Consider the following 112840-nt stretch of genomic DNA (forward strand, 5'->3'; position numbering starts at 1 on the left):
GGGATCCGGCGCATTACAGGCGGTATTCGCAGCACTAAGAGCAACACACCTATAGAAGCATAGATAGCCCACTCCTTCAGATCAGCCCGCACAATCCACAGCATATGCAGCAAGCCGAGGCCAAGAATCACATACACCAGGCGATGCAGCTTCTTCCAACGACTCCCCAGCCGACGCTGACTATAACGATTCGACGTCACCGCCAATACCAACAGCAACAGGAACCCCAACGCCCCCACAATGATGTAAGGCCGCTTGCGCAATTCCACGCCCAACTGCGTCCAATCCAACCCCAGTACAAACACACAATAAGCAGCCAGATGGAGCACCACATAGGCAAAGCACCACAAACCCAACTGCCTCCGCACTGCTATCCACCCCGCCCAACCGCTAAGCTTCTGCAGCGGGGTCATCCCCAGCGTGATCAGCAACAAGATCAACGTACCCAGCCCCAGTCGATCGACCAGAACCTTGCCCGGATCAGGCCCGAGGGCGAAACCCCACGCCTCATACAGCCAATACAACGGCCATATCGCCGCAGCTATAAAGACGCCAATGCGCCAAACTGGATAGCGCATCAGTAGTTCTTCCGCAAATCCAGACCGGTATAAAGAGAAGCCACCTCATCGGAGTAGCCGTTGAACATCTGCGTTTCACGCACATTCGGACTGAACAGGCCGCTCGGCAGACGACGCTCCCGCGCCTGAGTCCAGCGAGGGTGGTCGACCGTTGGGTTCACATTCGCATAGAACCCATACTCATCCGCAGCGATGCTCTGCCAAGTGGTTTTCGGTTGCTCGCTCACGAGACTGATCCGCACAATGGACTTCACACTCTTGAAGCCATACTTCCAAGGCACAACCAAGCGTAGCGGCGCGCCGTTCTGGTTGGGCAATTCACGCCCATACATGCCAACAGCCAGGATCGCCAGCGGGTTCATCGCCTCATCCAGGCGCAACCCTTCTATATAAGGCCAATCGATCAAGCCGAAACTCGAACGCTGGCCCGGCATACTCTTGGAATCCTGAAGAGTTTCAAAGCGGATGTACTTGGCCTTGGAGGTTGGCTCAACCTGCTTGAGCAAGGCCGAGATCGGAAAGCCGATCCAGGGGATGACCATCGACCACGCCTCGACGCAGCGCAGACGGTAGATCCGTTCTTCCAATTGATACGGCTTCATAAAGTCTTCCAGGGCATATCGCCCCGGCTTGGCGACTTCGCCATCAATCACCACACTCCAGGGCTCGGTCTTGAGCGAGCCCGCATTCGCTGCGGGATCACCCTTGTCCGTACCAAACTCATAGAAGTTGTTGTAGTGAGTCGCATCCTTGAACGGCGTGATCGCTTCGTCCTTTACCGTAACTGCCTGCCATTGGGTACTCGGCAGCTTCTCGGCAAACCAGCTCGGCGCCCTGCCCGCTTCAACATCAGCATAACGTGAGGCTTCCTCAGCATTGGCCCAACGCGGCAAACTGCTGGCTGCGATGCCGGCAAGCGCACCACCAAGCAAGCTGCGGCGAGAAAGATAGAAAGATTCAGGAGTGACATCCGATTCATGGCAATCGGACGCTTTAGGCAACTTGATTAACATGGCAACTCCGCAGCGTTGGAGAACTGATGCACCAATAGACTGCGGAGTATGGGGGAAATTACATTAAGGCAATGTTTTGTCGCGGCGCAGATGCAACAGATACTGAACCGGGCCCGAAGCGGCGTAGACCAGGAACGCCAGCAACAGAATACGCGGAGGATCACTGAACACCACGGCGAACACCAGCACCACTGCCAGGATTGCCACGAAAGGCACGCGCCCCTTGAGGTCCAGCTCCTTGAAGCTGTTGTACTTGATGTTGCTGACCATCAGCATGCCGGCAGCAGCTACCATCAACGCCACCAGGAACGACATTTTCGAACCCTGAATGCCGTAATCACTGAACGCCCAGACAATACCTGCCACCACCCCCGCAGCCGCCGGGCTGGCAAGACCGATGAAATACCGCTTGTCAGCAGTCCCCACCTGAGTATTGAAGCGCGCCAGACGCAAAGCAGCGCCCGCAACATAGATGAAGGCGACCATCCAGCCAACCTTACCCATATCACCCAGCGCCCAGGCAAATGCCAGCAACGCGGGGGCTACACCAAACGCGACCATATCCGACAACGAGTCGTACTCGGCACCGAAGGCGCTTTGCGTGTTAGTCATGCGTGCCACACGACCATCAAGGCCGTCGAGCACCATGGCAACGAAAATGGCAATGGCAGCAAAACCGAAATACTTACTGGCACTCACCGCATCACCCGCCGCCAGCGCACTTTGGGCGCTCATGGAGTTGATGATGGAATAGAAGCCGGCAAACAGGTTTGCCGTAGTGAACAGGTTCGGCAAAAGATAGATGCCACGATGCCGGACCTTGCGACCTTCGGCGTCATGCCCTTCTTCGACATGCTCATCGATCGGCAGCAGGCTTTCGGCGTCAGAAGCCTGGTGTGGCTCTTCGGGACGTTCGCTCATGGACTTTACCTTGCAACGGTGTGAAAAAATTCGACAAATACTTGCGGCGAGTGTTCGCCCGCAAACGATGCAGCTTTATACCAGAACCAGCCCACAAACGAAAAAACGCGGCCTAGGCCGCGTTTTCCGTTGATGCGTACGACTTAGTTTTTGGCTTTGTCGACGATCTTGTTGGCACCGATCCACGGCATCATGGAGCGCAGTTGCTCGCCGATGATTTCGATACCGTGAGCGGCGTTGTTACGACGCTTGGCGGTCATCGAAGGGTAGCCGGTAGCGCCTTCGCTGATGAACATTTTGGCGTATTCGCCGTCCTGAATACGTTTCAGGGCGTTGCGCATGGCCTGACGGGACTCGGCGTTGATCACTTCCGGGCCAGTCACATACTCGCCGTACTCGGCGTTGTTGGAGATCGAGTAGTTCATGTTGGCGATACCGCCTTCGTACATGAGGTCAACGATCAGTTTCAGTTCGTGCAGGCATTCGAAGTAGGCCATTTCCGGAGCGTAGCCAGCTTCAACCAGGGTTTCGAAACCGGCTTTTACCAGTTCAACGGTACCGCCGCACAGAACGGCTTGTTCGCCGAACAGGTCGGTTTCAGTCTCGTCCTTGAAGGTGGTTTCGATGATACCGGTACGACCACCGCCAACACCCGCAGCGTAGGACAGCGCAACGTTCTTGGCATTGCCCGAAGCGTCCTGGTAGATCGCGATCAGGTCAGGGATACCACCGCCTTTGACGAACTCGGAACGCACGGTGTGGCCCGGGGCTTTCGGCGCGATCATGATCACGTCGAGGTCAGCGCGTGGCACTACTTGGTTGTAGTGAATCGCGAAGCCGTGGGAGAAGGCCAGGGTGGCGCCCTTCTTGATGTTCGGCTCGATTTCGTTCTTGTACAGCGCGGACTGGAACTCGTCCGGGGTCAGGATCATGACCAGGTCGGCAGCAGCAACGGCGGAAGCAACGTCAGTCACTTTCAGGCCATGGGCTTCAGCCTTGGCAACGGTGGCCGAGCCTTTGCGCAGGCCAACAGTCACGTCAACGCCGGAATCTTTCAGGTTGCACGCTTGTGCGTGACCCTGGGAGCCGTAGCCGATGATGGCGACTTTCTTGCCCTGGATGATCGACAGGTCACAATCTTTTTCGTAATAAACTTTCATGAGGTTCCTCTATATATCCAGGCCGTAAGGCCATTCACTAATTTGGGTTAGATGCTGAGTACTTTGTCGCCACGGGCAATCCCGGTGACACCACTGCGTACTGTTTCCAGAATCGAGGCCGTCCCGATCGATTGGATGAAGCTGTCCAGCTTGTCGCTTGTACCGGTCAGTTGAACGGTATAAACGCTGGCGCTCACATCGACGATCTGCCCGCGATAAATATCGGTAGTGCGCTTGATCTCGGCACGCTGGGCGCCGGTGGCCTTGACCTTGACCAGCATCAGCTCGCGCTCGATGTGGGCACTCTCCGACAGGTCGACCAGCTTGACCACTTCGATCAGCTTGTTGAGGTTCTTGGTGATCTGCTCGATCACCTCATCGTGGCCCACGGTGGTCAACGTCAGGCGCGACAAGGTCGGGTCTTCGGTTGGGGCCACGGTCAGGCTTTCGATGTTGTAGTTGCGTTGCGAAAACAGGCCGACAACACGAGACAGAGCGCCGGGTTCGTTCTCCAAAAGCAGGGAGATAATGTGCCGCATGATTAAGTACGCTCCGTCTTGTTCAGCCACATGTCGCGCATCGAGCCGTCTTTGATCTGCATCGGGTAGACGTGCTCGCTGGTATCCACCTTGATATCGATGAACACCAAGCGATCTTTCATGGCGAACGCTTCTTCCATCTTCGGCTTCAGATCTTTCAAGTCGGTGATGCGAATGCCGACGTGGCCATAGGCTTCAACCAATTTGACGAAATCTGGCAGCGACTCCATGTAGGAATGGGAGTGACGGCTGTTGTAGCTCATGTCCTGCCACTGACGAACCATGCCCAGCACGCCGTTGTTCAAGCAGACGATCTTCACCGGAAGGCCGTACTGCAGGCACGTCGACAGTTCCTGGATGTTCATCTGGATGCTGCCCTCACCGGTGACGCACGCGACGTCGGTGTCCGGGAAGCTCAGTTTCACGCCCATGGCCGCAGGAAAACCAAAGCCCATCGTGCCCAGGCCACCGGAATTGATCCAGCGATTAGGCTTGTCGAACTTGTAGTACTGCGCGGCGAACATCTGGTGCTGGCCCACGTCGGAGGTCACAAAGGCGTCGCCCTTGGTCACTTCGCACAGGGTCTCGATCACGGTTTGTGGCTTGATGATGCTGCCGTCGCCCTTATCGTAAGGGAACAGGCCACGATCACCGCGCCATTCGTCAATCTGCTTCCACCAACTGGCGACGGATTCCTTGTTCGGCGCTTCGCCGATGTCCTTGAGCGCGGCAACCATCTCGGTCAATACGCTTTCAACCGGACCTACGATCGGCACATCGGCCTTGATGGTCTTGGAGATGGACGCAGGGTCGATGTCGATATGGATGATCTTGGCGTTCGGGCAGAATTTGCTCGCGCCGTTGATTACCCGGTCATCGAAACGTGCACCCACTGCCAGGATCACGTCGGCATGGTGCATCGCCAGGTTGGCGGTGTAGCTGCCGTGCATGCCGAGCATGCCGACAAACTGGCGATCCGTACCCGGGAATGCGCCGAGGCCCATCAAGGTGTTGGTCACCGGCAGGTTGAGCAGCTTGGCCAGTTCGGTCAGCGGTGCGGAACCGCCGCCCAGAATCACACCACCACCCGAATACAACACGGGACGCTTGGCCGCCAGGAGCATTTCTGCTGCCTTGCGAATTTGCCCCGAGTGCCCACGAACGGCCGGGCTGTAGGAACGCAGCTTGGCTTTTTTCGGGAAGACGTATTCGAATTTTTCCGCCGGGTTGGTCATGTCTTTCGGGATATCAACCACCACAGGGCCCGGGCGACCGGACTGTGCGAGGTAGAAGGCCTTCTTCATGATTTCCGGGATTTCCGAGGCATGCTTGATCATGAAGCTGTGTTTCACGATCGGCCGGGAGATACCGATCATGTCGGTTTCCTGGAATGCATCGGTACCGACCATGGTGCTTGCCACCTGGCCAGAAATGATCACCATCGGGATGGAGTCCATATAGGCAGTCGCGATGCCGGTAATGGCATTGGTTGCGCCTGGGCCGGATGTTACCAGTACCACACCGGCTTTACCGGTGGCACGGGCATAACCGTCAGCCATATGGGTCGCGGCCTGTTCGTGGCGAACCAGGATGTGGGTAACAGCCGGTTCCTTGAACAGTGCGTCGTAGACATGCAGCAGAGCACCACCTGGGTACCCGTAGATATAGTCGACGCCTTCGTCACGCAAAAAGCGGACGAGCATCTCACCGCCAGATAAAAGCTCCACGTTGTTCACCTCTAAAACGCCAGAATACCGTCCGTTGAAAACCGACGGGTCTTAATAGGTTTACTTCTCAACAGAGCATGAGCGACGGTGGTCGCCGACTACGTCAGCACTGACTGAGCAAGTATTGGGATCGTCCCAAGTGTTGCGGGCTTTTCCCACCCAGCGCGAGGTAACGCGTTGCGGGTGTAACAGGTCGGCGCGGATGTGCGCCTCATGATCTGCTGAGCGGGCCTGCTTCTGGCAGTCCCGATACAGCGGACTTTGGATTCTTCTGTTTCAGCCCCTTCAAGTCAAGCAATAATTGCGCTTTTTTCCAACTAAGCGCATGAGAACGTAGAAGAAAGGGGTTTGAGGAGGGATAAAACTCGCCTGAATGTCGTCAAGCGGTAGAAATGTGCGCAAGACTGCCGGAAAACCCGGCAGTCAGGCAATTAACGAGCGTCGGCGATCAGTTGGTCGAACTTTTTCAGCGCATTGCGCAAGCCGAGGCTTTCCAGCGGGCGGTCAGCGTAGACCATCTCCGCCATCTCCATGATCCCCGAAGCATTTGGCAATGGCAGGTCCTGCTCGAGGATCTGCTTCATGCGCACCAGGAAGATCCATTGCAGCCACTGGTGAAAGTCCAGGGTGTCTACCGAAAAGGGCTCAACGCTGCTGAGTGCCTCGACGCTGGGGGACACCTCGTCCCACCAGCCCTGCACGCGCAATTCGCGCTCAATCAGCAATAACTGTTCGGCAATTGCGGGAAAGCGTGCATCCATCAGAGGCTGACCTTGGCTTTCTGGCGAGCCTGGGCCGCGCCGGCTGCGTCACCTTGTGCGGCACGCGCGTCACCAATCAAGGCCCACAGACTGGCTTGCAGGTCTGGACGACCGTTAGCCAGACTCAGGCCCCGACGGGCAAACTGCTCGGCTTGCGGCGCGTCGCCCTGGGCCATGCGTACTTGCGCCAAGCGGTACAACACTTGAGGCTCGCGAGGTGCAACACGCTGGGCACGCTCAAGGCTGGACGAAGCGCCGTTCAAATCCCCCCCTGCCTGCTGTTGCTGGGCAGTGGTCAGCAGCGCCAGCACCGGGCCGTCCAATTGCTCATCAGCCGACAGGCCGCCACCGCTGGAGGATGACGGAATACCACTTGGCGTCGACGGCATGTTGTAGGTGCCTTGATTGATCGGCGCCGCTTGAACCGGCGTGGAGTCAATCGGGCCCGAGGTGCTTGGGCCCGGCGTCCAGGGCTCAGCACTGATCGGCGCCGATGCCGCTGCGCCGCCGCCTGGCACCATCACCACCACGCCGGAATCCTGTGGCATTGCCTGGGTCGTTGCCTGCGCAGGGCGCTGGGTCACGGTTTGACGGAACCCGCCATTGGCCGAAATCCGGTCGTTATTGGAGACGGCTGTGCTGGAGTCCACCACGGGAATGGAGCCGCGTTGGACGCTGGAGCAACCGCTGAGCAAAGCCAGAGCTGTAATAGCTGGAAACAACCATTTGTTCACTTGAAACCCTCTTTGCTTAATTCATCCAGCCCTTGACCCAATCCATCACCGATTCCGCGTCAGCAGGGGCACTGCCACCGCACGCGGCACCGGGTGGCGGTTCGCTGCCGCGAATATACGGCATCTGCACCGCCCCCGGACAATTGGAATCGGAGCCTTGACCCGTGTGCGGATCAATCCAGGCCTGCACGATGTTATCCGGCTGCGGCATGTTCAACGGCAGCGGGTCGGCCTTGCGCATGAAACTGGTCCAGACCTGCAGCGCACCGGTGGCACCGGTGAACGGGGTCTTGCCGTTATCGTCACGCCCCAGCCACACCACCGCCAGCACGTCCTGGCCGAAGCCGGCGAACCAACTGTCGCGCGAATCGTTACTGGTACCGGTCTTGCCCGCCAGCGTCAGGTTCGATGGCAGGACCTTATAGACAGAACTACCGGTACCTTCACGCATCACGCGCTGCATGGCGTTCTGAATCAGATAGATGGAGCCCGCATCAAAACGTTGCTGAATCTGGAACGGGTAACGCTTGAGCGGCTCGCCTTCGGCAGTCAACACGCTGCGGATCCCGCGCATCGGTGTATTGAAACCACCGTTGGCTAGGGTCTGGTACATGGTTGCGACTTCCATCGGGGTCATCGCGCCAGCGCCCAGCAGGATCGACGGAAAGGCCGGGAATTCACGGGTGACACCCAGTCGCGCGATCGTCTTGAGGACGTTCGGCACGCCGACTTCAAGGCCGAGGCGGGAAGTGGAGATGTTGTAGGAGTGAGCGATCCCTTGGTATAGGAACACCGTACCGTGGGAGCGACGGTCGAAGTTCTGCGGCGTCCACACCTGGCCATCAGCCCCCTTGACCGACAATGGATCATCCGACAGCCAACTGGTCAGCGTGTATTTGCTCGGCTTTTCCAAGGCGGTCAGGTAAACCGCAGGCTTGACCAGCGAACCGATTGGCCGTACCGCATCCAGCGCGCGGTTGAAACCGGCGAAGCTGGCCTGGCGACTGCCGATCATGGCCTGCACTTCACCGGTTTCCGGGTTGGTCACGACCATTGCCGCTTCGACTTCATCGGAGCCTTTACGCCCCGTGAGGCGCTTGAAGGTGTCATTGACGGACGCTTCGGCTTTCATCTGCAGGATCGGGTCGAAACTGGTGAAGATCCGCAGGCCCTCTTCGGTCAAGTCTTCGTCGCGGTAATCTTCACGCAGTTGGCGTTTGACCAGATCGATAAAGCCTGGGAAGGAGCTGTCCGCCAGCTTGCCGCGGGTTGTTACACCCAGTGGCATTTTCTTCGCCGCGGCGACTTGGTCCGCCGTCGCAACGCCCTGTTGCTCAAGCACATCGAGCACCAGGTTACGACGTTCCAGTGCGCGCTCAGGGTTACGACGCGGGTTGTAGTAGGAAGGCCCCTTGACCATGCCCACCAGCAGCGCAACCTGATGCAGCTTCAATTCGGAAAGCGGCTGGCCAAAGAAGAACTGGCTGGCCAAGCCAAAACCATGCACGGCGCGCTGGCCGTCTTGGCCGACGAACACCTCATTGAGGTACGCCTCTAGGATTTCCTGCTTGCTGTAGTGCAGCTCCAGCAACATCGCCATCATGGCTTCGGTGAGCTTGCGCGTCAGGCTGCGCTCATTGGTCAGGTAGAAGTTCTTGACCAATTGTTGCGTGAGCGTGCTGCCGCCCTGGGTCATCTTACCGCCAGAGGTGTTCACCCAAACCGCGCGGGCAATCGACTTCGGCGAGACGCCCCAGTGGTGGTAAAAATCGCGGTCTTCGACGGCAACCAGGGTTTCCAGCAGGTACGGCGGCACCTGATCAAGCTTGATCAGGATGCGATCTTCAAGGTTTTTCGGGTAAATGCCGCCGATCATCAGCGGTTCCAGTCGAACCACGGGCAGCTTCGAGCCATTGAGCGACGACAACTCGGCAACGTAATCGCCGGAAAAGCGCACGCGCACCGGCTGGGCTTTTTCCAGGCCTTCGTAGAACTGGAAGCCGCGGGTATTCAGGTCGACGGTGTTACCCGTGACGGCGGCCGCACCCGGACCGTTGCTCACGGGTTCGCGGCGGTAGCCCAAGGCATCGAGCTCGGTCAGGAAGTCATCCTTGCTCAGCTTCTGGCCGGTGAACAGTTCCAGTGGGCGCGCGTACACCTTGGCCGGAATGGTCCAGCGCTTGCCGGAGAATTTCTCCTGGACCACAGCGTCGAGGTACACCGCAAAGCCGGCGAGCACCACAAGGCCTACCAAGCCAAGCTTGAGCGCCCAGCCCAGCCAAGGGCGAAGGCCACGGGAGGGAGGTTTTTTACGGGAACGGGGAGATCGGGTTCGAGTCATGGCGGCGGATTATACGCACTTTATTGAGGATCAACATGAGCCGGACAGCGGTTTGCACGACCGGCCGCAGCAGCCATAATGCCCGCCATGTTTTTCCCCAGACTCTGAAGGATCGCCCGTGAGCCAGTCCCTGATCGCCGCCCTGCAAAACCCGGCTTTATACCCCCATCCGGTTGAAGCGTTCCAAGTCATCGAGACCCATATTTCCTGGGTCGTACTGACCGGTTCCTACGCTTATAAACTGAAGAAGCCGATGAACTTCGGCTTTCTGGATTTCACCGACCTGGAAAAGCGCGGCCACTTCTGCCGGGAAGAACTGCGCCTTAACCAGCGCCTGACAGACGATTTGTATCTTGAAGTGTTGCCGATCACCGGCACTGCCGAAGCCCCGCAACTGGGTGGCGATGGCCCGGTGATCGAGTACGCGCTGAAAATGCGTCAGTTCCCACAAAGCCAATTGCTCAGTACCCTGCAAGCCAACGGCGAACTGACCAGCGCGCACATTGATGAGATGGCCAAGCAGATCGCGCACTTCCACCTCACCGCGCCGACAGTCCCGCAAGAACACCCTGCCGGCACCCCGGACGAAGTGATGGCACCGGTTCGCCAGAACTTCGATCAGATCCGCCCGTTCCTCAGCGACAAGGTTGACCTGGCTCAACTGGACGCGCTGCACGCCTGGGCCGAAAGCAGCTTCGAGCGCCTCAAGCCGCTGTTCGCCCAGCGCAAGCTGGAGGGTTTTACCCGCGAATGCCACGGTGATATTCACTTGGGTAACGCAACCCTGATCGATGGCCACGTGGTGATCTTCGACTGCATCGAGTTCAACGAGCCTTTCCGCTTTACCGACGTGTACGCCGACACCGCCTTCCTGGCCATGGACTTGGAAGACCGTGGCCTCAAGTCCCTGGCGCGTCGCTTCATCAGCCAGTACCTGGAGCTGACCGGTGATTATCACGGCCTGGAAGTCCTGAACTTCTATAAAGCCTACCGAGCGCTGGTACGCGCCAAGGTTTCACTGTTCAGCATGCCGAGCGAAGCCAGCCCAGTGCAGCGCGCGACGACCCTGCGCCAATACCGCAACTATGCCAACCTGGCGGAAAGCTACAGCACCATTCCGTCGCGCTTCCTGGCAATTACCCATGGTGTTTCGGCCGTAGGCAAAAGCCATGTTGCCATGCGCCTGGTCGAAGCCTTGGGCGCTGTGCGCCTGCGTTCGGATGTGGAGCGCAAGCGCCTGTTCGGCGAGCAACATGTGGAAAACACGCCTCAGGCCGGCATCTATGCAGCCGATGCCAGCGCGGCGACCTACGCGCGCTTGAATGAAATCGCCGACACCGTCCTTCGCGCAGGTTACCCAGTGGTGCTGGATGCGACCTTCCTTAAGCGCGAACAACGTGATGCAGCTGCCAAGATTGCTGAAGCCACCGGTGCACCCTTCCTGATCCTGGATTGCAATGCGCCTCAGGCCGTTATCTCAAACTGGTTGGCGCAACGTCAGGCAGATAAAAACGATCCTTCCGACGCGACATTGACGGTTATCGAAGAACAGCACGCCAATCGCGACCCGCTGACAGCCGAGGAACTGCTCCTCAGCAAACGCGTCGAAACCAACGAAAGCGGGACCCTGGATGCCTTGGTCGCGCATATTCGCCAACACTTGCCAGGCTTGTAAGAAAAATTTCTTGGTCGTGTCGTCTGCCAAGTCGCACGACCAAGCAATAGTGGCACTATAATGGCGTCATAAATCCAACAGGAGTCGCCTTCATGAGTCAGCCCAAGCTTCTTGATACTCCGCTTTACTCGCTCCTGCATAAAGATGATGTCCGAGGATTTAACGAGGAACGCCCAAAAGACGGGGTCATCGATATGCGCGGTGGCGACTTCCGTGGGTTGGACCTGCGTGAGCTTAACGCCGCTGGCGTGGATTTTACCGACGCGTATTTCCGCTCCGCCGATTTGCGTGGCCTGGACTTGCGTGACTGCCCACTGGAAGGAGCGAGCCTGGCCCATGCGCAGATTTCCGGTACTTACTTCCCGCCAGAACTCACTGCCGATGAGATCCTCATGTCGGTCAATTTCGGCACCCGCCTACGCTACCGCACCCGCTAAAATCCGCTGCCTCTACCCCGGTTTCGCATAGTCGAACCGGGGACTTCCCGCCTGCATGATCTAGTCATTCTCATACGTCTTTAGGCCGTTTCCGACTAAAGAACTACGCTTTTCCTACTGAGCGCTACACTCCTGCTCAGGCTTGCCTGGTCACGATACCCACCGAACCATTCGGCCGTCGCAAGGAGGCTTGATGAACGATGAGCTGCAACACCTGAAAAACCTCGGCAAGACGTCAGCACAGTGGCTGCACGCAGTGGGCATCCACAGTGCGTCCGACTTGCGTCGCCTGGGCGCGGTCGATGCTTACCGAGCCGTGCGGACGCGCGGGTTCCGCGCGTCAAAAGTGCTGCTGTATGCCATCGAAGGGGCATTGATGGATGTGCACTGGAACGACATTCCTGCTGAGCGCAAGGAAGCGTTGAACCGTCAATTGGACGCTCTGTCGGCACGCCAGAAAAATTAGCTCGACTATAAAACCCAACATTTACAGGCATTGCGAACATACGTTTGAGAAAACGCGGAAGACATGCAAAAACAAATGTTGACTCTCAAATGAGAATCGTTATGATTATCACAACTGGTCGCGAGATCAGCCGATAACTGAAAGACCATTGGTTCGGACTCTCAGATTATCTCCTCATCAGGCTAATCACGGTTATTTGACCCGGCTCTTGCCGGGTCTTTTTTTGCCTGTCAAAACCTAGCGCGCAATAATCAACGGATGCCCACGTTCCGGATGGGGTTGCACGAGCACATCCAGACCAAACACCGCTTTCAGCGGCTCAGGCTGCATTACCTGCGCCGGTGTATCCAGGGCATGGGGACACCCCGCCTGAAGCAACAGAATTCGATCACAGTAACGCGCCGCCAGGTTCAGGTCATGAAGGATCACCAGCACTGCCGCTCCTCGATCGGCAAAGGTCCGGATGGCCTGCAAGGTTGTATGTTGGTGCAAGGGGTCCAGCATTGACGTCGGCTCATCCAGCAGTAACGTCTGCCCTGCTTCACCTGGCCATAACTGCGCAAGCACGCGCGCCAGGTGAACGCGTTGACGCTCCCCGCCAGACAACGCCAGGTAGCTGCGACCGCTCAAGTGACCGACATCTGCCGCCTGCAAGGCTGCCTTTATAATCTCGTCGTCGCGTACTCGCCCAGTTTGATGTGGCAAACGCCCCATGCCGACAACCTCTTCGACGCGGAATGCAAAGTCCAGCGTCGAAGCCTGGGGCAAAACCGCAAGGCGCTGCGCCCGCTGCGCACCACTCCATTCGCTCAACGGTCGTTGATCCAGCCACACCGTGCCTTGATCGGGATGCAGTTCACCGCACAACGCGCCTAGCAACGTGCTTTTACCCGCGCCATTTGGGCCCAATACGCCAAGCACCTCGCCCGGCAATAAATCGAGGGTGACATCCGCCAACACAATTTTACGCCCGCGACAGATCTGCAAGTCTTCCACACGCAGCATCAGGCATGCCCCCGCAACAACAGGTAAAGAAAAAACGGAGCGCCGATAAACGCAGTGACGATGCCGATCGGCAGTTCAGCCGGCGCCAAGGCAAGGCGCGCTACCAGATCGGCAAACAGCAGCAAGCTTGCACCCGCCAATACGGAAGCTGGCAACAGCACCCGATGATCCGGCCCCGCCAGCAATCGCACCAAATGCGGCACCACCAGGCCCACGAAGCCAATCATGCCTGCTGCGGCCACCGCAGCGCCCACCCCCAAAGCCGTGCAGAAGACCAGCTCACGCTTAAGCCTTTCCACATCAATCCCAAGGTGATTGGCTTCTGACTCGCCGAGCAGCAATGCATTCAGCGCCTTCGCTCGGCGCGGCAACCACAGCGCCACACCCGCGCTCACCAGCAACAGCGGCCATAACCTGGAATAGCTGGCGCCGTTAAGGCTCCCTAGGTTCCAGAATGTCAGGGTGCGCAAGGTGGCGTCATCGGCCAGGTAGGTAAACAGGCCCACCGCAGAGCCGGCGAGGGCTGTAAGGGCAATGCCGGCAAGCAGCATCGTCGCGACATTGGTTTGGCCGTTGCGCCGCCCCAGTCGATAGACCAATGCGGTGACGCCCAGCCCGCCGAGGAATGCGCACAGCGATAACAAGTACGGCCCGAATGCATCCGGCAAACCGCCAAAAAACGAAGCACCGACAATCGCCACTGCAGCCCCCAACGCCGCACCGCTGGAAACCCCGACTAATCCAGGATCAGCCAGAGGGTTGCGGAACAATCCCTGCATCGCCACTCCCGACAAAGCCAACACGCCGCCGACCGCCAACCCCAGCAGCGTACGCGGCAAACGGATCTGCCCCAGGATCAGCTCAGCCTGCTCCAGCCCCTGTGCCTCAATAGGCAGCCCCATCAGTCGCAACGCGGCGTTGAGCGTATCCAGCAATGGCAAGCTGACCGGCCCCAATGCCAGCGAGAGCCAGATAGCCAATACACACAACAGCGCCAGCCCAATAAAGAGCGTCTTCGGTTTAACCAACGTGGTCATGGGGCAGGCTTAGCCTGGGACGGATAAAACCCGGCAGACAGCTCTGCCAGGCTTTGCGGCAGGCGCGGCCCAAGCCCGCCGACCAGCAAGGTGGTGTCCACCTCAAACACCCGCCCACTCTTAGCCGCCGGAGTGGAAGCCAGGATCGGATTCTCTTTGAATAGCGCCGCACGCGCCGCATCACCACTCAGGGCACGGTCAGCAAATACCAGCACATCCGGGCTCAACCCCGCCAACGACTCCACCGAAAAAGGTTTGTAACCACTATGGGTCGCCAGATTGCGCCCGCCCGCCTGTTGCAACATCCAATCAGCCGCCGTGTCTTTGCCCGCGATCAGCGGCTTGCCGCCTGCATGCCCGAGCAGCAGCAATACACCTGGCGCGTTTTGGGTGGACTGAGCCTTGGCGACCCAACGCTTTTGCTGGTTCAGCGCCTGCTCATATCCGGCAAACAATTCGGAGGCCTTGGCGTCATTACCCAACAACGTGCCCAACTGCTGAAGATTGCCTTTTAACGCAAGCAAGTCAGGCTGCGCCGAGAACATCTCCACCTGCACGCCCGCGCTACGAATCTGCGCCAGCACGGGCGGTGGGCCCATTTCTTCAGTCCCCACCAGCACCTGCGGGCGCAAACTCAGGATGCCTTCAGCCGACAACTGTCGCTGGTAGCCAATGCTCGGCAACGCCCTGAGGGACTCGGGATGTTGACTGGTGGTATCGACCCCCACCAGTTTTGCCTCACCGCCCAGGGCCGTCACCCATTCCGACAGCGCCCCACCGGCACTTACCCAGCGTTGTGGCAGTTCAGAGGCTTGGGCCCCATGGTTGACCAGCAGTCCGACAACAAGCGCGATAGCGCTGGCACTCAGGCGCATAACAGGGTTTCCTTCCAGGGGCAGGGCCGCTCAAGCACTCATCAATGTGACAGAAAACGCTTGCCCACCATCGTAATGAGCGCCCGTACAGCAAACGGGCGAAGCCGGCATTTGATAATTGTTTGCATTTGAACGTCAAGGCACTTAAGGACTGAAATGAAGTTTCTCTGCTCCTCCGACACCCTCGCGCCAGACAGCAGCCTCGGTTTTGACATCGACGGCTGCAAGCTGTTGGCCGTGCGCCGAGACGGCGTGCCCTACTTCTATATCAACCGCTGCCCCCATCGCGGCGTTCCACTGGAATGGCAACCCGATCAGTTTCTCGACTCCAGCGCCAGCCTGATCCAATGCGCCACCCACGGCGCTCTGTTCCTGATCGAAAGCGGCGAGTGCATCGCCGGCCCTTGCGCCGGCCAAAGCCTCACCCCCCTGCCTGGCCGCGAAGACGCCCAGGGCCTTTGGGTGGAACTCTAGTCGAGCAGCACGTCCAACCGTCGGTCTACACAGATTTCTTCTGATGTAACCCGCACGCCATAGGCCAGCACTTCCACCCCCGCCGCCTTGGCTTCACGTAGCGCAGAGGCGTAACCGGCGTCGATCTCCACGGCCGGGCGCACTGCATCAATCCCCGAGAGATTGACGCAATACAACTGCACTGCCCGCACGCCCTCGCGCGCCAGATGGGCCAGTTCGCGCAAATGCTTGGCGCCGCGCTGGGTCACCGCATCGGGAAAAGCGGCAACCGAGGAACCATCAAAGCCCAGGGTCACGCTTTTGACTTCAACGTAGGCCGCGCCGTCGGCATACTCCAGGCGAAAGTCGATACGGCTTTTCTCCTGACCGTAGGGTACTTCGCGCTTCAAGGCGGTGAAGCCATTGAGTTCGGTAATTACCCCTGCACGCAATGCCTCCTCGACCAACTGATTAGCGCGTGCCGTGTTCACGCACGCCAGACGGCCCTGGGGTGTCTCGGCGATTTCCCAGGTGCCGGGCAACTTGCGTTTAGGGTCATTGGAGCGACTGAACCAGACCTGCCCGCCTTCGACCATGCAATTGAGCATCGAGCCGGTGTTAGGGCAGTGAATGGTCAGCAACTCGCCGCTAACGGTTTCGATATCGGTGAGAAAACGCTTGTAGCGGCGAATCAGCCGCGCTTCTTCGAGGGGAGGATTAAAGCGCATCAGCCTTGCCAACTCCGCAAGCCACGTGCGATCCGTTCCACTGCTTCCTGTAGCCGATCGAGGTTTTGCGTGTAGGCAAAGCGCACATGGTGGCCGGCCTGGTAGCGGCCAAAATCCAAGCCTGGCGTAAACGCCACATGCTCGGTTTCGAGGAAGTGGCGACAGAATGCGAAGGCATCACCGCCGAACGCGCTGATATCGGCATACAAATAGAATGCGCCTTCCGGCTCGACGGCAATACCAAATCCCAGCTCGCGTAACGCTGGCAGCAAGAAGTCGCGACGGCGACCAAATTCGGCCCGGCGCTCTTCCAGAATGTTCAGGGTTTGTGGGGTGAAGCAGGCCAGCGCCGCGTGCTGCGCCATGCTTGGCGCACTGATGTAGAGGTTTTGCGCCAGTTTCTCCAATTCACCCACAGCGTCGGGCGGCGCAACCAACCAACCCAGGCGCCAGCCGGTCATGCCGAAATACTTCGAAAAACTATTCAGGACGAAAGCATCATCGTCGACTTCCAGCACGCTGGCTGCGTCCGTGCCGTAGGTCAGGCCATGGTAAATCTCATCCACCACCAGATGGCCGTTGCGCGCTTTGATTGCGCCGGAAAGGCCGGCCAATTCGTCGCGGGTCAGGATCGTGCCGGTCGGGTTGGCTGGCGACGCTACCAGCGCGCCCACACTGTCCTGGTCCCAGTGCTTGGCTACCAAGTCGGCGGTCAACTGATAGCGCAACTCGGGGCCAACCGGCACCAGTTGCGCCGCGCCCTCCACCAATCGCAGGAAGTGGCGATTGCAGGGGTAGCCTGGGTCTGCGAGCAACCAATGCTTGCCCGGGTCCACCAAAAGGCTGCTGGCCAGCAACAAGGCGCCGGAACCACCAGGGGTGATCAAAATGCGCTGGGGGTCAACGTTCAGCCCATAGCGCAGCTGATAGAAACCGCTGATGGCTTCGCGCAGTTCCGGCAGGCCGCGTGCCGCGGTGTAGCGGGTCTTGCCATTGGCCAATGCTGCCTGGCCGGCCTGGATGATCGGCTCGGCGGTGGTGAAGTCCGGCTCGCCGATTTCCAAGTGAATCACGTCATGCCCGGCGGCTTGCAGCTCATTGGCCCGCGCCAGCAATGCCATGACATGAAAAGGTTCGATGGCGCGACTGCGCGCACTGTAGGGCTGAGCCATTAGCCTTCCTTAACGGTAGGGACAAAATCTGGATTCTACCGAACCCACGCCGTAAAACATGTTCTATTGCCTGCCCGGCGGCCTGTACGGATCGGGCAAGCGCCTGCAAAACGACTAAAATCAACATTCGAGGCAACCCATGCCCAGCAATGGCGGGCTGATGTAGTTTGCAACCCCTTTGCCATGGGCCTCGACAACCGGGAGTGGCGCACCCCGAATCTATCTGGTAAGTTCGCCCGCTTGCAGCCGCAGGGCCGGCAGGTGTCGGTGACGTTGCAATCCTGCGCAATGGATTAGAAGAGTGAGAGGCGGTCTATTCATGTCCACCCAAGCAAAGCAACAGCAGACTCAAGGCCTCAACGGCTTCGAACCTTACGTAGAGAAGAAAGGTGAGGAGTACATGGGCGAGCCCATGCGCGAGCACTTCACCAAAATCCTGAACAAGTGGAAACAGGACTTGATGCAGGAGGTCGACCGCACCGTTGACCATATGAAGGACGAAGCAGCCAACTTCCCTGATCCGGCCGACCGTGCGAGCCAGGAAGAAGAATTCGCCCTTGAACTGCGCGCCCGTGATCGCGAGCGCAAATTGATCAAGAAGATCGACAAGACGCTGCAGCTGATCAAGGACGAAGAATACGGCTGGTGCGAATCCTGCGGTGTCGAGATCGGTATCCGTCGCCTGGAAGCCCGCCCAACCGCGGACCTCTGCGTAGACTGCAAGACCTTGGCCGAAATCAAGGAAAAACAGGTCGGCAAGTAATCCCGCCGAGCTGAACGAATGGGGCGTGCAAACGCCCCATTTTTGTTTCTGGCGTTTACCGAATTTCCAGTAGTATCCGGCCCATGACAGCCTCTACTTATATCGGGCGTTTCGCCCCCACGCCCAGTGGCCATTTGCATTTCGGCTCGCTGGTCGCTGCTCTCGCCTCCTACCTTGATGCCCGCGCCAATAACGGCCGCTGGTTGATGCGTATGGAAGACCTCGACCCTCCCCGTGAAGAGCCCGGCGCCCAAGCCGCGATCCTGCACGCCCTGGAAAGCTACGGCTTTGAATGGGACGGTGAACAGGTCCGGCAAAGCGAGCGGCACGAAGCCTACGCCAAAGTGCTGAACGACATGTTCAACCACGGCCTGGCCTACGCCTGCACCTGCTCACGCAAACAACTGGAACCCTACAACGGGATCTACCCAGGCCTGTGTCGCAATGCCGGCCACGATCAGCAGGACGCCGCCATCCGCTTGCGTGTCCCTGAGCTTGCGTACCACTTTACCGACCGCGTTCAGGGCGAATTCCGACAGCACCTGGGACGCGATGTAGGCGATTTCGTCATCCGTCGCCGAGATGGCCTTTATGCCTATCAACTGGCTGTAGTGCTCGACGATGCATGGCAAGGTGTTACCGACATCGTGCGCGGCGCTGACCTGCTCGACTCCACGCCACGCCAACTCTACTTGCAAGAGTTGCTCGGCCTGCGCCAACCGCGCTACCTGCACGTGCCGCTGATCATCCAGCCGGACGGTAACAAGCTGGGCAAATCCTATCGTTCCCCACCGTTGACGCCCGACCAGGCCACGCCTTTGCTACTGAGAGCCCTGCGCGCCCTCGGCCAGCAACCCGGCGCCGAACTGCTGCACGCCAGCCCACGGGAACTGCTGGATTGGGGCATTTCACACTGGGATGCGACAAAGATCCCGCGCACACTCACGCTGGCCGAAGCGCAATTGAGCTGAAGGCGCTTGCAGCTTGCCAAGCATCCGTTACCATCGCCGCAGTTTTTCAATCAGAGGCCAACATGTACATCTATCGATTGGTCCTGCTGCTGGTCGTCGGGATCTACCTGTTTTCTCCCGCCATCATGGATTGGTGGATCGACGCCACGGGCGCCTGGTATCGCCCTTATTTGCTGTGGCTGATTCTGATCGTCGTGACTTTCATCCTGCAGAGCCAAAAAGATGCCGATGAGCTTTAGCCTCACCCAGATGCTGCTGATCAGCGCCGCCTATCTGGCCGCGTTGTTCGGCGTCGCCTGGATCAGTGAGCGCGGAATGATTCCGCGGGCGATCATTCGCCATCCATTGACCTACACCTTGTCCCTGGGCGTGTATGCCAGTGCCTGGGCGTTTTACGGCACCGTCGGCCTGGCTTATCAATACGGTTATGGCTTTCTTTCCAGCTATCTCGGGGTGTCCGGCGCGTTTCTGCTGGCGCCGGTGTTGCTGTACCCGATCCTGAAGATCACCCGCACTTATCAGTTGTCATCCCTGGCCGACCTGTTCGCCTTCCGCTTTCGCAGCACCTGGGCCGGCGCGCTGACCACCATCTTCATGTTGATCGGTGTATTGCCGTTGCTGGCCCTGCAAATCCAGGCCGTGGCCGACTCCATCAGCATCCTCACCCGCGAGCCTGTGCAACATAGAGTCGCCCTGGCGTTCTGCGCGCTGATCAGCCTGTTCACGATTTTCTTCGGCTCGCGCCATATTGCCACCCGTGAGAAACACGAAGGCCTTGTGTTTGCGATTGCCTTCGAGTCGGTGATCAAGCTGATCGCCATTGGCGGCGTAGGCCTCTATGCGCTGTACGGTGTGTTCGACGGCCCGCAACAGTTGGAGTTGTGGCTGCTGCAAAACCAGACCGCCCTCGCCGCCCTGCACACGCCCCTGCAGGAAGGCCCATGGCGCACGCTGCTGCTGGTGTTCTTCGCCTCGGCGATCGTGATGCCGCACATGTACCACATGACCTTCACCGAAAACCTCAACCCGCGCTCGCTGGTCAGCGCCAGCTGGGGTTTGCCGCTGTTCCTGCTGTTGATGAGCCTGGCAGTGCCGCTGATCCTGTGGGCGGGTCTGAAACTGGGGGCAACTACCAACCCGGAATACTTCACCCTCGGCATCGGCATTGCCGCCAACAGCCCGGCGTTGGCACTGTTGGCTTATGTCGGCGGTTTGTCAGCGGCCAGCGGGTTGATCATCGTCACGACCCTGGCGCTTTCGGGCATGGCACTCAACCATTTGGTATTGCCGCTTTACCAGCCGCCGGCCGAAGGCAACATCTACCGCTGGCTGAAATGGACGCGCCGCGCGCTGATTGTTGCGATCATCATGGCAGGATACGGTTTCTACCTGCTGCTGGGCGCCGGGCAAGACCTGGCCAACCTGGGTATCGTTGCATTTGTCGCCACCTTGCAGTTCCTGCCGGGTGTGCTGTCAGTACTGTACTGGCCGACCGCCAATCGCCGTGGGTTTATCGCCGGCTTGCTGGCGGGGATCCTGGTGTGGGTCGTGACCATGCTGCTACCGCTGGTCGGCAACCTGCAGGGCTTCTACATCCCGCTGCTGAACATGATTTACGTGCTGGATGACACCAGTTGGCACATGGCGGCGATTGCGTCCTTGGCCGCCAACGTCTTGATGTTCACCCTGATCTCGCTGTTCACCAACGCCAGCCCGGAAGAAACCAGCGCCGCCGAAGCCTGTGCGGTGGATAACGTGCGTCGCCCGCAACGGCGTGAATTGCATGCGGCCTCGCCCCAAGAGTTCGCCACGCAACTGGCCAAGCCATTGGGCGCCAAGGCGGCGCAAAAAGAAGTCGAACAGGCGCTGCGCGATCTCTACCTGCCGTTCGACGAACGCCGCCCCTACGCGCTGCGTCGTTTACGTGATCGTATCGAAGCCAACCTGTCGGGGCTGATGGGGCCGAGCGTGGCTCAGGACATGGTGGAAACCTTCCTGCCCTATAAGGCTGGCGGCGAAAACTATGTCACCGAAGACATCCATTTCATCGAGAGCCGACTGGAGGATTACCACTCCCGCCTCACCGGTCTCGCCGCCGAACTCGACGCCCTGCGCCGCTACCACCGCCAGACCCTGCAGGAACTGCCGATGGGCGTGTGTTCCCTGGCCAAGGATCAAGAGATCCTGATGTGGAACAAGGCCATGGAAGAGCTCACGGGCATCCCTGCACAACGCGTCGTCGGTTCACGCCTCAATACCCTGGGCGAGCCCTGGAAAGAACTGCTGCAAGGCTTCATCAATCTGCCCGACGAACACTTGCACAAGCAGCACTTGGCCCTCGACGGCCAGACACGCTGGCTCAACCTGCACAAGGCCGCCATCGACGAACCCCTCGCCCCCGGTAACAGCGGCCTGGTGTTGCTGGTGGAAGACCTGACCGAAACCCAGATGCTCGAAGACAAGCTGGTGCACTCCGAGCGCCTGGCCAGTATTGGTCGACTGGCAGCGGGGGTGGCCCATGAAATCGGTAATCCGATCACCGGTATCGCGTGCCTGGCGCAGAACCTGCGGGAAGAGCGCGAAGAAGACGGCGAAATTACCGAGATCAGCGGGCAAATCCTCGAACAGACCAAGCGCGTCTCGCGGATCGTGCAGTCGCTGATGAGCTTCGCCCACGCGGGCGGCCATCAGAACCAGGACGAAGCCGTGTGCCTGGCCGAGGTGGCGCAGGATGCCATAGGCTTGCTCGCCTTGAACCGGCGTAATTTCGAAGTACAGTTTTTCAACTTGTGCGACCCGGACCACTGGGTAGACGGCGACTCACAACGCCTGGCCCAAGTGCTGATCAACCTGCTGTCCAACGCCCGCGATGCGACCCCAGCCGGCAGCGCGGTACGCGTCAAGACCGAGGCTTTCGAACATACGGTCGATCTGATCGTCGAAGATGAAGGTAGCGGTATTCCACAGAACATCATGGACCGATTGTTCGAACCCTTCTTCACCACCAAGGACCCAGGTGAAGGTACCGGTCTGGGCCTTGCACTGGTCTATTCCATCGTTGAAGAGCATTATGGACAAATCACCATCGACAGCCCGGCTGACACAGAAAGCCAACGCGGCACCCGTATTCGGGTGACCTTGCCGCGTCATGTCGAAGCGACGTCCGCTGTGAACTGAGACCGTCGAGAGAATTGAATCAATGCCGCACATTTTGATCGTCGAAGACGAAACCATTATCCGCTCTGCCTTGCGTCGCCTGCTTGAACGAAATCAGTACCAGGTCAGCGAAGCCGGCTCGGTGCAGGAAGCCCAGGAGCGATTCAGCATTCCCACGTTCGACCTGATTGTCAGTGACCTGCGCCTGCCTGGCGCACCTGGCACCGAGTTGATCAAGCTCGGCCAAGGCACCCCGGTGCTGATCATGACCAGCTACGCCAGCCTGCGTTCGGCGGTGGACTCCATGAAGATGGGCGCGGTGGACTACATCGCCAAGCCGTTCGACCATGACGAAATGCTTCAGGCGGTGGCGCGTATCTTGCGCGACCGTCAGTCGGTCAGCAGCGCGCCTGCCGAACAGCGTCCCGCCGGCAAAGCTGCCGACAAGCCAGGGGTTGATAACAGCAATGGCGAAATCGGCATCATCGGTTCGTGCCCGCCCATGCAGGATCTGTACAGCAAGATCCGCAAAGTCGCGCCGACTGACTCCAATGTATTGATCCAAGGCGAATCAGGCACCGGTAAAGAACTGGTGGCCCGCGCCCTGCACAATCTGTCCAAGCGTGCCAAGGCGCCGATGATTTCGGTGAACTGCGCGGCGATCCCCGAATCCCTGATCGAGTCCGAACTGTTCGGTCACGAGAAAGGCGCGTTCACCGGCGCCAGCGCCGGGCGTGCGGGCCTGGTGGAAGCGGCGGACGGTGGCACCTTGTTCCTCGATGAAATCGGCGAACTGCCATTGGAAGCCCAGGCGCGTTTGCTGCGCGTGCTACAGGAAGGTGAGATTCGCCGTGTTGGTTCGGTGCAATCGCAAAAGGTCGACGTGCGCCTGATTGCGGCCACCCACCGTGACCTGAAAAGCCTGGCCAAGATCGGCCAGTTCCGTGAAGACCTGTATTACCGCCTGCACGTGATCGCCCTCAAGCTGCCGGCCCTGCGTGAACGCGGCGCCGACGTCAACGAGATCGCCAGCGCGTTCCTGCTGCGCCAGAGCGCACGCATCAACCGTACCGACCTGAAGTTTGCGCCGGATGCCGAGCAGGCGATTCGGCATTACTCGTGGCCGGGTAACGTGCGGGAACTGGAAAATGCGGTCGAGCGCGCGGTTATTCTGTCGGAAAGCCCGGAAATTTCCGCTGAGCTGCTGGGCATCGATATCGAGCTGAGCGACTTGGAAGACGACGATTTCATCGGCCTGGCCCCGCAACAGGGCGGCGGTAGCAATACCAGCCATGAGCCGACGGAAGATTTGTCACTGGAAGATTACTTCCAGCATTTTGTCCTCGAGCATCAGGACCATATGACCGAGACCGAGCTGGCACGCAAACTGGGCGTGAGCCGCAAGTGCCTGTGGGAACGCCGCCAGCGCCTGGGCATTCCACGGCGCAAGACCGGTGTGGCCAGCGAGAGTTGAGGGTGCGCCCCCACAGGTAACACCCTCAGATGTGAAAAAACTGTTACCGCGGATATTTCCCGTAACAAAAGCCGGGGCTTACGGTAACGAAGCCCCGGCTTTTTTTGGTCCGTCAAAAGCCCGAAACCACCTCAACCCCCCGGTTTTGCTAGGCGGCGCAAAAGTTGGCACGCACCCTGCTATATGCTTAGTACAAAAACAATAACAAGCTTAGTACAAGACAATAAAAATAAGACGAATCGACTCACGCATAACAAAAACAACACGGCGGAGGCGCAGCTAACTGATTCTTTTGGAGAGGCGTTGCATTTGGGGCTTGCCCCGCAACCAGGCCGAGAACAACAAAAACTGCCCTAAGGCAGAGCCTGAACTGGTTGGATCGTAGATCAGCAACACAGCGACCAAAGCAATCCGTTTGCTCTTGACTCCCGATTGGGAGTGTCATGAAGGTGAAGCTTCATGGCGAGGGCGATCAACAAAAACAAGAAGCCCGCAACCAATAATAAAAATAGAGCACGCAACTACTTCTGGGGGAGCTTCGGCTCCCCTTGTAGTTTCTGCGAATTGGCCTTCCAGCAACCTCTTGAAGCTTTTGGCTTGGGGCTTGCAGCTTGTTCCTACACCATCCCCTGACTAAATGCTAGAATCCCGGCCCATCATGCGGTCATTCTTCGTTATGGCCGAACATTCCTTCAAACAGTGCATCCCATGCTGAAGAAGTTGTTCCAGTCATTCCGTTCTCCCTTGCGTCGTACGCAACACATTCGCAGCACGCCTGAAGTGCTTAACAGCAATCAGCATTCATTGCAGCGCGCTCAATTCAGCCGTTATGCAGTGAACATCGTCGAACGTTTGCAGAACGCCGGCTACCAGGCTTATCTGGTGGGTGGCTGCGTACGTGACATGCTGCTCAATATCACGCCGAAAGACTTCGACGTCGCCACCAGCGCCACGCCTGAGCAAGTGCGTGCCGAATTCCGCAACGCGCGGATCATCGGCCGGCGCTTCAAGCTGGTGCATATCCACTTCGGTCGCGAAATCATCGAAGTGGCGACGTTCCGTGCAGGCCACCCGCAAAACGATGAAGAGGAAGACACCAATCAATCTTCCCGCAACGAAAGCGGGCGCATCTTGCGCGACAACGTCTATGGCACCCTGGAAGAAGACGCGCAGCGCCGCGACTTCACCATCAACGCCTTGTATTACGACCCGGTCAGCGAGCGCATCCTCGATTACGCCAATGGCGTACACGATATTCGCAATAACCTGATCCGCCTGATCGGCGACCCGGTGCAACGCTACCAGGAAGACCCGGTGCGCATGCTGCGGGCCGTGCGTTTCGCCGCCAAGCTGAACTTCGGCATCGAGAAACACACCGCCGCGCCGATTCGCGAACTGGCACCGATGCTGCGGGAGATTCCCTCGGCACGCCTGTTCGAGGAAGTGCTCAAGCTGTTCCTCTCGGGCTACGCCGCCGACACCTTTGAAATGCTGGTGGACCTGCAGTTGTTCGACCCATTGTTCCCGGCCAGCGCCGAGGCTTTGGAACACAACCCGACGTACACCCACACGTTGATCAGCGAAGCGCTGATCAACACCGACCTGCGTATCAAACAGAACAAGCCGGTCACACCGGCGTTCCTGTTTGCCGCCTTGCTGTGGCCAGCCCTGCCAAAACGCGTACTGCGCCTGCAGGACCGTGGCATGCCGCCGATTCCAGCCATACAGGAAGCCGCGCATGAGTTGATCGTCGAGCAGTGCCAACGCATCGCCATCCCCAAACGCTTCACCCTGCCGATCCGCGAGATCTGGGACATGCAGGAGCGCCTGCCACGTCGCAGCGGCAAACGCGCCGATCTGTTGCTGGATAACCCGCGCTTCCGCGCCGGCTACGACTTCCTGCTGCTGCGCGAAAGCGCCGGCGAGCAGACCGACGGCCTGGGCGAATGGTGGACCGACTACCAGGACGCCAATGACAGCGAGCGCCGCGACATGATTCGTGACCTCGGCAGCAAAGGCGATGGCGAAGGCGCTGGCCCTAAGAAGCGTCGCCGCAGCAGTACCAAACGCAAGCGCAGTTCGGCTGACGCCTCGGGCGCTGCGGGCGAATAAACGTGGAACGTATCTACATCGGCATGGGCAGCAATCTGGCTGCCCCGGATCAGCAATTGCGCAGCGCTATCGAAGCGCTGGCACAATTGCCAGGCACCACCGTTGCTGGCGTCTCCGCCTTTTATCAAAGTGACTCCCTGCTCCCAGGCCAACCGCGCTACACCAATGCCGTTGCTGCCTTGGACAGCAGCCTTGCGCCCCTCGAACTGCTGGATGCGCTGCAAGCCATCGAGAACGATCAAGGCCGCGAACGCCGTGAGCGTTGGGGCCCGCGCACGCTCGACCTGGACATCCTGCTGTTTGGCGATCGCCTGATCGACGAGCCGCGCCTCAAGGTGCCGCACTATCAAATGCACCTGCGGGCGTTTGTGCTGTATCCACTGGCCGAACTCGCGCCCGCCGAATTGCAGTTACCCAACGGCCAGACGCTCAGCGACTTGCTGGCAGCCTGCCCGTTTGTCGGCCTGGAACGCCTGCCCCAAGACTGACGCGGTCAATGTGGGAGCTGGCTTGCCTGCGATAGCATCACCTCGGTTTCACTGAAAGAACGAGGCGTCTGCATCGCAGGCAAGCCAGCTCCCACATTTTGATCTCATGTAGCTTGAAAACGTCTCTCCACTTGCTGAATCGCGTCAGTAACAGCGGTAACACAGCCATCGTAACAATGCGGTAACACATCCAATTGACTTCCCGTGCCCTCCTCACGACTATAGGCGTCCCGCTGCCGCCAACCCGGCGCTAAAGGGCGCAATCCAGGCCTTATAAGCACTGCTCTCAAGACAGTGCGCCTGAATAAACGAAGACTCACGCGCGTTACTCGCTGTTTCCAAGCGCCTGAACGAGGACCCTTTTCATGCCAGACATTACCCTGACCACCTTGCAGAGCCTCAAGCTCAAGGGTGAAAAAATCACCATGCTGACCTGCTATGACGCCACATTCGCCCACGCCAGCTGCCAGGCCGGGGTTGAAGTGTTGCTGGTGGGCGACTCCCTGGGCATGGTTCTTCAAGGGAATGACAGCACCCTACCCGTCACCACCGATGAATTGGCGTACCACACGGCCAGCGTCAAGCGCGGCAACGACGGCGCGTTTATCATCGCCGACCTGCCGTTCATGGGTTACGCGACGCTCGAACAGACTTTCCAGAATGCCGGCAAGTTGATGCAAGCCGGTGCGCACATGATCAAAGTTGAAGGTGCGGTGTGGCTTGCCGAATCGATCCGCCTACTGGCAGAGCGTGGTGTGCCGGTGTGCGCACACATGGGCCTGACCCCACAGTCGGTGAACCTCCTCGGCGGCTACAAGGTACAGGGCCGCAATGAGGCGCAGGCACGGCAGATGCGTGCCGATGCAATCGCCCTGGAACAAGCAGGCGCGGCAATGATCCTGCTCGAGTGCGTGCCGAGCGAACTGGCCGCCGAAATCACCCAGGCCGTCAAAGTGCCAGTCATCGGTATCGGCGCGGGTTCCGCAACCGATGGCCAGGTGCTGGTGTTACACGACATGCTCGGCCTGTCGATCACCGGCCGCGTGCCGAAATTCGTTAAGAATTTCATGATTGGCCAGGCCAGTATCCACGACGCGTTGAGCGCCTATGTTGCTGAAGTCAAAGGCGTGACGTTCCCTGGCGCCGAACACGGATTCTCTGCATGAACACCGTAAAAACCGTACGCGAATTGCGTGCTGCCGTGACTCACGCACGCAGCGCCGGCAAGCGCATAGGCTTCGTGCCGACCATGGGCAACTTGCACAGCGGTCACGCCACCCTGGTGACCAAGGCAGCCCAGCAGGCGGACTTCGTGGTCGCCAGCATCTTCGTCAACCCGCTGCAATTCGGCGCCGGTGAAGACCTGGACAAATACCCGCGCACCTTGGCTGCCGACCAGGAAAAGCTGCTGCAAGCCGGTTGCAATCTATTGTTCGCACCTACTGTCGAAGAAATGTACCCCGGCGGCATGACCGGCCAAACTCGCGTCAGCGTGCCGCAACTGTCCGAAGGCCTGTGCGGCGCCAGCCGCCCGGGGCATTTCGAAGGTGTAGCGACGGTGGTCAGCAAACTGTTCAACATGGTCCAGCCGGATATGGCCGTATTTGGCCAGAAGGATTACCAGCAACTGGCCGTAATCCGCGCCATGGTCCATGACCTGAACATGCCGATCCAGATCATCGGCGAACCCACCGTGCGCGCCGACGACGGCCTTGCGCTGTCGTCACGCAATGGCTACCTCACCGACGAGCAACGCGCTATTGCGCCGGTGCTGTATCGCTGCCTCAGCCAGATCGCTGCTGCGATCAAAGCCGGTGACCACGACTTCGCGACGTTGCGCGCCGAACAGGTCCAGCACATCGAAACCGCCGGGTTGCGCCTGGACTACCTCGAAGTACGCCAAGGTGTGCATCTGCGCCCGGCCACTGCCGAGGATCGGGATATCGTCATTCTGGTGGCCGCCTACCTGGGCGCCACTCGCCTCATCGACAACCTGCATCTGACCCTCGACTGACCCCTTGCAGTTGCCCTTCTCCCTGCGTCAATAAAAAGTGCCGGTGCAAAAAAGTACCGGCATAAGCGCAGACAAAGCCAAGACATATCGACACGCTAGGTTTAATGTAACCGACCTGCGCTATGGTTAGCGCTGTCCCGAACCCATTCCTTGATGAAAGACTGGACGTTCCGGGCTCAGAAGTGTCCTAAAGGCAGTCCCCGTAATAAAAGGAAACCCGCAGCGATGGCGTACTACCGCACTCCTCATGACGTTACCGCTCTGCCCGCCTGGCAAGCGCTCAATCAACACCGCCAAGCCATGCAGGATTTCAGCATGCGCGAAGCGTTCAATGCCGATCCTCAGCGTTTTTCCCAGTTCACCTTGAGCAGCTGCGGACTTTTCCTCGATTACTCGAAAAACCTGATCACCAGCGAAACCCGCGACCTGCTGGTGTCCCTGGCGAAGGAAGTGAATCTCAAAGGCGCGATCGATGCGCTGTACGCGGGCGAGCCAGTCAATTCCTCCGAAGGCCGCCCTGCCCTGCACACCGCCCTGCGCCGCCCAGTGGGTGACAAGCTGTCGGTCAACGGCGTGAACATCATGCCGGACGTGCACAAGGTGCTGAACCAGATCACTGACCTGGTCGGCCGCATCCACGACGGTTTGTGGCGTGGCTACACCGAGAAGCCGATCACCGACGTCGTGAACATCGGTATCGGTGGCTCGTTCCTCGGCCCGGAGCTGGTTTCCGAGGCGCTGTTGTCTTATGCCCATAAAGGCGTGCGCTGCCATTACCTGGCAAACATCGACGGCAGCGAGTTCCATGAGCTGACCATGAAGCTGCGCGCCGAGACCACCCTGTTTATCGTCTCGTCGAAATCCTTCAACACCCTGGAAACCCTGAAAAACGCCCAGGCCGCCCGCGCCTGGTACCTGGCCCAGGGTGGCTCGGAAGCCGAGCTGTATCGCCACTTCATCGCCGTGTCGAGCAACAATGCGGCTGCCGTGGCTTTCGGCATCCGCGAAGAAAATATCTTCCCGATGTGGGACTGGGTCGGCGGCCGTTACTCGCTGTGGTCGGCCATCGGTTTGCCCATTGCCCTGGCCATCGGCATGTCCAACTTCAAGGAACTGCTGTCCGGTGCCTACACCATGGACCAGCATTTCCAGAACGCGCCATTCGAAGCCAACATGCCGGTGCTGCTGGGCTTGCTGGGCGTGTGGTACGGCAACTTCTGGGGTGCGCAGAGCCATGCGATCCTGCCGTACGACCACTACCTGCGTAACATCACCAAGCACTTGCAACAGTTGGACATGGAATCCAACGGCAAGAGCGTGCGCCAGGACGGTACACCCGTGTCCACCGATACCGGCCCGGTGATCTGGGGCGGCGTGGGCTGCAACGGTCAGCATGCTTACCACCAGTTGCTGCACCAGGGGACCCAACTGATCCCGGCCGACTTCATCGTGCCGATCGTCAGCTTTAACCCGGTGTCCGACCACCATCAATGGCTGTACGCCAACTGCTTGTCCCAGAGCCAGGCGCTGATGCTTGGCAAGACCCGCAGCGAAGCCGAAGCCGAGTTGCGCGACAAGGGCATCTCGGAAGAAGAAGTGCAGAAGCTTGCCCCGCACAAGGTGATCCCGGGCAACCGTCCGAGCAACACCCTTGTGGTCGAGCGTATCAGCCCGCGCCGCTTGGGCGCGCTGGTTGCCATGTATGAGCACAAAGTGTTCGTGCAGAGCGTGATCTGGGGTATCAACGCCTTCGACCAATGGGGTGTGGAACTTGGCAAAGAGCTGGGCAAGGGCGTCTACAACCGCCTGACCGGTGCCGAGGAAACCCTGGCTGACGATGCGTCGACCCAGGGCCTGATCAACTACTTCCGTGGTCGTCACCGCGGCTGATTCAGGTATTGCAGGGCCAACGTCCGTTTGGAGGTTGGCCTTGAACCCTCCTCCTGCTGGGTGCATCTTTATGACTTGTGGCTAAAACAAGAATAAGGATCGCTCATGTTCGATATCAGCACGTTCCCCACCGCCGATGACGTCCGCCGGGCTGCGCAACTCAGTCAAGAGGACTATCAGCGCCTCTATCGCCAATCCATCGATCAACCGGACACGTTCTGGGCTGAACAGGCCAAAGGCTTTCTCGACTGGATAACCCCTTGGCACACCGTTCAACGCTCAGACATCAAGACCGGTGCTGCGCAATGGTTTGCCGGCGGCCAGTTGAACGTCAGCTACAACTGCATCGACCGCCACCTGGCGCAACGCGCCGATCAGCCGGCCTTCATCTGGGAAGGCGATGATCCGACAAAATCTTCCAAAATCACGTACCGCCAACTGCACCAGAACGTCAGCCGCCTGGCCAATGTGCTGAGAAGCCGCGGCGTGAAGAAAGGCGACCGGGTGTGCATCTACATGCCGATGATCCCGGAAGCAGCCTACGCCATGCTCGCCTGCACGCGGATTGGCGCGGTGCATTCCGTGGTGTTTGGTGGTTTCTCGCCGGACGCCCTGCGCGACCGTATTCTCGACGCAGACTGCCGCACCGTGATCACCGCTGACGAAGGCGTGCGCGGCGGTAAGCCAGTGGCGCTAAAACAGAATGTCGACAAAGCCCTGGCCAACTGCCCGAACGTCAGTACGGTGCTGGTGGTGGAACGCACGGGTGCGACCGTTAACTGGACCGAAGGCCGCGACCTCAAGTATCAACAGGCTCTGGATGCCGCAAGCGGCGACTGCCCGCCCGAGCCGATGGACGCCGAAGACCCGCTGTTCATCCTTTACACCTCCGGCAGCACCGGTAAACCCAAGGGCGTTCTGCACACCACGGGCGGTTACCTGCTGCAAGCGGCGATGACCTTCAAATACGTGCTCGACTACCGCGATGGCGAGGTGTTCTGGTGCACCGCCGATGTGGGCTGGGTCACCGGCCACAGTTACATCGTGTACGGCCCGCTGGCCAATGGCGCGACCTCGCTGATGTTCGAAGGCGTGCCAAGCTACCCGGACAGCTCGCGCTTCTGGCAGGTGATCGACAAGCACAAGGTCAACATCTTCTACACCGCGCCCACTGCCTTGCGCGCGCTGATGCGCGAAGGCCACGGCCCGCTGGAAAACACGTCCCGCGCCAGCCTGCGCTTACTGGGCAGCGTCGGCGAACCGATCAACCCGGAAGCCTGGGACTGGTACTTCAACGCGGTGGGCGAACAGCGCTGCCCGATTGTGGATACCTGGTGGCAGACCGAAACCGGCGGCATCATGCTCAGCCCCTTGGTCAGCGCCCAGCGGATCAAACCCGGTTGTGCGACCCAGCCGATGTTCGGTGTACAACCCGTATTGCTTGACGAGCACGGCAAGGAATTCAGCGGCGCCGGCAGCGGTGTGCTGGCGATCAAAGCCAGCTGGCCCGGGCAGATCCGCAGTGTTTACGGCGATCCGCAGCGCATGATCGACACCTATTTCAAACCCTACCCCGGTTATTACTTCACCGGCGACGGCGCGCGGCGCGATGAAGACGGCGATTACTGGATCACCGGGCGTATCGATGACGTGATCAACGTGTCTGGCCACCGCATCGGCACCGCCGAGGTGGAGAGCGCGCTGGTCCTGCATGACCTGGTGGCCGAAGCCGCCGTGGTGGGTTACCCCCACGACGTCAAAGGCCAGGGCATTTATGCGTTTGTCACGCCCATGAACGGCGTGGAACCCGACGATGCGCTGAAAAAGCACCTGCTGGATTTGGTCAGCAAGGAAATCGGCAGCTTTGCCAAGCCCGAACTGATCCAATGGGCACCGGCCTTGCCGAAAACCCGTTCCGGCAAGATCATGCGCAGGATTTTGCGCAAGATCGCCTGCAACGAACTCGACAGCCTCGGTGATACCTCGACCCTGGCCGACCCGAGCGTCGTAGAGGGTTTGATCGACAAACGCCTGAACCGATAGGAAGCCCCGAGTCGCCATGGAATTTATCCGCAGCCGTATCGAAAACCAGCTGATGAGCCTGACCGGCTTGTCGCTGGGCCAGTTGGACCTGGAAAACCCCAAGGGCGACCCCGGTCTGTTCGGGCCCGACTCGGTGAGTTGGCACGTACATGGCGATTTCAGCAGCATGCTTATCGGCGGCATCAGTGCCTTGATGCTGCAAGCTTTGCACCCACTGGCCCTGGCGGGCGTGTGGGACCATTCTAATTTTCGCCAGGACATGCTCGGGCGGTTGCGGCGTACCTCGCAGTTCATCTCGGGCACCACCTTTGGCTCGCGAAGAGATGCCGAATGGCTGATCGAGAAAGTCCGCACCATTCACCTGCAGGTGGTCGGCCATGCGCCGGACGGGCGACCTTATGCGGCCAGCGACCCGGAGCTGCTGACTTGGGTGCATGTCGCGGAGGTCAGTAACTTCTTGGCCGCCCACCTTCGCTACCGCAACCCGCACCTTTCAGGTCGAGACCAGGACCGTTACTACAGTGAAATTGCCTTGGTGGCCGAGCGTCTGGGCGCGCAGGATGTTCCGCATTCCCGGCAGGAAGTGTCGGATTATCTGGCACGCATCCGTCCGCAGTTGCTGTGCGATGACCGCAGCCGGGAAGTGTTGCGCCTGCTGCTGAATGCGCCCTCCCCCAGTACGCTTGCCAAGCCCTTTGGCGCCTTGATGATGCGGGCCGGGATCGACCTGCTGCCAGACTGGGCCAGCGCCATGCTCGGTCAGCACCAGAGTCCGCTGCAACGCCAGATGATCCGTGCCGGGGTCAAACGCAGTGCGCCGATGCTGCGTTGGGCGATGCGCAATGGTTCGGTGCAACGGGCCCATCGGCGGATGGGGTTGATGTAGGCGACGGCGCATAACTGTTAAACTTCGCGCCCTCATTTCCCCAGCAAGGCGCGCTCCATGTCTTCCTTGAATCAGGCGCTGCGCGCCGCCCTCGATCATCGCCAAGACCTGATCAGCGAACTGCACGCCCAAGACACCGACTGCTACCGGCTGTTCCACGGCAGCCAGGAAGGCGCCGGCGGCCTGACCATCGACCGCTACGGCCCTCAGCTGCTGGTGCAGAGCTTTCACCAATCCCTGGAAACGGCAGACCTGCTGGACCTGCATCAACAGATCAACCAGTACTTGGCCCTGGAATTGCTACTGGTCTACAACGACCGCTCCCGTGGCAATTCGCGCATTGACCGCGAAGACACGGTGTATCGTGCCGAACCTGCTGCACTGGAAGACCTGGTGGGTCACGAGTGGGGGCTCAATTACCGCGTACGCGGGCGGCATGCCGGGCAGGATCCGCTGCTGTTCCTCGACCTGCGCAACACCCGGGGCTGGGTCAAGGAACACAGTGCCGGTAAAAGCGTGCTGAACCTGTTCGCCTACACCTGCGGCGTCGGCCTGAGCGCGGCCGCCGGTGGTGCCCGCGAGGTGTGTAACCTGGACTTCGCCGAGGGCAACCTCGCAGTCGGGCGCGAAAATGGCCTGCTGAACCCACAATTGCCGACCATGCAATTCGTGCAATCCGACTACTTCCCGGCGATCCGCCAACTGGCGGGCCTGCCGATCACCCAGCGTCGCGGGCAGAAACTGCCGAGCTATCCGCGCCTGGAGCAACGTCAATACGACTTGGTATTGCTGGACCCTCCCGCCTGGGCCAAGAGCGCGTTCGGCACCGTCGACCTGCTGCGCGACTATCAAAGCCTGCTCAAACCCGCGTTGCTTGCCACCGCTGACAACGGCGTGCTGATCTGCTGCAACAACCTGGCAAAGGTCAGCATGGAGGATTGGCGCGAACAGGTGCTGCGTTGTGCGGAAAAGGCCGGGCGCCCGGTGCGTGACTGGACAATCATGACGCCCGGTGCGGACTTTCCCTCACAGGATCAACAGCCACCGCTGAAAACCCTGATACTCCAACTGTAAGACGTTTCCCAAAGGCCCTGCGCTTCGGAACCGAAAACCCGTGCCATACTCCAAGGCACTCTTGTTTGATATAGATGGCGCCGCCCCATGCCCAAAGGATTGATTCGCGCCGCTGGCGCTTTGTTGACCGCCCTTGCCCTTTACAGCTTGCTGGGCTTTTTGATTCTCCCCGGTATCGCGCTTCGCATTGCCAACCAGCAACTGGCCAATTACGCCACGGTGCCAGCACGGCTCGAGCGAATAGAGCTCAACCCGTTCAGCCTGGAAGTGACGGCATGGGGGCTCAAAATAGGCGAGCCTGGCAAAGAACAAGTGGGTTTCGAACGCCTCTACGCCAACCTGCAAATCGACAGTCTATGGACCCGAGCCCTGCACCTGGCTGATGTGCAATTGGACAAGCCCAAGACCGAGTTGCTGTTCGACAAGTCCGGCAAGTTGAATCTGGCGCAGTTGTTCAAGCTGCCCGCCAGCGAGCCCGCCCCGGCCGATCCGGATGCCAAGCCTTTCCCGCTGCGTGTCGACGGCATCAAATTGTCGGGCGGCTATGTGCACTTTCAAGACTTGCGCCCCAGCGAACCTATCGAATTTCTATACGACTCACTCGACTTCGAGCTAAAAAACCTCAGCACCCTGCCGGAAGACAATGCCGACATGACGCTGGTCGCGGCGGGGCCTGACGGTGGGAGAATCGATTGGAAAGGTAATTTCAGCCTGGTGCCGATTACCTCCGAAGGTACGCTGAAGGTCACCGATGGCAAGATGAAAGCCTGGTGGCCCTATGTACGTGATGCGTTGCCCCTGGTGCTGGAAGACGGTGTGCTCAACTTCAGCACCGAATACACGTTCAGCCTGGCCAAAGAGACTGAACTGAACCTGACCAACACCGCCGCCAGCATCGCGCCATTTGCCATCAAGGCACCGGACGGCCGCCCGTTGGTGCGCCTGGAGCGCTTGGACGTCAGCGAGACCACGGTGGACCTGGCCAAGCAGCAGGTAATCGTCGGTAAGATCCGCAGCAACAAGCTGGAAACCTGGGCGGCCCTTGAGGCCGATGGGCAACTGGACTGGCAGAAACTGTTCGCCAGCCAACCCAGTAAACCCGCCAAGGCGCCGGAGCCTGCCAGCGCTCCGGCCACTGCCGACTCGCCAAAAGCCGAACCTGCGGCGCCGAGCAAACCGTGGCAGGTGCTGCTCAAGGATGTGCAACTACGCAACTATCAAGTGCACCTGGCCGACCGTCAGGCCAAACCGGCGGTAGCGCTGGAACTGGGGCCGTTGAACGTCGATGTGCAGAACTTCGATAGCCTCAACCAGAACCCGTTCACCTTGAAGCTCGACACGGGGCTGGGCAAGCAAGGCAAAATCCAGGCGACCGGCGAGGTCAACCTCAACCCAGTCAGCGCCAAGCTGAAGGTCAATACCCAGGACATCGACCTGCGGGTCGCCCAGTCCTACATCAGTCCGTTCATCCGCCTGGAACTGCGTAGCGGCATGCTCGGCAGCAATCTCGATGTGAACCTGAAAGGCACCGCCCCTCTGAAGTTGCAGGTCACCGGTCGGGCGCAGGTCGACCAACTGCACACCCTGGACACTCTTAAAACGCGCGATTTCCTCAAATGGCAGCGCCTGGTACTCGAAGGCGTGAACTATCAGCACGGCGACAGCCTGTCGATCGACAAGGTCAACCTGCTGCAACCGTATGCGCGCTTCATGATCAATGATGACCGCACCACCAACATCGACGACCTGCTGATTCCACAGCCGGCCGACAGTGGTGCCAAGTCGGCAGCCAAACCGGCCAGCAAAGATAAGCCCCTTGGCATTCGTATCGGCCAGATTGCGATCAACGACGGCTCCGCCAACTTTGCCGACTTCAGCCTCACACCTAACTTCGCCACGGCGATTCAACAACTCAACGGACAAATCGGCACTATCGACAGCCGACAGGCCAAACCGGCCAGCGTCGACATCAAGGGTAAGGTGGACCGCTACGCGCCCGTTACCATCAAAGGCAGCGTGAATCCGTTTGATCCAATGGCAGCGCTGGACATCGCCACCAGCTTCAAGCGCGTCGAACTGACTAACCTGACGCCCTACTCCGGCAAGTTCGCCGGCTTCCGTATCCGCAAGGGCCGACTCAACCTTGACCTGCACTACGTGATCACCAAGGGCCAATTGAAGGCCGAAAACAAAGTGGTGGTCGAGCAATTGCAACTGGGCGAGAAGGTCGACAGCACTGATGCGGTGGACTTGCCGATTCGCCTGGCGATTGCGCTACTCAAGGACAGTGACGGCAAAATCACCATTGAGTTGCCGGTGACGGGCGATTTGAACAATCCACAATTCAGCGTAATGCCGATCGTTTGGCAAACCCTGCGCAATCTCGTGGTCCGCGCGGCGACGGCGCCCTTCAAGTTTATCGGTGGGCTGGTGACCGGTGGGGGCTCGGAAGACCTCGGTAATGTCTCGTTCGGCCCGGGTTCCAGCGAGCTGAACAAAGACGCCGAAGGCGCCTTGAACACGCTGGCCAAGGCGCTTAAAGAGCGACCTGCCCTGCGCTTGGAAATCGAAGGCACGGCCGCTGCCAGCAGCGACGGGCCGCTCCTCGCCGCGCAGCGCCTGGAACGCGAATACCAATACAACTACTACAAGATGCTGCAACGCCGCGGTGACAAGGTTCCGGCCCAGGCGTCCTTGCTGGAAGTACCGGAAAGTGAAAAAGCACCGTTGCTGGAAGGCATCTACCGCACCCGTCTGAAACAGCAGCCGCCGGCGGAGTGGAAAGACCTCAGCCGCGATGAACGTACCGCCAAGCTGAAGGACGGCGTGATCAAATTCTGGAGTGGCAGTGATGTGTTGCTGCGCCAGTTGGGCCAAGACCGCGCAAGCACTATCAAGGATTACCTGGTAGACAAAGGACAGTTGGAAGATGACCGGGTGTACTTCATCGATGCCAACCTGGGGCAGGCCGAGAAGGATGGTCGAGTGGTGACACCGATGCATCTGGATGCTGAGTAACCGGGCAGCCATACACATCTGAAAGTGAAAGCGGGCTTGCTCGCGAATACGGTGTATCAGCAGCTTATAAGTTGACTGACACTCCGTATTCGCGAGCAAGCCCGCTCCCACATTTGTTCTTCATAAGCCTACAGAATGTATTCCGAGCCAGAATAGAACAGGCCCCGACACAAGTGCCGGGGCCTGTAATGACCACATCCGTGTGGTCGGTCGCATGAACTTGTGAAGGTGCGTTGAGTGTATATCTAGCTCACTCGTCGCCGCCGGCGCCTAGTTCAGGCGAATTCTGGAGCGTTACTCTGCTTTCAGGCCATCAGCCGATACAGCTTTAACGCCTTTGATTTTCTTGGTGATCGCTACAGCTGTGTCTTTCTGCGCTTCAGTCACAGCAGTAGTCGACGACAGCGAGACCACACCTTGGTTGGTTTCGACTTTGATGTCGGTACCAGGAATGCCTTTCTCGGTGACCAGATCAGCTTTCACTTTGGTGGTGATCCAAGTATCGGAGGTCGCACCTTTAGCATCAGCAGCGGCGACCTTGGTTTTGTCGACGTTGTCAGCTTTGTATGCGCCACCTGCGTGCAGGCTGTCAGCAGAAACAGCTTTCACACCTTTGATTTTCTTGGTGATGGCGACTGCGGTCGCTTTTTGCGAGGCAGAGATCTTCACGTCGGAGGACAGGGTAACCACGCCGTTGTTGGTTTCAACTTTGATGTCCGAACCAGGAATACCTTTTTCTGTCAGCAGGTCGGCTTTCACTTTGGTGGTGATCCAAGTGTCCGAAGTAGCTTCCTTGGCCTGGGTCACTTCACCGGCCGCCAGAGTCATAGGGGCCTGGGAAGGTTGGGCGAAGGCAGCGTTAGCCATGGCCAGGGTCAGAGCGGTAGCAGTTGCGGTAGCGAGAGCGAACTTCTTCATACGAGTAACTCCTGTTTTATTAAAAGACTGCAGTGTGTGAACCTTGATGCTGCAGCGCTAACAGGGTTATTGCAGGCACTGTGCCAACTCTCCGCATCAAATTAAACCCTTATAAATCAATAGCTTAATAAAATTACTAATTTTCGGAATCGTGCAACTTGCATGAACATGAGCTTGCCTGCATGCAAGTTGCGGGTTTTAGATATAACTAAGCGACTGATTTTTAGACATTTTCTTATAGGCATAAAAAAAGGACTCCGAGGAGTCCCTTTTTCAGCGTACAGCTTTGGGGTAATTAAACGCCCGAAGCCTTGGCTGCTGCTACGTCCTTGATGGAGAGCTTGATACGGCCGCGGTTGTCCACGTCCAGTACCAGTACTTCCACTTCCTGGCCTTCTTTCAGAATGTCGGTCACTTTCTCAACGCGGGCGTCGCTCAGCATGGAGATGTGAACCAGACCGTCTTTGCCCGGCAGGATGTTAACGAATGCGCCGAAGTCGACGATGCGCTCAACCTTACCGACGTAGATCTTGCCGATCTCGGCTTCCGCAGTGATGCCCAGAACGCGCTGACGCGCCGCTTCTGCAGCTTCCTTGGTTTCGCCGAAGATCTTGATCGAGCCGTCGTCTTCGATGTCGATCGAAGCCTTGGTCTCTTCGCAGATCGCACGAATGGTCGCGCCACCTTTACCGATAACATCACGGATTTTGTCGGTGTCGATTTTCATCGCGATCATGGTCGGAGCATTTTCCGACAGTTCGGTACGGGACTGACCAATGATCTGGTTCATCTGGCCGAGGATGTTCAGGCGCGCTTCCAGGGCTTGGCCCAGAGCGATTTCCATGATCTCTTCGGTGATGCCTTTGATCTTGATGTCCATCTGCAGCGCGGTAACACCTTTGGCGGTACCGGCCACTTTGAAGTCCATGTCGCCCAGGTGGTCTTCGTCACCCAGGATGTCGGTCAGGATGGCGAACTTCTCGCCTTCTTTAACCAGGCCCATGGCGATACCGGCAACCGGTGCCTTCATCGGCACACCAGCGTCCATCAGCGCCAGGGAAGCACCGCAGACCGAAGCCATGGAGCTGGAACCGTTGGACTCAGTAATTTCCGACACAACGCGGATGGTATACGGGAACACGTCAGCAGCAGGCAGCATGGCGGCGATCGAACGACGAGCCAGACGGCCGTGACCGATTTCGCGACGACCAGCGCCACCCATGCGACCACACTCGCCCACCGAAAACGGAGGGAAGTTGTAGTGCAGCATGAACGGGTCTTTTTTCTCGCCTTCCAGGGTGTCCAGCAGCTGCGCGTCACGGGCAGTACCCAGGGTCGCAACGACCAGAGCCTGAGTTTCACCACGGGTGAACAGGGCCGAACCGTGAGTCTTAGGCAGAACGCCGACTTCGATGTTCAGCGGACGTACAGTGCGGGTGTCGCGACCGTCGATACGTGGCTTGCCGTTAACGATGTTTTCGCGAACGGTGCGGTATTCGATTTCACCGAAGGCAGCTTTGACTTCGCTGGAAGAAGGCTGGCCTTCTTCACCGGACAGCTTGGCAACAACCTGATCCTTCAACTCACCCAGGCGAGCGTAACGGTCGGCCTTGACGGTGATGGCGTATGCCTGGGAGATCGCGTCGCCGAACTCGGCACGGATAGCGCCCAACAATGCGGTAGCTTCAGGCTGTGGAGCCCAAGCCCAGGTTGGTTTGGCAGCTTCGGCAGCCAATTCTTTAACAGCGTTGATCACAACCTGGAACTCGTCGTGAGCAAACAGCACGGCGCCCAGCATCTGGTCTTCGGTCAGCTCTTTGGCTTCCGATTCAACCATCAACACGGCTTCCGAGGTACCGGCTACGACCATGTCCAGGCTCGAAGCTTTCTGTTGCTCGTAAGTCGGGTTCAGCAGGTAACCGGTGCTTTCGTGGAAGGCAACGCGGGCAGCGCCGATCGGGCCATCGAAAGGAATACCCGAAATAGCCAGGGCAGCCGAGGTACCGATCATCGCAGCGATGTCCGGATCGGTCTTCTTGCTGGTGGAAACGACGGTGCAGACAACCTGCACTTCGTTCATGAAGCCTTCTGGGAACAGCGGACGGATCGGACGGTCGATCAGTCGGGAAGTCAGGGTTTCTTTCTCGGAAGGACGGCCTTCACGCTTGAAGAAACCGCCAGGGATCTTACCGGCAGCGTAAGTCTTTTCCTGGTAGTGAACGGAAAGAGGGAAGAAGCCTTTGCTCGGGTCAGCGGTCTTGGCGCCAACAACGGTCACCAGAACGGTAACGTCGTCGTCAACGGTAACCAGCACTGCGCCGGAGGCTTGACGGGCGATACGGCCTGTCTCGAGGGTAACGGTCGACTGACCGAACTGGAATTTTTTGATAACCGGGTTCACGGTGTCCTACCTTCTTTGTGGCTCTTGGGGAACTTGTCTTCTTGCGAAATTCTTGGGCAATGTCGGGAATCGGCCCGACCCTCGTCCAGGGTAAAACGTGTATCCAGATAAAACTTGAGGCTGGGAGCCTGCCATGGGCCAGCGGGAATCCCACTGACACACGGCAGACAACCAACCTCTAGCGCAATCGCTTATTAGCGACGCAGACCCAGGCGACCGATCAGAGCCTGATAGCGACCCAGATCCTTGCCTTTCAGGTAGTCCAGCAGCTTACGGCGCTGGTTTACCATGCGGATCAGACCACGACGGGAGTGGTGGTCTTTACCGTTGGCCTTGAAGTGACCTTGCAGCTTGTTGATGTTGTGGGTCAGCAGTGCAACTTGCACTTCTGGCGAACCAGTGTCACCAACAGCTTGCTGATAGTCAGCTACGATTTGTGCTTTTTCTTGAACGTCGAGAGCCATGAGGCAATCCTTTTTTCAGGAAACCACCCAAAGGGCAGTTTCAACAGGCCAGGGACAAATCCCTGTATCTAAAAATGAGTGTTGACCATGCCTGTTAACAGCCACACTCGTTCGGTCATTCTGACCGAATCAGTCGACGCGGCGCGATGCGCCCGTCTTCGCTCACTTCACCGATACCGATAAAGCGACCGTTATGATCCTGTACCCTCACCATACCGAACTTCGGAGCATCCGGGGCACGTACCGGTTGGCCGTTGAGCCAGTAGAACGCGCTGTGCTCCGAGAAGTGCAGCAATGGCCAATCCAGCAAGCCGCTGTCTGAAGGCATCAGGAAGCGATCAACCGCTTCGTTGCCACCTTCAGCATGCACCGCTTCCAACTCTTCCAGCGTGACCGTCTGGGCCAGGCTGAAAGGGCCGGCCTGGGTGCGTCGCAATTCTGCAACGTACGCGCCGCAACCGAGCTTTTCACCAATATCTTCCACCAGGGTACGGATATAGGTGCCTTTGCTGCAGTCCACGGCCAAGCGGGCGGTGTCGCCTTCACAGGCGAGCAATTCCAAGCGCGCAATAGTAACAGAACGCGGTTCTCGCTCCACTACTTCGCCGGCACGTGCCAGCTTGTAAAGAGGCTGCCCATCGCGCTTGAGCGCCGAGTACATCGGCGGTATCTGACTGATTTGCCCACGAAAACCGGGTAGAGCAGCTTCAATATCAGCACGACCAACGGTCACGTCGCGAACCTGCAAAACATCACCTTCGGCGTCGGCCGTGGTGGTGGTCTTGCCCAGTTGCATCAGGGTTTCATAACCCTTGTCGGAATCGAGCAGGTATTGCGAGAACTTCGTCGCCTCGCCAAAGCACAGCGGCAACACGCCGGTGGCCAAGGGATCTAGGCTGCCGGTGTGCCCGGCCTTCTCGGCATTGAGCAGCCAGCGGACCTTCTGCAACGCGGCATTGGAGGTAAAGCCAATGGGTTTGTCGAGCAGAATGATGCCGCTGACATTGCGACGTATACGTTTGACCTGAGCCACCGCTTACTCCTTGGCGTCTTCAGGTGTGGAGGGGCGCTGGCTGTCTTCAGCCACGGCGCGCTCGATCAGAGCCGACAGGTGCGCACCACGCACGACACTTTCGTCGTAGTGGAAGTGCAACTGAGGAACGCTGCGCAGCTTCATCTCACGGGCCAACTGCATGCGCAGGAAACCCGCTGCCGAGTTGAGCACCTTGATGCTTTGTGCGATTTCTTCGCTGTTGTCCTGCCCCATCACAGTGATGAAGATCTTGGCGTGACCCACGTCACGGCTCACTTCAACGGCGGTGATGGTGACCAGACCAACGCGAGGGTCTTTGACTTCGCGACGGATCAGCTGGGCCAGCTCGCGCTGCATCTGATCGCCGATACGCTGGGTACGGCTGTATTCTTTTGCCATGTCTTGTTACCTGTTACTGCCACACGGTGAAACCCGTGGGGTCTGAAAGCGGCAAACGCCCGGCCTGACAAAAGCCAGACCGGGCGTTGCGTTTAGAGTCCGGACACAGCGCGGGACATTTGCATGCCCACACGCCGCGTGGCTCCTGAAGTGCGCGAGTTAGAGGCTGCGAGCAACCTGGACCTTCTCGTAAACTTCGATCTTGTCGCCAGGCTTAACGTCGTTGTAGCTCTTGACGCCGATACCGCATTCCATGCCAGCACGCACTTCGGAAGCGTCATCCTTGAAGCGGCGCAGGGATTCCAGCTCGCCTTCAAAGATAACGATGTCTTCACGCAGTACACGGATTGGACGGTTACGGTGCACAACACCTTCGATAACCATGCAACCGGCGATCGCACCGAATTTCGGCGAGCGGAACACATCACGCACCTCGGCCACACCCAGGATGTTCTCCCGGACATCGCTGCCAAGCATGCCGGTGAGGGCCTTCTTGACGTCTTCGATGATGTCGTAGATGACGTTGTAGTAACGCATGTCCAGGCCTTCCTGTTCGACGATCTTGCGAGCGCCAGCATCGGCACGCACGTTGAAACCGAACAGTACAGCGTTGGAAGCCAGTGCCAGGTTGGCGTCGGATTCGGTGATACCACCAACACCGCCACCGACAACGCGCACTTGCACTTCGTCGTTACCCAGGCCGTTCAAGGCGCCGTTCAACGCTTCGAGAGAGCCACGGACGTCAGATTTGAGGACGATGTTGAGCGTCTTCTTCTCTGCCTGGCCCATGTTTTCGAAGATGTTTTCCAGCTTGCCGGCGTGAGCACGAGCCAGTTTGACTTCGCGGAACTTGCCTTGACGGAACAGAGCCACTTCACGGGCTTTCTTCTCGTCCGACAGCACGCTCATCTCGTCGCCAGCGTCCGGAGTACCGTCCAGGCCGAGGATCTCGACAGGGATGGAAGGACCGGCTTCTTTGATTGGCTTGCCGTTCTCATCGAGCATGGCACGTACACGGCCATAGTTCGAACCGACCAGCACCATGTCGCCTTGGCGCAGGGTACCGTCTTGAACCAGAACAGTTGCAACCGGGCCACGACCTTTGTCGAGACGCGATTCAACCACAACACCGCGACCTGGGGCCGATGGGGTTGCTTTCAGTTCGAGTACTTCAGCTTGCAGCAGAACAGCTTCGAGCAGCTCGTCTACACCGGTACCGACTTTCGCCGAGACCGAAACGAACGGCGTATCACCGCCCCACTCTTCGGAAGTCACACCGTGAACCGACAGTTCGCTACGGATGCGATCGAGATCGGCGCCCGGCTTGTCGATTTTGTTCACGGCAACAACCAGTGGAACACCCGCAGCCTTGGCGTGCTGGACAGCTTCAATGGTCTGCGGCATCACGCCGTCGTCCGCTGCAACTACCAGGATCACGATGTCAGTCGCCTTGGCACCACGGGCACGCATTGCGGTAAACGCGGCGTGACCAGGGGTGTCGAGGAAAGTGACCATGCCGCGTTCGGTTTCAACGTGGTACGCACCGATGTGCTGGGTGATACCACCGGCTTCGCCAGCAGCTACCTTGGCACGACGGATATAGTCGAGCAGGGAAGTTTTACCATGGTCAACGTGGCCCATTACGGTCACAACTGGCGCACGGGAGAACGTCTCACCTTCAAACTTCAGGGACTCGGCCAGGGAATCTTCCAGGGCGGTGTCGCTGACCAGGGTCACTTTGTGGCCCAGTTCTTCGGCTACCAGTTGAGCAGTTTCCTGATCAAGCACCTGGTTGATGGTCGCTGGGGTGCCCAGTTTGAACATGAACTTGATGATTTCAGCAGCCTTGACCGACATCTGATTGGCGAGATCGCCAACAGAGATGGTCTCGCCGATCTGCACATCACGCACGACAGGGCCGGTTGGGCTCTGGAAACCGTGAGCGTTGCGTTTTTTCAGCTTGGCCTTGCCGCGACCACCACGACGGAAGCTATCGCTTTCCTCGTCGGTAGTACGTGGGGCAACGCGTGGCGCAGGCGCTTTCTCTTTGACCGAGGCACGATGCGGAGCATTTTTGCGCTCGCCATCACCGCCGCCGCCGCGACGATTGTTATCGTCAGCACGTGGCTTGTCCGGACGGCGAGGCTCTTCGCGCTTGCGGGCATCAGCAGCAGGTGCTGGTGCCGCGGCAACCGGAGCGGCTTCACGCACAGCTTCTACTGGCGCGCTAGGCGCGGAGACCGCTTCAGTAGTCGCAGGCTGGCGACGCGCTTCTTCTTCGGTGCGACGCTTGGCTTCTTCTTCAGCCTTCTGACGAGCAGCATTTTCTACTGCGCGACGTTCTTCCAGATCGCGTTTGCGCTCGGCTTCGATTTCTTCCGGGCTGCGTTGTACGAAGACTTTCTTCTTGCGTACTTCAACGCTGATGCTCTTGCTACCCGCAACACGCAGTGTGCTGGTGGTTTTGCGCTGCAATGTAATCTTGCGCGGTTCTTCCACTTTCGCCTTGTGGCTGCTCTTCAAGTGAGTCAGCAAAGACTGCTTCTCACTATCGCTCACACCTTCATCGGCGGCGGTGTGCGGCAGACCTGCCTCACGCATCTGCTGCAACAGGCGCTCTACCGGTGTTTTGACCTCATCGGCCAGTTGTTTCACCGTGACTTGCGTCATGCACTTCTCTCCTCAGGCCGCGCCTAGTTACTCGAACCAATGGGCTCGGGCGGCCATGATCAACTTGCCGGCACGATCTTCGTCAATGCCGTCGATGTCGAGCAGATCGTCAATAGACTGCTCGGCCAGGTCTTCGCGGGTAATTACGCCGCGCACCGCCAGTTCCATCGCCAAATCCTTGTCCATACCCTCAAGCGAGAGCAGGTCTTCGGCCGGATGGGCGTCTGCCAGCTTTTCCTCAGTAGCGATGGCTTTAGTCAACAAACGATCCTTGGCCCGAGCGCGAAGCTCGTTGACGGTGTCTTCGTCAAAGCCGTCGATGTTGAGCATTTCTTCCAACGGTACGTAGGCAATCTCTTCCAGGCTGGTGAAGCCTTCATCTACCAGCACCTGTGCCAGGTCTTCATCGACTTCGAGCTCTTCGATAAAGTTGCGCAGGATGTCACCGGTTTCTGCTTGCTGCTTAGCCTGGATGTCCGATTCGGTCATCACATTCAGGGTCCAACCGGTCAGTTGGCTGGCCAGACGCACGTTCTGACCACCACGACCAATGGCCTGAGCCAGGTTGTCTGCGCCGACGGCGATGTCCATTGCATGGGCATCCTCGTCAACGATAATTGCCGCCACTTCAGCCGGCGACATTGCGTTGATCACGAACTGAGCCGGGTTATCGTCCCACAGCACGATATCCACACGCTCACCGCCCAATTCGCCAGACACTGCCTGGACGCGCGAACCGCGCATACCAATGCAAGCACCTTGCGGATCAATACGCTTGTCCTTGGAACGGACCGCGATCTTGGCGCGCGAACCCGGGTCGCGGGACGCAGCCATGACTTCGATCAGGCCTTCGGCAATTTCCGGCACCTCGATACGGAACAGCTCGATCAGCATTTCCGGCGCGGTACGCGACAGGATCAACTGAGGGCCGCGGTTCTCGGTGCGGATTTCCTTGAGCAGCGCACGCAGACGCACGCCGACACGGAAGGTTTCGCGAGAGATGATGTCTTCACGGGCCAGCAACGCTTCAGCGTTGTTGCCCAGGTCAACGATCACGTTGTCGCGGGTGACTTTCTTCACGGTACCGGAGATGATTTCACCCAGGCGCTCGCGATAAGCGTCAACAACTTGAGCGCGCTCGGCTTCGCGAACCTTCTGCACGATGACCTGCTTGGCGGTCTGTGCAGCAATACGGCCGAACTCGATCGATTCGATCTTTTCTTCTACGACATCACCGACATTGGCGCCAGGGTGCGTTTCGGCAACCTTGCTCGGCCAGGTTTCGATGGCCGGATCATCAAGATCGGCTTCTTCGACGACCGTCCAGCGACGGAAAGTCTCATAGGCACCGGTGTGGCGGTTGATTTCCACACGCAGATCTACTTCGTCTTCAAAACGCTTTTTGGTAGCAGTGGCCAGGGCCAGCTCCAGCGCTTCAAAAATCACGTTTGCCGGTACGCCCTTTTCATTGGATACCGACTCAACAACCAGCAGTACTTCTTTGCTCATCGTACGCCTCGCCTTTCGCAAGCCATTGGATCCGCGGGATCCGCGTCTCAGCCAAAACTGGGAATAATGTTGGCCTTGTCGATCATATCGATCGGCAACAGGAACTCATGGTCTTCCACTTGCACCACAACGTCCTGCTCTTCTACACCGCGCAGAAGGCCCTGAAAATTGCGTCGCCCTTCGAATGGGGATCGCAGCTTGATCTTCACTTGTTCACCGGCAAATTTTGCAAACTGATCAATAGTGAACAGTGGGCGTTCCATGCCTGGCGAGGAAACTTCGAGGGTGTATTCAACGGCAATTGGATCTTCAACATCCAGCACACCGCTGATCTGACGGCTGACAATGGCACAATCGTCCACCAGCACGCCGCCCTCTTTATCGATATAAACGCGCAACATTGAGTGGCGACCTTGAGCCGAAAACTCAATACCCCAGCATTCATAGCCTAGGGCCACGACCACCGGGGCCAGCAAGGCCTGCAACTCTTCTAGCTTGCTCGACACCTGAACCCCCTCGTGCATGTATGTGCATGCTGTGCAAAATAAAAAAATGGGCGAAACGCCCATCCTTGAAACGCCGTCGAACAGCGGCGTTGAAAGTGTCCAGCTAACAAAAAGCCCCTTAAAAGGGGCTCCGCTAAAACTGGTTGCGGGGGCCGGATTTGAACCGACGACCTTCGGGTTATGAGCCCGACGAGCTACCAGACTGCTCCACCCCGCGACAAAGCTGGGGCGGAAGTATACGACTGATCCCCAACAGGGTCAATGTAACCTTCCACCTACAAGAAAGCCCGCAACAGCGGGCTTTCCTGATAATTGGTACCGAGAAGGGGACTCGAACCCCTACACCCTATGGGCACAACCACCTCAAGGTTGCGTGTCTACCAATTCCACCACCTCGGCAATACAGCGTTTACAACCTTCTTACTTCTGCTCTTGAGCTGGAGGCACGTCAGTCGCTGGAGTAGCCGACTTTTGCTCTTGAAGCACCGGGACATCATCAGAAGCCGGTTTTGCTTTTGGTACTTCCAACACTGCTGGGTTTGGCAAACCTACTTGAGTCAGCACATGAGCTTTCTCTTTAGCAAAGTAACCTAACCCTAAGCTGGTTATGAAGAAACCGGCGGCAAGTATAGCAGTAAACTTACTAAGAAAGGTAGAGGTACCTTGGCTTCCGAATACAGTATTTGAAGCACCTGCACCGAAAGACGCACCAGCATCTGCACCTTTACCCTGTTGCAGCAAAACCAGGGCAACTACGCCCAAGGCAGCCAACAGATGAAAAACGACTACGACTGTTTCCAGCATTTTTTCAGTTTCCCGCGGCGCGACAAATCGCACCGAACTCATCTGCATTCAGGGAAGCTCCACCAATGAGCCCCCCATCGATATCCGGCATGCCGAACAGTTCGACCGCATTGGCCGCCTTCACGCTGCCGCCGTATAGAAGACGCACACCTTGTGCGACTTCAGAATTCTCTGCCGCCAACTGCGCGCGGATGGCTGCGTGCACATCCTGCGCCTGTTGCGGTGTAGCAGTCAGCCCGGTACCAATGGCCCAGACCGGCTCGTAAGCAATTACCGCTTTTGCAAACGCACCAACACCCAGCTCCTCGATGATGCTGCCCAGCTGACGCGAGACAACTTCAAGAGTCTTGCCCGATTCGCGCTGCTCCAGGGTTTCCCCTATGCACAACACTGGAATCAAGCCACAAGCCTGTGCTGCGGCGAACTTGCGGTTGAGTGTCCCATCACGCTCGCCCATCATCTGACGGCGTTCGGAGTGCCCAACAAGCACATAGGAACAACCCGCATCGACCAACTGACTCGGCGAAATCTCACCGGTCAACGCACCTTGCATCGGTTCCACCGCAGAGTTCTGCGCGCCGACCTGAATCGACTTACCTTTCAAGCCATCAACCACTTGGTTGATATGCAGGCAAGGTGGAAAAACCGCAACATCAACACCGCTAGGCAAGGCCAGGTGACGAAGGCCGTTGATCAGCTCAGCGACACTGGCGCGGGTACCGTGCATCTTCCAGTTACCAGCTACCATAGTGCGACGCATGCTGTACCTCGTCGGTCAAAGTGGGCGCAGATGTTACCCAACCACATCATCACTGGCAAGCCGAATTCAGGCGCAAACTTCAGTTACCAGTTTTGCCAGGTCTTCGGCATGGCCGCGAACCTGTGTTTCGTCGTCACCTTCAACCATGACGCGCACCAGAGGCTCTGTGCCGGACTTGCGCAACAACACACGGCCACGCCCCGCCATCGCCAGAGTCACGCGCTCGCACGCCTCCTTGACAGCAGGGTGATCGATCGGGTTTTCGCCACCGGCAAAACGCACATTGAGCAGCACTTGCGGACATTTACGCAGCGCCTGACGCGCTTGGGCGAGGCTCTCTTCGCGACGACGCAATGACAGCAGTACCTGCAGCGCAGCAATAATCGCATCGCCTGTGGTGGTGTGCTGGAAGCAGACAACGTGCCCGGAATTCTCGCCACCCACCAGCCAATTACGCTCAAGCAGTTCGGCGATCACATAGCGGTCACCGACATTGGCGCGCACGAATGGAATCCCCAGGTCTGCCAAGGCCAGCTCAAGCCCCAAATTACTCATCAGTGTGCCGACAACGCCGCCTTGCAGCTTGTTACGCTCATGCAGGTCGCGTGCAATGATGAACAACAGATCATCACCATCAACAATGGCACCCGTGTGATCCACCATCAGAACGCGGTCGCCATCACCATCGAAGGCAATACCCAAGTCGGCATGCTCGGCAAGGACGGCCGCCTGCAACTGCCCCATATGAGTAGAGCCGCAGTTATCGTTGATGTTCAAGCCGTTCGGCTGGGCCGACAGAACCGTCACGTCCGCACCCAATTCCTTGAATACGCTGGGCGCTACTTTGTAGGTAGCACCATGAGCGCAGTCGACCACAATTTTGAGGCCGGCGAAATTGGTACTGCTCGGCACACTGCTCTTGCAGAATTCGATATAGCGGCCAGAGGCGTCGTTGATTCGCGACACCTTGCCCAGCTTGCTGGAATCAACCACCGTCATCGGCGCGTCCAGCAGCTCTTCAATCATCAACTCGATCTCGTCCGGCAGCTTGGTGCCCTGGCCCGAGAAGAACTTGATGCCGTTATCATCATGGGGGTTGTGCGAGGCACTGATCACGATACCGGCTTCAGCGTGAAAGGTACGCGTCAGGTAGGCGATCGCTGGCGTCGGCATAGGCCCCAGCAGCATTACATCGGCACCCGCGGCGGACAGACCTGCTTCCAATGCGGACTCAAACATGTAACCCGAAATACGGGTGTCCTTGCCGACCAGGATGCGGCACGCGCCCATACTGCGGAACGCCATACCCGCCGCCCAACCCAGCTTGAGCATGAAGTCAGGGGTAATTGGAAATTCGCCGACCCGACCACGGATACCGTCGGTGCCAAAGTATTTTTTAGTCATAAGTGCTCCATCATTCTTATTCGGCTGATTCTACCGCAGCAATCATACGCACCACATCCACGGTCTGGGCGACATCATGCACGCGCAAGATGCGTGCACCCTTGGTTATCGCGAGCGCTGCCAGTGCAAGACCACCGTACAACCGCTCGCCCACCGGACGATTCAGCGCCAGCCCGATCATGCTCTTGCGCGAAACACCGACCAACAGCGGCCGACCAAGTGCGTGCAGGGATTCCATATGCTTGAACAGGCTTAAATTGTGTTGCAGGGTCTTAGCGAAGCCAAAGCCGGGATCGAGGATGATCTTTTCAGCCGCAATCCCTACGGCAGCGCATTGAGCAATCCGCTCAGCGAGAAAACCACTCACTTCACCAACAAGATCATCATAGTGAGGACTGTCCTGCATATTGCCGGGCTCACCCAGCATATGCATCAGACACACCGGCAAACCGCTAGCCGCGGCAGCATCCAATGCGCCATCTCGCTGAAGAGAGCGTACATCGTTGATCAGCCCGGCGCCCAGGCGCGCAGTCTCGCGCATCACGGCAGGGGTCGACGTATCAACCGAGATGATCACATCCAACTCTCGGGAAATGCGCTCAACGATGGGCGCCACCCTCTCCAGCTCCTCCAGGGGAGAAACTACGCGAGCACCGGGGCGAGTAGACTCACCGCCGACATCAATAAGGGTTGCCCCTGCCGCCACCATTGCCTCTGCGTGACGCAGCGCGGCATCAAGCTGGCTGAAGCGGCCACCATCGGAAAAAGAGTCGGGGGTTACATTAAGAATGCCCATAACGTGTGTATGGGCCAAATCAAGAACCCGGCTGCCGCAAGGCAACCGGGTGGAGGACACAACAGAAGTCATTTCAAACCTTAGACGTCAGCTGCCGGGCCGCCGATTGGTGTTTCAGGGCGCTCATTCTGAACCACAGGCGGAGTGCCTGAAGTACCCGAACCACCTTCCCAATCGCGAGGCTCGCGCGGTGCGCGACCCGCCATGATGTCGTCAATCTGGTCGGCATCAATGGTCTCGTACTTCATCAGCGCATCAGCCATTGCATCCAGCTTGTCGCGATTGTCGGTCAGGATCTGCTTGGCCGTGCCGTAGCATTGGTCAATGATACTGCGCACCTCGGAGTCGATCAGCTTAGCCGTCTCACCGGAGAAGCTGGCGCTTTGACCACCACCGCCACGCCCCAGGAATACCTCGCCCTCTTCCTCGGCATACATCAAAGGACCGAGTTTTTCAGAGAGGCCCCACTTGGTGACCATGTTCCGTGCAATCTGGCTGGCACGCATGATGTCGTTGGATGCGCCAGTGGTCACACCGTCGAAGCCCAGCGTCATCTCTTCAGCAATTCGGCCACCGTACAGCGAGCAGATCTGGCTGATCAGTGCGCGCTTGGAAAGGCTGTAACGATCCTCTTCCGGCAGGAACATGGTGACACCCAGCGCCCGACCACGAGGAATGATCGACACTTTGTAGACCGGGTCGTGCTCAGGCACAACGCGACCGACAATGGCGTGACCGGCTTCGTGATAAGCAGTGTTCTGCTTCTCTTTTTCCGACATGACCATGGATTTGCGCTCGGCACCCATCATGATCTTGTCTTTCGCCAGTTCGAACTCTTTCATTTCAACGATGCGCTTGCCGGTACGGGCAGCGAACAGCGAAGCCTCGTTGACCAGGTTAGCCAAGTCAGCACCGGAGAAACCTGGAGTACCACGGGCAATCACGGCCGGAGCCACATCATCACCCATTGGCACTTTGCGCATGTGTACTTTCAGGATCTGTTCGCGGCCACGGATATCCGGCAAGCCGACCACGACTTGACGGTCGAAACGACCAGGACGCAGCAGCGCAGGGTCCAGCACGTCAGGCCGGTTGGTTGCAGCGATGACGATGATGCCGTCATTCATTTCAAAGCCGTCCATCTCAACCAGCAACTGGTTGAGGGTCTGCTCACGCTCATCATGACCACCGCCCATGCCGGCACCACGATGGCGACCAACGGCGTCGATTTCATCGATGAAGATGATGCAAGGCGCGTGCTTCTTGGCTTGTTCGAACATGTCGCGAACACGGCTTGCACCGACACCAACAAACATCTCTACGAAGTCAGAACCGGAAATAGTGAAGAACGGCACCTTGGCTTCGCCGGCAATCGCCTTGGCCAGCAAGGTTTTACCAGTACCCGGAGGACCGACCATCAGCACGCCGCGCGGAATACGACCACCCAGGCGCTGGAACTTGCCTGGATCGCGCAGGAACTCGACCAGCTCACCCACTTCCTCCTTGGCCTCGTCGCAACCGGCAACGTCAGCCAGGGTGGTTTTCACCTGGTCTTCGGAGAGCAGGCGCGCCTTGCTCTTGCCGAAGCTCATCGGCCCGCCCTTGCCTCCCGCACCGCCTTGCATCTGGCGCATGAAGAACATGAACACAGCGATGATCACCAGAATCGGGAAGCTCGCCACCAGAAGTTGGGTCCAGATGCTTTGCTGCTCAGGCTGCTTGCCCTCAACAACGACCTTGTTATCCACCAGATCGCCGATCAGACCGTTGTCCTGAATGGCCGGACGAATGGTCTTGAAGCTGTCGCCATCGACGCGCTTACCGGTAATCACGTAGCCATCAACCGCTACGCGCTCGACCTTGCCATCCTTAACTTGCTGGATGAAGTCGGAATAGTTGAGGGTCTGCGGCTCGTTAGGGCTGGAGAAGTTGTTCATCACCGTCACAAGGACAGCCGCGATGATCAACCACAGGATCAGATTCTTTGCCATATCGTTCAATTAACTACCCTCTGAAGCAAGCTCCGCTACTGGCGCGCGCTTCGCATGATATTCACCGGCCTAACTTACTACATTACCTACAACTCTTGCAGGCGCCGTCTGTAACCCTTTGTGAAACTTTGACTACACAATATTCGTAAAGCTTCGTGACGAAAGCGATATAAAAAAACCTATCGCCCTCCTCGAATTTCTCAAAAACGCTCTTCACTCGCAGCACCTTCAACACCGCGGAAGCCGCGGCACAGCAAATACTGCTCCCTCGACCTGTCGCGGGAAGAGTCAGGCTTACGCGTTTGCACCTTGTCGAACAACTTGCGGATGTTCTTGTGGTACTCGTCAAAACCTTCGCCCTGGAAGACCTTCACCAGAAAATCACCACCAGGCCGCAGAACCCGACCCGCCAAATCCAGCGCGAGCTCACAAAGGAACATCGCGCGCGGCATATCAACGGCCGGTAATCCACTCATATTGGGGGCCATGTCGGAAATCACAAGGTCTACCTGCGAATTTCCCACAGCCTCAAGGATCTGTGCGAGCACGGCGTCCTGGGTGAAGTCCCCATGAACAAAGGTCACATCCGGGATACTGTCCATTTCCAGGATATCGGAAGCGATCAAGCGACCCTGCCCACCAATCAGACGACTGGTCACCTGGGACCACCCGCCAGGGGCTGCACCCAGATCAATAACGCTCATGCCGGGACGTATCAACTTATCCTTGTCCTGAATCTCCAACAGCTTGTAGCTGGCCCGGGAACGGTAGCCGTCCTTTTGCGCCTTTTTGACGTAAGGATCGTTGAAATGTTCTTGTAGCCACTTAAGACTGGTTTTGGAACGGGCCACGGGCCACCTCGAAAATAAAACGGGTCGTGATTAACTGGGCGGTCCCGGACTCGCTCGGGTAAACTGGCCGCCGCTTTTTACAAGATCAGACGCAGGGGTCAGATTATGCCGCTCACTCAAGAGCAGAAGAAACAGTACAAATCCATTGGCCACCATCTGAAACCAGTTTTGATTGTGGCAGATAACGGTTTGACTGAGGGTGTGTTAGCCGAATTCGAACGCGCACTGAACGATCACGAACTGATCAAGATCAAGGTCAACATCCTTGATCGCGAAGCGCGCCTGGCCGCCATTGCAGAACTGTGCAAGGTGGGCAAAGCGGACCTGGTCCAGGTCATCGGCAAGATGGCGCTGCTGTATCGCAAGAACTTCAGCGCCAACAAGCAACTGTCGAACGTTCATCGCTTCAAGTAAACAACAAGGGTCACGGGCGTGCTTCGCGCGCCCCGCCACTCCATCCTGGTGCAGGCTGTATAACCAGCACCAGGCCGGAGAACCCTAGCACGAGATAGCTGAACAGCTGCCAGCGCAACGCTTCCGGCAGCCAGACATGCACAATGCAATACATTGCACACGCATACAGCGCCATCAACAGCAGTTGCCCGCGAATATCCCGCCACAAACTCCCCAAGCCTTCGGCCTTGACCAGCACCAACGCCTGGAGCGTCACGCACGCCGCCGCGAAACCCACCAGCAACGCACTGAGCAATCCATCGATTTCATCGATCAGCAACGGTGCCAGGCCAATCAGGCCCAGCGCCGGTAACACACCGATGTGCAACAACCACAGGCCGCCTACCCAAAGCATCTGGGAGAGCTGCCAAAGCATGGCGCCCGCATAGAGCGGGCGCCGTCTTTCAGATGTGACGAACTTCAACAATCTCGTACTCGATCACGCCGCTTGGCGTTTTCACAGCCACCACATCACCCTCTTCCTTGGCAATCAAGGCGCGGGCGAGCGGAGAACCAACGGAGATCTTGCCGAGTTTGAAGTCAGCTTCGTCTTCACCCACGATGTGGTAGACAACGCGCTCATCCGTCTCGACATTGGCGATTTCCACGGTGGTGCCGAAAATCACCTTGCCGGTATGTGGAATGGTCGTCACGTCGATGATTACCGCATTCTGCATACGGCCTTCGATGTCACGGATCCGTGCCTCGACCATACCTTGCTGCTCGCGAGCAGCGTGGTATTCGGCATTTTCCTTCAAGTCACCCAGCTCGCGAGCGGTGCCGATATCCTGGCTCAGCTTCGGGCGGACGACTTTGGTCAGATGGGCGTGTTCCTCTTCCAGGGCCTTGGCGCCCTGGACGGTCATTGGGTATTTGGTCATGCCTTCAATCCTGCGTGTAGATCTTGCAAGCGACGCACGGTCTTTTCCGGACCGAACTTGAGCGCTTCACAGATGGCTTCGCCAGCAGCAATGGTGGTGGTGCAGTAGATCTTGTGCTGCAAAGCGTTACGACGAATGGAATAGGAGTCCGCGATCGACTGGCGACCTTCGGTGGTGTTGATGATCAGGGTGACTTCGTCATTCTTGATCATGTCGACCACGTGCGGACGGCCTTCCGTCACCTTGTTCACGCGACGCACTTTCAGGCCGGCAGCTTCGATCAGCTTGGCGGTCCCGGCGGTGGCCACGACTTCGAAGCCCAAGTTGATCAAATCACGGGCCACGCCCGCAACCAGCGGCTTATCGTCATCGCGCACGCTGATGAACGCAGTACCGCCGGTCGGCAGCACTTCGCTGGCACCCATTTGGGCTTTAGCAAACGCCTCGCCGAAGGTATCGCCCACGCCCATCACTTCACCGGTGGACTTCATCTCTGGGCCCAGGATCGGGTCCACACCAGGGAATTTGGCGAATGGGAACACCGCCTCTTTCACGCTGTAGAAGTTCGGAATGATTTCCTTGGTGAAGCCGATTTCCTTCAGGGTCTTACCGGCCATCACGCGGGCAGCGATCATAGCCAGGGACACACCGATGCACTTGGAAACAAACGGTACGGTACGCGAAGCGCGCGGGTTGACTTCGATGACGTAGATGTCTTCGCCTTGCAGCGCCAACTGTACGTTCATCAGGCCGACCACGCCCAGTTCCAGGGCCATTTTCTTGACCTGTTCGCGCATCTCGTCCTGGATGTGCGCAGGCAGCGAGTACGGAGGCAGCGAGCAAGCGGAGTCACCGGAGTGAACGCCAGCCTGTTCGATGTGCTGCATGATCGCGCCGATCACTACGTCAGTGCCGTCGCAGACTGCGTCCACGTCCATTTCGATGGCGCAGTTGAGGAAGTGGTCGAGCAGCACCGGGCTGTCATTGGACACTTTCACCGCATCACGCAGGTAGCGCTTGAGCTCTTCTTCTTCGTAGACAATTTCCATCGCACGACCGCCCAACACGTAGGACGGACGCACCACCAGCGGGTAGCCGATCTTGCTGGCTGCGCGAATGGCTTCGTCTTCGCTGCGCACGGTGGCGTTTGGCGGCTGACGCAGGTTCAGGCGCTCAACCATTTGCTGGAAGCGCTCGCGGTCTTCGGCACGGTCGATGGCGTCCGGGCTGGTGCCGATGATTGGCACGCCGGCTTCTTCCAGGGCACGCGCCAGTTTCAGCGGGGTCTGGCCGCCGTACTGGACGATTACACCCTTAGGCTTCTCAACCCGGCAGATTTCCAGCACGTCTTCCAAGGTCACTGGTTCGAAGTACAAGCGATCGGAAGTGTCGTAGTCGGTGGAAACAGTTTCCGGGTTGCAGTTGACCATGATGGTCTCGTAACCGTCTTCGCGCAGGGCCAGTGCCGCGTGTACGCAGCAGTAGTCGAACTCGATGCCCTGACCGATACGGTTTGGACCGCCGCCCAGGATCATGATCTTGTCGCGGCCCGAAGGCGCGGCTTCGCACTCTTCCTCGTAAGTCGAGTACATGTAGGCGGTGTCGGTGGCGAACTCGGCTGCGCAGGTATCAACGCGCTTATAGACCGGGAAGATCTCCAACTTGTGACGGTGACGACGCAGCGCTTTCTCGGTTACGCCCAGCAGCTTGGCCAGACGCATGTCGGAGAAGCCTTTGCGCTTGAGCTTGAACATCAAGTCGCGGTCGATGCTGGCCAGACCCAGGGTCTTGACCTTCTCTTCCTCTTTGATCAGATCTTCGATCTGCACCAGGAACCACGGGTCGATCATGTTCATGCCGAAGATGTCTTCGACCGACAGACCGGCGCGGAAGGCGTCAGCCACATACCAGATGCGCTCGGCGCCCGGCACGGTCAGTTCGCGCTTGAGGATGCTCATGCTTTCTGGATTGCTCAGGTCGAGCTTCTCGTCCAGGCCGCAAACGCCCACTTCCAGGCCGCGCAGAGCTTTCTGCAGGGATTCCTGGAAAGTCCGGCCGATGGCCATGACTTCACCCACCGACTTCATTTGAGTGGTCAGGCGCGCGTCGGCTTTCGGGAACTTCTCGAAGGCGAAGCGTGGCAGCTTGGTCACGACGTAGTCGATCGACGGCTCGAAGGAAGCCGGGGTAGCGCCACCGGTGATTTCGTTCTGCAGCTCGTCCAGGGTGTAGCCGATCGCCAGCTTGGCGGCGATACGCGCGATCGGGAAACCGGTGGCTTTCGAGGCCAGCGCCGAGGAACGGGATACCCGCGGGTTCATCTCGATGACGACCATGCGACCCGTGTCCGGGCAGATGCCGAACTGGACGTTGGAGCCACCGGTTTCCACGCCGATCTCGCGCAATACCGCCAAGGAGGCGTTACGCATGATCTGGTATTCCTTGTCCGTCAGGGTCTGTGCCGGCGCAACAGTGATCGAGTCACCGGTGTGCACGCCCATCGGGTCAAAGTTTTCAATGGAGCAGACGATGATGCAGTTGTCCTTCTTATCGCGGACAACCTCCATCTCGTACTCTTTCCAACCGATCAGGGATTCGTCGATCAGCAGCTCTTTGGTCGGCGACAGGTCCAGGCCACGGGCGCAGATTTCTTCGAATTCTTCGCGGTTGTAAGCGATACCGCCACCAGTGCCGCCCATGGTGAAGGACGGACGGATGATGCACGGAAAGCCCAGCTTCTCGAGCACTGCGTTAGCTTCTTCCATGCTGTGGGCGATGCCCGAGCGCGGGCAGTCCAAGCCGATGGATTTCATTGCCTTGTCAAAGCGCGAACGGTCTTCTGCTTTGTCGATGGTGTCGGCATTCGCGCCGATCATCTCTACGCCGAACTTTTCCAGGACGCCTTCGCGCTCCAGGTCCAGTGCGCAGTTCAGAGCAGTCTGGCCGCCCATGGTCGGCAGCAGCGCGTCCGGACGCTCCTTCTCGATGATCTTGGCAACGGTCTGCCACTTGATCGGCTCGATGTAGGTGGCGTCGGCCATGTCCGGGTCGGTCATGATGGTGGCCGGGTTGGAGTTCACCAGGATGACGCGGTAGCCCTCCTCGCGCAGGGCTTTACAGGCCTGGGCGCCGGAGTAGTCGAATTCGCAGGCCTGGCCGATCACGATCGGGCCAGCGCCGAGAATCAGGATGCTTTTTATGTCTGTACGTTTTGGCATGGGTTTGTCACTCAAATCCGCAGGTCAGTCGGCAAGCCGTCTTGAACAATCTTTAGAGAGGCTGCGGGGGCCGCCGGAGTTAGGGGCCGCCCGCAGACCGCTCAGTCAGCGTCGCTTGGCCATCTCATTGATGAAACGGTCGAACAGCGGCGCTACGTCGTTCGGGCCCGGGCTGGCTTCAGGGTGGCCCTGGAAGCTGAACGCGCTCTTGTCGGTGCGCTCGATGCCTTGCAGGGAACCGTCGAACAGCGACTTGTGAATGGCGCGGACATTAGCCGGCAAGGTCGCTTCATCCACCGCAAAGCCGTGGTTCTGGCTGGTGATCATCACGACCCCAGTGTCCAGGTCTTGAACGGGGTGGTTGGCACCGTGGTGGCCGTGGCCCATTTTCAGGGTCTTGGCGCCGGAGGCCAGTGCCAGCAGCTGGTGGCCGAGGCAGATGCCGAACACCGGAATTTCGGTCTCCAGCACTTCCTTGATGGCCTGGATGGCGTAGTCGCATGGCTCAGGGTCACCCGGGCCGTTGGACAAGAACACGCCGTCTGGCTGCAGAGCCAATACGTCGCTGGCCGGAGTTTGCGCCGGCACCACTGTCACGCGGCAACCACGCTCGACCAACATGCGCAGGATGTTGTACTTGACGCCGTAATCATAGGCGACAACGTGATATGGCAGCTCAGCGGCATCGATAGTCGCGTGACTGTCGGTCTTCAAGTCCCAGACAGTAGAGCGCCACTCGTACTTCTCTTTAACGCTGACGACTTTCGCCAGGTCCATGCCTTTCAGGCCAGGGAAACCTTGCGCTGCGGCAATCGCCGCCTCTTCGGAGATATTGTCACCGACCATGATGCAGCCGTTCTGCGAGCCTTTTTCACGCAGGATGCGTGTCAGGCGGCGCGTATCGATACCAGCGATCGCCACAACGTTGTTGGCTTTCAGGTAGTCGGACAGCGACATCGTGTTACGCCAGTTGCTCGCAACCAGTGGCAGGTCACGAATCACCAGACCGGCCGACCAGACACGATCAGACTCGACATCTTCCGGTGTAGTACCGGTGTTGCCGACGTGCGGATAGGTCAGGGTAACGATCTGTTGGGCGTAGGAAGGATCGGTAAGGATTTCCTGATAGCCGGTCATGGCAGTGTTAAACACCACCTCTCCAACGGTCTGACCGTCGGCTCCAATGGCTTCGCCGCGAAAAATGCTGCCATCAGCAAGGGCGAGTATGGCTGGCTTAGTCAAGAAGACCTCCCGTAAATAAAGCCTGAAAGGGCGATCGCAGGTGTAAAAAAGCGGAGTGACGTATGGACACGTCACCCCGCTCATTCACTGAATTATTCTGCGCGCTTTTAGTGAACACACTAAAGCTGTAGCTTACAGAAAAAGGCTTTTTTGGTCCACCGCTAATGAGCCTTAAAGGCAGGGGAATGCGACAGCACGTCGCCTAGCGGGTAAAAACGGGGCCCAAGCATAAGCTTGAGGCCCTATTTTAGCGACTATTAGTGCAGATCCAGCACATCGCGCATGTCGTAGAGACCTGGCTCGCGCCCTTCCAACCACAGCGCAGCACGTACCGCGCCCTTGGCAAAGGTCATCCGACTGGATGCCTTGTGCGTGATTTCCAGGCGCTCGCCTTCAGTGGCGAACAACACAGTGTGATCACCGACCACGTCGCCCCCGCGCACAGTCGCAAAGCCGATGGTGTCACGCGCACGCGCACCGGTGTGGCCTTCACGCCCGTACACCGCCACTTTCGACAAGTCTCGGCCCAGCGCATCGGCGATCGCTTCACCCATGCGCAATGCAGTACCCGAAGGCGCGTCGATCTTGTGGCGGTGATGGGTCTCGATGATCTCGATATCCGCTTCATCACCCAGCACGCGCGCCGCCAGGTCCAGCAACTTGAGCGACAGATTCACACCGACACTGAAGTTCGCCGCGAAGACGACCGGAATATCCTTCCCCGCCTCCACCAGTAACTGCTTCTGCTCAGCCGTCAAACCGGTGGTGCCAATCACCATGGCCTTGCCCGCCTTGCGGCAGAACGCCAGGTTTTTCAGCATCACGTCCGGCAGCGTAAAGTCGATCAGTACGTCGAACTCATCAGCCACCTGCTCCAAATGGCCGGACAGCGAAACACCGATACGCCCCAGAGAAGCCAACTCACCGGCATCCGCACCGATCAACGTGCTGCCCGGGCGCACAATCGCCGCGGTCAGCCCGGAGGCCGGCGAGCGCTGTTGCACCGCTTCAACCAGCGTCTTGCCCATGCGCCCGGCAGCGCCCATTACGGCTATACGTCGCATATTCAATTCCTTACAGGTCGCCGAAGAAGCGCTTCACGCCATCGAAAAAGCCCGTGGTTTTCGGCGAGTGTGAGTCATCGCCTTCCAGCGAGCTGCGGAACTCTTCAAGCAATTCGCGCTGACGACGCCCCAGATTGACCGGCGTTTCAACCGCCACACGACACATCAGGTCGCCCGCTCCACCACCGCGCACCGGCGCAACGCCTTTGCCACGAATACGGAACTGCTTGCCGGTCTGCGTGCCCTCAGGAATCTTGAGCTTGACCCGACCGTCCAGCGTCGGGATTTCCAGCTCGCCACCCAAGGCTGCGTCGACAAAGCTGATCGGCACTTCACAGAACAGGTGCTTGCCGTCGCGCTGGAAAATCGAGTGCTCGCGCACGTTGATTACCACGTACAGGTCGCCCGTAGGTCCGCCTTGAGCACCCGCCTCGCCTTCGCCCGACAGGCGAATGCGGTCACCGGTATCCACGCCAGCCGGCACCTTTACCGACAGTGTCTTGTACTCTTCGACACGCCCTTCGCCGTGGCAGGAATCGCACGGATCAGAAATGATCTTGCCCTGGCCATGGCAGCGCGGGCAGGTCTGCTGCACCGAAAAGAAGCCCTGCTGCATACGAACCTGGCCGATACCACCACACGTCGGGCAGGTGATCGGCGAGGAGCCCTTCTTGGCACCCGAACCATCGCACGGCTTGCAGTTGACCAGCGTCGGCACGCGAATATTGACGCTGGTGCCGCGCACGGCTTCTTCCAGGTTCAATTCCAGCGTGTAGCGCAAATCGCTGCCACGCTGGGCGCCGCCACGCTGACCACCCCGACCACCGCCGAAGAAGTCGCTGAATACATCGCCGAAAATGTCGGAGAAGTTCTGACCGCCAAAACCAGCACCGCCGCCACCCATGCTCGGGTCGACACCGGCATGGCCATACTGATCGTAGGCCGCACGCTTGTTGGGGTCAGACAGGCATTCGTAGGCCTCATTGGCCTCTTTGAACATCTCTTCGGATTCTTTGCTATCCGGATTACGGTCCGGGTGATGCTTCATCGCCAGGCGACGGTAGGCCTTCTTCAGGTCCGCCTCGCTGGAGCCGCGCTCCACACCCAACACTTCGTAATAGTCACGCTTTGCCATAAGTCTTTGCACTCTTAAGGACGTTCGGCCAGACCCTCCTGAGCCCCGCCAAACTCGTTGAGCCCCAATACAGGCCCGGACCCAACTCACGTCAATTCAACGATCCTGGTCATTACTACTTTTAGCCAGGGACCCGGCCAAAAATGCGGTAGTTATTGCTCGGAAAGCAGGAGCATTCCCGATCACACCGCCAGCATCCGAACGCTGTCGCATGCTGTAAAAATTCGCCTACCCCAGACACGCCAACGCGGGAGCAAGCTCCCGCGCGGCGACATCCTACCAGTCACCGCTTAAAAGCGGTCAACCGGGCGACCAAGTTACTTCTGGTCTTTAACTTCTTCAAACTCGGCATCGACAACATCGTCGTGCTTGGCTTCAGGCTCTGCCTGTTGCGCTGCACCGTCAGCTGGCTGACCTTGTTCGGCATACATTTTCTGAGCCACTGGCGCGGAGACTTTGGACAGCTCTTCGATCTTGGCTTCGATAGCAGCCTTGTCGTCGCCTTTAACGGCGGCTTCCAGGGCAACTACGGCAGCTTCGATTGCGGCCTTCTCTTCAGCCGTCACTTTATCGCCAGCATCAGCGACCATTTTGCGTGTCGAGTGAACCAGTGCATCACCTTGGTTGCGTGCACCAGCCAGTTCAGCAAACTTGGCATCCGCATCAGCGTTGGCTTCAGCATCACGAATCATCTGTTGAATTTCTTCATCAGACAGACCGGAGTTGGCCTTGATGGTGATCTTCTGCTCTTTGCCGGTCGCCTTGTCTTTCGCGCCAACGTGCAGGATACCGTTGGCATCGATGTCGAAGGTCACTTCGATCTGTGGCACGCCACGGGGTGCTGGTGGAATCTCAGCCAGGTCGAACTTGCCCAGGGACTTGTTCTGAGCCGCTTGCTTACGCTCACCTTGCAGCACGTGAATGGTCACAGCACCTTGATTGTCGTCGGCAGTCGAGAACACTTGGGATTTCTTGGTAGGAATCGTGGTGTTTTTCTCGATCAGCGCGGTCATCACGCCGCCCATGGTTTCGATACCCAGGGTCAGCGGGCTGACGTCCAGCAGCAGCACGTCTTTCACGTCACCGGCCAATACCGCGCCTTGGATAGCAGCACCCATGGCAACTGCTTCGTCCGGGTTCACGTCTTTACGTGCTTCTTTACCGAAGAACTCAGTAACTTTCTGCTGCACCAACGGCATACGGGTCTGGCCACCGACCAGGATCACGTCGTTGATGGAGCCAACGTCGATACCAGCATCTTTCAAGGCGATGCGGCAAGGTTCGATGGTGCGCTGAACCAGGTCTTCAACCAGTGCTTCCAACTTGGCGCGAGAGATCTTCACGTTCAAGTGCTTAGGACCGGTGGCATCTGCAGTGATGTACGGCAGGTTCACGTCAGTCGACATGCTCGAGGACAGCTCGATCTTGGCCTTCTCAGCAGCTTCTTTCAGGCGCTGCATGGCCAGCGGGTCACCCTTGAGGTTCATGCCGCTTTCTTTTTTGAATTCGTCAACGAGGTAGTCGATCAGACGAATATCGAAGTCTTCACCGCCCAGGAAAGTGTCACCATTGGTGGCCAACACTTCAAACTGGTGCTCGCCGTCAACTTCAGCGATCTCGATGACCGAAACGTCAAAAGTACCGCCACCCAGGTCATAAACGATCACGGTGTGATCGCCTTTGGCCTTGTCCATACCGTAAGCGAGAGCCGCTGCGGTAGGTTCGTTGATGATGCGTTTTACGTCCAGGCCCGCGATGCGGCCGGCGTCTTTGGTCGCCTGACGCTGGCTGTCGTTGAAGTAGGCCGGAACGGTGATCACCGCCTCAGTCACTGCTTCACCGAGGTAATCTTCGGCAGTCTTTTTCATCTTTTTCAAGACTTCAGCCGAGATCTGCGGTGCAGACATCTTGTTGCCATTTACTTCAACCCAGGCGTCACCGTTGTCAGCCTTGGCGATTTTGTAAGGCACCATCTTGATGTCTTTCTGTACGACTTCTTCGTCGAACTTACGACCGATCAGACGCTTCACCGCGTACAGCGTGTTGTGCGGGTTGGTCACAGCCTGGCGCTTGGCCGACTGACCAACCAGGATCTCGCCATCATTTGCATAAGCAATGATCGACGGCGTAGTACGCGCGCCTTCGGCGTTTTCGATAACTTTAGCTTTGCCGTTTTCCATGACGGAGACACAGGAGTTGGTGGTCCCCAGGTCGATACCGATAATTTTGCCCATGATTTACTCTCCCGAAACTTGAATTTGGTTGCCGCAGCAGTGGTGGCTAACTGCGGTAGCACTTAAACGCTTGACTTATAGATGGGGGCCTTACGGCGTATTTCAAGCCTGCTCATCAATAGAAGGCGAAACCGGTGCAGGCGCCTTGCTCACCACAACCATCGCCGGGCGCAGCAAGCGACCGTTGAGCTGATATCCCTTCTGGAACACTTTCAACACGCTATTAGGCTCCAGGTCATGGCTTTCCTGCATGGCCATGGCTTGGTGATGTTCAGCGTTGAACGGTTCACCGCCCATTGGATCGATGGCTTCCAACTGATAACGCTTCAGGGTGTCCTGGAACATTTTCAGGGTCAGCTCGATCCCTTCGCGCATCGGGCGGATGTTTTCGTCGTCCGGGTTGGACAACTCAAGGCCACGCTCCAGGCTGTCAATGATCGGCAGCAAATCACTGGCGAACTTCTCCAGTGCGAATTTGTGAGCCTTTTCTACATCCTGCTCGGCACGGCGGCGGACGTTCTGCAGATCGGCGGCAACACGCAAAGACTGGTCCTGCGCAGCAGCCAATTGCTCTTCGAGCACTTGCACGCGAGTTGCCAGCTCATCGCCGACAGCCGAATTGGCGTCTGGAGTTTGCGTATCCTGCGTCTGTTCGTCAGCCATAGTTTTCTCCTTTCAAAATCATGCGCGAACTCAACTCGCGCTTCTGTTCCGGTATATGGGGTCACAATTTCCAGGTTCAAGGGCGAAGGCGTTACCAAAAGTCTTTCGACTGACCTTCATCAATTCCTGCTCACTAATTCCTGGCAGCGCTTAAAAAGACGCTGACTCAAGCAAATCGAGCTAAGCGTCAGGATTGTCAGCGCCAAACAAAACACTGTATAAATAACCAGACCTAAAGCCTGGGAGCGGCCAACATGCTCGTGCACCTGTCCGTACATAACTACGCCATCGTTGAACACCTGGATCTCGAATTGGATCGCGGGATGAGCGTAATCACAGGCGAAACCGGCGCCGGCAAGTCGATCATGCTAGACGCCCTGGGCCTTACCCTGGGTGATCGCGCCGACAGCGGCGTGGTTCGCCCCGGTGCGGACAAGGCCGACATCCTTGCCACCTTCGACCTGGCAGACATACCCGAGGCGGAAGCCTGGCTGGCCGAGCGCGACCTTAATAATGAAGGTCCGTGCATCCTGCGCCGGGTCATCACGGCGGAAGGCCGTTCACGTGGCTATATCAACGGCACACCTTGCCCGTTGGGCGACTTGAAAGCCCTGGGCGAGTTGCTGATAGATATCCACAGCCAACACGAACACCAGTCCCTGCTGAAAACCGACACCCATCGCCGCCTGCTCGACGAATACGCTGGCGCGACAGACCTTGCCCGCCAGGTGCAACTTGCCGCTCAACGCTGGCGCCAGACTCGCCAAGAGCTGGAGCGGCTCTCCAATTCCGGCGATGAACAACGCGCTCGTCATCAGTTGCTCAGTTACCAACTCGAAGAGCTGGAAAGCCTGGGCCTGGGCGAGAACGAACTAGAGCAGCTTGAGCAAGAACATAAGAACCTCACCAACGCAGAAACCCTGCTGGGTATCTGCCGGCAGGTGGTGGAACAATGTAGCGAGAGCGATTCCGGCAATGTGCTCAATGCACTGACTGCCAGCCTCAATCGCTTGTCGAGCGTGAACAACGCGTCCGGGTCGCTGAGTGAGGCCACTACCCTGCTCACCAGTGCACAGATTCAAGTAGAAGAAGCGGTAGGCGAACTGAACCGTTTCCTGGATCATTTCGATGCCGACCCGGCACGCCTGCAGGAAATAGAAGAACGCCTGGACACCATTTATACCCTGGCGCGCAAACATCGAATCCAGCCCACCGAAGTAGCGACGATGCAGCAGAAGCTACTGGATGAAATCGAGACCCTGAACGCCAACGATGAATCTATCGAGCGCCTGGGTGACGAGCTCGCTTCTTTCGCCCGTCATTACCAAGAGAAAGCGCGCGAACTGAGCGACCTGCGCCAACAAGCAGCCACTGGCCTGGCCAGCGCAGTGGAGTTGGAAATCCAGCGCCTGGGTATGCCCGGCGGACGCTTCACTATTGAATTGCGCACCAACGCCAGCAACGAACTGCAGCCCCACGGCCTGGAACAGGTGGAACTACTGGTCAGCGCCAACCCTGGACAGCCGCTCAAAGCACTGGCAAAAGTGGCATCTGGTGGCGAGCTGTCGCGGATCAGCCTGGCGATTCAGGTAATTACCGCGCAAACCTCTCGGGTGCCAACCCTGGTATTCGATGAAGTCGATGTGGGCATTGGCGGGCCGACGGCGGAAATTGTTGGCCAGTTGTTGCGGCGCCTGGGGGATCGAGGCCAAGTGCTAACGGTCACTCACTTGCCGCAAGTCGCGGCCCAAGGGCACCAGCATTTGTTTGTGCATAAGGTACGCGGCAGTGATGCAACACACACAGCAGTGTCCAAGCTGAATAAGTCGGAGCGCGTGGAAGAAGTCGCGCGCATGCTCGGTGGTATCGATTTGACCAAGGAGTCTTTGGCGCACGCGAAGAAGATGGTCGTGGCGACTAAGGCCTAAGCAGACAATTTTCTCCATTATAGAAAGCACGAAGGCGACCCTGAGGTCGCCTTCGATCGTTTTGCAGCGTCAATCTGCAGCGCTTGTTACTTTTTCTTACGGATGTACAGGACCAGATTATGGTCAACCAAATCGAATCCATGCTCCTCAGCAATCTTATGCTGCAGGGCCTCGATCTCAGGGCTGGTGAACTCGATAACCTCATTGGTATCCAGGTCAACCATGTGGTCGTGATGACCACCGTCAGCCAATTCGAACACTGCATGACCGCCGTCGAAATTATGACGAACCACCAGCCCTGCGGCTTCAAACTGGGTCAGCACACGGTAAACCGTGGCCAGGCCAACGTCCTCGTTAGACTCCATCAGTGCCTTGTAGACATCCTCGGCACTCATGTGGCGCTGCTCAGCAGAATCGAGCATTTGTAGAATCTTGACTCGTGGCAGAGTCACTTTAAGACCGGCTTTGCGTAGTTCGCTATTTTCAACCATGGTTAGCTTTCTCGCGGATGCTGCTTCGCAGCTTCTCTTAATACGGGTATGATCGGCGTTTACGTTGTCCCAGCCAAGATAGTGGAAGTCGCCCACCGATGCAAAACACCAAGCTCTTGCTAACCAGTTTCACCTTTGTGGGACTGCTCGCACTCGCCGGTTGTTCATTCCCCGGGGTTTACAAAATCGACATCCAGCAGGGCAATGTCGTCACGCAGGACATGATAGACCAGTTACGCCCCGGAATGACCCGACGGCAAGTACGGTTTATCATGGGTAACCCCCTGCTGACCGACACTTTCCACGCCGATCGCTGGGATTATCTCTACAGCCTGCAACCAGGTGGCGGTGAACGCCAGCAGGAGCGTGTCAGTGTCATCTTCAATGGCAATGACCAGCTTGTCAGCCTGTCCGGTGACTTCATGCCCGGCGTAAGCCGTGATGAAGCCCTGCTCGGCAAGGATAACGGCACTAACGTGACCGCACCTGCACAGGAAGGCGAGAAGCCGAAGTCTGAAGTACCGGCTAAGCCTGGATCTTTGCTCGACAAGATCCAGAAAGACGTCGACGGCGTGGAAACTGTTCCCGTCCCGACGCCGCAGCCTCTGGACACCAGCCCGCAGTAAGTTTGCGCCCAACAAAAAGCCCGGCATGCCGGGCTTTTTGCTGCCTGCCATTTGGAGGGCTTACGAGTTCTGCTGCTTGGCCAAAGCAGCCTTGGCTGCGCGCAGCCGGCGCACCTCTTTCGGGTCCGCCAGCAGCGACCGGTAAATCTCAATACGATCACCCGCCTGCACGGCACGCACTTGCGCGTCCGCGACCACCTTGCCGAATATCCCCAAAGGGCAATCAGCCAGATCCAGCTCTGGAAAGTGCACGGCAATACCTGACGCCTGCACCGCCGAGCGCACGCTGGTGCCCTCCGGCACTGTCACCAACAGCAAAACCTGGCGATCCACGGCGGCATACACCACTTCAATCTCAACCATGCAGTTGCTTGGCTCGCTGACAGAATGCATCCACCAAGGTATTGGCCGCTTGGTTGAATAGAGGCCCCAACGTCGCCCGCACGATAGGCCCGGCGTAATCAAAGGAAAGATCCAGGCTGATTTTGCAGGCCTTATCGGTCAGCGCCTTGAATACCCAGACGCCATGCAACTGGGTGAAAGGCCCTTCCTGCAAATTCATTTCGATGGATTTCCCGGGCACCAGCACATTGCGCGTTACAAAGTGCTGGCTGAGGCCGCCCTTCGCGACCCCAACGCTGGCGACCATGTGCTCATCGCTGCCCTCCAGCACTTCGGCCGTCGAGCACCAGGGCAAGAATTCCGGGTAACGCGCCACGTCGTTGACCAGGTCATAAAGCGCTTGAGCCGGATAAGGCAGCAGCGCCGAACGTTGAATATGCGTCGTCATGTGTGCGTTATTTCCACAGCTGAGCGGCAAACATCGCGAAGGAACAGCCCGATCCGCGAAAGAAAAAAACCAGAGAACTGCCCGCATTGTCCGGGATTCGTCCAACACGCTCAAGCACGCAGGTTGACCGTAGCCGACACGCTCGCAACTCCCTATAATGCCGCCCCTATGGCTAAACAAAAGAAACACCCCACAGGGACCATCGCGCAAAATAAAAAGGCGCGACACGATTACTTCATCGAACATCGGTTCGAGGCTGGTCTGGTCCTGGCCGGCTGGGAAGTAAAGAGTCTGCGTGCCAGCAAGCTGCAACTGGTCGACAGTTATGTGCTGCTCAAGGATGGCGAGGCGTGGCTGCTCGGCAGTCATATCACCCCGCTGACCACCGCGAGCACCCACGTGATTGCCGACCCGGTACGCACGCGCAAATTGTTGCTCAACGCTCGCGAACTGGAAAAGCTCGCCTCCGCCGTACAGCAGAAGGGCTACGCCTGCATCTGCCTGTCCTGGTACTGGAGCAAGCACCTGGTCAAGTGCGAGATCGCCTTGGGCAAAGGCAAGAAGGAATACGACAAGCGTGATACCGAGCGCGAGCGCGATTCCAATCGCGAATTGCATCGTGCTGTGCGTAACAAGGGCAAGGAAGACTGATCCTTGCTGCGGTGTAGCCCTGGGAACTTCCCTCGGCTACATTCCCTTGCGCCGCTCCGCACGCGCCACACGCTGAACCTCCTGACGCACCTCCTCCAACACTTCCTGCACATACAGCAGGTGACGTGTGGAAACTTCTCGCGCCTGCTCGGCCCGCCCCTCGATGATTGCCAGGTACAGATCCCGATGCTGACTGATCAACATGTCACGGGTTTCCGTACGCTGCTGGTACATGCCACCAATGTTGGTCACCACGTTACGCTTGAGCAAGTCGAACAGCCCGCGAATGGTGTGCAGTAGCACGGCGTTGTGGCTGGCCTCAGCGATAGCCAGGTGAAACCGCGCATCCGCCGCGCCCTCCTCCACTCGACTCGCTTCATCAGAGCGGGTGTAGCAATCCTGCAGCGCTTCGAAAGCTGCGGTAAGACGTTCGCGGTCGACTTCGGTGGCGCGCAGCGCTGCGTAATAGGCACAAGAGGCTTCAAGGGTCTGGCGAAACTCCAACAGATCACGCTGAGCTTCGGGATTGTTTTCCAGCAGGTGCAGCAGCGGATCACTGAAAGTCGAGCCCAATGACTCGGCCACGTAGTTACCCCCGCCCTGACGGCTGACGAGCAAACCTTTGGCAGACAATTTCTGGATCGCCTCCCGCAAGGAAGGGCGCGAGACGCCAAATTGCTCAGCCAACGCCCGTTCGGCCGGCAAGCGCTCGCCGGACTTTAGCGTGCCCTCGAGGATCATGCCCTCAAGCTGCTCGACGATATCGTCAGACAAACGGCGCTGACGCACCTGATCAAACCCCATAACTCATTCTCCACCATCCCGACCACTCGCCGGGGCCTCTATTCTGGCCTATCGAAGCGCTTGCAGCACCTATCAGAACGCCCTCGTTTCAACCGATCAGAACGACCTGCCCGCGGACCTACGACCAAAGTTTCGCGAGCGGCAAATTGACACACCCCTGCCAAGGCTTTTACTCTAGCCAACAGCGATTGTAAATTGGTATTACCAATTATCCAAGCTGACCAAACAACAACAATCAGGGGCCACCCCATATGCAAACCTGGCAACAGCTCTACAGCCCACTCGGCAGCCTCGGCCTGTCCGCACTGGCGGCGGTTATTCCGATCGTATTCTTCTTTCTGGCCCTGGCCGTGTTCCGCCTCAAAGGTCACGTAGCCGGCAGCATTACCTTGGCGCTGTCGATCCTGGTGGCAATCTTTGCCTTCCAGATGCCGGTGGATATGGCACTGGCCGCCGCCGGTTACGGTTTTGCCTATGGCCTTTGGCCTATCGCGTGGATCATTGTCGCGGCCGTGTTCCTGTACAAACTGACCGTCAAGAGCGGCCAGTTCGAAGTCATTCGCAGCTCAGTCCTATCGATCACCGACGACCAACGCCTGCAAGTGCTGCTGATCGGCTTTTGCTTCGGCGCATTTCTGGAAGGTGCCGCCGGTTTCGGCGCTCCCGTGGCAATCACTGCGGCACTGCTCGTCGGCCTGGGCTTCAATCCACTGTACGCCGCTGGCCTGTGCCTGATTGCCAACACCGCCCCCGTGGCCTTCGGTGCACTCGGCATCCCGATCATCGTTGCAGGTCAAGTGACTGGCATCGATGCGTTCAAAATCGGCGCCATGACTGGCCGTCAGTTGCCCCTGCTGTCGCTGTTCGTGCCGTTCTGGCTGGTGTTCATGATGGACGGCTTGCGCGGCGTGCGTGAAACCTGGCCGGCCGCACTGGTAGCGGGCTTGAGCTTTGCCATCACCCAGTACTTCACTTCCAACTTCATCGGCCCGGAACTGCCGGACATCACCTCCGCGCTCGCCAGCCTGATCTCCCTGACCCTGTTCCTGAAAGTCTGGCAACCCAAGCGCACAGCAGGTGCACAGATTGCCGGTGCGACTTCAAGCGCAGCGGTCACCGCCAGCGCCGGCGGTTTTGGCCTGCCACGCAACACGGTTGTCTCGCCCTACAGCCTGGGGCAAATTTTCAAGGCCTGGTCACCGTTCCTTATTCTGACCGTGCTGGTCACTATCTGGACCCTCAAGCCGTTCAAAGCCATGTTCGCCGCTGGCGGCTCGATGTATAGCTGGGTGTTCAACTTCGCGATCCCGCACCTGGACCAACTGGTGATCAAAGTTGCGCCGATTGTGACCAACCCCACTGCAATTCCGGCGGTGTTCAAGCTGGACCCCATCTCGGCGACCGGCACAGCGATTTTCTTCTCTGCGCTGATCTCGATGCTGGTGCTGAAGATCAATCTAAAAACTGGTCTTACCACTTTAAAGGAGACCTTCTACGAACTGCGCTGGCCAATCCTGTCCATTGGCATGGTGCTGGCCTTCGCTTTTGTCACCAACTACTCCGGCATGTCTTCGACCATGGCGCTGGTATTGGCGGGCACAGGTGCAGCCTTCCCATTCTTCTCGCCATTCCTCGGGTGGCTGGGCGTTTTCCTGACAGGCTCCGACACGTCGTCCAACGCCTTGTTCAGCTCGCTGCAAGCCACCACCGCGCATCAGATCGGGGTCAACGACACACTGTTGGTCGCCGCGAATACCAGTGGCGGTGTGACCGGCAAAATGATCTCGCCACAATCGATTGCCGTGGCCTGCGCCGCCACAGGTTTGGTGGGTAAGGAGTCCGACTTGTTCCGCTTTACCCTCAAGCACAGCCTGTTTTTTGCGACGATCGTCGGGTTGATCACCCTGGCGCAGGCCTACTGGTTCACCGGTATGCTGGTGCATTAAGGCCGGTACGTAATAGGGTAAGAATCGACGCCGGACACCCATTCCGGCGTCTGCTATTTCTGGAGGACCGATGAGCCTGCCTGCTGCTTTTCTGAGCGACGTCGCACAACTGATCCCGAAAGATCGGCGTTTCGACGATCCACTTTCCACCCTTGCTTTCGGCACCGACGCGAGTTTTTACCGACTGATCCCACAGCTGGTGATCCGCGTGGAGTCGGAAGACGAGGTGGTGGCGCTGTTGCAATTCGCCCAACGCGACCGTGTGGCCGTCACCTTCCGCGCAGCCGGCACCAGCCTTTCGGGCCAAGCCATCAGCGACTCAGTGCTGATCGTGCTGGGGGACAATTGGAACGGCCGCGAAGTTCGTGGGCAGGGCACGCAAATTCGCCTGCAACCTGGCGTGATCGGCGCCCAGGCCAATGCGTGGCTGGCGCCTTTTGGGCGCAAGATCGGGCCGGATCCGGCGTCAATCAATGCCTGCAAGATCGGCGGCATCGTCGCCAACAACGCCAGCGGTATGTGCTGCGGCACGGCGCAGAACACCTATCACACCCTGGCAGGCATCCGCTTGGTACTGGCTGACGGCAGCCGACTAGACACCGAAGACGCGGCCAGCGTGGCGGCGTTTCGCGAACAACACGGCACGCTGCTGGAGCGCCTGGCGGCATTGGGTCACGAGACGCGGGCAAACGCTGAATTGGCGGCAAAAATCCGCCACAAATACCGTCTGAAAAATACCACCGGGCTGTCACTTAATGCCCTGGTTGATTTCGATGAGCCGTTGGATATCCTCAGCCATCTGCTCGTGGGCTCCGAGGGTACGCTTGGATTTATCAGTGCGGTCACCTATGACACGGTGGTTGATCATCCGAACAAAGCCTCGGCATTGATTGTGTTTCCGGATGTCGAGACCTGCTGCAACGCGGTGACCGCCCTCAAGACCCAACCGGTCTCGGCCGTCGAGCTGTTGGATCGACGCAGCATGCGCTCGGTACAAGACAAGCCGGGCATGCCCGCCTTCGTACAACATCTATCGGAAAATGCCTGCGCACTGTTGATCGAATCTCGCGCAGCGTCGCCGTCTTTGTTGCATGAGCAATTGGCGCTGATCATGGCCTCACTGGCCGATTTCCCTGTGGAGAAACAGGTCGATTTCACCGAAGACCCGGTAGAAAATGCGCGCCTGTGGGCCATTCGCAAAGACACCTTTCCCGCTGTCGGCGCCGTACGCAAAACCGGCACCACGGTGATCATCGAAGACGTCACCTTTCCGGTCGAGCAACTGGCAATCGGCGTCAACCGCTTGATCGAACTGTTCGACAAACATCACTACGACGAAGCGATACTTTTCGGACACGCACTGGAAGGCAATCTGCACTTCGTGTTCACTCAAGGCTTCAACAGCGCGGAAGAAATCACACGCTACCAAGCGTTCATGGACGACGTGGCGCAACTGGTAGCGGTGGAGTTTGGTGGTTCGTTGAAAGCTGAACACGGTACCGGCCGCAACATGGCGCCGTTCGTTGAGTTGGAGTGGGGCAGCGACGCCTATCAATTGATGTGGCAACTCAAGCGGCTACTCGACCCCAACGGCATCCTCAATCCGGACGTGGTGCTCAGCGAAGACCCGCAAATCCACCTCAAACACCTCAAGCCGCTACCCGCCGCCGACGAGCTTGTGGATAAGTGCATCGAATGCGGCTTCTGCGAGCCGGTGTGCCCGTCGAAAGGCCTGACCTTGAGTCCACGCCAACGCATCGTGATCTGGCGCGATATCCAGGCGAAGAAACGAGCTGGCGTTGACACCACCGAGCTGGAAGCCGCCTACCACTATCAAGGCATCGACACGTGCGCCGCCACCGGCCTTTGCGCTCAACGGTGCCCCGTGGGAATCAATACCGGCGACTTGGTGAAAAAACTGCGCAGCCATGACGCCGACCGTACGAAAACGGCCGAATGGCTCGCCACTCATTTCGCCACTGCACTACAAGGCGCGCGCTTTACCCTGCATGTGGCCAATGGCGCGCGCATGCTGCTGGGCGCACCTCGCCTGACGAAGCTGTCGGCCAGCGTGACCAAGCTGTCCAAGGGACAGATTCCGCAGTGGACAAACGCCATGCCGCAGCCGGAGAAAGCCATCCGCTTCAGCCCGGCGGTCACTGACGAGCGGCCACGGGTGGTCTACTTGGCCGCCTGCGTCTCACGCGCCATGGGCCCGGCGGCGGGAGATAAAGAACAGATGTCGTTGTACGACAAAACCCGCAGCCTCTTGGAAAAGGCCGGTTACCAAGTCGTCTTCCCCGACAATCAGGACAACCTGTGCTGCGGCCAGCCCTTTGCCTCCAAAGGCTACGTTGAACAGGCCGAACACAAGCGCCAGGAATTGATCGGCGCCCTGCTCCACGCCAGCCGCGGCGGGCTCGACCCGATTTACTGCGACACCAGTCCGTGCACCTTGCGCCTGGTGCAGGATCTGGCTGAAACACGGCTGGATCTTTACGATCCTGTGCGTTTTATCCGCACTCACTTGATGGATCGCCTCGATTTCACACCACAGGCAGCCCCCATCGCCGTGCACGTCACCTGCAGCACCCAGCATCTGGGCGAGAGCCAGGCGCTGATCGACCTGGCCCGGCGTTGCTCCAACACCGTGGTCATCCCGGAAGGCATTCATTGCTGCGGGTTTGCTGGCGATAAGGGTTTCACCACGCCGGAACTCAACGCCCACTCACTGCGCACCCTCAAGGACGCGGTGCAATATTGCAGCGAAGGCATTTCCACCAGCCGCACCTGCGAGATCGGCCTAAGCCAGCATGGCGGCATTGATTATCACGGGCTGGTCTACCTGGTGGACCGTGTTACACAGGCCCGCGCCCACTGATCATGCAAAAATGAGCCTGCAAAAAAACAGAACCCTGGCGCGCCAGCGTAGTCATCTGCATAGGCCTCGACAAACGAGGCTCATCACTGATGTCGCTGGCAGCCGTTCAACGCCAGCAGCGTCGAGCCCTTTTGCGCAAGGAGATACCCTATGAAGCGTTCCGCTCTTGCTGGCTTGTTCATTACCGCTGCGATGCTGGCGTCCCCTGCTTTCGCGGCAGGTGATAAAGACCTGTGCCAGATCAACCTGGACAAAATCAACAACGGTAAAGCGCTGCTCGCCGCCGACACCAGTGGCAAAAGCGGCGAAATAGACACTGCCGTGTCCTCGGCCAAAGCCGCCCACGCCGCAGGTGATGACAAGAAGTGCATCGAAATCACCTCCAAGGCCCTGCAAGACCTGCAGAACAGCGAGAAAGGCGGCCAATAGTCGCCTCAGTCGCGCACGGCCAACCTTCGGGTTGGCCTTCCGTGACGGTTTGGCGTACACTGCACAGGCTTGTCACTCACTAAGAAACAACGAGTTACAAGCACGGGGCCGTTTAGGATTCGACGCCGGTCGCGAAACTTTAGGTGCATGCCGAGTTGGTAACAGAACTCGTAAATCCACTGTTGCAACTTCTTATAGTTGCCAATGACGAAAACTACGGCCAGGAATTCGCTCTCGCTGCGTAAGCAGCCTTAGCCCTGAGCTTCTGGTACCTTCGGGTCCAGCAATCACCAGGGGATGTCTGTAAACCCAAAGTGATTGTCATATAGAACAGAATCGCCGTGCAGTACGTTGTGGACGAAGCGGCTAAAACTTACACAACTCGCCCAAAGCACCCTGCCCTTCGGGTCGCTGAGGGTTAACTTAATAGAAACGGCTACGCATGTAGTACCGACAGCGGAGTACTGGCGGACGGGGGTTCAAATCCCCCCGGCTCCACCAAATAAGCTATAAAAATCAGGCACTTAGCGTTTATCGCAAGTGCCTTTTTTGTGTCTAAATGGGTGGTTTTGGCTCGGTTATGCCAGCCTTACGACAGCATGCACGGCCTTGAACAGCTTAAGAGGTTGGCTGTCTCCCCAGTCGCCACCTAGAAAATGCATGCAATTTGAAGGGATGCCGAGAATTACGAAAGGCACTGCCGCACCATTTACTGCGACCCTTCATCTGTGCGACTTTTGTGAGAAGGAACCACCAAGGCACCAGCTGTTCAAAATTCACAGCGGCGTCTTGAGTGCCGTGCTCTAATCGGCTGCTATGCAGTCAGGATGGCACCGGCCCTGCAGCAGAGAGATAGCTCGGCTTGAAAATGTGACGTGCGACCTTAAATAGCGTCTCAATACCGCCAGACTCCAGCGTAGCGGCCACCATAATTTAGGAAGAATCATGGCAATTTTCTTGGTCTTACCGACAGACCAGTCCGATCCAATATTGCGGGCGCTCAAAGATAATCAATCCCTTGGAACCGTCGACTTTACGGATCTTCCAAAAAACGGATTTGTAGTGAATTTCTCTGGCACCACCCAAGAACTGTCTAACCTGCTGGGAATAACCGACGGCTCGTCCGCATCGGGGGTAGTTGTGGCGATTAGTTCCTACTATGGGCGAGCACCTACCACGCTCTGGGAATGGATTAAAAGCAGGTGGAACTCATAAATGTCCAGCAAAAACCGCAGGTTTGGCGGCCCTGAGAACACGAACCCTATGGTTCCTGAGACGACACCTACCCCGGGCCCAGCTGAGTGGCAGATGAAGTCACTGAATGATCTTCATGTCGTTGTCGGAAAAATAGAGACTTCTCTTGATCACCTCGCGGAAAAGCTGGGAGAGCTCAAGGAAGACAACAAACAAGTCATGGATCGCGTCAATAAGGTTGAGACCAAATTGGTCGTGGCCAGCGCTGTATTGAGCGTCGTCTTGGGTGTGGCAGCTATCGTAGGCACCATTGCGGCAACTGTTGCAAACAAGGCAATCGACTTCGGTATGGAAATGGCTAAGGAAAAAATGAAAGCGGAGACTCCGTCGCTCCCTGCAAAGTCTTCCAAGTAACCTAGCTACACGCTGCGGCTGCTTCTCATATCCAACCTGCTGTCCAGCCTTACCGATAGCGCCGCACCCTTCACATCCGAGACGTCAGTTTTCCGTAGAACAGTGACTGCCCAAGGCGGTGCCTAGGCCTACAGCGCACGACATGGCACTTCACCCCGCACAGTACGCACCTCCGGATCCGTGCCCGCGCACCCCGCCGCCGTGTGGCTTTGACCTTTGAAAGGAAAATCATGAAAGCATTTTTGCTAATTCCGGCGCTGTTTTCACTTGCGGTATCAGCAGCTGAAATACCTACGCCGCCGGGGCCAAATCCCATGCAGTTTACCGGTCGTTTTTTTACGTTTGCAGCAAACGACCCGCTGGGACAGATTAAATCTCCTGCAAAAATTGGATACACCGTATTGGTTCTTGATGAGCAGATCACCGTTAGAACCGATACCGGGAATTTGGTCACCGCAGATCGTGTGCAGTTCGCGTTAGATGACGGAGATAGTTTGCCGAATGGAGTCAGGGTGAAGCTCGAGTGTGGCTTCGTTATGGGGGCAGAGACTCAGCACCACTTCGAGCCACTGTTTTGTGGTCAAAGCAAATGGACTGTCTTGCGATAGAAGCAGCTATCCCGCCCGCCCCCTCATTCATACGCTGACCGAAGTGATCCGCTCTAGGGGGAGCGCTCGGCGAAAACCACGGGCATATCAAGTTCGGCTTCACTATGTTGAAGCCCTCGGACTCAGGCTTATGCTCCCCCCGATCGCGCCTGTAGCGCACTGCTGAGTGGGTTTGTTGTTTCTGGTGTTCCCCTGCTCTGCTACCGTGGCGCCCTCTGATCGCAATGGAAGCAACAAAGAATGGACTCATGGAAGACTCTGGCAGTCGCCCTGCTGGCATCGGTCAGCACACAGGCCGTGTCAGGTGATGGCGCCAACCCTATCGCTGCCGCGATATTTCTCACAATCTCCGCGCCAACCATTTTAATTGGGGCGACTACATCTCTCACGACCGAGCCGCCAAAGATTTTCAAATCAGCCAAGACTGACGCCTTGGCGTTCATTGGTTCAGACGGCGAGATTCGCGGCGCCCAGTTTGAGCAAGCCTCAAGGTACTACCGCTCGATCAGCCCACCGCCTCTGATGTCAGACCCGCAACTGGCCAGGGCGATCGCAACTTCCCTCTGACAGCCACTTCCCTGCCGTCCACGGCGCAGGCCTTCTTGTATCTGCCTTGCCCTTCAGCAATCTGGCGATCAGCGGCCGTTACTCCACATTCCCATGCGCTAAAATTGAGCTGAGATATGGAGGGAATACCCATGGAAAAGTCGAAAACCGCAGAAGAGATACGCGCGCTCCTACTCAGCCAGCGTCCCGACCTTAAAGGTGATCTTGCGAAGATTTCCGACCTAGAGGTGCTGCAGCTCATGGCATGCGCCTACAAAAGCGCGATTGATATCAAAGAAGCTGAGCTGGTTGAGATCGATAGGCTACTGGACGAGGCTGCGAGAGCGCTCTTTTCTCCTAAACCTCATTGATCTCATCGGACATACACAGATGGACGGGGATCTTGTCTCTGCCCTACCCCGGTCCGCCCATGCACTCAGCGGTACTGGCAAGTAATGTTCCAGCCTGCTGTACAAGCTGTATCCACTCATCGCTGGTGATTAGTTCGGCAAGTTCCATTGCGTCAGCCCGCCTCAGCAAGCCAAAGTACTTAACCTCCGCGTCCATTTGATTTCCAGCCAGGGCAAACAGATCACGCCAGGCTGTCATGGCCAATCTTCGCTGTGCCTCTCTCATTGAGGGCCCCTAATGGTGAGATGAGTGAGTATGTATCAGGCTGCCGGGGGCGTTCGGCATGATCTCGTTATTGCTAACCAATGGTGGCTATAAGCCATTAATGCGAAGTATTGACTCAGTCACGGCAAGGATCTGATCAGTGCCACAAGTGCTACAGAGAGCCCGCCCAGTGCGGGCTTTCTGCTTTTGCGACATCCTTTTCACCTGGCATTTACAGAGCAGGGGGTAAGGTCGCCCTACTCCTTTGAAAAATTCCCATTAGGCCCGCATATAAGCGGGCCATTTTTTTGCCCGCGGCTATGCTTTTCATTCCCTCTACTGGAGACCATGCAATGCCATCCACCGAATACTCACTCCCTGACATCTTGGAACGGATCTATGAGAACCAACTTGCCCTAGAGGCAGCCATCATGGAGTTAACTCTATGGGCAGAGGATAGCGAAACCTCAAACGTAGGTGAGAACGTGCGTGGCGCCCTTGAGGTGATTGGCGAGAACGCTGGGCATATCAAGCAGGGCCTAGCTCGTATTAAACGGTCTGGGCAGGCATAACCCTTACGTAGATGATCAAAAGAGGATGAAGATGTTCCTAACCAAAGACGAAGTGGTTGACCTAACTGGTTACGAGCGGCCAGCAATTCAAGCGCGTTGGCTTAGAACTAATTCCATAGCGTTCATTCATGGTGGTGACGGCCACCCCAAAGTGCCAAAGCAATCGCTGCTAGAAAAAATCTATAGCGGGACCTCACTGGATCAAACTATAGAAACACCGCCCAGTGGCCTAAACGATATAAAAGAAACCTGGGACAAGGTGTCTGAGTCCGTGATGGCCGACATCCTGGGTACAACCAGGCGTGCCTTACAAGGGAAACGAGCCAGAGGTGTATTGCCGGAAGGCGTATGGTCAAAAGTCGACGGATCAATCCTGTATAGCATAAAAAGATTTGACGAGTTTTTAGATGCTCATTGGCCACCTGTTGCGGACACGTCAAACCTGAACGCGACCAACCTAAGACGCAAGCGGAACGCAAGGACGACCAATACAAAACCCATCATGCTGCTCATCTGAACGTCTTCTCAAAAAACTACTGATATCTGGAAAGAAGCTCAGTCGGAAATGATTGACGAGGTAGATTATGTTTTTGAGCAAAGAGGAAGTGGCAGCACTCACTGGCTATCAAAAGCCGAGCGCTCAAATCAGATGGTTACAGGAGCAACAGTTCGGATTTGTCGTGGGAGGTGACGGCATCCCAAAAGTACTAAGCCAAGTCGTAATCAGTCGCCTGGGTGGCCAGACGACTCAGAAAAAAAGCCCTGAGCTCCGACTAAAATAATGGCCGACATTAGCCAGCGGCAGGTGAACTCATGACCAAATTGACTCTCGCAGAATGGGCTGCGGAAAACTATAAAACCCCGCCCAGTCCCAATACCCTACGCAAATGGGCCCGCGAAGGCCGCATCACACCTAAACCTATCAAGCACGGGCGTAATTACTACGTGGATGCGAACTCTCAGTACCTGGAACCTGAGAAGCTCGCGAGAAGAATTCCTGGCAGCACTCTCATCGAAAGAGTCGAAGCAGCTCGACGAGTTCGCGGATTATGAAGATCGTGTCCCAAATAACCGTAAAACTGCCGAGGCTCATGGAGGTCGGTGAGTATCGAAAGCTGCGATATATCGGCAATAAACCAAGCCGGCAGCAGTTGAAGAAATGGATTGAGGAAGGCGAGATCATCGGCGAGATAACAGGGGGGATGTATTTCGTCGATGTACAAGCCGCGATCCTGGGATCGAATGATCCGCTGCTCGCACAGATGCTAAAAATTGACTGACTGTCATCCAAGCCTCTAGGGCATATCCAGAGGCTAGCCTTCAATTTTCGAGCGCATGCCACCAGTTGGACTAAAGTCACCCCTGCAGTCCAACTGAGTCGTAATCAGGAGATAGTCATGCCCAAGTCGACAGGCGGTAAGAGCAGCTCGGGATCATCTAGCAAAGGCGGCGGCGCAGGAAGTGCGCCGAAAGCACCGGCCATACCTAATCTGCCAAGCACTACTGGCAACCCTTCCGGTGGCGGACGAGGAAACGCACCGCCGAAAGGCAAGTAGCGTGTGAAGATCACCCCATACGCGAGTTGCTTTTTTGCCGCAGCCCGCCTCAACGACCCGCGCCAATAATTCTCACGGTAGGACGTTCAGTGCCTTTTCGTACAGCGCCTGGCGACCGGCCTGTCCGGTGAGTCCACCATTGATTCGCCGGGTGATCTTCACGAACCGCCCCTGATCTGCCAGGGTGTTCAACCCACGGGTGGACCAGAACCAGGCCGCCGACATCGCAGCGTGCTGTGGCAGTTCCAGCAATTCAGGGTTGCTGATGAGGTCCAAGCCCAGCGCTTCGCCGCACGCCGCGCAATTCGCTCGGCCGGTGATCTGGATAAGGCCCCGGCCACGGTATTTAGAACCATCGCCAGGCTCGGTATTGCCCAGATCGGCACGGCCCTCGTAACCGGCCTGTTGCGCGGTCGGCCCCCAGATCTCCCGCACGTACCGCAATTGACCTGACTCGTGACCCACCTGGGCGATAAATGCAGTAATGCGCAGCCTGGTGACGATTCCATACCTGGACATCGCCGCATTCAGTACAGGAACAAAAACGCCGGCTTGGCGGCCGGCGTTCGGAAGGATTTGCAGCAACTGCTGCTCGGTGATCGGCATAGCTTTCTCCGTGTAACAGCTGATCTGTATTTAACGAGCACCGCTATTTTTAAGCGGATTCCGAGACTGAAGAACTTACGTCCATGCCGCCAGATGGTTTGTCTGGCCAAGCCGCTTCTTGCGGCCAACCAGACTGACCTGTCACTCGGCCGAGTAAAATCCCGTAATCTTTCCATTTTTTCAGTTGAGATTTACGAGTTGGTAGCTCCGCCTCTTCCCCGGGCGTGGCCCAAACCTCTTCCCTGTCTGGGTCCTCCTTGGCGTCGATCGCATCCTGCAACTCAGAGATGCGTTCAGTCAGTGCTGTTTTCTGGGCGTTGCTCTCCTGCTTCAATCCCGCAAGCACTGCACTCTGGCTAGCCAAGATGTCCGCCTCGGTAGGCGGAGGGTAAACAGGATCACCAGGTGGCCCTTGGTCGGCAGGCAGGAAAACAACACCATCCGTAATAACATCCATTGAAGTGATGCCAACCCAGTTTTTAATCCCGTGCGGAGTGCCGTCCGGGTTGAACCAGTAGTGTACGGCCCATCCTAGGAATTGTTCCTGCGGCAGAACTTCGCCAACTTCACTTTCTGGAGCTTCAATCACTTCGCTCATATGCTGTCTTCCCATCCAAAAGCGCTTAGGTGGCTAACCGTGGCATTCGACGCGTAATAGACGTTGCTGCTCTCCGGCACTACCCGCATCAAGAAATTATTCTGGTTTGAGTTCGCCGAGCTGTTACTGATGTTGCACATCGGCATATTTGTTGCGGAGTTGACTGCACCATAAGCATTGTTAGGCGCCGCGGTTGTCTGCGTTGAGGCGCCTTGGTTGTATAGCCCTAGATAAACGACTGCGTCCGTCGGCGCTAAGAATGGCGCTAAGGGCACAGGGGTCCATGTCGGCGTGACCGGGTTGCCCGATATGCCTGAGATTAACCTTGGCGATCCCGCTACGTTTCCTCCAACCACGTATTGCCCATTGCGACCTTTCTGCAAATAGCTGAGCGGAAACTTGCTGCCCGTAGCATCCGTAAAGTCTCGGGAAACCCGAGCCCGGTGGGTAAACGCGCCAGGGAGTGGCGTGGCCGGGTTTACGTCCGTGGTGAGCCATCCCTTTGGCGCTGTGCCGTCCCAGATCACATGAACATAATAAAGAGTCGATGCCAGCTGGCTATTGGCGGCGCCTACTGCCAGGCCGCCTGCCCCAGCCACTGCGAACGATGCGGTACATGAAACGTTGCGAAGCGTGATGAACTGGCCCGCTGCGTTCTCGACCTGCAACTCATCAGCAGTGATAGCAATAACCGAGTCGGTTCCTGTGGCAGATACCCGGAGATTAAGCGCGGCCCCTCGAATACCAACCAGGTTTGCAGTCGTCGTTGGCAGCACATCAAGAAGGACAAAATCGACGCTATCGTATACGACGTCAGCAATTTGCCATTGAGCAAAAACAGCTGGAACCTTTACTCCGGCGGAGTTGTACTGTTTCAGAAGTTTCGGGCCCAGGCCAGAAACGTTTATCGTAGTATCCCCTCCGGCGCTAGCGACACTAAATCCGACCTGAAAGCGTTGATTGGGTGCGTAGGTCGTAATTGCCGGTACAGGGGTGAGTGTTAACGCTGCTGCAGTCCCACCTGTTGAAAACGCGGTAAAGGATTGCACCTGAACTACCGATGCCAATTTTTTTGGGGTAACAGCCACCAGATCGCTTGCGCCTGCATTGATCTGCGACTGGGTTGCGATCTTGATCCATCCGTAGGCTGATTCAGTTGCCTGGGTGATCACCTTAGCGATGGCCTGGAACACCCGGAGCGGGCTCATTGCCTTTGTAGAGGACTCGCCTGCCTCAGCTTCAGGCTGGCTTGCGAATTCAACAGAGGACTCCGAAATCTTCAGATCAATGGCTGCATTCAGCTGCGTGTTGTCGTCTTCGTCGGGTGTGAGGCCAGCCTCTTCGATAACCTTAATCATTTCCAGGGTTACCGCATTGCCCCACGCGGACGGGATCAGCGAACCGGGCGTACCGGCGACTGCGTCCTCATCAATAAATTTGCCATCTACCAACCCAACGCTGGGCACACTTTTCGGAAAATCCACGGTTTTACCCCTCAGTCGTAATTGATATACACAACGGTGTGTGCCGGCGCTGGCCGCCGGATTAGGCACTCCAGTGCATTCCCCGGGTTGGTGCCGAAACGCTCGCCCCAATAGCTGACACCGAAGCGGCGGCCCTGCCTCTGCCTGCCGCCAGTGTTAAGCGTCCACATGAACTGGGCGTTCCAAGTGCCGAAATGAGCTGAGCCAAAACGAGAACGCCCCATACGGGGCGCTCTGTGCTCAGTGATCGATGCGTTGGGATATCCCTGGCTTACCGCGATCTCTATGAAATAGCCGCGGCTCTGGCCGCCCACCTCCACCAGCCGGCGGCGAACCGCCAGGCGGCGATCTTCAAACGCTGGGTTCGGGCCGAGGCAGGTGTCCGGCAGGCCCATGATCGCCTCCCAGTCGGGAACCAGCTCACTAACCCCTGCCGGGTCCATTTCGTTCAGTAGCGCCACAGCCCGCGCATCCACGCGGGAGAACTCCAGAGCCACACCCGACAGCACCAGCGCCACTTCTGGCACAAGTTCAGGATCCCAGGCAGGTCCGGGCGGGAGCAGCCCTTTAAGCTGCAGTCGATACTCTTCCGCAGTTCTGATCACAGCCATGTGATACCCCCGAAGGTCAGAAGCTCGTTAGCGGCAGCTGTGACGTTGGCCGTCGGAGCGACCAACTGATGATCCGTCTCGCCAGCCGAGCCGCTTATCGATTCGGCGATATGCGTGATCAGTAGCGTCTCACCCAGTCCGGCCTCCCTGTCATGCAGATCAATCAGTTGAGCCTGGATTGCTGCGCGCACCGCCGAGGTATCAGGCACCGCATGGATCTGGTAGGCCACTGCCTTCTCCGCTGGTGGCAGCACATATAGCTCTGCAGTAACCGGCCGTAATGGCTCGATATAGGCCTTCACCTCAGCAAGTTGCGTGGGATTCGGGATTGGCTCGGCGTCCCCATCACGCATCACGAACAGACCAACAGTGCCAGGCCCAAGGTAGTTACCTCGGCACCATGCTCGCGTGACACCGGGCACCTCAAGTGCCCAGGTCTCGTAGTCATCTTTTGAACCGCCATGCGGGATCACGCGGTAGGACCGAACAATGCGCGCGCGCAAGGATTCGACGCTCTCTTGAGCGATCCCCCCGGTGAGCCCTGGAGCGAGCACGGTGAAGGTATTCACCACACCCTCCACTGGCTGGATCAGCCTCAACGTCAGGCCGGCGTCAGCATTTCCGAGAACACCCGCATCAACGGCAGCAATCGTGGTGGTGCTTACCCCCGCCGCAGTCGTTAAGCCGGCAGTGACCTTGTAGGTTCGGCCGTCATCGGCCTGTAGCACAGCGTCAACATCGAGCACCGCCAGCGCGGCAGCAGTGAATCCGACCGAGCCTTCAGCGGGCTGCGCAGGATTGCGGGGCTGGCTCAATCGTAGAATCGCTATGCGCTCAAGGGTTTCCTCGTCAGCGCGGTCGGGCAGGATCTGGTCAACGATCCAGTCGAGGTATCCGTACAGCCCGTACGCGGTGCCGCTCAGGGTCCTGGCCAGCACCTGGGCATCAGATCGGCGCAGCACATCACTTGCTAGGTCGCTTTGGGTGCGGCTGATGAGCACCGGCAGAGACGGCGTTTCAAACGGCATAGATCACCTGCCATGAAGAAGAGGGTTTGATTTCAAGCCGCGTGCCGCCAAGAATCGTCAGGGTCACAACCAGGTTCAGCCGGTTAATTCCGACTTTTTCACTACTGATCTCGATACCCACCACATGTTCATCGGTGAGCAACCAGCGCAGCGCCTCGTCGGCGTAGAACTCGGCATCGCGCTGAGTGGGCTCGGTGAGCTTTACCCGGCGCAGAAGCCACAGGCGGGAGCCGATCTTGTCGTCAGCGGTCGCTGGGTAGCTGTCACCCCACCAGCCATAGCGCTCCTCGTCATCGACCGGGTCATCCGTCGCAGCGCGGCGCCAGGTGAAAAGGCTGATCATCACCGCGCGCGTGAGAGCGGCCTCCACTGTGTTTGAAATAATCATTCAGCCTCCGGCACAGGCGGGCCACTTTGGCTGTTCCCGAACATCACGGAACCATGGACATGCTCTATCTGGCTGATACCGCCCGCCACCTGGTCGCCCTCGGAAACGATCCGTCCGGTCTGAGTGATCAAGGGGGTGTCAAAATTCACTGAGGTACCGGCCTTGATGTTCAGCGTCTGGGTTTCGATATCGATGATCTGCCCACGCTTGAAGTGGACCTTGTCCCCCTCATCCGTGAAGATGACCACCTCGCCCGGCTTAATTTCGCTGACGCGGTAGCGGCGGTCAGAAGCGACCAGAACAACCGCATGGGAGCGATCCCCCCCCAGGAAAGCTGTCAGCACTTCGGCGCCCGGCAGCGGATTGCAGGTGAAGCCGTAGGGTTCGAAATGCTCGACACCATCTTTCAGCTCACCCGCCGTCAGGCGAATTTGCAGTGATTGCATCTTCTTCCCGGCGTTTGCGAGCACGACGGTGCCGCGGGCCAGCATGCTTTTCAGGCTCATTGTTTTGGCTCGTAGTCTGCTGGGATGAGGTATTCGAAGTTGTCGCCCTTGCCGCCCTTTTTCAGCTTGCGGTTTTTCAGCGAGTCATTCGGTTCCGGCTCGTAACTGTCAGGTGGGCCGACTTCCATTTTTGTGACCATGCCGCCCTCTCCCAGGATGTAGGTCACCCGGGCTATGAGCATCCACCGGTCGTATCCGATAATTGGATCAATGACCCGGACCAGCATGTTGTGCTTCCAGAGTTGGCCGTTTGTCTGCCTCCACCCCTGAACCTCATAGGTGGTAGTCAGCGCCTTGCCCATGCGCGTGACGCTTTCCCAGTGCGCCCTTGCCTGGGCCAGGTCATTCGTAAGCTGGCCCGACTGCTGGATCACCATCACCCGCCGGCGAGCAACCCGTGGATCAGTGACCGTTGCCGAAACCTCGGCCGCCGCGGCGCCGAACTCATCATCGGTGCCGCTCTTCTGTCCGAGCACTCGGTACTCGGAAAACACCGCTGAGAAGTCGAGCCCGGCACTGCCGGTCTTGATGTTCTTGCCAACCTCAAGCGCGTCGAACGCCCGCCCCTCGCTTCCGGGCCTGGCCAGCACCACCATGCCGGTGGCGTCGTCAGTCGAGAAAACCCTGAACAGAGTGAGCAGTCGGTCGATGGATTCGAAAACCGTTTCACCAGGCTCGATGGTGTGGTCCGAGAGCTTGGCGCCTTCGGGGATCTCGCTGCGCACCTTGAGGCCGTAAGGCGCCGCAAGCGCTGAAACGATCGACAATATGCTCTGGTTGTTCCACTGGCCCGGCTCGTTGATTGCCGCACAATCGACCAGGTCAGCGGTCAGCGACCGACCGCTGATGGACATGGTGATTTGTTTGTCGTCGTAATCGATCGGCGAGGCGAACACCCATCCGGTAAGCACCAGGTCATCCCCGATTCGAATCTGGCACTTGCCCCCCTCTTTGATCGGCCGCCCAATGGTCTGCCCTGGCCACTTCCAGGTGACGCTTAAATTGAACGACCGGGCCTGATCCTCAAGTCCGGGGGCGATCTCGACCGATTTCCAGCCAGAGTAATCCGAACCGTTGACGCTGAGCGTCACGGTGTTTTCATCTTCGTCCACGGGTTACCTCTGGGCTATTTTGATCGGCCGTGCGGGCACAAATCCTGGGTGATGAATGCGGTTTCGCTCCACGACCTCGGACTCGCGCGTAGCGTCGCCGAAGCGCCGGTACGCCAGGACCAGCGCAGAAAGGGTTTCCGGAGGGGTAATTTCCACGAGGCGAACGCCGGAAGCAGCGACCGCCGTCAGGTGCTTGACGATTGTCTGCCGCAGGGCATTGAGCACCAAGTAATGAGCCGAGTCGGCTTTCAGCGATGCCTCAAGCATCGCCTCGTTCAATCCGTCGCGCAGCTCGAGCACATCATCTGCCACCGGCACCTCAGGCCTTTCGAAGGGCTGCACGGCCTGTTGATCCGCAGACGGCGTTGTGTCTGTGGACACAGGCTGAGAGGCGATCGGCATTTCGCTGACGATCAGAGCAATCTGAACGAGCAGTGCGTCTTGCACCAGATCGGCTGTGGCCTTCGATGCCGCGGCAGAGTCGACACCGCCGATCGTGCTGACAGTATTAATGCTGCTCACCGCTTCGGCCTGCTGGCTAGCGGTGGCCACGGTGTTGCGATAGCTGGAGTCGTTGCCCAGGTAGTCCTGGACTGAGAAGTCGCTAAAATAGCTGGAGAACAACGCCGAAAGCGAGCCTGGCGCATTCATGATCGACTGCGCCAAGCCGGTCAGGTTTGTGAAGACGGACACGAACGGCGCGAACTGGCGCTGGATTACGGTGTACACCGCCGACAAGTTGTTGCGCAGCCGGGCCAGACCCAGGCGTGCTTGGTCAACCTTGGCCATCGCAGCCTTGTATCGCGCCAGCGCCGAATCCCACATGCTCTCAGAAGCCTTCACCACCTGCTGCTGAGTATTGACCCTGGCCACGGGAAACTTGAGCGGCGTGTCCGGGTAGAACGTCACCAGCATGGTGACCATGCCACCCTGCTGATAGTCGTGAGTCAACTCAGCTTCGCCGGCCTTGACCTGCATTCGCCCCAGCCAAGGGTGAACCAGCTCGCCCGCACCTGGCGTTTGAATGGCCTCGAGGAACTTGTCGCGCCGCTCGAAGCAGTCGTCGCCGATGATCCAAATCGTGAGCCGGTGCACCTGGGACTGCTTGCCCAGTTGCTCGAAGTAAGGCTCATCCCGCTGAGGGAACTCGTGCAACTGCCCTTTCATGCCCACCGGCACCGAGGCCTGGGGGATCAAGAAACTGATCCCCCGGAACGAGGCCGGCAGCAGTTCGTCACGCCACGTTCTTTCTGCCATTTACTGCGTCCTCATGACGCCAACGGTTCGCGTACCGACGTTGGGCTTTATTTTCAAACCGGTCTGGCTGGCCTGCGGCTGATCGACGGTCGTTCCAGGCGGCGCGCCCTTGATGTTTACGTTTATCTCGCCGTTGACCTTCTGTGCCTGGGTAGCGGCGGTTTGCTGCAACAAGCTGCCAGAAGGCGGCATTTGCCCAGGGCGGCTCAGCAGTCGGTTGTTATCGATGCCAAAGGCTTCGTTGTTGGCCGCCCGCCGCGACTGAGCGGCCAACGCCGCATCGGACTGGAGAAACTCGCCAGTACCGCCGCCGGCGCCGGCATTGCGTTTCTGCTGGGCCTCCGTGAAAGCGTTCACCTTGTTGGTCGCGGTCTGGATGATCCCATCACCCCCATCGCCACCGCCGAACCATTTCATGATCGGCTCAATGATTGGCTTGAGCTTTGCCCATAACGATTGGAACCAGGCGGTTATGGGTTCCCAGTGCTTGACGATCAAGCCCAGGGGGCTCCAGTCGAAGATCAACTTCAAGAAGTCCATGGCGGGAACGGACAGAGCTACCAGCAGATCCCACAGCGCACCGAAGAACTTCGTCAGCGGCTCCCAGTTCGCCGTGATCAGAGCGATCGGCGTGTACTCGGCAAACTTCTTGAACAGCTCCCAGGCTTGCATCACCGGGCCTTCGATCTTGGCCCAGACCTTCTCGAAGAAAGGCGCAACCGTTGCCCAGTTTGCAATGAGCAGGCCGGCCGCCAGCGCGATACCCCGGATAACCAGGCCGACAATCGACTTCTTGGTCACGGCGTTGAACAGGGTCATCGCCATGGTGGTGGCCACCACCGCTACGCGGAGCACGCCGTAGGCCAATGCCGCGGCGACGATGCCTTTGATCAAGCCAGGATGCTGAGCGGCCAGTGTGGAAAGCTTGGAAACCAGGGGCCCGATGATGGTCAGGAAGTCGTTAAACGGTGGCAGCAGTGCACTACCCACCTCAACACCCAGCCGTGTCACTTTGTTCTGCAGCAGCTGCATCGCGTTGGCCGTGGTGGCCGAACGCGCGGCATATTCCTTTTGCATGGATCCGGCATAGCCTGACCCCTCGGCGACATCCCGGAAGCTCTTCTTCAGAAGATCAAGGTTTGTCAGCAGCGGAGCGATCGCGGTGACCGACTCCGAACCAAACAGCTCAGTTAAGAGGCCGGCCTGCTTATCCGGCGCTACCATCGCGATGCGGGCGAGCACATCCTCAATAGTGCCCTGTGCATCCTTCTGCATGCTCTTGGCGACCTTCGTCACGTCGAGTCGCAGAGATTTGAAGGCCTGGGCCTGCTGCTTCGTTGCTGCACTTCCCTTGGTCAGGGCCAGCATGAAGTTTTTCATGCCGGTTGCAGCAACCTCGCTCGGCACGCCCACGCCCGCCAGGGTCGCGCCCATCGCAGCGATCTGGCCTGAAGCCAGGCCAGCGATTGCGCCAAGTGGGCCGATGCGCGTGACGATGTCGGAGATCTGCGCGGCCGAAGACGGGCCCACGTTGCTCAGGTAGTTGATTTGGTCCGCCAGCTTGACCACTTCGGGCTGGGTCAGCTTGAACGAGGTGCGCCACTTGGCCATCATGTCGCCAGACTGCTCGGCGGTCTGATCAAAGGCAACGCCCATCTTCACGGCGTCTTCGGCAAACTGTTTCAACTCGCCGCGTGCAAAACCGGCCTGGCCGCCGGCGGCGACGATTGCGGCAATGCCGCTCGCCGCCATCGGCATGTTCTCAGACAGATCGAGTACATCCTGCCCCATCTGCTTGAACTGCTGCGGGGTGTCGAAATCCACCACCTTCTTCACGTCCGCCATGGCGGTTTCGAATTCGATGGCCGCCCGGGCGCCAGCAATAAACGGGGCCGCCAGGGCGCCGCCCTGCAAAGCTTCCTTGAACCCGATCTTGCCCAGGCCCGAGTTGTTCATCTGCTTGGTGAAGCCCGCAACGTTCTTACGGATCCCCGCTAGCGTCGGCGACAGCTTGTCGACGCCGGTGATCAACGCCTTGAGCTGGAACTTGTCCGCCATCACTACACCTGCTGGGATTGGTTAATGCGCTGGGCGTGCTCCAGCGATTCAAGGAGCACGTCCAGTGGCCGGGCCATCAATAGCTCCGGATCAACTTTCCAGAACCACGCCAGGTCATACGCGACCTCGATCAGCTGCTCGGTTGTGCTGATGCCGCGCTCATGAAAAAACCGGCCACCTGCCAGCTCAGCGTGTTGAGGTCCGCCAGATCGAGCTGGTTGACCGACGATGGAGGGATGCCTGCGCACACCGCGATGTATTTCGCGGCGACGTCCATGTCGAGGCTGACCTCCTCGTTTTTGTCGATCTTGTACGGCAAGGCCTTGATGGCCCGAACTTCCTGCACGGTAGGGCGGCGCAGGTTCAGTTCGGTCAGGGGCTCGCCATGCGCTTCAATAGGCGCCTGCAGCTTTACGGAATCACTCATTGCCAGCTCCCTTTGATGCCGTCGAATTGCAGCTCTACCGTGCCGTCGTCAGCCTTGAACGATGGCTCATCGACCAGGTAGGCACCCGAAAGCACGTAGACGCGACCGTTGTTGAATTCGCACGTGACCGTCATGTCGCGGCCATTCGCCAGCGTCTTGATCGGAAAGCCCGCCTCAACGATGGCTGTCATCTTCAAGTACGGCGCCAGTTCTTCTTCCTTGAAGAAACCCGGATAAACCGTCTCCCGCTTCACTTCCATCAACGGGGCTTCCGCGCCGCCGGTGATAGTGAGCTGCGTGCCGTCCACTTTTACGTAGGCGGTACCCGCTACTTTTTGACCCATGGTCTTTTCCTCTGGAATGAAAAAGCCCGCTCAAGGCGGGCGGGGTGATCAGGGTCAGCGTTACGCCGCGGCGTCGTACTGAAGACGGAATTGGTTGAGCATCGCGAAGATGCGCAGACCGTTGATGTAGTCCGGCGGGAACAACACGTTGACCCGGCTCGGGTCCTGGGTATCACGCTCCACCACCAGGTGCTCAGCGAACAGATCAGCGTTCTCGACGTGACCTTCCAGCTCGAGCTTCGCGTACTGGGCAATCAGCTCCCCGCGAATGGTGCTCGGCGTGACAATCGGCTGGCCTGCGCCGAAGCGGGTGCCGTCGTTGGCCAGCTTGTGGCGGCCGTACTTGCTGGTGATGACGCTTTGCATGCGGCGGATAATGTACGCCGACTGGTGCATGGTCTCGCTGTCCAGGTAGGAGTTATCCGCCTGGCCGTAGGCGTTCTTCTGATAGGTGGTGATCGAGCGCTGAATGCGCACGTAACCGCCCTCGTAGTACGCCGTGGCCAAGCCGTAGTTCAGCAGCGACTGACGCTCGGTCAGTGTGAAACGGTCACTCGCAGGGGCCGGATCAAGGCCTGGCATGCTGCCGCTTTGGGTTGGACGGCTGGCATCGGCCGAGATGAAGACGGCGGTACGCGCGGCCAAAGCTGCAGCCTGCACCCACACTGGCTGAGGTACACCAACTTCCACTGCCTGGATGGTCATGTGCTGATCGTTACGCACCTGGCCGGCAGCGACCAAAGTACCGATCGTTCCGCGCTTCGCGCTGTAGACGTGCCCGAACAGCTGCTTGGCCCAACTCCAGCGACCGACGTTGTCGTCCATCGCTTCCTTCCAGGCATTCAGCGACGTCGTGTCGGTCCAGGGCTGGCACAGGAACTCGAAAGGTTCATCACCCAGTGCGGCGATTGCATCAACCTGGTCGGGCGTGCCGACGCCCGCGGTCATTTGCGTAACCGCAACGGTCATACCGGCCGGCGTCATTTCGCCATTGGACTTGCCAAGGCGATTAAGCGCGATGCTGATGTCGTTACCGCTTTCGCCGGTCCACTTGCAGGTCAAAGTAACCACGCCCGCCGCTGCGACCGCTGTCACTGGAAGATCTGGTGAGGCATTGATCTTGACAGCCAGGGCGGCGGCCGCAGCCGTCGGTGTTGCGGCAGACGGCACCACGGATTGCACTCGCACGCCGCCGACATACAGGTTCAGCAGGCCGGCCTCGGTGGACGTGCCGGTAATGGTGATAGTCGCAGAAGCAACCTCACCGGTTTCGTTTTGCAGCGGCAGGCACCAGATCTCGCCGATCGGGTCGGTCTTGCGCCAGGCCTCGTACATTGCGGCGAGCATGGAGCCCTGACCGCCAATTTCCTTAGCCAGGGCCAGACTGGTAACCAGCACCAGCTTACCGATACTTTCGCCGACGGCGCTGTCGTTTACCTGGCCGACGATCAGCCGGCGCATGGCCGACGAGGCGCTGTTTGCTGCCGAGTTATCCATTTCCGCATAGAACAGCGGGACACGGATATCGGCCGGGATGTTGCTGAATCCGATAGGCATTATTTGGCCACCTCGGTTTTCGCCGCGACTGCAGCTTTGGTGGTAGTGGGTTCAACATCTTTCAACTTGACGTCGCCGTCAGCTTGGCGGCGGCGCCACCAGACGTTGTCGGGTACGTCCCGGCCTTCAACAGGCAACAGGTCGCCAGCCTCCGGATCGGGCACAGAGCGGCCTTTGGCCGGCACCACAGTGATGCGCTTGGTCATGGTGTTACGTCTCCTGAGAAATGCGCTTCGATACGCCCATCCGGGCCGGGTGATTGCAGGTTTGGATCCGCAGGGTCGATGCAGTCCATTTTGAAGTCCACACCGGTAAACCCGGTGAGCCCGTCGAGCTCGAGCTCTTGCCAGGTCTCGGCCGGCTGGTCAGGACGATTGCGCCCAACCTGGAATTCGGAGAAGAAGGTGAACTGGTAAACCACCCGGGCCCGGCTGATGTGCAGCAGCGCGCCCTTGCCATACTCGATGGGCGTGTATTCCGGTGACGGGATGTAGCCGAGCAAGGCGCGCCACAACTCGGCACGGATATCGTGCAGCAGGTCATTGGCAGCCTGGCCGCGCTCGTCAGTCGTATCCAGCACGATCACCACGTTGAACTGATCAGTGATGTCCTGAATGATCATGTTTTGCGCTTTGGTCGGGGTCGCAGCGTCGGCGGTTGCGATCACGTAAGCAGCCGGCAAAGCCAACTGCGCGCTCTCGACGACCGCGTCCCAGTCAATGCCGCCAGCCACCCGACCATCAAAGGATGGGCAAGCCAGCCGCAAGTGCGCGACAAGCGGGTTCAGCTTCATGTGTTTGTCCGGTGTTGTTGCGATCAACCCAGGGCAGCGGCGAAGGCAGCGGAAAGGATGGATTGGACTTGCGATGCAGAGTCCTGCAAGGCGTCGGCCATGTAGTTGTCACGCGGCTTGATGCGCCATTCACCCGCGGCACGCTCAGCAACAGCAGCTGCCCGTACGCCGGCGGCTCGGCGGTTCGACCTCCCTTTACCTGCGCCGGGTGCAAGCTTTCCGAGCTTGCGCCCCCTCTTCACGCCGTAGTGCAGATAGGCCGGATAGAACTCTTCCATTGCCGAAGTTTTGGTCGGGGAGATACGCACCAAAAAACCAGCGCGGGAAACCTTGAATTTCACCGACTCGACGGTCGCCCCAGTGCGGTTCACGGGATAGCCGTCCTGGCCCTTGCCCAGCACCAGATTCATCTGGGCGCGCTGAGCGATCAGCAACCCGACCTTGCGCATCCCGGCGCGGATCTTTCGCTTGTCGAAGGCATCACGCTCGAAGTTATCGAAGCCTTCGACGTGCAGGTAACCCTCAACCGAGGCCGAGTTAGACATAGATACCCCCGCCAGGCTTCAACAGCCCGAGCTCCTCCACCTCGAGCACGACGAACCGCCCGCGGCCGTTCATATCGAAACCACGTTTCACGCGATAAAGGGTGTCCTTGTGAACCACCTCGTAAGCGGTCGTGATTCCTGTTCGAAAGCGCAGGAATATACGGTGCGTGATTTTGTTTTCCGTCTGAGCGCTGTCGGTGTAAACCGCCGAACCGACTGGTTCGATCTTCGCCCAGCGCGGGTTGGCTTCAGAGAACAGGGAATCCAGCCCCATGTCTTCGGCAGGAACGTCGTCGCGACGCCGGAGCGTAACGTGCTTGTTTAGCTCGCCCGCACCAATCTCTCTGTACGCCATCTAGACCCCCAGTGCCACCCGATATGGAACCAACAAAGAGCGGGATCCGTGGGGTAATTCGATGACCGAGGAAGTGTTAATACCCGTCACCGCATCTTCTCGATTCGCCCACAAGTGCCCCAGAGTCAGAAGGCAAGCGGCAGTGATTGATTTATTTAGCACGATCCCGCGCGAAATCATCGCGGCAGCGCGCAACGACTCTTCATGCTGAGAACGTGCATCCAGCTCAGCCATGCAGCGATCTTCGTAATTCTCGATCACAGCAGCGGCCTGTAACGCCGCGCCGAGGTTCAAGCGATATTGTGACCGGAGCCCAACGACAGTGGCCGTCGCGGCTGCAAGCGAAGCATCGTCAACATAGATTCGGCGGTTCAGAAATTGCGCGGCTGCATCTTCCGCTGAATCGAGTTTCGACTGAACGTCAAACAAGTCTTCGGACTCCGCTCGCAGGTGTTTCATCGCCAAATTAATATCGATCACGCTCATGCTCAGTCAGCCTTTTTCTTATCGGCGGCCTTTGCCTTGGGTGCGGTCTTGGTCGCCGCTGGCGCGCCGGTGGTAGTCAGCGGTTTGGACTCAGACTCGGTTTCGGTAAGGTCGACCGAAGCCTCATCCTTGCTTTCGTCCGGCTCGGCATAGCCTTTCTGCAGCAACTGCCGGCCGTGCTGCTCACTGGTTAAAAACGAGGTGCCTTCAACCAAAGTTCTGCCGCCAAGATACAGCGGCTTGAGGGTCTTCAATTTCATTTCGACCTCCGAAGGGCCGCCGCTTGGGCGGCCCCGCTATATCAAGGGGTTGGAGTGGCGAAGGTGCCGTAGATGAACGCTTCCGGACGCTTAACAGCCAGCGCCAGACGCTCCTCGCAACGGATCGAGATCATGTTCTTCTCGAAGTCGTCGGCGTTTTCGGTGGAGATCACCACGTTGGCGTCCTCGCGGTCGAAGATCTGTGCGCCAGTTTGGAAGGCACCGGTCAGGAACTTGCCCAGGAACGCTGCCAGTTCGGTCGCGACAACTGGCAAGCCCCACAGAGTGGGACCAGCGAGGCTCAGCGGGTTGCCGATGATGTAGCGACCCAGGGTGTCCTTGGTCAGCTCGATCTTCGCCCAGTCGGTGAAGTGGAGTACGTGACCGCTGGCTGGCAAGCGTGCCAGTTGCGACTGGAGCATGGCCAGGCGCAGCTGGTCGATCTGAGTCATCGCGTCAGGCTCGAATGCTGCCGAATAAGCTTCGGCCTGCGGAACGATCCCGTGCAGGTGCACACCAGTGCCATCGCCGAACAAGATCTCCGACTCTTCGGCGTATTTCAGGCCGTAGCGCATTTCTGCATCGATGGTCGATTGCAGCTGGGCGAAGTCATCCAGGATTTGCTTCGACGCCTTGAACATGTGCGCGATGGTGGTGACCGGCGTGATCTTGGTGTTGAACTGGATGTCGCTGTACGGTTTCTGGGTGTTTTCAGCGACAACGCGTGCGGCGTTGGTAAAGCCGGTCTGTTGCACCCAGAAGATCGCCGGGGAAGTGGTACGCCCCGGTGCGATCAGATCACGGATGAACAGTCGCTGCTTCGGCATCACGTCGATACCTGGCAGGCGCTGTGGCTCTACTACGCCTTCAGCAACACCAGTGCTGAGCAAAGCAGCGTGTACCGGCACGCTTACGCGGCGGTTGCCTTGAATGCTCTTTGCGAACTCGGCCAGAGCTTCGCTTTTGATGACGGTGCCGCCGAGGGTTTCGCGTTGAGCGGCAGCGGCCTGGGTAGGAATTCGGGCGAACTCCTGCTCCAGTTCGCCGAGCTGGGCCTTGAGCTGTTTCTCAGCTTCGGTAAGGGTGTTGAACTTCAGAGCCATCTCATCGACGACAGCCTTGGTTTCTGCGGACAAGGTGCCGGCCTTCTTGGCCTCGCCCAAGGCTGATTCGGCCTTGGCGCTGAATTCGCTGGAAGCCTTTTCCAGCTCGGCACTCATTTTCGCAAGCAGTTGGGCTTGTTCGGACATATTGAATTTCCTTTATTTGGTAGCGGCTGCCGAGAAACGAGCGAGAGCTCGTTCCAGATCGGCTATCGGTTCGGCCAGATTGGCCAGCGTGTCGGCAGCGTCTTGCGTACCGGGCCCGGCAGCGCAAGGCGTGCCAGACTTGATTTCTTGAATCAGGGATCTGCGCTCACTGCGGGGCATGCCCTGCTTGGCAAGCAGCAGATCAAGTTTTCGGGCGGCTACCAGGCTTGCCTGAGTCTTCCCGCCCTCCTTGATCGAATCGGAATCAAGCAGTGAATCAGCAAAACCCTGGTCCACCGCCGCGGATCCACCGATCCAGGTCTCGGCATCCATCAGGGCCTGCATAGCCTTGAGGTCGCCGCCGGTGCGGGCTGCGTAGATATCGCCCATGGCCGCGTCGAACGGCTCCATCATGTCGGCCACTTCGCGGAACTGGTGACGGTTTCCGGCGGCGATGGTCCAGCCGTTGTGGATCATTAGGAAACCAGAGCGCGCGACCTGTAGGTCGTCGGCGGCCATGGCGATGATTGAGGCAGCAGAGGCGGCTAGGCCGAGCACCTTCACCGTCACATGGCCCTTGTACTCCCGGAGAATGTTGTAGATCGCCAGGCCCTCGAACATGTCCCCGCCTGGGGAGTTCATGTTCACCGTCACGTCAGCGCCGTCCATGCTGCGCAGCGCGGCCGAGATCCGCTTGGCGGTAACGCCTTCACCGGACCAAGGATCGAAGCCGATCGCATCGAGCATGGAAATGGTGTTCTTGGCATCGCCATCAGCAGCCTGGATGGTCGAGTTCCAACGCTCCATTGCCTGCGGCATCAGATCGAAGGAAACACCCGCGCACGGGCGACCCACCGGAGCTGCCGGTAGGCTACGAATTGTCATGGGTTATTCTCCAGAGCTGCCGGTAGAACGGCCTTTTTCAGTTGGGTTTAGCCAGTCGGACAGTGCAGACCTGACCCTTTCGCCGCTGTCCGCCCCCTGGCCAAGCTGCTCGATGGGCAACAGGTTCGATTGCACGGTGTACACGTCGCCACCGGGAATCGGCGGTAGGTTCTCCAGACGACGGACCTCATTGCGGCTCATCCATCCATTCTGCAAGCAGATGTTGTAGTAGCTGGCCCTGCCCTGGCTGTCGGCGCGGAGCAGGCCTTCGACGGCGAACTCGGCGAAATAGCGATCATCGCGGTCCAGCAGGCACCGGCCGATTTCCTGCTCAATATTTTCCAGCAGGGGCCGGAGGCAGTTGGTTAGGAACTGGAGGTTCTGGCCCTCAACGCTGGATGCCCAGCTGCTCTGCTTGTCCATATGCCCGACCATGAACGGGGGCACCCGAAACCACCGGCAAACCTCCTCAATGCCATAGGCTCGGGACTCAAGCATCTGAGCCGCCTCGGGGTTCATGGTGATGCCCTGGTACTTCAACCCTGCCTCGGCCACCATGATCTTGCCGGCGTTCTTAGAGCCCATGAAAGCCTGCAGACTGGCTCGAAGCTGCTCGCGCTGCTCGGGCTTGAGAGCGGTGTCGCTGCTCAATATCCCCGATGCCTGCATGCCCTGGGCGAAAACCTTGGCGGCCGCCTCTTCGGCTGAAATCGCAGCCCCCATGATCTCTTTGCCCGTGGATACCGGCAGCATGCCGCAGACACCATCCAGCCCGAACCCGCGAATGTGCATCAGGTCATCTTCGGCAATAACCCTGGGCTTACCGTCCTGCGTGTATTTGTACTCCAGACGCCCGCTATCCAAGCGCTTGACGGTCATAAGCTGTGGAAGCAACGGGTTCAGCGCAACGATCCGCGTACCGATGCGCTTCTTCTCGACGAAGGCGTTGCCGCGCAGGCAGATGCTTGCCACCACCATTAGCATGAAGCGACCCGGCGTCATTTCTGCGTTCGGACGTTTCGTGAGGATGTCGTAGAGCGGATGGCTAGTGGCGGCGATACGACCGCCGTCCGGGCCACGCTCATATAAACGCAGCGGCAGAGTGGAAACTGTCTCCGACAGCAACCGCACGCACGACCACACAGCCGATAGCTGCAGCGCCTTGTCGACCGTGACAACCTGGCCGCTTGCGGAAGTCCCGAACCATTCTTGCCAGAACGCCTTATCGTTCAGGCCTACGGGCACGCCGAGCCAGCTCTGCAGGGCCGACCTGACCCGCCCAGGCTTCTTTTCGCGCGCCATTAAATGCCTACCATGATTGGATTTTCGTAGAAGCCGCTGGTATCAGGCTCGCCAGCGTTTGCCAGCACCCTACCTATGGCCATGATCAGCGCAACGGCGCCGTCGATCTTGTTGTCATCGCCCTGCTTGATGGGGCGAACGATGTCATCGTTGCCCGGCATGTTTTTGCCGATCACGTTGGCTACGCACCAGGTCATGATCGGATTGCCATCATGGTGGAAGCGGCCAGCAGTAATGGCGGCCTCCAGTTCCTTCATGGGGTCCGACATGTTGGTGTAGTTCTGTGTGATCGTTATCGGGTTGAAGCCTTCATCATCAAGGTCGTGGCTCAGGCCGGTCGCGCCGTGAGGGTCGATAGGACACTCGCGAACTGGGGCCTGGTGATTGGCTTCCTTGGTATCTTCGAGGATCTCGCGATAGTCGATCTCGGCGCCGTCGGTTATCTCCAAATGCTTGGAATTGATCCAGGCCTGAAAGCGTTCCGACATACGCTTGTTGTCGCTGTCGTAGGCGGTGTCATAGGGCACCCAGAACTTAGGGGCCACACTGTAGTAGTGGGTCTTTCCATCTATAGCCCGCCAGAAAAGTCGCGCCCGCGAGTTCATGTCCAGCTTACGTGCCAGGTCGAACCCTGCGATCCACTCTTGCCCCTCGAACTGTTCCAGGGTGAGCGTGGTGTCTTCGCAGGATTTCCAGTCCTCCATGTTGAAGAACCCGGATTTTGCGCTCACCCATAGGTTGAGGTGCTTCGTTTTGAACGTGTTTGCAAAGCGCGCAGATCGGATGGCCCTGGCCTGCTGACTTTCTAAGTACTCCTGAAACACCGAGACGCCGTGGTTCGGGTTGGCCTTGGCCAGCATCTTCGGATCGGTCCAGTCGTCGCCCTCGTCGAGCGTCCAGATCCAGCCGAACAACTCTTCGTCTGGAACCGTTCCGGCCAGCATCTCAACGACCTGGCGGCGCTTGTCGTAGCACGGGCCTTCGATATCGTCGCCGGAGGTGGTGATGATGAACATCAGCGGTTGCCGCCTGGCCCCCATGCCGGTCAGCATGGTGTCGTACTGGGCAGAGGTGCGGTGTTCATGGTATTCGTCGACGATTGCGCAACTGGGCGAAGCACCATCTCCGGGGTCGCCAATCAGCGGCTCGAAGCGGCTGAAGTCGGACGGGATGTTCATGTTCGAGGCGTTGACCTCGATGCCCGCGGCTTGGATCAGCATGGGCGACTTGCTCACCATCAGCTTGGCCGGGCGGAACACTTCCCACGCTTGTTTCTCTGTGGTCGCGCCGGCGTAGACTTCGGCGCCGAACTCACCATCGGCCACAAACATGCTGATGCCCACGCCGGCGGCGATGACCGATTTGCCGTTCTTGCGTGGCACTTCCCAGTAGCTTTCGCGGAACCGGCGATGACCACCCTTCTTCTTGACCCAGCCGAAGGTGACGGCCATGCCAAAAAGCTGCCATGGCTCTAACGTGATGAGCTGTCGCTTGAACGCCCATTCACCCTTGGTATGGGGCAGCAGCTGGATCAGTTTCAGTTTCTTCTCGGCCTTGGCCGGATCGAACTTGAAGCGGTACCCACGCTTGCGGCTGGCAGCCATGTCGTCGAAGTGACGCTGAATTGCCTGGTGGATATATCGGCACGCCGGCACCTTCCCTCGAAGCACGGACCTTGCCCACGCCATCGCCTTGTCGACGTTGGGGTGGGCAGATTTGGTCATCAGGTTCTCAGCAGGTTGGCAAATTCGTTGGTTTCTTTCTCCTTATTGCCGCCGATCAGTCTCGTGCGACTGGCCGGGTCCAGGCCCAGCATCGAACCGAAAGTCACCATCTGGCGCATCGTTTCGTTCGCGGCGGTAAGTGCGGGGTTCTTCATCGGCCCGCCGGTGGCACCGGTAACGACGATGCCATGCTGCTGGATTGATTCCTGGGCAAGCCGCCAGTTGTCGTAGGCGCTACAGAAGGCCTCGACGTTGTGCAGATCAGTGATCGCCACCACGTTCTCGCGCAGCAGCTCTGGGACAATCATGTTCCACATGGTGGCGGCCCGAGGGGTGAACCACTCCGGCGGGTCGATCTGGGTGATCTTGGAAAACTGCGGCTCGGCTGTATTCAGCGCGCGCTTGCCAGGATTTCCGGCGAGTGCTTTTTTGGCCGTTGGCTTGGGTTTGCGACCACGGCCGGCGACCGTGGCGGTGCCTCCCATCGCGCAACTCCTGAATTTTTAATTTCGCGGGTGTAAGAAAACGATTGGGCGGACGGTCTAGAAGGCAAAAGGTGTGGACTTTTGACCCTCCCCCCACCCACAAATGAGAACCAGTCTCATTTGAGCTATTTACACTGCATTTTGCACGATTTTCTGCTTGGATTGCCCCAACCACCGTCTTCAGACGCTGTTTTCGTGCTGTGGCAGCTGTGGCACAGCGACTGCCAGTTGTTTCGATCCCAGAAAAGCACCATGTCGCCCTTGTGTGGGGTGACGTGGTCGACATCAGTGGCCGCGACCACCTCGCCTCGCCGATCATGCTCAGCACACAACGGATGGCGGGCTAGGAATCCCTTGCTCGCCTGCTGCCACTTGTAGCCATAGCCTCGCTGACTACTGCTCTCACGCTTCTTGTCAGCCACCTTGGCAGCTGCTGCCTTCGCGAGATCGGCGTGCTCATCGCAGTAGCGAGGGTTGCGGGTGAGCGCCCTGCACCCTTGAGCACTGCAAGGCTTCTGTGGTCTTAGTGGCATCAGTGGTCACTTGCTCTGGCTGCGTTTGATCTGGGCGTCTACCTGGTCAGCACACGTGTCGAGCAGGTTGATTGCCCTGTCCTTCAGCTCCCACACATCGCCATTCAGGCGAAGGTCGACTGCATCCGCATCAACCCGTTCGCACGGGATCAATTCAGGGGCTTCCAGCCTTACGGCCTGGGTCTTTGTCACTACCACCGGCTTTGCCGCGCAGGCCGTCAGGCAGAGGCTGAGCAGCCCAATCACGAACAGGCTTGCTGTTGCGCTTGAGGTCTTCAAAGTTCTTCTCCGCCTTTTTTGCTTTGTCCTGGCTGGCCCTGAGGCGCTTTGCCAGATCGGCCTGGTATTCGGCATTGCGCTTTGCTTCAGCGCGCAGGGTGGTGATGGTGGCCTGGCTCTCAGTGTTGGCCTTGATGGCTTCATCCTTGGCCTGGGTCTCAACGAGCTTTTCGTCTCGTAGATCCTCGACCCGTAGCTGCTGGATTCCAACGAGCAGCAGCCCGACCAGCGCAATGATGATTCCTGCAGCGATTGCCTTCATGCCGAATCCGCCTTTCTGCCCAGGAACCGGATGATCAGGTCACGGATCGCCGTCACACCGATGAAGCCAATGGCGCCACCGGCGGCCACTGAAAGACTGGGCGGCCACTCCACCCATTCGATGATGCTGCTTGCTGACAGGCTCAAGGCCCCACAGAGCAGCGCCTCGAACAAGGTGCGCCAGTAGTTCGGCTCTTTGGCGTCGTACAGCACGCGCAACAGCGTGATCGTGAAGGCCATGATTGCGCCCTGCCACAGCGGATTGGAGAGGACTAGCCAGACCTGGGCCCAGAAGTCAGGGTTTTTCTCAGGCATGTTCAGGGACATCCGGCAGTCCTCCCTTTAGGGGAGCATGAATAAAAAAGCCCACTCAGTGGCGGGCGGATGGCCATGTGCTACTTTCGAGTGGCTGTCATGGAGGCAGTACCAGTAACCGAAGGAGCAAAAATGGCAAAGTTTAAAGTTGCGCATATCCATGAGCAGGGGAATGACATGATCATCATCCCGCTCGACTCATCCTTCAATAGCAAGACTGACGGGCAACAGGCTGATGCGATGGAGGCATTTCAGATTGCCGCTTCATCGGCGGGGCTAAGGGGCGCGGTCGTGCTGATCTGGAAATCTGGGAGTTATGTGAAGTTCAGGGGGCCACAGCAATGGCACCCTTTTTTGAAAAGCCCAGGCATCTACCAACTAGTGATGGCCAACATCAACAAGGAGTTGACGATTCACTGATTGGCCGCAAGGACTCGTCACCGGCCTCAACCAGAGCTGACTCAAGGGCGGCAATTATCCGCTGAATTGTTCCGTCTTCGCGGTGCGACAGAAATGTCATGCCGCTTTTTTCGCCTTGAGACCAGATCACTTCACCACTTTCATCAAGTACACGTACTTGCATGACTGAACTCCAGGAACAGAAAAGGCCCGCCAATATGGCGAGCCTTGAATTAGATCAGCCCCACTACGCCCAGCTCGGAGCAACGGGTGTGGTAGAGCCAAAAACGAAAAAGCCCCGCACGATGACGGGGCGCTTGCACTGGAACAAGGCCGATGTAGGCCTATCTACTCAAATCTTAGTTTCTGGCTTTTCAGCAGCGAAACAAGAATTCCTGAGGCCATTTGCGATGCCATATATCTTCGCGTGTTGATCAACTGACAACGCTTCTGCTTCTGCAGAGGCCTTTTGGACCATACTCGCGATGCTTTCTTTCTGAGCAACAAATCCTGCCGTCCCGAGCGGACCTGTCTCAGCGGTGCCCAGCACGGTACTGGCAACGCCCGCCAAACCAGCGAATATTCCACCAGCGGCGCCTCCAGTGCCCGCCGCAACAAGCATCGCTCCGGCGAAACCAAAAACACCTCCGGTTGCACCAATCGCAAGCTTTGCTTCCTCAGCATTCTTGGATCGAGCCTCATAATTATTGTGGACTTTTCTGCAGAACGAGGCGGCCGTATTTAGATCATCCCAAGCGGCGATAAAATTTTTGTTATCGGTAGAAACGCCACGATAAGAATTCAGCGCATCAGGCGTAGGCGTTGTAACTGTGTGGCAACCGTAAACAGTCGTAGTCGCTAGGAAAACAAATGCGGTTTTGCGCATAGCTGATCCCCCCTCAAGATGGCCCCAATGGCCAAATACAAATCTAGTAGATTGAGGGAATAACGCTACGCAACTGACAAAATACTCAAGCCCAGCGTCGCGAGCTACAAAAAACCCGGCGCAATGGCCGGGTTTCCGATGTGGTGTCGCGCTTGAAAAGCTAAACACTGTGCCATCAAAACAGGTGTTTATCCGCGTGGAAAGTTATTTCTACGCAACTTCTCGAAACACCTCAATAGCGCAGTCCACCCATGCCACACCGGCCTTGATCAACTCGCGCGCCTTGGCCTCACCCATGTCGTTCTCCCGAGCAATCCGCAACGCTGGCCACTTCGCGCCGAAGTAAAGCCAGATGAAGTTACCCATCTGTGCGTCCCGGGTGGCGAGCTTAGCCACCGCACGATCCACCACCAGGGCAACGTCATCCGTGACGCAGTAGTTCTTGATACCGCCCTCCGTGACGTTGTTGTCGCGAATCAACGCATAGAGAGGAGACACGTACCGAGGCACGCCCATCCCATCCATTCGCCACCAGCCCCACTGCTCCAGCAGGTATTCAGTATCACCCAAGGGTTTGTCGACATACGTGCGCTTCTTCATGCGGCTTTCCTCGGATCTGGATCACTCAGGCCAAACAGGTCACGCAGCAACCGGTCGGCGGGTTTGTTCTTTGCATTTCCCTCGATTAACCAGCGCTGCCCAAAGTCATGGAACCCGATCTGAGCACGGCTGCCATGCCAACTGGCGACCATATCCAGCAGGTAGGCCAGCGCACTCGGCCCGCCGACTTTGACCTTGGCCAGTTCCTCACCCGCGATCTTCAGAAAGCGCCGCTCCAGGTCGCTCATACTTTTGCGCGGCAATGCCGCTGTGACGTTACTCATTGCCGTCTCCTGGCTGGTGGTTTGGGGTGGCCTGGGTGCCGCGTTGAACTAAAAACCTCCTCCTCGGAAGTGGATACTGATTCACGCTGGAAGCCTCGTTATTCATGGTGTCTGCGGGTAATGCCTCGCCTTCCTGTCTCGCGTATGTCCCACCGCGCAATGCCTCGAAACCTCGTTGATCGAGGTAGGCGTGCCAGGTCTCCAAGGCCTGCCGCTTGAGCTGCTCGGCGGACGTGTGGATGTAGGCCTGGTCGAGATCCTTCATGGCGTGGTTCAGCAGAAGCTCCCCGACCATGTAGTCGACGCCCAGGTCAGTCCAGGCCGTACGGGCGACCTTGCGCAGGTCATGGCTCGACCATTCGCCATGGGCCAGATGCGTGAACAGCGTGCTGGCCTTCGTCGCGCTGAGGGCTTGGCCAGAGCTTCCTGGGAACAGGAACTGACCGGTGTAGCCACTCCCTTGCTGCACAAGCCGGTACCGCTCGATTAGCGCCTTGGCCTGCACGGTCAGTGGCAGGGTGTGCGCCGCTTTGGTTTTGGTGTCCGCCGCCGGGATGAACCACTTGCCGGTTTCGGTGTTGACGTTCTTCCAGCGGGCCAGCCGGGTTTCACCCAGACGCGTGCCGTGGCAGAGCATCAGCCCTGCCAACGCGCACGCCGCCGGTGACTCGTCGAAGCGTTCTACCAACAGATGCAACAGGCCTGGCACATCGTCGGAGTGAAGCCGCGCCGCCTTGGCCTTGATCTTGGTCCGCACGAAGTCGGTGAACTCCAGGCCGGCCAGCGGGTTAACGGCTAGCAGGTCCAGGCGATAGGCCTGCCGCACAGCCACCCCCAAGACGCCCCAGACCGAGCGCACGAACGACAGCGCGTAACGCTCCTGCATCGGCATCAGCAGCAATCGGTCAATGGCCGGCCTGTTCAACCCAGCCAGCGGCAGTTGACCGAGGCGTGGCTGCAGGTGCCGCTTCAAGGCCGACTTGGCGCTGGCCTTGCGCTTCTCGGACAGTGCACGGTCGCGCGTCATGCGCTCCAGGTACCAGGACAGCAGTTCGCCCACCGTGGACCAGTTGGTGGCCGTGGACTTCGCCAAAGGATCAGCCGACCGGCGTGCCAAGATGGTCGGCAACGTCGCCAGCATCGCCTTGGCGTTGATGTCGGGATAGTTGCCAGCCTTGCCCCAGGACTTGCCCACCACGACGTGCCACGAGCCTTTGGCGCGGTCCACGGTCGAATAGCGGAACCTGAGCGCCGGGTGCCGGGGGTCGCGCAACTGGCGAACGTCACTGGCTTGGTTGCGGCGGATCTCGGCGTCGGTCAGTTGAACGTGCAGGGTTTTCGGATTATTCACCATGCTTCCTCCGCTGGCCCTTGTACTGCTCGGAGAAAGGTCGGCCGATCTCCACCTCTTCCTGGGTGGGCTCGCGGCCCGCGAAGTTTACGAAGCGGGCGAACTTGCCCTGCTGCTGCACAACGCACGAACCGACCGGCGCGTGCCTGCACTTGGGCATTATCAGCTCCGTCACACCGTTCTGGCCCTGCTCGTCGTCCATGTCGCGGTGGACCAGAATAATGCAGTGGGCGTCAGCCTCGATCTGGCCGGAGTCGCGCAGGTCGGAAGCAATAGGCTTCTTGCCTGGGCGCTTGGTCGAATCGCGGTTGAGCTGGGCCAGCAGGATCACTGGTACCTCCAGCTCTTTGGCGATGTTGACGATACTCGTCGAGATCTTGCCCAGCTCTGCGGTGCGGTTGAATGCCTTGCCGTCGGAGCCGATCAGGCCGATGTAGTCGATCACCACCACGTCGAGACCGTGCTTGCGCTTGACCTGCCGGCAGATGCTTCGGATGCGCGCGACGGTGAGCCCCGACTTGTCACAGACGTACAGCGGCTTGTCCATGATCTTGTTGACTGCCGATGTCAGCCGTGGCCAGTCCTCATCTTGCAGTTGACCGTTATCCAATACTTGCAGGTCGACGCTACCCAGGGATGCCAGGGCGCGGTTGGCGAGTTCCTCCTCCGGCATTTCCAGCGAGAACACCATGCCAACGCCCAGACCTGAGCAAGAAACGTGCTGGGCGATCTGCAGGCCGAGCGTGGTCTTACCACTCCCAGGCAGGCCGGCGACGATGGTCACTGTCTTTTTGCGCAGCCCACGGATCAGCTTATCCAGGTCGACCAGCCCAGTAGAAAGACCTGATTGAATGGAACCGTTGAACTTGGCATCGATGATGTCGATATTTCGGGTCACCACTTCGTCCATGCGCTTGTAATCAGGCTCCCCAGCGTCTAGGTCGCGCAGATCAGCCATGGCCTGCTGCGCGCTGGCGATGATTTCAGCCACCGGCCTGTTCTCGCTGGCCGAATCACGCACTGCGTCGGCAGCTTCGACCAGGCGCCTGAGCACTGCCCTCTCGGCCACCGTTCGGGCGTACGCCTTCCAGTTGGCGGTGCTGGGCGTGTTCTTCGCCAATTCGGCTGCGTAGGCGATGGTCGTGCCGCCACTCGGTAGGTAGGGTTTGAAGTCGTGAAGCGTGACAGGGTCGACCGGCGCGCCGGTGGCGTGCAGGTCAATCATCACTTGGTAAAGCGCAGCGTTCTCCGGATCGTGAAAGTCCGCGGTGGTCACGCTGGTAGTGATCGAGTCAAACAATTCACCATCCAGCATCAGCGCGCCGAGTAGCGCGTGCTCGGCCTCATCACTGTAAAGCTCGCGGTATTCGTTCATGCGCGACCTCGTGCCGAAGCCCAGGTGAAGCCGGCCAACAGCGCGCCGTTCTCGCGCAGACGGTCCAGCGCCCGGGCGCCGATGTACTGCTCGAGGCTTGGCGTGGACTTCCCTTCAACGTCCTGCTTCGACGTGGCGGGCAGGTTGGAGATCAGCACCGAAGGCCGGACCAGTTGATAACGCCGGTCGATGACCTCATGCAAGACCGCCAGCTCGTACGCGGTGCCCGCCTGGGCGCCCACCTCATCGATCACCAGCAGGTCAAAGCTCGCCAGCTCGTCGATCACGTCGCCCTCGGTGTATCCGGAGTCTCGGACTATGGATCGCTTGAATACCCGGATGATCTCGGCGGCGGTGGTGATCACCGCGATCGCGTTCAGCCCGATGACCTGGCGCACGATGCTGCAGGCCAAGTGGGTCTTGCCGGTACCGACATTCCCGGTCAGCAGCAGGTTGCGGCCGGCCTGGTAGTGCTGGCCGAAGTCGTTGGCGTAGCCCTGGCACTTTTCGAGGGCTTCGGACATGGCCTGGGTAGTGGCGCGATATGTGGCGAAAGTGCAGTCGGCAAACCGTGGCGTGATGCCAGAGCCCACCAGCGCGCCGTTGAGGCGTTCGGCGGCAACGTGAGCCAAGGCCTGGGTATGCTCGATACTGCCCACCGCCGCCACGCGCAGGCCGTGGAACTGGCATTGTTTGCATGGGCGGACAACCGTCGTTCCTTCGAACTGCTCAACCTCGGAGCGATCAACTGCGCCGTGGACAGAGCATTCGCCAGCGAACGAGCGCATTTCAGGCAGGCGACGGAAGTTAGAACGCTGGTTCATTGTCGCCTCCTTGGTACATGTCAGGTGTGTGGTCTGGCAGGTTGTTGAACGCCTGGCCGGTGGCCGTGCCGGGCTTGAGGACATCAGTCCAGCGCTCACCGTTGAGCCAGGTCGACGCCATCGGCACGAACTGCCCCTCATCTTTGGTCCAGTCGCGGGAAACGCGATGACTGCCCAGGGCGGTCATTAGGGTTTGGCGAAGTTCAGCGCTTGGCTTCAGCTTCTCCCATGCCTTGCGAGCGTCCTTCTTCGATTTTTTGTTGGGGTACAGCTTCCAAAACACTTCGAAGGCCTGAGCAAGGTCCGCATCACCCGTAGGTTTTTCAGTGCTTGCTGCCTTATTCAGTTCTTGCTTACCTTCAATACTTACTAGTGTCGGATTTGCCGGATACGGTTGAGCCGTAAGCGGTGCAGCCGTATACGGTAAATCCGGAAGCGGTGATTCCGAGACTACGTAGTGGTTTTCACCCAGCAATCCAGAACCCAGGCGATCTTGGCGGCGTTCAACGTAGCCGGCGGAAATCAATTCCTGCAAAAGGCCGTAAACACCATCCCTACCGGTTGGTTTGGATGACTTGGAGGTCTCGTTGCGAAGGTGGGTAACGGAAACCGCCCAGTGGTCAGGCTTGCCCAGCAGGAACACCAGCAAGCCACGGGCGCCCCAGCTCAAACGCTGGTCTTCGCTGATCGCCTTATTGAGCAGGTAGAAGTTCCCCTCTGGCCGAGGGGCGCGAATGATGCTCATAGGTCCAACTCCCGCGTAACACGGGCAATGAACGCGTCATAGGTCTCAGTCATGACGACGCCGCGATCCTCCAGGGCGACACGGCCAGCCTTGGCCAAGCCGTAGATCTCCCAGCGTTCGCGTTCAGGCAGATGCCGGCAATTGGAATAGCTGGACCAGGGGCCGGCGACTACTTCAGCGGTTGTGGGAGCCTGGGGAAGATTGCATGTGGCAATATCGTAGGTGGTCATTGAGGTTTCCCTCCTTCGACTACCGTCAGCACCGGCGGAAGTGTCGGACCGAAAGGCGCGCCAGGCTCGAATAGGTCTGGTAAGTCTTTGTCGGGGGCTGTATTGATCCACTCGATCATCGCTAAGAAACAAGCCTCGAACAGCGGACCACCCTCACCCCAAGCCTCAGATTTAGGGCTTACGCTATCCTCCAGCCGTGCGACGTAGATCAAATCGGCCAAGCTTTTCGCATTGCGCCCCGCCTCTTCCCTGTGCATCGGGTTGATGCTTAAAAGGTCGCACATCCCTGAAAAGCCGATCGCCTCATACGCACCCTCTGCGTCCCTGATCAGGTTGTAACCGAAGCCCACAAGGCCCTGTTTGATGACCTTGAGGTCGTCCTCGCGGTGACGCTTGGACTTATCGAGCAGCATATCCATCTGGCGCTGAGCAAACGGGAGAAAGGGCTTCAGCTTCGCAGCCTGCCGGCGAAAGATGCTGCGCTCAGCACGGATCTGCGCCTTGTGCCTCAGGCTATTCCGGATGACCCTGCGCATCAGAATGAACATGTCGCGCTGCGAAAGAGTTTTCCGTGCGATAGAGCCGATCTTTTCGGCGACCTTGAGATTGATGTTGTTCACAGGGAGGTCTCCGCGCTGAATTTGATGTAGGAAAAACGACCATCCCAGGTCTTTTTCATGGGAAGCTTTTGGCTCAAGTAGAGGTCGTGCAGCCTCTTGGCGCCGTCGATCAACAGCACCAGGTCGTAACGGGTGAATGTTGTGTGCCCCTCTCCCCGTATCTGCCTGGGCTTCTCGGTAAGCCACTTCTTCACGCGCGTGCGGCTGTAAACGCGGTAATGCGGACGACTTTCCAAGTCGGCATCGTTGAACACCCAGCCCATCTCCATGAGTGCATGGGATATCTGCGAGCAATTGACCCCGTTCAGCCGCTTCACGAATTGGAAGGGCGTCTCGCCGGCCATGAAGAAGTTTTCTAGGCTCTCGATCTTTGCGGCCTGCTGCTGGTTTTCCAGCGCCAGCAATTCATTCTGCTCCTCCAAGTCGGCAGCTAGACGCATTGCCTCGGCGCGGGTCCGCGGAACAGTGAGCTGTTGAGGTCGGAAGTAGTTGTTGACTAACTGCCGCTGGACGGTCCAAGCCAAATCGTCGGTAAGCGACTTGACCAGCATCAGGTAGCCCTGCTCGGCCAATACGATCAAACCGCGATTGGGCATGTCCTGTTCTAAACCGCGAATTTCGCTGCTTTGAGATCGGGACAACACAAAGTAATCAGCCCCATCAATCAGGCGGTCACGGTGTTCACGGAAATTACGCCCCGCCGTGTCATCTGGCCGCGCGTGTACCCGATCAATCATCGCGAGCGTGACAACTCTCTGGCCGCGATACTCGACGATGGGCAACTGGGTGTCGTGAATGGTGATGACAGCATCACCGCCTTTGAATTTGACGACGGTCATGGGCGGCCCCCGACGTGAATCGCGTCGTGAGCAGCGCCAGCGTGACGGTGCGGGAAAAGGAAGTTCCGGCTGCGAAACGTCACCATCTCTATGCGCCGCTCAATTTCTGCGGCTAGAGGGTTCTCGAAGCCGCCCAGCGACGGGATTACCTGCAGCATCAGGATTGACTTGAGCTCTCTGAAAGCTGCACGAGCCTCGTTCATTCGCGCCATGTCCTCGGGCGTTAGGACAGCATCATCCAAAAGCTCCCCTTCGAGGTGTTCGATAACTGAGAGAGAAGTAGTCATGGCTGCACCCCAGAGTTGCGCGCCACGTCTTCGGATTGCGCAGAATGTGGCGCGTAACCTTCGTACGGCCCAAACTGTCCTAGGCGCGCGCAAAGCTCGTAACCTGGGCGCTCTGCTGAGCGGACAGACTTGATGAGGTCGGTCATGCGTTCATCCACTCGAAGAAACTCTTCGAACTCCGCAGACCAACCAGCAGCCCAAATGATGCGAACTGAATGAGGAGAAACCTCCTGCTCCAAAATCGACTTAAGCTCTCGAGCAATGGCTTCATCGAGCACGGCAGGATATGAGCGTTTGCATCTAGCCTCTTCATAAACGACTTGCACCTCGAAATAGATGAAGCCGGCACGGTCGGCCACTGACCGAGGCAGGTGTTGCGCTTTTGGGGGCGCGGTGGTATTTTTTGGGTGTGACATATCGTTCCCCTTGAACGAGAAGTACATAAAGCCCACGCCAATGGGCTGTTTAAGGACCCGGCCGCCAAGCCGGGTTTTTGTTGCCTGCGATTTACCCATGCCGCAAATGGGTGGCTGGCCAAGCCGTGATATTGTTTTGATCCCACTCGAAACGACGGTCACGGAGACCTGGTTTATGAAGCTTGATCGGAGCCTGCAACTTAAGATTCTCACCGGCCTTGCCGCCGTGTATCCCCGAAGCCCCTCTTACGCCGAGTACGATCAGATTGCTGAGGGCGTCGACGAAGACGTCTTTGATGCGAACCTGTACTACCTTGCGCAACACGGTCTGGTTGCGGAATGCATGAGCTTCGCCATGAGCGGCGAGATTTTGATAAACATGGGGAAGCTTGCATGCACTGCGCAGGGCATGGATTTCCTCGCGGGGGATGGCGGACTGGGCGCAATACTGGGAACAGTGACGGTCAAGCTTCATGAGGACACTCTCCGCCAGTTGATTGAAGCCAAGGTGAAGGCGTCGAATGCTCCAGAAGATCAAAAAACCGGCTTACTGAAAGCACTCCGAGAAGCTCCTGGCGACGCCATAAAACACCTGACAGAGAAACTACTGGACTTGGGGTTGGAGAACGCGCCGAAAGCATTTCCGCTAATTCAAACGTTGCTACAGTCCGGCCATTCCTGAATTCGTCTGCGTTAGCGGCTCGGGTGAGGCGCAAGTAGCCAATCAGAACGCCTGGGCCCCATAGCTCCACGAACGCCTCCTCCACATCCAGATCAAGCTGTAGGAATAGCTCCGTACTGGATGCGGATTTGCGCTCGGCTAAGGCGATCATGCAGGTGGGGATCATCACGCCACCTCCGCATTACTGGATGTATGAACAGATGGATTGTCAGACTCTTCGGAGATCAGTGATAGGCGTATCGTTTCACTCAGCATCGGGGCATTTCCAAGCCTCGAGTTCCTAGCGATACAAGATGGAAAGCTTCTGATTTCTATAGCGGTGAATGTTCCGTCACCTTGCTCAATGACGAGAACATCTCGGCCGATACGAATAGCCTTACTCAGTGCCCCCTGAGTCATTCCCAGGAGCGAGGCCGCTTCTGGCTGACCGCGATCCTTTGCAAAATCTTTCAGATTGATCCGTTTCACGGCCACATCTCCAAACAGAACTTTGGGAAAATAGTACCTATGGCATTTTAACAAAGCAATACCTTTGGCATTTGTTAAACTATTACCGATGGGAATATTATTGGCTGATGAAAAAACCATTGCCTGCTGACCGTAAAGAAGAATGCCTTCGCTTAAAGGCAATTTTCACAGCCAAAAAGAAACATCTGAAGCTGACTCAGGAAAAGCTGGCTGAGCAGCTCGGGATTAACCAAAGCTCTGTCTCACACTATCTGAACGGAGTGAATCCGCTGAATACAGAGATCGCGGCTGCATTCGCCAAAATCTTGGATGTGCCGGTTTCTGACTTTAGTCCGCGCCTGGCGGAGATCATCGAAATGGTTGCCTCGTCGCGCGTCACTGCAGATTCTTTTCGGACAACCTGGGCTAAAGCCGCCCGCATCATTGA

At 58.2% G+C, this 112840-nt stretch carries 120 protein-coding genes, 2 tRNA genes and 1 other RNA gene (2 of these 123 running past the window's edge); 39 read left to right on the forward strand and 84 right to left on the reverse strand.

The features are described from left to right. The 9 genes from msrQ to mrcB all read right to left on the reverse strand — a co-directional run. Window positions 1-578: the 5' portion of a protein-methionine-sulfoxide reductase heme-binding subunit MsrQ gene (gene msrQ / locus HU722_RS24865; protein WP_065881619.1), read on the reverse strand. It extends 43 nt beyond the left edge of the window; 578 of the gene's 621 nt are visible here — the first part of the coding sequence; it begins with the start codon at window positions 576-578; the stop codon falls past the left edge of the window. Continuing rightward, window positions 578-1591 (reverse strand): protein-methionine-sulfoxide reductase catalytic subunit MsrP, encoded by a 1014-nt coding sequence (msrP, locus tag HU722_RS24870; RefSeq protein WP_065875698.1) that lies wholly within the window; start codon window positions 1589-1591, stop codon window positions 578-580. Before msrP ends, msrQ begins: the two co-directional genes overlap by 1 nt. A 63-nt stretch (window positions 1592-1654) precedes the next feature. Continuing rightward, the gene (pssA, locus tag HU722_RS24875) at window positions 1655-2512 is read right to left on the reverse strand and encodes a CDP-diacylglycerol--serine O-phosphatidyltransferase (RefSeq protein WP_049711521.1); all 858 of its coding nucleotides are present in this window, start codon (window positions 2510-2512) and stop codon (window positions 1655-1657) included. Window positions 2513-2655: 143 nt separating this feature from the next. Then, on the reverse strand, window positions 2656-3672 hold the full coding sequence (gene ilvC, locus HU722_RS24880; protein WP_007948647.1) for a ketol-acid reductoisomerase: 1017 nt from the start codon (window positions 3670-3672) through the stop codon (window positions 2656-2658). A gap of 47 nt (window positions 3673-3719) precedes the next feature. After that, on the reverse strand, window positions 3720-4211 hold the full coding sequence (gene ilvN / locus HU722_RS24885) for an acetolactate synthase small subunit (RefSeq protein WP_003176102.1): 492 nt from the start codon (window positions 4209-4211) through the stop codon (window positions 3720-3722). A gap of 2 nt (window positions 4212-4213) precedes the next feature. Continuing rightward, entirely contained in the window at window positions 4214-5938 is a 1725-nt protein-coding gene (locus HU722_RS24890; RefSeq protein WP_065891201.1) for an acetolactate synthase 3 large subunit, read from the reverse strand. A 431-nt stretch (window positions 5939-6369) separates the two neighbouring features. Further along, on the reverse strand, window positions 6370-6699 hold the full coding sequence (locus HU722_RS24895) for a YqcC family protein (protein WP_049711520.1): 330 nt from the start codon (window positions 6697-6699) through the stop codon (window positions 6370-6372). After that, window positions 6699-7433 (reverse strand): tetratricopeptide repeat protein, encoded by a 735-nt coding sequence (locus HU722_RS24900; protein ID WP_065891106.1) that lies wholly within the window; start codon window positions 7431-7433, stop codon window positions 6699-6701. Before HU722_RS24900 ends, HU722_RS24895 begins: the two co-directional genes overlap by 1 nt. A 16-nt stretch (window positions 7434-7449) precedes the next feature. Beyond that, entirely contained in the window at window positions 7450-9774 is a 2325-nt protein-coding gene (gene mrcB / locus HU722_RS24905) for a penicillin-binding protein 1B (RefSeq protein ID WP_065891107.1), read from the reverse strand. A 118-nt stretch (window positions 9775-9892) separates the two neighbouring features. On the opposite strand from mrcB, the gene HU722_RS24910 reads away from it, so the two are divergent. The 3 genes from HU722_RS24910 to HU722_RS24920 all read left to right on the forward strand — a co-directional run bounded on the left by HU722_RS24910 (window position 9893) and on the right by HU722_RS24920 (window position 12352). Next, window positions 9893-11449, forward strand: a complete 1557-nt coding sequence (locus HU722_RS24910) for a bifunctional aminoglycoside phosphotransferase/ATP-binding protein (RefSeq protein WP_065891108.1) — start codon at window positions 9893-9895, stop codon at window positions 11447-11449. Between the two features lie 92 nt (window positions 11450-11541). Next, window positions 11542-11886: a pentapeptide repeat-containing protein gene (locus HU722_RS24915; protein WP_065875692.1), complete on the forward strand. Its 345-nt coding sequence runs from the start codon at window positions 11542-11544 to the stop codon at window positions 11884-11886. A 193-nt stretch (window positions 11887-12079) separates the two neighbouring features. Continuing rightward, window positions 12080-12352, forward strand: a complete 273-nt coding sequence (locus HU722_RS24920; RefSeq protein ID WP_010206563.1) for a TfoX/Sxy family protein — start codon at window positions 12080-12082, stop codon at window positions 12350-12352. Between the two features lie 237 nt (window positions 12353-12589). Here the strand turns inward: HU722_RS24920 and HU722_RS24925 are convergent, their stop codons facing one another. Genes HU722_RS24925 through HU722_RS24935 form a run of 3 tightly spaced genes read right to left on the reverse strand, consistent with a single transcriptional unit; the run spans window position 12590 to window position 15269 of the window. Continuing rightward, window positions 12590-13357, reverse strand: coding sequence for a heme ABC transporter ATP-binding protein (locus HU722_RS24925; protein WP_065881627.1), 768 nt, complete (start codon window positions 13355-13357; stop codon window positions 12590-12592). Continuing rightward, window positions 13357-14394: a FecCD family ABC transporter permease gene (locus tag HU722_RS24930; protein WP_065891109.1), complete on the reverse strand. Its 1038-nt coding sequence runs from the start codon at window positions 14392-14394 to the stop codon at window positions 13357-13359. Before HU722_RS24930 ends, HU722_RS24925 begins: the two co-directional genes overlap by 1 nt. Further along, window positions 14391-15269, reverse strand: coding sequence for a heme/hemin ABC transporter substrate-binding protein (locus HU722_RS24935; RefSeq protein ID WP_065891110.1), 879 nt, complete (start codon window positions 15267-15269; stop codon window positions 14391-14393). The genes HU722_RS24930 and HU722_RS24935 overlap by 4 nt, the downstream gene beginning before the upstream one ends. Before the next feature lie 156 nt (window positions 15270-15425). On the opposite strand from HU722_RS24935, the gene HU722_RS24940 reads away from it, so the two are divergent. Beyond that, window positions 15426-15743: a Rieske (2Fe-2S) protein gene (locus HU722_RS24940; protein ID WP_065875688.1), complete on the forward strand. Its 318-nt coding sequence runs from the start codon at window positions 15426-15428 to the stop codon at window positions 15741-15743. Here HU722_RS24940 and sfsA read toward each other — a convergent pair. Both sfsA and HU722_RS24950 read right to left on the reverse strand, forming a co-directional pair. Continuing rightward, window positions 15740-16450 (reverse strand): DNA/RNA nuclease SfsA, encoded by a 711-nt coding sequence (sfsA, locus tag HU722_RS24945; RefSeq protein WP_065891111.1) that lies wholly within the window; start codon window positions 16448-16450, stop codon window positions 15740-15742. The genes HU722_RS24940 and sfsA overlap by 4 nt on opposite strands. Further along, window positions 16450-17622, reverse strand: a complete 1173-nt coding sequence (locus tag HU722_RS24950) for a pyridoxal phosphate-dependent aminotransferase (RefSeq protein WP_186753110.1) — start codon at window positions 17620-17622, stop codon at window positions 16450-16452. Before HU722_RS24950 ends, sfsA begins: the two co-directional genes overlap by 1 nt. Before the next feature lie 319 nt (window positions 17623-17941). Between HU722_RS24950 and dksA the strand changes: the two genes are divergently transcribed. The 14 genes from dksA (at window position 17942) to HU722_RS25020 (ending at window position 37511) form a co-directional block, all read left to right on the forward strand. Beyond that, window positions 17942-18385 (forward strand): RNA polymerase-binding protein DksA, encoded by a 444-nt coding sequence (gene dksA / locus HU722_RS24955; protein WP_025857127.1) that lies wholly within the window; start codon window positions 17942-17944, stop codon window positions 18383-18385. Between the two features lie 83 nt (window positions 18386-18468). Beyond that, the gene (gene gluQRS / locus HU722_RS24960) at window positions 18469-19356 is read left to right on the forward strand and encodes a tRNA glutamyl-Q(34) synthetase GluQRS (protein WP_065881637.1); all 888 of its coding nucleotides are present in this window, start codon (window positions 18469-18471) and stop codon (window positions 19354-19356) included. A gap of 62 nt (window positions 19357-19418) precedes the next feature. Further along, window positions 19419-19595 carry a hypothetical protein gene (locus tag HU722_RS24965; RefSeq protein ID WP_003176118.1) on the forward strand — a complete coding sequence of 59 codons (177 nt, stop codon included), beginning with the start codon at window positions 19419-19421 and terminating at the stop codon, window positions 19593-19595. After that, window positions 19579-22533 (forward strand): sensor histidine kinase, encoded by a 2955-nt coding sequence (locus HU722_RS24970; protein ID WP_175402993.1) that lies wholly within the window; start codon window positions 19579-19581, stop codon window positions 22531-22533. Before HU722_RS24965 ends, HU722_RS24970 begins: the two co-directional genes overlap by 17 nt. 22 nt (window positions 22534-22555) lie before the next feature. Continuing rightward, window positions 22556-23986: a sigma-54-dependent transcriptional regulator gene (locus tag HU722_RS24975; protein ID WP_065875683.1), complete on the forward strand. Its 1431-nt coding sequence runs from the start codon at window positions 22556-22558 to the stop codon at window positions 23984-23986. Window positions 23987-24694: 708 nt separating this feature from the next. Then, window positions 24695-26098 (forward strand): polynucleotide adenylyltransferase PcnB, encoded by a 1404-nt coding sequence (locus HU722_RS24980; RefSeq protein WP_065891113.1) that lies wholly within the window; start codon window positions 24695-24697, stop codon window positions 26096-26098. Between the two features lie 2 nt (window positions 26099-26100). Then, the gene (gene folK, locus HU722_RS24985) at window positions 26101-26586 is read left to right on the forward strand and encodes a 2-amino-4-hydroxy-6-hydroxymethyldihydropteridine diphosphokinase (RefSeq protein WP_065875681.1); all 486 of its coding nucleotides are present in this window, start codon (window positions 26101-26103) and stop codon (window positions 26584-26586) included. 365 nt (window positions 26587-26951) lie between these two features. Beyond that, entirely contained in the window at window positions 26952-27752 is an 801-nt protein-coding gene (gene panB, locus HU722_RS24990) for a 3-methyl-2-oxobutanoate hydroxymethyltransferase (RefSeq protein ID WP_049711503.1), read from the forward strand. Beyond that, the gene (gene panC, locus HU722_RS24995; RefSeq protein ID WP_065875679.1) at window positions 27749-28600 is read left to right on the forward strand and encodes a pantoate--beta-alanine ligase; all 852 of its coding nucleotides are present in this window, start codon (window positions 27749-27751) and stop codon (window positions 28598-28600) included. Before panB ends, panC begins: the two co-directional genes overlap by 4 nt. Before the next feature lie 225 nt (window positions 28601-28825). After that, window positions 28826-30490: a glucose-6-phosphate isomerase gene (pgi, locus tag HU722_RS25000; RefSeq protein WP_065875678.1), complete on the forward strand. Its 1665-nt coding sequence runs from the start codon at window positions 28826-28828 to the stop codon at window positions 30488-30490. 105 nt (window positions 30491-30595) lie between these two features. Continuing rightward, window positions 30596-32533, forward strand: a complete 1938-nt coding sequence (gene acs, locus HU722_RS25005) for an acetate--CoA ligase (protein ID WP_065891114.1) — start codon at window positions 30596-30598, stop codon at window positions 32531-32533. A gap of 16 nt (window positions 32534-32549) precedes the next feature. Beyond that, complete coding sequence (locus tag HU722_RS25010) at window positions 32550-33419, forward strand: oxygenase MpaB family protein (protein ID WP_065891115.1); 870 nt, start codon at window positions 32550-32552, stop codon at window positions 33417-33419. A 57-nt stretch (window positions 33420-33476) separates the two neighbouring features. Continuing rightward, entirely contained in the window at window positions 33477-34493 is a 1017-nt protein-coding gene (locus HU722_RS25015) for a class I SAM-dependent rRNA methyltransferase (protein ID WP_065891116.1), read from the forward strand. Window positions 34494-34580: 87 nt separating this feature from the next. Then, on the forward strand, window positions 34581-37511 hold the full coding sequence (locus HU722_RS25020) for a DUF748 domain-containing protein (RefSeq protein WP_065875674.1): 2931 nt from the start codon (window positions 34581-34583) through the stop codon (window positions 37509-37511). 294 nt (window positions 37512-37805) lie between these two features. On the opposite strand, the gene HU722_RS25025 is transcribed toward HU722_RS25020, so the two are convergent. From HU722_RS25025 to rlmE, 16 genes are all read right to left on the reverse strand, one after another. Beyond that, the gene (locus tag HU722_RS25025) at window positions 37806-38429 is read right to left on the reverse strand and encodes a BON domain-containing protein (protein ID WP_049711496.1); all 624 of its coding nucleotides are present in this window, start codon (window positions 38427-38429) and stop codon (window positions 37806-37808) included. A gap of 295 nt (window positions 38430-38724) precedes the next feature. Further along, window positions 38725-40830, reverse strand: a complete 2106-nt coding sequence (gene pnp / locus HU722_RS25030) for a polyribonucleotide nucleotidyltransferase (protein WP_057725022.1) — start codon at window positions 40828-40830, stop codon at window positions 38725-38727. A gap of 194 nt (window positions 40831-41024) precedes the next feature. Then, window positions 41025-41294 (reverse strand): 30S ribosomal protein S15, encoded by a 270-nt coding sequence (gene rpsO / locus HU722_RS25035; protein WP_003176135.1) that lies wholly within the window; start codon window positions 41292-41294, stop codon window positions 41025-41027. A 115-nt stretch (window positions 41295-41409) separates the two neighbouring features. After that, the gene (truB, locus tag HU722_RS25040) at window positions 41410-42327 is read right to left on the reverse strand and encodes a tRNA pseudouridine(55) synthase TruB (RefSeq protein ID WP_016976825.1); all 918 of its coding nucleotides are present in this window, start codon (window positions 42325-42327) and stop codon (window positions 41410-41412) included. A gap of 3 nt (window positions 42328-42330) precedes the next feature. Next, window positions 42331-42726 carry a 30S ribosome-binding factor RbfA gene (gene rbfA, locus HU722_RS25045; RefSeq protein ID WP_065875288.1) on the reverse strand — a complete coding sequence of 132 codons (396 nt, stop codon included), beginning with the start codon at window positions 42724-42726 and terminating at the stop codon, window positions 42331-42333. Between the two features lie 159 nt (window positions 42727-42885). Next, the gene (gene infB / locus HU722_RS25050; RefSeq protein ID WP_065881646.1) at window positions 42886-45396 is read right to left on the reverse strand and encodes a translation initiation factor IF-2; all 2511 of its coding nucleotides are present in this window, start codon (window positions 45394-45396) and stop codon (window positions 42886-42888) included. Between the two features lie 27 nt (window positions 45397-45423). Further along, on the reverse strand, window positions 45424-46905 hold the full coding sequence (gene nusA / locus HU722_RS25055; RefSeq protein ID WP_049711491.1) for a transcription termination factor NusA: 1482 nt from the start codon (window positions 46903-46905) through the stop codon (window positions 45424-45426). 47 nt (window positions 46906-46952) lie between these two features. Then, window positions 46953-47411, reverse strand: a complete 459-nt coding sequence (gene rimP, locus HU722_RS25060; RefSeq protein WP_049713475.1) for a ribosome maturation factor RimP — start codon at window positions 47409-47411, stop codon at window positions 46953-46955. A gap of 140 nt (window positions 47412-47551) precedes the next feature. Then, window positions 47552-47628: transfer RNA gene (locus HU722_RS25065), tRNA-Met, on the reverse strand. Window positions 47629-47724: 96 nt separating this feature from the next. Further along, window positions 47725-47810 (reverse strand) — tRNA-Leu (locus tag HU722_RS25070). A 21-nt stretch (window positions 47811-47831) separates the two neighbouring features. Beyond that, a complete protein-coding gene (gene secG / locus HU722_RS25075; protein ID WP_083207073.1) occupies window positions 47832-48215 on the reverse strand; it encodes a preprotein translocase subunit SecG in 384 nt (127 codons plus the stop codon). Between the two features lie 4 nt (window positions 48216-48219). Then, window positions 48220-48975, reverse strand: a complete 756-nt coding sequence (gene tpiA / locus HU722_RS25080; RefSeq protein WP_003194193.1) for a triose-phosphate isomerase — start codon at window positions 48973-48975, stop codon at window positions 48220-48222. Window positions 48976-49041: 66 nt separating this feature from the next. Next, window positions 49042-50379: a phosphoglucosamine mutase gene (gene glmM / locus HU722_RS25085; RefSeq protein WP_065875290.1), complete on the reverse strand. Its 1338-nt coding sequence runs from the start codon at window positions 50377-50379 to the stop codon at window positions 49042-49044. 16 nt (window positions 50380-50395) lie between these two features. Beyond that, entirely contained in the window at window positions 50396-51247 is an 852-nt protein-coding gene (gene folP / locus HU722_RS25090; RefSeq protein ID WP_065875291.1) for a dihydropteroate synthase, read from the reverse strand. A gap of 8 nt (window positions 51248-51255) precedes the next feature. Further along, a complete protein-coding gene (gene ftsH, locus HU722_RS25095; protein WP_065875292.1) occupies window positions 51256-53166 on the reverse strand; it encodes an ATP-dependent zinc metalloprotease FtsH in 1911 nt (636 codons plus the stop codon). Between the two features lie 200 nt (window positions 53167-53366). Continuing rightward, window positions 53367-54017 carry a 23S rRNA (uridine(2552)-2'-O)-methyltransferase RlmE gene (gene rlmE, locus HU722_RS25100; protein ID WP_032862906.1) on the reverse strand — a complete coding sequence of 217 codons (651 nt, stop codon included), beginning with the start codon at window positions 54015-54017 and terminating at the stop codon, window positions 53367-53369. A gap of 105 nt (window positions 54018-54122) precedes the next feature. Here rlmE and HU722_RS25105 point away from each other — a divergent pair, with 105 nt between their 5' ends. Then, entirely contained in the window at window positions 54123-54431 is a 309-nt protein-coding gene (locus HU722_RS25105) for a YhbY family RNA-binding protein (protein WP_049711487.1), read from the forward strand. A gap of 10 nt (window positions 54432-54441) precedes the next feature. Here the strand turns inward: HU722_RS25105 and HU722_RS25110 are convergent, their stop codons facing one another. The 8 genes from HU722_RS25110 to grpE all read right to left on the reverse strand — a co-directional run bounded on the left by HU722_RS25110 (window position 54442) and on the right by grpE (window position 64907). Next, the gene (locus HU722_RS25110) at window positions 54442-54846 is read right to left on the reverse strand and encodes an MFS transporter (protein ID WP_065875293.1); all 405 of its coding nucleotides are present in this window, start codon (window positions 54844-54846) and stop codon (window positions 54442-54444) included. 28 nt (window positions 54847-54874) lie between these two features. Continuing rightward, window positions 54875-55351, reverse strand: a complete 477-nt coding sequence (gene greA / locus HU722_RS25115; RefSeq protein WP_049711485.1) for a transcription elongation factor GreA — start codon at window positions 55349-55351, stop codon at window positions 54875-54877. Further along, the gene (gene carB / locus HU722_RS25120) at window positions 55348-58569 is read right to left on the reverse strand and encodes a carbamoyl-phosphate synthase large subunit (RefSeq protein WP_045060049.1); all 3222 of its coding nucleotides are present in this window, start codon (window positions 58567-58569) and stop codon (window positions 55348-55350) included. The genes greA and carB overlap by 4 nt, the downstream gene beginning before the upstream one ends. A gap of 105 nt (window positions 58570-58674) precedes the next feature. Then, a complete protein-coding gene (gene carA / locus HU722_RS25125; protein WP_065881648.1) occupies window positions 58675-59811 on the reverse strand; it encodes a glutamine-hydrolyzing carbamoyl-phosphate synthase small subunit in 1137 nt (378 codons plus the stop codon). Window positions 59812-60068: 257 nt separating this feature from the next. Then, a complete protein-coding gene (gene dapB, locus HU722_RS25130) occupies window positions 60069-60875 on the reverse strand; it encodes a 4-hydroxy-tetrahydrodipicolinate reductase (RefSeq protein ID WP_065875295.1) in 807 nt (268 codons plus the stop codon). 10 nt (window positions 60876-60885) lie between these two features. Continuing rightward, entirely contained in the window at window positions 60886-62010 is a 1125-nt protein-coding gene (gene dnaJ, locus HU722_RS25135; protein ID WP_049711482.1) for a molecular chaperone DnaJ, read from the reverse strand. Window positions 62011-62327: 317 nt separating this feature from the next. Then, window positions 62328-64244, reverse strand: coding sequence for a molecular chaperone DnaK (gene dnaK, locus HU722_RS25140; RefSeq protein WP_065881650.1), 1917 nt, complete (start codon window positions 64242-64244; stop codon window positions 62328-62330). A 102-nt stretch (window positions 64245-64346) separates the two neighbouring features. Beyond that, entirely contained in the window at window positions 64347-64907 is a 561-nt protein-coding gene (gene grpE, locus HU722_RS25145) for a nucleotide exchange factor GrpE (RefSeq protein WP_049711480.1), read from the reverse strand. Window positions 64908-65161: 254 nt separating this feature from the next. Here grpE and recN point away from each other — a divergent pair, with 254 nt between their 5' ends. Beyond that, complete coding sequence (recN, locus tag HU722_RS25150) at window positions 65162-66835, forward strand: DNA repair protein RecN (protein ID WP_065875297.1); 1674 nt, start codon at window positions 65162-65164, stop codon at window positions 66833-66835. A gap of 86 nt (window positions 66836-66921) precedes the next feature. Here recN and fur read toward each other — a convergent pair whose 3' ends face one another. Beyond that, window positions 66922-67326: a ferric iron uptake transcriptional regulator gene (fur, locus tag HU722_RS25155; RefSeq protein ID WP_003194220.1), complete on the reverse strand. Its 405-nt coding sequence runs from the start codon at window positions 67324-67326 to the stop codon at window positions 66922-66924. Between the two features lie 98 nt (window positions 67327-67424). Here fur and HU722_RS25160 point away from each other — a divergent pair, with 98 nt between their 5' ends. Then, window positions 67425-67952, forward strand: a complete 528-nt coding sequence (locus HU722_RS25160) for an outer membrane protein assembly factor BamE (RefSeq protein WP_016976810.1) — start codon at window positions 67425-67427, stop codon at window positions 67950-67952. A gap of 60 nt (window positions 67953-68012) precedes the next feature. Here HU722_RS25160 and HU722_RS25165 read toward each other — a convergent pair whose 3' ends face one another. Next, window positions 68013-68315 carry an RnfH family protein gene (locus HU722_RS25165; RefSeq protein WP_065875299.1) on the reverse strand — a complete coding sequence of 101 codons (303 nt, stop codon included), beginning with the start codon at window positions 68313-68315 and terminating at the stop codon, window positions 68013-68015. Next, window positions 68308-68742 carry a type II toxin-antitoxin system RatA family toxin gene (locus HU722_RS25170; RefSeq protein WP_049711477.1) on the reverse strand — a complete coding sequence of 145 codons (435 nt, stop codon included), beginning with the start codon at window positions 68740-68742 and terminating at the stop codon, window positions 68308-68310. The genes HU722_RS25165 and HU722_RS25170 overlap by 8 nt, the downstream gene beginning before the upstream one ends. Before the next feature lie 168 nt (window positions 68743-68910). Between HU722_RS25170 and smpB the strand changes: the two genes are divergently transcribed. Beyond that, window positions 68911-69393: an SsrA-binding protein SmpB gene (gene smpB / locus HU722_RS25175; RefSeq protein ID WP_049711476.1), complete on the forward strand. Its 483-nt coding sequence runs from the start codon at window positions 68911-68913 to the stop codon at window positions 69391-69393. A 36-nt stretch (window positions 69394-69429) separates the two neighbouring features. Here the strand turns inward: smpB and HU722_RS25180 are convergent, their stop codons facing one another. Then, entirely contained in the window at window positions 69430-70197 is a 768-nt protein-coding gene (locus tag HU722_RS25180; RefSeq protein WP_049711475.1) for an FCD domain-containing protein, read from the reverse strand. Between the two features lie 251 nt (window positions 70198-70448). On the opposite strand from HU722_RS25180, the gene HU722_RS25185 reads away from it, so the two are divergent. The 14 genes from HU722_RS25185 (at window position 70449) to HU722_RS25245 (ending at window position 80682) form a co-directional block, all read left to right on the forward strand. Beyond that, window positions 70449-72143 carry a lactate permease LctP family transporter gene (locus tag HU722_RS25185; protein WP_065875301.1) on the forward strand — a complete coding sequence of 565 codons (1695 nt, stop codon included), beginning with the start codon at window positions 70449-70451 and terminating at the stop codon, window positions 72141-72143. A 70-nt stretch (window positions 72144-72213) separates the two neighbouring features. Beyond that, entirely contained in the window at window positions 72214-75024 is a 2811-nt protein-coding gene (locus HU722_RS25190) for an FAD-binding and (Fe-S)-binding domain-containing protein (protein WP_065891119.1), read from the forward strand. Window positions 75025-75174: 150 nt separating this feature from the next. Continuing rightward, window positions 75175-75453 (forward strand): PA2433 domain-containing protein, encoded by a 279-nt coding sequence (locus HU722_RS25195; protein WP_065875303.1) that lies wholly within the window; start codon window positions 75175-75177, stop codon window positions 75451-75453. Between the two features lie 104 nt (window positions 75454-75557). Further along, window positions 75558-75954, forward strand: a transfer-messenger RNA (tmRNA) gene (ssrA, locus tag HU722_RS25200). A gap of 444 nt (window positions 75955-76398) precedes the next feature. Further along, window positions 76399-76668 (forward strand): hypothetical protein, encoded by a 270-nt coding sequence (locus HU722_RS25205; protein WP_105162872.1) that lies wholly within the window; start codon window positions 76399-76401, stop codon window positions 76666-76668. After that, window positions 76669-77061, forward strand: coding sequence for a hypothetical protein (locus tag HU722_RS25210; protein WP_105162873.1), 393 nt, complete (start codon window positions 76669-76671; stop codon window positions 77059-77061). It begins immediately after the preceding gene. 230 nt (window positions 77062-77291) lie between these two features. Continuing rightward, complete coding sequence (locus HU722_RS25215) at window positions 77292-77669, forward strand: hypothetical protein (RefSeq protein ID WP_186753109.1); 378 nt, start codon at window positions 77292-77294, stop codon at window positions 77667-77669. Window positions 77670-77909: 240 nt separating this feature from the next. Then, window positions 77910-78236, forward strand: a complete 327-nt coding sequence (locus HU722_RS25220) for a DUF2388 domain-containing protein (protein WP_186753108.1) — start codon at window positions 77910-77912, stop codon at window positions 78234-78236. Window positions 78237-78367: 131 nt separating this feature from the next. Beyond that, window positions 78368-78586, forward strand: coding sequence for a hypothetical protein (locus tag HU722_RS25225; protein ID WP_186753107.1), 219 nt, complete (start codon window positions 78368-78370; stop codon window positions 78584-78586). A 597-nt stretch (window positions 78587-79183) separates the two neighbouring features. Further along, a complete protein-coding gene (locus tag HU722_RS28940) occupies window positions 79184-79402 on the forward strand; it encodes a hypothetical protein (protein ID WP_225930658.1) in 219 nt (72 codons plus the stop codon). A gap of 31 nt (window positions 79403-79433) precedes the next feature. Then, window positions 79434-79919, forward strand: coding sequence for a DUF4224 domain-containing protein (locus HU722_RS28945; RefSeq protein ID WP_225930659.1), 486 nt, complete (start codon window positions 79434-79436; stop codon window positions 79917-79919). Between the two features lie 67 nt (window positions 79920-79986). Next, on the forward strand, window positions 79987-80184 hold the full coding sequence (locus tag HU722_RS25235; protein ID WP_186753106.1) for a DUF4224 domain-containing protein: 198 nt from the start codon (window positions 79987-79989) through the stop codon (window positions 80182-80184). A 31-nt stretch (window positions 80185-80215) separates the two neighbouring features. Then, window positions 80216-80455, forward strand: a complete 240-nt coding sequence (locus tag HU722_RS25240; protein ID WP_186753105.1) for an excisionase — start codon at window positions 80216-80218, stop codon at window positions 80453-80455. Then, window positions 80452-80682: a hypothetical protein gene (locus tag HU722_RS25245; RefSeq protein WP_189683374.1), complete on the forward strand. Its 231-nt coding sequence runs from the start codon at window positions 80452-80454 to the stop codon at window positions 80680-80682. Before HU722_RS25240 ends, HU722_RS25245 begins: the two co-directional genes overlap by 4 nt. A 348-nt stretch (window positions 80683-81030) precedes the next feature. Here HU722_RS25245 and HU722_RS25250 read toward each other — a convergent pair whose 3' ends face one another. From HU722_RS25250 to HU722_RS25385, 28 genes are all read right to left on the reverse strand, one after another. Further along, on the reverse strand, window positions 81031-81564 hold the full coding sequence (locus HU722_RS25250) for a glycoside hydrolase family 19 protein (RefSeq protein WP_186753104.1): 534 nt from the start codon (window positions 81562-81564) through the stop codon (window positions 81031-81033). Window positions 81565-81613: 49 nt separating this feature from the next. Next, complete coding sequence (locus HU722_RS25255; RefSeq protein WP_186753103.1) at window positions 81614-82162, reverse strand: tail fiber assembly protein; 549 nt, start codon at window positions 82160-82162, stop codon at window positions 81614-81616. Beyond that, window positions 82159-83646: a hypothetical protein gene (locus HU722_RS25260; RefSeq protein WP_186753102.1), complete on the reverse strand. Its 1488-nt coding sequence runs from the start codon at window positions 83644-83646 to the stop codon at window positions 82159-82161. Before HU722_RS25260 ends, HU722_RS25255 begins: the two co-directional genes overlap by 4 nt. A gap of 11 nt (window positions 83647-83657) precedes the next feature. Beyond that, on the reverse strand, window positions 83658-84257 hold the full coding sequence (locus HU722_RS25265) for a YmfQ family protein (RefSeq protein ID WP_186753101.1): 600 nt from the start codon (window positions 84255-84257) through the stop codon (window positions 83658-83660). Continuing rightward, complete coding sequence (locus HU722_RS25270; protein ID WP_186753100.1) at window positions 84248-85285, reverse strand: baseplate J/gp47 family protein; 1038 nt, start codon at window positions 85283-85285, stop codon at window positions 84248-84250. Before HU722_RS25270 ends, HU722_RS25265 begins: the two co-directional genes overlap by 10 nt. Beyond that, window positions 85275-85673, reverse strand: coding sequence for a phage GP46 family protein (locus HU722_RS25275; protein ID WP_186753099.1), 399 nt, complete (start codon window positions 85671-85673; stop codon window positions 85275-85277). Before HU722_RS25275 ends, HU722_RS25270 begins: the two co-directional genes overlap by 11 nt. Continuing rightward, window positions 85670-86179, reverse strand: coding sequence for a phage baseplate assembly protein V (locus HU722_RS25280; protein WP_186753098.1), 510 nt, complete (start codon window positions 86177-86179; stop codon window positions 85670-85672). Before HU722_RS25280 ends, HU722_RS25275 begins: the two co-directional genes overlap by 4 nt. Continuing rightward, a complete protein-coding gene (locus tag HU722_RS25285) occupies window positions 86176-87291 on the reverse strand; it encodes a phage baseplate assembly protein (protein ID WP_186753097.1) in 1116 nt (371 codons plus the stop codon). Before HU722_RS25285 ends, HU722_RS25280 begins: the two co-directional genes overlap by 4 nt. 3 nt (window positions 87292-87294) lie before the next feature. Beyond that, complete coding sequence (locus tag HU722_RS25290) at window positions 87295-88548, reverse strand: DNA circularization protein (protein ID WP_186753096.1); 1254 nt, start codon at window positions 88546-88548, stop codon at window positions 87295-87297. After that, window positions 88549-90606 carry a phage tail tape measure protein gene (locus HU722_RS25295; RefSeq protein WP_186753095.1) on the reverse strand — a complete coding sequence of 686 codons (2058 nt, stop codon included), beginning with the start codon at window positions 90604-90606 and terminating at the stop codon, window positions 88549-88551. A 130-nt stretch (window positions 90607-90736) separates the two neighbouring features. Next, complete coding sequence (locus tag HU722_RS25300; RefSeq protein WP_065948810.1) at window positions 90737-91033, reverse strand: phage tail assembly protein; 297 nt, start codon at window positions 91031-91033, stop codon at window positions 90737-90739. Further along, window positions 91030-91377: a phage tail tube protein gene (locus tag HU722_RS25305; RefSeq protein ID WP_034112033.1), complete on the reverse strand. Its 348-nt coding sequence runs from the start codon at window positions 91375-91377 to the stop codon at window positions 91030-91032. The genes HU722_RS25300 and HU722_RS25305 overlap by 4 nt, the downstream gene beginning before the upstream one ends. A 60-nt stretch (window positions 91378-91437) precedes the next feature. Beyond that, the gene (locus tag HU722_RS25310) at window positions 91438-92934 is read right to left on the reverse strand and encodes a phage tail sheath subtilisin-like domain-containing protein (protein WP_186753094.1); all 1497 of its coding nucleotides are present in this window, start codon (window positions 92932-92934) and stop codon (window positions 91438-91440) included. Next, window positions 92934-93140: a DUF2635 domain-containing protein gene (locus HU722_RS25315; protein ID WP_065948813.1), complete on the reverse strand. Its 207-nt coding sequence runs from the start codon at window positions 93138-93140 to the stop codon at window positions 92934-92936. The genes HU722_RS25310 and HU722_RS25315 overlap by 1 nt, the downstream gene beginning before the upstream one ends. Beyond that, window positions 93137-93727, reverse strand: coding sequence for a phage tail terminator protein (locus tag HU722_RS25320; protein ID WP_186753115.1), 591 nt, complete (start codon window positions 93725-93727; stop codon window positions 93137-93139). Before HU722_RS25320 ends, HU722_RS25315 begins: the two co-directional genes overlap by 4 nt. Before the next feature lie 23 nt (window positions 93728-93750). Beyond that, window positions 93751-94272, reverse strand: coding sequence for a hypothetical protein (locus HU722_RS25325; RefSeq protein ID WP_186753093.1), 522 nt, complete (start codon window positions 94270-94272; stop codon window positions 93751-93753). Next, entirely contained in the window at window positions 94265-94627 is a 363-nt protein-coding gene (locus HU722_RS25330; protein ID WP_034112024.1) for a phage head closure protein, read from the reverse strand. Before HU722_RS25330 ends, HU722_RS25325 begins: the two co-directional genes overlap by 8 nt. Next, window positions 94628-95113, reverse strand: coding sequence for a head-tail connector protein (locus HU722_RS25335; RefSeq protein ID WP_186753092.1), 486 nt, complete (start codon window positions 95111-95113; stop codon window positions 94628-94630). It lies immediately after the preceding gene. Between the two features lie 2 nt (window positions 95114-95115). Then, window positions 95116-95373 (reverse strand): DUF7210 family protein, encoded by a 258-nt coding sequence (locus HU722_RS25340; RefSeq protein WP_186753091.1) that lies wholly within the window; start codon window positions 95371-95373, stop codon window positions 95116-95118. Window positions 95374-95414: 41 nt separating this feature from the next. Then, on the reverse strand, window positions 95415-96623 hold the full coding sequence (locus tag HU722_RS25345; protein ID WP_186753090.1) for a phage major capsid protein: 1209 nt from the start codon (window positions 96621-96623) through the stop codon (window positions 95415-95417). Window positions 96624-96635: 12 nt separating this feature from the next. After that, complete coding sequence (locus tag HU722_RS25350; protein ID WP_186753089.1) at window positions 96636-97508, reverse strand: head maturation protease, ClpP-related; 873 nt, start codon at window positions 97506-97508, stop codon at window positions 96636-96638. 3 nt (window positions 97509-97511) lie between these two features. Beyond that, window positions 97512-98810 carry a phage portal protein gene (locus HU722_RS25355; RefSeq protein ID WP_186753088.1) on the reverse strand — a complete coding sequence of 433 codons (1299 nt, stop codon included), beginning with the start codon at window positions 98808-98810 and terminating at the stop codon, window positions 97512-97514. Continuing rightward, a complete protein-coding gene (locus tag HU722_RS25360) occupies window positions 98810-100534 on the reverse strand; it encodes a terminase large subunit (RefSeq protein WP_186753087.1) in 1725 nt (574 codons plus the stop codon). Before HU722_RS25360 ends, HU722_RS25355 begins: the two co-directional genes overlap by 1 nt. Then, window positions 100534-101019, reverse strand: a complete 486-nt coding sequence (locus tag HU722_RS25365) for a phage terminase small subunit P27 family (protein WP_032903595.1) — start codon at window positions 101017-101019, stop codon at window positions 100534-100536. The genes HU722_RS25360 and HU722_RS25365 overlap by 1 nt, the downstream gene beginning before the upstream one ends. 125 nt (window positions 101020-101144) lie before the next feature. Further along, on the reverse strand, window positions 101145-101552 hold the full coding sequence (locus tag HU722_RS25370; RefSeq protein ID WP_186753086.1) for an HNH endonuclease: 408 nt from the start codon (window positions 101550-101552) through the stop codon (window positions 101145-101147). 6 nt (window positions 101553-101558) lie between these two features. Beyond that, complete coding sequence (locus HU722_RS25375; RefSeq protein WP_186753085.1) at window positions 101559-101705, reverse strand: hypothetical protein; 147 nt, start codon at window positions 101703-101705, stop codon at window positions 101559-101561. A gap of 1 nt (window position 101706) precedes the next feature. Beyond that, window positions 101707-102093, reverse strand: coding sequence for a hypothetical protein (locus tag HU722_RS25380; RefSeq protein WP_186753084.1), 387 nt, complete (start codon window positions 102091-102093; stop codon window positions 101707-101709). Next, window positions 102090-102407 (reverse strand): phage holin, lambda family, encoded by a 318-nt coding sequence (locus tag HU722_RS25385; RefSeq protein WP_186753114.1) that lies wholly within the window; start codon window positions 102405-102407, stop codon window positions 102090-102092. The genes HU722_RS25380 and HU722_RS25385 overlap by 4 nt, the downstream gene beginning before the upstream one ends. Window positions 102408-102539: 132 nt before the next feature. Between HU722_RS25385 and HU722_RS25390 the strand changes: the two genes are divergently transcribed. Further along, complete coding sequence (locus HU722_RS25390; RefSeq protein WP_186753083.1) at window positions 102540-102827, forward strand: hypothetical protein; 288 nt, start codon at window positions 102540-102542, stop codon at window positions 102825-102827. Here the strand turns inward: HU722_RS25390 and HU722_RS25395 are convergent. The 13 genes from HU722_RS25395 to HU722_RS25455 all read right to left on the reverse strand — a co-directional run bounded on the left by HU722_RS25395 (window position 102802) and on the right by HU722_RS25455 (window position 111425). Continuing rightward, window positions 102802-102990, reverse strand: a complete 189-nt coding sequence (locus HU722_RS25395) for an Rrf2 family transcriptional regulator (protein WP_186753082.1) — start codon at window positions 102988-102990, stop codon at window positions 102802-102804. The two genes, HU722_RS25390 and HU722_RS25395, sit on opposite strands and share 26 nt — an antisense overlap. Before the next feature lie 168 nt (window positions 102991-103158). Next, window positions 103159-103692, reverse strand: coding sequence for a hypothetical protein (locus tag HU722_RS25400; protein ID WP_186753081.1), 534 nt, complete (start codon window positions 103690-103692; stop codon window positions 103159-103161). 210 nt (window positions 103693-103902) lie between these two features. Continuing rightward, window positions 103903-104292, reverse strand: a complete 390-nt coding sequence (locus tag HU722_RS25405; RefSeq protein WP_186753080.1) for an antiterminator Q family protein — start codon at window positions 104290-104292, stop codon at window positions 103903-103905. Then, window positions 104289-104576 (reverse strand): hypothetical protein, encoded by a 288-nt coding sequence (locus tag HU722_RS25410; RefSeq protein ID WP_057007977.1) that lies wholly within the window; start codon window positions 104574-104576, stop codon window positions 104289-104291. Before HU722_RS25410 ends, HU722_RS25405 begins: the two co-directional genes overlap by 4 nt. Continuing rightward, a complete protein-coding gene (locus tag HU722_RS25415) occupies window positions 104569-105930 on the reverse strand; it encodes a tyrosine-type recombinase/integrase (protein ID WP_186753079.1) in 1362 nt (453 codons plus the stop codon). The genes HU722_RS25410 and HU722_RS25415 overlap by 8 nt, the downstream gene beginning before the upstream one ends. Further along, a complete protein-coding gene (locus HU722_RS25420) occupies window positions 105920-107302 on the reverse strand; it encodes a replicative DNA helicase (protein WP_186753078.1) in 1383 nt (460 codons plus the stop codon). Before HU722_RS25420 ends, HU722_RS25415 begins: the two co-directional genes overlap by 11 nt. After that, on the reverse strand, window positions 107299-108126 hold the full coding sequence (locus HU722_RS25425) for an ATP-binding protein (protein ID WP_186753077.1): 828 nt from the start codon (window positions 108124-108126) through the stop codon (window positions 107299-107301). Before HU722_RS25425 ends, HU722_RS25420 begins: the two co-directional genes overlap by 4 nt. Beyond that, a complete protein-coding gene (locus tag HU722_RS25430) occupies window positions 108110-108871 on the reverse strand; it encodes an LvrA C-terminal domain-related protein (protein ID WP_186753076.1) in 762 nt (253 codons plus the stop codon). Before HU722_RS25430 ends, HU722_RS25425 begins: the two co-directional genes overlap by 17 nt. Continuing rightward, window positions 108868-109101, reverse strand: coding sequence for a hypothetical protein (locus tag HU722_RS25435; protein ID WP_186753075.1), 234 nt, complete (start codon window positions 109099-109101; stop codon window positions 108868-108870). Before HU722_RS25435 ends, HU722_RS25430 begins: the two co-directional genes overlap by 4 nt. Beyond that, complete coding sequence (locus HU722_RS25440) at window positions 109098-109721, reverse strand: hypothetical protein (RefSeq protein ID WP_186753074.1); 624 nt, start codon at window positions 109719-109721, stop codon at window positions 109098-109100. The genes HU722_RS25435 and HU722_RS25440 overlap by 4 nt, the downstream gene beginning before the upstream one ends. Beyond that, entirely contained in the window at window positions 109718-110560 is an 843-nt protein-coding gene (locus tag HU722_RS28950) for an ORF6N domain-containing protein (protein ID WP_225930660.1), read from the reverse strand. Before HU722_RS28950 ends, HU722_RS25440 begins: the two co-directional genes overlap by 4 nt. Further along, window positions 110557-110847 (reverse strand): hypothetical protein, encoded by a 291-nt coding sequence (locus HU722_RS25450; protein ID WP_186753073.1) that lies wholly within the window; start codon window positions 110845-110847, stop codon window positions 110557-110559. Before HU722_RS25450 ends, HU722_RS28950 begins: the two co-directional genes overlap by 4 nt. Further along, the gene (locus HU722_RS25455; protein WP_186753072.1) at window positions 110844-111425 is read right to left on the reverse strand and encodes a hypothetical protein; all 582 of its coding nucleotides are present in this window, start codon (window positions 111423-111425) and stop codon (window positions 110844-110846) included. Before HU722_RS25455 ends, HU722_RS25450 begins: the two co-directional genes overlap by 4 nt. Window positions 111426-111438: 13 nt before the next feature. Here HU722_RS25455 and HU722_RS25460 point away from each other — a divergent pair, with 13 nt between their 5' ends. Beyond that, window positions 111439-111945 carry a hypothetical protein gene (locus HU722_RS25460; RefSeq protein ID WP_186753071.1) on the forward strand — a complete coding sequence of 169 codons (507 nt, stop codon included), beginning with the start codon at window positions 111439-111441 and terminating at the stop codon, window positions 111943-111945. A 165-nt stretch (window positions 111946-112110) separates the two neighbouring features. On the opposite strand, the gene HU722_RS29105 is transcribed toward HU722_RS25460, so the two are convergent. Then, the gene (locus HU722_RS29105) at window positions 112111-112533 is read right to left on the reverse strand and encodes a Cro/CI family transcriptional regulator (protein WP_189683375.1); all 423 of its coding nucleotides are present in this window, start codon (window positions 112531-112533) and stop codon (window positions 112111-112113) included. On the opposite strand from HU722_RS29105, the gene HU722_RS25470 reads away from it, so the two are divergent. Further along, window positions 112521-112840 carry the 5' portion of a LexA family transcriptional regulator gene (locus HU722_RS25470; RefSeq protein WP_186753070.1) on the forward strand. Its footprint extends 457 nt past the window's final position, so the window shows 320 of its 777 coding nt (coding positions 1-320); its start codon is at window positions 112521-112523; its stop codon lies off the right edge, out of view. The two genes, HU722_RS29105 and HU722_RS25470, sit on opposite strands and share 13 nt — an antisense overlap.

This window comes from Pseudomonas tritici, from assembly GCF_014268275.3.
Classification (GTDB): domain Bacteria; phylum Pseudomonadota; class Gammaproteobacteria; order Pseudomonadales; family Pseudomonadaceae; genus Aquipseudomonas; species Aquipseudomonas tritici.

Bases quoted from the DNA above. Each gene is read 5' to 3' on its own strand.
- grpE (WP_049711480.1), bottom strand. From the start codon at position 64,907: ATGGCTGACGAACAGACGCAGGATACGCAAACTCCAGACGCCAATTCG.
- HU722_RS25160 (WP_016976810.1), top strand. From the start codon at position 67,425: ATGCAAAACACCAAGCTCTTGCTAACCAGTTTCACCTTTGTGGGACTG.
- HU722_RS25270 (WP_186753100.1), bottom strand. From the start codon at position 85,285: ATGCCGTTTGAAACGCCGTCTCTGCCGGTGCTCATCAGCCGCACCCAA.
- HU722_RS25360 (WP_186753087.1), bottom strand. From the start codon at position 100,534: ATGACCAAATCTGCCCACCCCAACGTCGACAAGGCGATGGCGTGGGCA.
- HU722_RS25365 (WP_032903595.1), bottom strand. From the start codon at position 101,019: ATGGGAGGCACCGCCACGGTCGCCGGCCGTGGTCGCAAACCCAAGCCA.
- HU722_RS25165 (WP_065875299.1), bottom strand. From the start codon at position 68,315: ATGGTTGAGATTGAAGTGGTGTATGCCGCCGTGGATCGCCAGGTTTTG.
- HU722_RS25210 (WP_105162873.1), top strand. From the start codon at position 76,669: ATGTCCAGCAAAAACCGCAGGTTTGGCGGCCCTGAGAACACGAACCCT.
- HU722_RS25290 (WP_186753096.1), bottom strand. From the start codon at position 88,548: ATGGCAGAAAGAACGTGGCGTGACGAACTGCTGCCGGCCTCGTTCCGG.
- HU722_RS25215 (WP_186753109.1), top strand. From the start codon at position 77,292: ATGAAAGCATTTTTGCTAATTCCGGCGCTGTTTTCACTTGCGGTATCA.
- HU722_RS25345 (WP_186753090.1), bottom strand. From the start codon at position 96,623: ATGTCCGAACAAGCCCAACTGCTTGCGAAAATGAGTGCCGAGCTGGAA.
- HU722_RS25110 (WP_065875293.1), bottom strand. From the start codon at position 54,846: ATGCTTTGGCAGCTCTCCCAGATGCTTTGGGTAGGCGGCCTGTGGTTG.
- smpB (WP_049711476.1), top strand. From the start codon at position 68,911: ATGGCTAAACAAAAGAAACACCCCACAGGGACCATCGCGCAAAATAAA.
- HU722_RS24965 (WP_003176118.1), top strand. From the start codon at position 19,419: ATGTACATCTATCGATTGGTCCTGCTGCTGGTCGTCGGGATCTACCTG.
- HU722_RS24980 (WP_065891113.1), top strand. From the start codon at position 24,695: ATGCTGAAGAAGTTGTTCCAGTCATTCCGTTCTCCCTTGCGTCGTACG.
- carB (WP_045060049.1), bottom strand. From the start codon at position 58,569: ATGCCAAAACGTACAGACATAAAAAGCATCCTGATTCTCGGCGCTGGC.
- HU722_RS25185 (WP_065875301.1), top strand. From the start codon at position 70,449: ATGCAAACCTGGCAACAGCTCTACAGCCCACTCGGCAGCCTCGGCCTG.
- rbfA (WP_065875288.1), bottom strand. From the start codon at position 42,726: ATGGCAAAAGAATACAGCCGTACCCAGCGTATCGGCGATCAGATGCAG.
- HU722_RS25435 (WP_186753075.1), bottom strand. From the start codon at position 109,101: ATGACCACCTACGATATTGCCACATGCAATCTTCCCCAGGCTCCCACA.
- HU722_RS28945 (WP_225930659.1), top strand. From the start codon at position 79,434: ATGTTCCTAACCAAAGACGAAGTGGTTGACCTAACTGGTTACGAGCGG.
- HU722_RS25225 (WP_186753107.1), top strand. From the start codon at position 78,368: ATGGAAAAGTCGAAAACCGCAGAAGAGATACGCGCGCTCCTACTCAGC.
- ftsH (WP_065875292.1), bottom strand. From the start codon at position 53,166: ATGGCAAAGAATCTGATCCTGTGGTTGATCATCGCGGCTGTCCTTGTG.
- HU722_RS25020 (WP_065875674.1), top strand. From the start codon at position 34,581: ATGCCCAAAGGATTGATTCGCGCCGCTGGCGCTTTGTTGACCGCCCTT.
- HU722_RS25380 (WP_186753084.1), bottom strand. From the start codon at position 102,093: ATGAAGGCAATCGCTGCAGGAATCATCATTGCGCTGGTCGGGCTGCTG.
- HU722_RS25420 (WP_186753078.1), bottom strand. From the start codon at position 107,302: ATGAACGAATACCGCGAGCTTTACAGTGATGAGGCCGAGCACGCGCTA.
- HU722_RS24920 (WP_010206563.1), top strand. From the start codon at position 12,080: ATGAACGATGAGCTGCAACACCTGAAAAACCTCGGCAAGACGTCAGCA.
- ilvN (WP_003176102.1), bottom strand. From the start codon at position 4,211: ATGCGGCACATTATCTCCCTGCTTTTGGAGAACGAACCCGGCGCTCTG.
- HU722_RS25320 (WP_186753115.1), bottom strand. From the start codon at position 93,727: ATGAAGCTGAACCCGCTTGTCGCGCACTTGCGGCTGGCTTGCCCATCC.
- HU722_RS25280 (WP_186753098.1), bottom strand. From the start codon at position 86,179: ATGAGCCTGAAAAGCATGCTGGCCCGCGGCACCGTCGTGCTCGCAAAC.
- HU722_RS25335 (WP_186753092.1), bottom strand. From the start codon at position 95,113: ATGAGCGTGATCGATATTAATTTGGCGATGAAACACCTGCGAGCGGAG.
- HU722_RS25275 (WP_186753099.1), bottom strand. From the start codon at position 85,673: ATGATTATTTCAAACACAGTGGAGGCCGCTCTCACGCGCGCGGTGATG.
- HU722_RS25410 (WP_057007977.1), bottom strand. From the start codon at position 104,576: ATGAGTAACGTCACAGCGGCATTGCCGCGCAAAAGTATGAGCGACCTG.
- recN (WP_065875297.1), top strand. From the start codon at position 65,162: ATGCTCGTGCACCTGTCCGTACATAACTACGCCATCGTTGAACACCTG.
- HU722_RS25025 (WP_049711496.1), bottom strand. From the start codon at position 38,429: ATGAAGAAGTTCGCTCTCGCTACCGCAACTGCTACCGCTCTGACCCTG.
- HU722_RS25305 (WP_034112033.1), bottom strand. From the start codon at position 91,377: ATGGGTCAAAAAGTAGCGGGTACCGCCTACGTAAAAGTGGACGGCACG.
- HU722_RS29105 (WP_189683375.1), bottom strand. From the start codon at position 112,533: ATGGTTTTTTCATCAGCCAATAATATTCCCATCGGTAATAGTTTAACA.
- HU722_RS25245 (WP_189683374.1), top strand. From the start codon at position 80,452: ATGAAGATCGTGTCCCAAATAACCGTAAAACTGCCGAGGCTCATGGAG.
- HU722_RS25240 (WP_186753105.1), top strand. From the start codon at position 80,216: ATGACCAAATTGACTCTCGCAGAATGGGCTGCGGAAAACTATAAAACC.
- infB (WP_065881646.1), bottom strand. From the start codon at position 45,396: ATGACGCAAGTCACGGTGAAACAACTGGCCGATGAGGTCAAAACACCG.
- HU722_RS25460 (WP_186753071.1), top strand. From the start codon at position 111,439: ATGAAGCTTGATCGGAGCCTGCAACTTAAGATTCTCACCGGCCTTGCC.
- secG (WP_083207073.1), bottom strand. From the start codon at position 48,215: ATGCTGGAAACAGTCGTAGTCGTTTTTCATCTGTTGGCTGCCTTGGGC.
- nusA (WP_049711491.1), bottom strand. From the start codon at position 46,905: ATGAGCAAAGAAGTACTGCTGGTTGTTGAGTCGGTATCCAATGAAAAG.
- dnaJ (WP_049711482.1), bottom strand. From the start codon at position 62,010: ATGGCAAAGCGTGACTATTACGAAGTGTTGGGTGTGGAGCGCGGCTCC.
- HU722_RS25220 (WP_186753108.1), top strand. From the start codon at position 77,910: ATGGACTCATGGAAGACTCTGGCAGTCGCCCTGCTGGCATCGGTCAGC.
- dnaK (WP_065881650.1), bottom strand. From the start codon at position 64,244: ATGGGCAAAATTATCGGTATCGACCTGGGGACCACCAACTCCTGTGTC.
- HU722_RS25255 (WP_186753103.1), bottom strand. From the start codon at position 82,162: ATGAGCGAAGTGATTGAAGCTCCAGAAAGTGAAGTTGGCGAAGTTCTG.
- HU722_RS25195 (WP_065875303.1), top strand. From the start codon at position 75,175: ATGAAGCGTTCCGCTCTTGCTGGCTTGTTCATTACCGCTGCGATGCTG.
- sfsA (WP_065891111.1), bottom strand. From the start codon at position 16,450: ATGCGCTTTAATCCTCCCCTCGAAGAAGCGCGGCTGATTCGCCGCTAC.
- rpsO (WP_003176135.1), bottom strand. From the start codon at position 41,294: ATGGCTCTCGACGTTCAAGAAAAAGCACAAATCGTAGCTGACTATCAG.
- HU722_RS25180 (WP_049711475.1), bottom strand. From the start codon at position 70,197: ATGGGGTTTGATCAGGTGCGTCAGCGCCGTTTGTCTGACGATATCGTC.
- HU722_RS25015 (WP_065891116.1), top strand. From the start codon at position 33,477: ATGTCTTCCTTGAATCAGGCGCTGCGCGCCGCCCTCGATCATCGCCAA.
- HU722_RS25190 (WP_065891119.1), top strand. From the start codon at position 72,214: ATGAGCCTGCCTGCTGCTTTTCTGAGCGACGTCGCACAACTGATCCCG.
- HU722_RS25355 (WP_186753088.1), bottom strand. From the start codon at position 98,810: ATGGCGCGCGAAAAGAAGCCTGGGCGGGTCAGGTCGGCCCTGCAGAGC.
- pssA (WP_049711521.1), bottom strand. From the start codon at position 2,512: ATGAGCGAACGTCCCGAAGAGCCACACCAGGCTTCTGACGCCGAAAGC.
- HU722_RS25325 (WP_186753093.1), bottom strand. From the start codon at position 94,272: ATGTCTAACTCGGCCTCGGTTGAGGGTTACCTGCACGTCGAAGGCTTC.
- HU722_RS25300 (WP_065948810.1), bottom strand. From the start codon at position 91,033: ATGAGTGATTCCGTAAAGCTGCAGGCGCCTATTGAAGCGCATGGCGAG.
- HU722_RS25105 (WP_049711487.1), top strand. From the start codon at position 54,123: ATGCCGCTCACTCAAGAGCAGAAGAAACAGTACAAATCCATTGGCCAC.
- HU722_RS24935 (WP_065891110.1), bottom strand. From the start codon at position 15,269: ATGCGCCTGAGTGCCAGCGCTATCGCGCTTGTTGTCGGACTGCTGGTC.
- HU722_RS25415 (WP_186753079.1), bottom strand. From the start codon at position 105,930: ATGGTGAATAATCCGAAAACCCTGCACGTTCAACTGACCGACGCCGAG.
- msrP (WP_065875698.1), bottom strand. From the start codon at position 1,591: ATGTTAATCAAGTTGCCTAAAGCGTCCGATTGCCATGAATCGGATGTC.
- HU722_RS28950 (WP_225930660.1), bottom strand. From the start codon at position 110,560: ATGACCGTCGTCAAATTCAAAGGCGGTGATGCTGTCATCACCATTCAC.
- HU722_RS25310 (WP_186753094.1), bottom strand. From the start codon at position 92,934: ATGCCTATCGGATTCAGCAACATCCCGGCCGATATCCGTGTCCCGCTG.
- panB (WP_049711503.1), top strand. From the start codon at position 26,952: ATGCCAGACATTACCCTGACCACCTTGCAGAGCCTCAAGCTCAAGGGT.
- HU722_RS24915 (WP_065875692.1), top strand. From the start codon at position 11,542: ATGAGTCAGCCCAAGCTTCTTGATACTCCGCTTTACTCGCTCCTGCAT.
- tpiA (WP_003194193.1), bottom strand. From the start codon at position 48,975: ATGCGTCGCACTATGGTAGCTGGTAACTGGAAGATGCACGGTACCCGC.
- fur (WP_003194220.1), bottom strand. From the start codon at position 67,326: ATGGTTGAAAATAGCGAACTACGCAAAGCCGGTCTTAAAGTGACTCTG.
- HU722_RS25400 (WP_186753081.1), bottom strand. From the start codon at position 103,692: ATGCGCAAAACCGCATTTGTTTTCCTAGCGACTACGACTGTTTACGGT.
- panC (WP_065875679.1), top strand. From the start codon at position 27,749: ATGAACACCGTAAAAACCGTACGCGAATTGCGTGCTGCCGTGACTCAC.
- mrcB (WP_065891107.1), bottom strand. From the start codon at position 9,774: ATGACTCGAACCCGATCTCCCCGTTCCCGTAAAAAACCTCCCTCCCGT.
- HU722_RS24950 (WP_186753110.1), bottom strand. From the start codon at position 17,622: ATGGCTCAGCCCTACAGTGCGCGCAGTCGCGCCATCGAACCTTTTCAT.
- glmM (WP_065875290.1), bottom strand. From the start codon at position 50,379: ATGACTAAAAAATACTTTGGCACCGACGGTATCCGTGGTCGGGTCGGC.
- HU722_RS25170 (WP_049711477.1), bottom strand. From the start codon at position 68,742: ATGACGACGCATATTCAACGTTCGGCGCTGCTGCCTTATCCGGCTCAA.
- acs (WP_065891114.1), top strand. From the start codon at position 30,596: ATGTTCGATATCAGCACGTTCCCCACCGCCGATGACGTCCGCCGGGCT.
- HU722_RS25350 (WP_186753089.1), bottom strand. From the start codon at position 97,508: ATGACAATTCGTAGCCTACCGGCAGCTCCGGTGGGTCGCCCGTGCGCG.
- HU722_RS24925 (WP_065881627.1), bottom strand. From the start codon at position 13,357: ATGCTGCGTGTGGAAGACTTGCAGATCTGTCGCGGGCGTAAAATTGTG.
- HU722_RS25395 (WP_186753082.1), bottom strand. From the start codon at position 102,990: ATGCAAGTACGTGTACTTGATGAAAGTGGTGAAGTGATCTGGTCTCAA.
- HU722_RS25385 (WP_186753114.1), bottom strand. From the start codon at position 102,407: ATGCCTGAGAAAAACCCTGACTTCTGGGCCCAGGTCTGGCTAGTCCTC.
- greA (WP_049711485.1), bottom strand. From the start codon at position 55,351: ATGACCAAATACCCAATGACCGTCCAGGGCGCCAAGGCCCTGGAAGAG.
- gluQRS (WP_065881637.1), top strand. From the start codon at position 18,469: ATGACAGCCTCTACTTATATCGGGCGTTTCGCCCCCACGCCCAGTGGC.
- HU722_RS25430 (WP_186753076.1), bottom strand. From the start codon at position 108,871: ATGAGCATCATTCGCGCCCCTCGGCCAGAGGGGAACTTCTACCTGCTC.
- HU722_RS25340 (WP_186753091.1), bottom strand. From the start codon at position 95,373: ATGAAATTGAAGACCCTCAAGCCGCTGTATCTTGGCGGCAGAACTTTG.
- HU722_RS25425 (WP_186753077.1), bottom strand. From the start codon at position 108,126: ATGAACCAGCGTTCTAACTTCCGTCGCCTGCCTGAAATGCGCTCGTTC.
- HU722_RS24940 (WP_065875688.1), top strand. From the start codon at position 15,426: ATGAAGTTTCTCTGCTCCTCCGACACCCTCGCGCCAGACAGCAGCCTC.
- HU722_RS25390 (WP_186753083.1), top strand. From the start codon at position 102,540: ATGGCAAAGTTTAAAGTTGCGCATATCCATGAGCAGGGGAATGACATG.
- pgi (WP_065875678.1), top strand. From the start codon at position 28,826: ATGGCGTACTACCGCACTCCTCATGACGTTACCGCTCTGCCCGCCTGG.
- HU722_RS25405 (WP_186753080.1), bottom strand. From the start codon at position 104,292: ATGAAGAAGCGCACGTATGTCGACAAACCCTTGGGTGATACTGAATAC.
- HU722_RS24970 (WP_175402993.1), top strand. From the start codon at position 19,579: ATGCCGATGAGCTTTAGCCTCACCCAGATGCTGCTGATCAGCGCCGCC.
- HU722_RS24975 (WP_065875683.1), top strand. From the start codon at position 22,556: ATGCCGCACATTTTGATCGTCGAAGACGAAACCATTATCCGCTCTGCC.
- folP (WP_065875291.1), bottom strand. From the start codon at position 51,247: ATGACTTCTGTTGTGTCCTCCACCCGGTTGCCTTGCGGCAGCCGGGTT.
- HU722_RS25295 (WP_186753095.1), bottom strand. From the start codon at position 90,606: ATGGCGGACAAGTTCCAGCTCAAGGCGTTGATCACCGGCGTCGACAAG.
- HU722_RS24895 (WP_049711520.1), bottom strand. From the start codon at position 6,699: ATGGATGCACGCTTTCCCGCAATTGCCGAACAGTTATTGCTGATTGAG.
- HU722_RS25250 (WP_186753104.1), bottom strand. From the start codon at position 81,564: ATGCCGATCACCGAGCAGCAGTTGCTGCAAATCCTTCCGAACGCCGGC.
- HU722_RS25330 (WP_034112024.1), bottom strand. From the start codon at position 94,627: ATGGCGTACAGAGAGATTGGTGCGGGCGAGCTAAACAAGCACGTTACG.
- HU722_RS25450 (WP_186753073.1), bottom strand. From the start codon at position 110,847: ATGACTACTTCTCTCTCAGTTATCGAACACCTCGAAGGGGAGCTTTTG.
- HU722_RS25315 (WP_065948813.1), bottom strand. From the start codon at position 93,140: ATGACCAAGCGCATCACTGTGGTGCCGGCCAAAGGCCGCTCTGTGCCC.
- HU722_RS25370 (WP_186753086.1), bottom strand. From the start codon at position 101,552: ATGCCACTAAGACCACAGAAGCCTTGCAGTGCTCAAGGGTGCAGGGCG.
- HU722_RS25265 (WP_186753101.1), bottom strand. From the start codon at position 84,257: ATGGCTGTGATCAGAACTGCGGAAGAGTATCGACTGCAGCTTAAAGGG.
- dksA (WP_025857127.1), top strand. From the start codon at position 17,942: ATGTCCACCCAAGCAAAGCAACAGCAGACTCAAGGCCTCAACGGCTTC.
- HU722_RS24930 (WP_065891109.1), bottom strand. From the start codon at position 14,394: ATGACCACGTTGGTTAAACCGAAGACGCTCTTTATTGGGCTGGCGCTG.
- HU722_RS25010 (WP_065891115.1), top strand. From the start codon at position 32,550: ATGGAATTTATCCGCAGCCGTATCGAAAACCAGCTGATGAGCCTGACC.
- dapB (WP_065875295.1), bottom strand. From the start codon at position 60,875: ATGCGACGTATAGCCGTAATGGGCGCTGCCGGGCGCATGGGCAAGACG.
- HU722_RS25205 (WP_105162872.1), top strand. From the start codon at position 76,399: ATGGCAATTTTCTTGGTCTTACCGACAGACCAGTCCGATCCAATATTG.
- HU722_RS25235 (WP_186753106.1), top strand. From the start codon at position 79,987: ATGTTTTTGAGCAAAGAGGAAGTGGCAGCACTCACTGGCTATCAAAAG.
- ilvC (WP_007948647.1), bottom strand. From the start codon at position 3,672: ATGAAAGTTTATTACGAAAAAGATTGTGACCTGTCGATCATCCAGGGC.
- HU722_RS28940 (WP_225930658.1), top strand. From the start codon at position 79,184: ATGCCATCCACCGAATACTCACTCCCTGACATCTTGGAACGGATCTAT.